Here is a 115,343-nt window from a genome sequence, read left to right as displayed (position 1 = left end):
CGAGCTCGGAGAAGCGTTCGCGCCGCCCAAATACCTCCAAGAGCTGGTCTCTGAAGGAAAACTTGGCGTCAAACACGGCGGAGGGCTGACCCGGTTGAGCAAAGCCAACTCCGAAGCCGTCGCTTCGTACCGGAACGCCGCATACAGCAGTCTGTCGCGATTGAAGGCTGAGGTTGGCTCCGCGCCGTCGGAGGCCTAGCAACAATGCCAGGGGGCCATGGTCAGACAAAGCGTGTGGACCAAAACCCAAGCGGCTTGATGGATTGACAGAAATACCACCAGCAGAAAAATGAAGATGAGAGGGGCGCGTAATGCACTCAACCCACATTGACGCGATCAAGGGCACCGACTTCGATGCACCTTATCGGCGGACAATCAAACACTTGCACACACCTTGGGGAACGGGGGCCGCCCACCTGTGGATGGGGATGTCGGAAGTTCCCGAAGCTTCAGAGTCCAACCCCCACATCCACGAGGACCAAGAGGAAAGCTTCTTCATCCACGAGGGTACCGGCGAAGTCGTCGTCGAGGGAAAGGCAATTAAGGTTCATCCTGGAAGTCTCGTTGTCATAGCTCCCGGCGAACTTCACCAGCTGAGAAATACAGGAAGTGGGACTATGCGGGTTTTGTGTGCGGTCGCGCCGCCGTTTACGCTCGACGATTTTGAGACGGTACACGACCCCGAAGCCTGACCAGCAAGAAATTACAGCCCTTTTGGCCGCCTCCCCTTGAGAGCAAGGCGCGGTGCACCACGGTGGCGCCGGCCCGATTCATGGCCGGCGTCCCCACCAGTTACAAAAGTTTGCTAGTGGCAACTCCCGGAACCGTGGGAGGACCCGTCCAGTATCGGCCGCCAAAACGTTCAGGAAGCTGTCCTCTGGAGAAAGACTGCCATGACGTCCTCTCGATACTACGCCTGGAGCCAACTTGTGGGGTGCAGGGTTGAGGTCCGACGAAACCGGAGGCCTGTACGGACCGGAATCGTAGATGATGCCATGCCGGACTCCTCAATGCTGTGGCTTGCAGCGGATCAAAACGAAGACCGGGCGCTCTTTGACGCCGCTGAAGGCTACGAACTCTGGAGCGTTCCTCTGGGTCTTCCTGACGCCGAAACCATAACGCGGAGCGGGGGCCGCGCCAGACCGCAACAGGCAACGCCCTTAACTGATCGTAAGAGAAACAGGTGGCCCAGGACTGCACCCTAGCTCCGTGCCAGGGGCAACTAAAGCAAGATGCAGGGACTGAACGTTGCTTAACGAACAGGACCGCTCTTACTGTAATTGAAGTCACATCGGTTCATTGCAATTTTGTCGGAGAGGAGGGACGTCGCATGGATGAGAACAGCGGAGCGGACAGGCTAACAGCCCGGCCCGCTCTTGTGTCTGCGGCAGCAGTAGCTCGAGCGGCAGGCGTTTCTCCTGCCACGGTGTCCTATGTCCTCAATGGCAAAGGCGGAGTCTCCGTTGAGACGCGGCGGCACATCATCGGCGTCGCCAACGATCTTGGCTTCAGGCCTCGCAAGTCGTCACGTTCAACAGATCCCCTCCGGACACGCGTAGTGGGTCTGATACTTCCCAACATCATCAACCCCATGTTCCCGCGCTGGGCTCAGGCCATCATTACCGCCGCTGCTGAGTCCGGATACGACGTGTTCGTTGCCACGACCCAGGATGATCCGCAAAAGCTGGGGCAGGTAACCGCAACCTTGGCTAACCGGAATGTAGATGGAGTGATCATGGCCGCCGTTCTCCGGGAGGATGCTGCGGCCCTGCGGACATTGCGCGCTGCCCGGATCCCTTATGTCTGCCTGTCCAGGAGGGCCGATTTCCTCGATGGAGACTTTGTTGGGATTGATGACGATGCGGCCGGCTCAATGTTGATGGAGCATATGCTCAGCCACGGTTTCACTGAAATCGCTACGGTCATCGGGCCGCGCTTTTCCACAGCTTCCCTTGCGCGGGAACAGTCCTTCGTCCGCACGGCAGCTGCTGCAGGCATCACTATCTCCGGCGAAAAGAAGATCAGCACCAGAGTGAACAACGAAGGCGGACGCCTCGCCGCTGAACGTCTCTTCTCATCGGGACAGGCGCCACGGGCCGTTGTCTGCGGCAGCGACGAACTTGCAATCGGCGTCATGGAGTATGCGCTGTCACGGAATCTGCGAATCCCCGAGGACGTCGCAGTGGCTGGCTTCGATGGGCTCCCCCACAGCCGGTCAGGCCTGATCAACCTCACGAGCATTGTCCAGCCGCAGCAACAGATGGCACGCGAGGCATTCACAATGCTGCTAAATCGTATCGAATCCCCGACAAAAACCTACAGCTCACTAATCTGCCCGCATCGCCTGTACGTCGGAACGACCTGCGGCTGCAACCCCCCGCTTCCCTGAGGATGCCGCCCACGGCGTTCAAAGCTTAACCCCCGCTGCCCCACACCGCCCTGAAAGCTCGATCTCGCACGCCCAGAATCGTCTGGCGTAAACAGCTGCCACCACAATTCAAAGGACGAATGCCCATGCCAGCGACATCACCGGTGATGTGCCTCGATCAGACCAATTGTCATCCATCGCGAAGACATCGCCGCTCATCTCCGGGCCCTCTTGGACTGGACGACATTGACTTTGGCCAAACACCGGCTTGATCGCGCGCATGCACCACGCTCGGCCGACGCGGGGCATAGCCCCACGGCGACCCCGCTGCCCACTGACACAAACACCCCGAAGGAGCATCATGGATTTCAGTGCCAAACGTGTCCTCGTCACGGCCGGCGCAAATGGCATCGGGTTGGCCATCGCGACCAAATTCAAAGAGCTTGGGGCGGCGGTGTTCGTCACCGATATCGACCCTGATGCCGTCGCCAAGGCACGGATCGAGGGCTTCCAGGCCGCCGTCAGTGATGTTTCCGACGAAGCCCAGGTCGAGGTACTTATTTCCACGGTCCGGGACGAACTAGGCGGACTCGACATCCTGGTCAACAATGCCGGCATTGCAGGCCCGACCGGCCCCATCCAAGCCCTTGCCAGTGATGCCTGGAGGGCGACGTTCGACGTCAACATCCACGGCCAGTTCTACTGCATCAAGCATGCACTGCCGCTGTTGCGAGACGCCCAGGGCGCGTCCATCATCAACCTTTCCTCCGCGGCCGGCCGTCTCGGCATGGCCGGGCGCAGCGCCTACTCTGCCTCCAAATGGGCCGTCATCGGGCTGACCAAGACCCTGGCCATCGAGCTGGGCGCATACGGCATCCGGGTCAACGCCATCTGCCCCGGCGCCGTGAACGGGCCCCGGATCGACTCCGTCATTGCAGCCAAAGCCGAGATGCTGGACCAACCCGTCGAGCAGGTTTCCACCCTCTATCACAACCAATCGTCGCTGGGCAGACTGATCGAGGCCGAAGACATCGCCAACATGGCCGTATTCGCCGCCAGCGAGATGGCCCGCAACGTCAACGGACAGGCACTGGCTGTCGACGGCAATACCGAAAAACTCTACTAAAACGACAAACGAAAGGATCCTGTCGTGGCCACAGCACGCAAGGTCATCATCACCAGCGCCGTCACCGGCGCAATTCACACGCCCTCCATGTCCAAGCACCTCCCCGTGTCACCGGACGAAATCGCCGATGCCGCCATCGGAGCTGCCGAAGCAGGGGCGGCAATCGTGCATATGCACGCCCGCGACCCCCGCGACGGCCGGCCGTCCCAAAAACCTGAGCACTTTGAACCCATCCTGGACAAGCTCAAGCGGAACACGGACGCGGTCATCAACATCACCACCGGCGGATCGCCCCACATGAGCGTCGAAGAACGCATGCAACCCGCCGCCCTGTTCAAGCCCGAGCTGGCGTCACTGAACATGGGATCCATGAACTTCGGGCTCTACCCGATGCTGGACCGGTTCAAGGACTTCGCCCATGAATGGGAACGGGAAGGACTGGAACGAAGCCGCGACCTTGTCTTCAAAAACACCTTCCAAGACATCCAGACCATCCTGGAAATCGGCAACGCCAACGGGACACGCTTCGAATTCGAATGCTACGACATCTCGCACCTGAACAACCTCGCTCACTTCCATTCCCGCGGACTGGCCAAAGGACCCTTATTCGTACAGTCCGTCTTCGGACTGCTCGGCGGCATCGGGGCCCACCCGGAAGACCTGATGCACATGCGGCGCACGGCTGACCGGCTCCTGGGCGAGGACTACCAATGGTCCATCCTCGGAGCTGGCAAAAACCAGATGCCACTTGCCACCATCGGCGCCGCCATGGGCTCCCACGTTCGGGTCGGACTGGAAGACTCCCTCTGGATTGGACCGGGCAAGCTCGCCAGCTCAAACGCCGAACAGGTAGCCCGCATCCGCACCATCCTGGAAGCGCTCAACTTCGAGATCGCAACCCCCGACGAAGCCCGCCAAATCCTGGGTCTCAAGGGCAAAGACAACGTCGGCTTCTGACCCGCCCACTTACCAAAAGGACAGTCAACGTGGACAAGACATACCCTTCGGCGCGCGAAGCCGTTGCCGACATCCCCAACGGTGCATCCCTGGCTGTCGGCGGCTTCGGGCTCTGCGGAATACCGGCAGCGCTTATTACCGCCCTCCGCGAGCGAGGAATTGGCGACCTCGAACTCATCTCCAACAACTGCGGCGTGGACGACTGGGGCCTCGGCGTCCTGCTCGCTGACCGCCGCGTCCGCAGGGTCGTCGCCTCCTACGTCGGCGAAAACCGCGAATTCGCCCGCCAATACCTCGCCGGCGAGCTCGAGGTCGAACTCACCCCGCAAGGCACCCTCGCCGAGCGTCTCCGCGCAGGAGGTTCCGGCATTCCCGCCTTCTACACCGCCACCGGCGTCGGCACCCAGGTCGCCGAAGGCGGGCTGCCATGGAAATACGCCGACGACGGCACCGTCGCCATCGCCTCACCAACCAAGCCCACCGCGGAATTCACCATCAACGGCAGAGCCGGCCAGTACGTACTCGAGCAGGCCCTGGCCACCGACTACGCCCTTGTCAGGGCCGCGAAGGCGGACCGTCACGGCAACCTCAAATTCCACAGCGCTGCCCGCAACTTCAACCCCCTGTGTGCCATGGCGGGAAAGATCACGATCGCCGAAGTTGAAGAACTGGTCGAACCAGGCGAACTGGACCCGGACGAAATCCACCTGCCCGGAGTCTACGTCCACCGGGTCGTCGTCCTTTCCCCCGTGGAAACCGCAGAAAAGCGGATAGAGAAACGAACCATAAGCACCGGAACAGAGGCAAACTGATGGTCGCAGGCAAGGGCTGGACCCGGAACGAAATGGCCGCCCGGGCCGCCCAGGAACTGGAAGACGGAAGCTACGTCAACCTCGGCATCGGACTTCCAACATTGGTCCCCAACCACGTCCCGGCAGGCGTCGAAATCACCCTGCAGTCCGAAAACGGCCTTCTTGGCCTCGGCCCCTACCCGACGGACCAGCAGGTCGACCCGGACCTGATCAACGCAGGAAAAGAAACAGTAACCCTGCGCCCAGGCGCATCAACGTTCGACTCCGCCCTCAGCTTCGGCATGATCCGCGGCGGCAAAATCGATGCCGCCATCCTCGGCGCAATGCAGGTCTCAGCCGCCGGCGACCTGGCGAACTGGGCCATCCCCGGGAAAATGATCAAAGGCATGGGCGGCGCCATGGACCTGGTCCATGGCGCCCGCATGATCATCGTCCTCATGGAACACACCGCCAAAGACGGAAGCCCCAAGATCGTCCGTGAATGCTCCCTGCCCTACACCGGCAGGGGAGTTGTCAACAAGATCATCACCGACCTGGCGGTCATGGACGTCGTGCCCGGCAAGGGTCTGCTGCTGCGCGAAATCGCCCCCGGCGTCACCGTCGAGGACATACGCGCCACCACAGCGGCCGACTTCACCGTCGACAGCCACCTGGCCGAGCCCGCTATCTGAACAGGAACAACCCCACCATGACCCCCAGATCAGACCCGCGCAACAGAACAGTCATTATCGGAGGAGCCCGCACACCGTTCGGCAAATTCCTCGGTTCATTGTCTACCCTCACCGCTGCCGAGCTCGGCGCTGCAGCCATCCGCGCGGCACTGGACCGCTGCCACGTCCCGGCCGACATTGTCGATCACGTCGTCATGGGACAGGTTCTCACTGCCGGCACGGGGCAGATCCCAGCCCGCCAAGCAGCCACCATGGCAGGCCTGGATATGAGCGTCCCGGCAACGAACGTGAGCAAGGTCTGCCTCTCCGGCATTGCCGCGATCGCAGATGCCGACCGGCTCATCCGCTGCGGCGACGCCCAGGTGGTCATTGCCGGAGGGATGGAATCCATGTCCCAAGCCCCGCACCTGCTGCCCGCATCACGCACAGGCAACCGGTACGGAGACTTCACCGCAGTGGACTCTATGAACCACGACGGGCTCTGGGACGACTTCACCAATCAGTCCATGGGCGCCCTGACCGACAGCGCAAATGACGGCACGGAAGCATTCACCCGCCTCCAACAGGACGAATACGCCGCGCTCAGCCACCAGCGGGCAGCCCGTGCACAGAAAAACGGGACCTTCGACCAGGAAATTGTCCCCGTCCAAGTACCGCTACGCCGAGGCCAGGTGCTCACCGTCTCCGCCGACGAATCCGTGCGGACCGACACCACCGCCGAATCGCTGGCCGGCCTCCGACCCGCCTTTGGACCGGACGGCACCATCACAGCTGCCACCGCCTCACCGATCTCGGATGGAGCCGCCGCCCTGATCCTCATGAGCCGCGGACGCGCCGAAGAACTTGGCCTACCCTGGCTGGCCGAGATCGGCTCCTATGCATCCCTTGCCGGACCCGACTCGACCCTCCAGCACCAACCGGCGCGGGCCATCAAACAGGCAGCCGCCAAGACAGGACTGACAGCGTCCGACTTCGATCTCATCGAAATCAATGAAGCCTTCGCCCTTGTCGCGCTCGCCAGCGCCGCCGCCCTTGGGGTCCCTGCCGAGAGAATCAACGCCAACGGCGGTGCGATAGCCCTGGGACATCCTATCGGCGCGTCCGGCGCCCGTCTGGTATTGCACACGGCTCTTGAACTGGGCCGCCGTGGAACAGGCTGTGGAGTCGCAGCCCTGTGTGGCGGAGGCGGGCAGGGCGATGCAATGGTCCTGTATGCACCGGGGCGGACCACGTGATCCTGGTCGCGCCCGATAGTTTCAAGGGCACCTACACGGCAGCTCAGGTCGCAGCCTATATTGCTACTGGGATTCGGTCCGTCGGCGGAACAGCACATGAAATGCCCGTCGCGGACGGCGGCGAGGGAACCTTTGATGTTATCTTCCAAGGACTGCAGGCCCAACCGCTGACCGTGAGCACCGTCGGCCCCTGGGGGGATGAAACCAAGGCGGTCATCGGTCTGAACCAGAACGGGACAGCCATCGTGGAACTGGCCTCCGCCAGCGGCCTGAACATGCCCACGGAGCAGACACGAGACCCGCTGGCCGCAACCACATACGGTACGGGCGTCCTGATCGCCGAAGCAGTCCGGCAAGGAGCCCGACAAATTCTTGTCGCCGCCGGCGGGTCAGCAACCACAGACGGCGGCTCCGGAGCTATCACAGCCATCGAGGAAGCAGGCGGACTTCACGGAGCACAACTGGTCGTCCTTTCCGATGTCACGACCAGATTCTCCGACGCGGCCCGAGTCTTCGGCCCTCAAAAAGGAGCCGACCCGGCCACCGTCCAGCTCCTCACACAGCGGCTGCAGCGACTGGCCGAAACCCTTAAACGCGACCCCCGGAACATAGACCGGGGTGGTGCTGCCGGTGGTTTCGCCGGCGGCATGTGGGCACAGTACGACGCATCACTAGTCTCCGGCGCGGACTACATCCTCGATCTTCTGGAGGCAGATGCGCTCATTGCCGCCAGTGAAGCAGTCATCGTCGGCGAAGGCCGCCTCGACTCCCAAACAGGCCAAGGGAAGATCATTTCGGGGATACTAGCCCGCAGCGGGCGGATACCCGTCTATGCGGTGGTGGGGTCAGTAGACGAAAACCTGGGGAGCTACGCCAATAACTTCGCGGATGTCATGACCGCCGGCGACGGACCTGCGATGACCGCCGCAGGAGCCCACGTCGCAGCCCAGAAGCGATGACGACGTGCAGCTTGGCCCTCCCTCCGGAAGAGACACCCTGGCACGATGATTAGGGCGGTGTCCCTGGTTACTCAGAGTCACGACCGTTCCACCTCCCATAATAGGACCCCATGATCTCTAACATCCTCGCCCTCGACGGCCGCAAACCCTCAGTCTCCAGCGAAGCATGGGTGGCTCCGACGGCCACAGTCGTCGGCTCAGCAACAGTAGGGGCCGACACCGGGATTTTTTACGGCGCCGTTATAAGGGCCGATATGGAGGACATCACGATCGGTGCAGGTACCAACATCCAGGACAGCGCTGTTATACACGCCGACCCGGGCCACCCGACACAAGTCGGCAACAACGTCAGCATCGGACACGGAGCCGTGCTGCACGGCTGCACCATCGGCGACGGTGCTCTCGTCGGCATGAACGCGACCGTCCTTAACGGCGCCGTCATCGGTGCGGGTTCACTAATTGCCGCCCAAGCGCTCGTGCTCGAGGGCACCGTCATCCCCCCGGGTTCACTCGTAGCAGGCGTTCCCGGAAAGGTGCGCCGCCCGCTAACAATCGAGGAAATCGAACACTGCCGTCAGAACGCAATCACCTATACAGGGCTCGCCAAGAAGCACCGCGGTGCGGTGATGCTCTTTCCTTCTGCCTGACCGGACCTGCCAGAACAAAGGCGATGAAAGAAGCCGCGCGCTGGTAAGCGTTCATAGCGGATGTTGAACTGATTCGTGCTCGTGCGAAATGGCTCTAGGAGTACTTCAACCTGACACTTGGCAGCGTTAGGCTGCCCCGGCGTTTTGGCAGCCACGAACCTTCGGGGCATTGCCCGGTCGCTGCCCGCACAATCAACCGGCTCAAACCTGTCTGGTGCGGCGCGCTCCGCTCAAGCCGTTTCGGACCCCAAACTCACACTTTGAAGTACTTCGCCTCCGGGTGGTGGAACACAAACGCGTCGGTGGACTGCTCGGGGTGCAGCATCAGCTCATCGCTCAGTACCACGCCCATCCGCTCGGGCTTCAGCAGCTCCGTCACCTTGCGGCGGTCCTCCATGTCCGGGCACGCCGGGTAGCCGAGGGAGAACCGTGCACCGCGGTACTCGAGCTTGAACAGCCCGGCCTTGTCCTTGGGCTCCTCGGCAGCGAAGCCCAGCTCCTGGCGGATCCGGGAATGCCAGAACTCGGCCAGCGACTCGGTGAGCTGCATGACCAGGCCGTTGAGCTCGTAGTAGTCGCGGTACTGGTTGGCGGCGAACATCTTGGCGGTGAACTCTTCGATCTTCGAGCCGGCGGTGACCAGCTGCACCGGCAGCACGTCGATCTGTCCCGATTCGCGGGAGCGGACGAAGTCGGCGAGGCACAGGTGCCGGTCCCGGCGCTGGCGCGGGAAGTCGAACCGCAGCCGCTCGGTGCCGATCGGACCGCCTGAACCACCGTCGGGGGCGAGAAGACCCGCGGTGCCAAGGACGCCGTCGTGATCCTCCCCGTGGTGCAGCACCACCACCTGTTCGCCTTCGGCGACCACCGGGAAGTAGCCGTAGGCGACGGATGCATCCAGCATTCCCTCGCCAAGGATGCGGTCCAGCCAGTAGCGCAGGCGCGGCCGGCCCTCGCGTTCCACCAGTTCCTCGTAGGAGGCGCCGTCGTCGCCGCGGCCGGGCTTGAGCCCCCACTGCCCCATGAAGGTGGCGCGCTCGTCGAGCATGGCCGCGTAGTCGTTCAGGGCCACACCGCGGACGATGCGGGTGCCCCAGAACGGCGGCGCAGGCACAGCGTTGTCAGCGGCGACGTCGGACCGGCCGGGCATGGCCTCCGGTTCGGTCACCGTGAACTTCGCGCCGCCCTTGTGGATGCGCTTCTTGAGCGGCGGAAGGCCGACGGCGTCGGGGTCGGCGCCGCGGGCCACCTGCACCAGCGGTTCCATGAGGGCCAGGCCCTCGAAGGCGTCCTTGGCGTACCGGACGGTGCCTTCAAACTGCTCGGCCAGGTCCTGCTCCACGTAGGCGCGGGTCAGGGCGGCGCCGCCGAGGATGATGGGCCACTTCTTCGCGAGGCCGCGGGACTGGAGTTCGGCGAGGTTTTCCTTCATCACCACGGTGGACTTCACCAGCAGGCCGGACATGCCGATCACGTCTGCGTTGTGCTCCTCGGCCGCGGCCATGATCTCGGCGATGCCCTGCTTGATGCCGATGTTGACCACTTTGTAGCCGTTGTTGGTGAGGATGATGTCCACCAGGTTCTTGCCGATGTCGTGCACGTCGCCGCGCACGGTGGCGATCACCATGGTGCCCTTGCCCGAGGAATCCGACTTCTCCATGTGCGGCTCGAGCAGGGCCACCGCGTTCTTCATGACCTCGGCGGACTGCAGCACGAACGGCAGCTGCATCTCGCCGGCGCCGAAGCGCTCACCGACCACCTTCATGCCTTCGAGCAGCTGGTCGTTGATGATGCCGAGCGGGGTCATGCCTTCGCTGCGGGCGAGGTCGAGGTCAGCTTCCAGGCCCTTGCCTTCGCCGTCGATGATGCGCCGCTGCAGGCGTTCGCCGGTGGGCAGGGCGGCGAGTTCCGCGGCGCGCTGGTCCTTGAGCGCTGCGGTGTCGACGCCGGCGAACAGGTCCAGCATGATGGCCAGCGGGTCGTACGTGACGTTGCCGTCGGCGTCGTATTCGCGGCGGTCATAGACGAGGTCCAGGGCCACCTTGCGCTGTTCTTCCGGGAGGGAGGCGAGCGGCACGATTTTGGCGGCGTCGATGATGCCGCTGGACAGGCCGGCCTGGACGGCTTCGTGCAGGAACACGGAGTTCAGTGCCATGCGCGCTGCCGGGTTGAGGCCGAAGGAGACGTTGGAGACGCCGAGGGTGGTGTTGATGCCGGGGTACTTGGTGGTGATCTGGCGGATGGCCTCGATGGTTTCGATGCCGTCGCGGCGGGTTTCCTCCTGACCGGTGGCGACGGGGAAGGTCAGCGCGTCCACGATGATGTCCTCGACGCGCATGCCCCATTCGCCCACCAGGGCGTCGACGAGGCGGGAGGCGATGGCCACCTTGCCTTCGGTGGTGCGGGCCTGGCCCTGTTCGTCGATGGTCAGGGCGATCACCGCGGTGCCGTGTTCCTTCACCAGCGGCATGATGCGGGCGAAGCGGCTGTTCGGGCCGTCGCCGTCCTCGTAGTTGACGGAGTTGACCACCGGGCGGCCGCCGATGAGTTCGAGCCCGGCCTGCAGCACGGGAGGTTCGGTGGAGTCGATGACGAGCGGGAGGGTGGAGGCCGACGCGAAACGCGAGACGACCTCCTTAATGTCGGCCACGCCGTCGCGCCCCACGTAGTCGATGCAGACATCGAGCAGGTGCGCGCCGACGCGGACCTGCTCGCGGGCGATGTCCACGCAGTCGTCCCAGCGCTCTTCGAGCATCGCCTGGCGGAACGCCTTTGAACCGTTGGCGTTGGTGCGCTCGCCGATGGCGAGGTAGGCGGATTCTTGGTCGAAATTCACGTGGTGGTAGAGGGAAGCGATGCCGGCTTCGCGCTCGGTGGGGACGCGGCCGCCGTCGGCTCCCCTGCCGCCGCTGGTGACCGCGGCGGACGTACGGAAGGGCGCAAGACGTTCGACGACGGCGGCCATGTGCTCCGGCGTCGTACCGCAACAGCCGCCCACCAGGCCCAGGCCGAATTCGCGCACGAACTGCTCGTGCGCGGTGGCAAGTTCGCTGGGTGAGAGCGGGTAGTGCGCGCCGTTGGGGCCAAGCACTGGCAGGCCGGCGTTGGGCATGCAGGCGATGGCCACGGAGGACTGCTTGGAGAGGTGGCGCAGGTGCTCGCTCATCTCGTCCGGGCCGGTGGCGCAGTTCAGGCCGATGGCGTCGACGCCGAGCGGCTCGAGGGCGGTGAGCGCGGCGCCGATCTCGGATCCCATGAGCATGGTTCCGGTGGTCTCGACGGTCACCTCGACGAAGATGGGGAGGCGGATGCCGCGGGTGACGATGGCCTGCTTGCAGCCGTTGACCGCGGCTTTGGTCTGCAGGAGGTCCTGGCTGGTTTCGATGAGGAAGGCATCCGCGCCGCCGTCGATGAGGCCCTCGGCCTGCAGGGCGAAGGTCTGTTTGAGGTAGTCGTAGCTGGTGTGCCCGAGGCTGGGGAGCTTGGTGCCCGGCCCCATGGAGCCCAGGACCCAGCGCATCCGTCCGTCAGTTGCTTCTGCCGCTTCGGCGCGTTCGCGGGCGATCTCCGCACCCTTGCGGGCGAGTTCCTCGATCCGGTCATCGATGCCGTAATCGGAGAGGTTGGACCAGTTGGCGCCGAAGGTGTTGGTTTCGACCGCGTCGATGCCCGTGGCGAAGTACGCGTCGTGGATGTCCGCGAGGACGTCCGGGCGCGTGTGGTTGAGGATCTCGTTGCAGCCTTCCAGCCCCAGGAAGTCCTCCTCGAGCGACAACTCCCGGCCCTGCAGCATGGTGCCCATGGCGCCATCGGCAATGACGACCCGGGTGTTCACTGCGTCCAGGAGTTCCTGGGCGCGGACGGGGCGGGGGACGGAGTCTATATCAAGCGCAAAACGAGGCATCTAAACAGGTTACGTGTGGGGGCGGGAAGGTTGCGCTGTGTGTCCGTGTACTACGACGGCGGGTGGTTCCAGTTCTGCCTAATTTGTTTCGCCACCTGAGTGACTCCCCTGAGGTGGCATTGAGTCGTTTGATCACGTTGCCTAAAGCAACGAATACGACAGCCAACGGAGGACTCAGAAAAGGAACGGCACCGTCGTGTCGTGCAACGTTGTGTGTACTAGTGCCCGCGATTAGCCACTGTTCCTGGGTCCCCCGACGCGCTACCCCAGGTGTTTAGCGCTGGTCCTCGATCGAAGCCGAGACCAGCACGGACGCCCCATTCTCAAAGCGGCAGTCCTCGCCAACGACGAGGGTGGAAGTAGTCAGGCCCGGCGTCGTTCCTACATTGCCAAACCGCTTGGGATCAGGCCCTGCAAGTACGTCGGTCTCAAAGAGGCAGTCGCCGAAGGCAACCCTGTCGCCGCCCGGTTTTGCCCTGCTCATTGTGTTGATGGTCAACGATCCACGCTTGAAGACACAGTCATTGAACGTTACCCGGCAGCCAGGTGCATAAATCCGCACCTCACCGCCATCCAGAGTGAGGTTACGCACCAAAATGGTCGGAACCCGTTTATTGCCGTCGCTGTTGGTTTCGCTCTCCAGCACCGAAACCCCAAACATTCCGCCGGCCACACGGGCACCCCTGATCCCGAACGAAAATTTCTCCAGCCGTAGCCCCGAAACGTTGAGCAGACCGCCATTTAGTTCGATATGCCGCCAATAGGTAGGGCGGTCAACCGACGCGCCCCTGATTGACAGCTCGCCTCCCCGCTCCAGCGTGATGTGGGCTAAGGATGGGAGTTGCCCTGCCTCGTGCAGACGTATTCGCGAACTGCCCCAGAACTTACGATCTTGCGTAGCAGTACCTAGCCGCTCCTTAATCACCTGCAACGTGGCGTCGGCCAGTTCCCGCTTCACGGCTGCGTCTTCACCAGGCTGCTCCGACCGGAAGTATGCGCACAGCAGATCGACGCAAACTTGGCGTTCGTCCTCATTTCCGATATCAGCCCAGTCGTCGGCTAGCGCGGCGAGACTGTAAACGCCAGCGAGGCGGACTGGTAGGTGGCTGGACCCCAGTTGTTCTGCCGTCTGCGCGTATCTCGTGCGTAGTTCTGCGGTGACAGCATCTTTGCGCCTGTCCTGGTCCAGGGCATGTTGCTTATTCGACAACTCCAGGGCGTCGGCAGCCGTCCGCTGCGCCTTAGCGGCTGTTAGCTGCGCTAAAGCTGCAACACGCTGGTTCTGTTCGGCGACCCGCTGGTTCTGCTCGGCCGTCTGTTGGCGGCGATATGAAAAGAAGAGCGTGATGCCCACGCCGAGCGCAGCAGCAGTTGTCACCGCATTGCGGATTACCTCAAACCATGTGTCCTGGTTGATCCGAGGGTTGTAGCCAAAGGGCCATAGATCGCCGGTTTCGTAGGCCGCAAAAAACCAGATCAAGCTGCCTATGACGGCTAGTGATGCGAGGAAACCAAACAGAAACACCAGCGACAGCTTCATAGGCTTGCGTTCCGTGGCGGTCGGCAAAGTTGGATCGGTTTCTGTCTGGGTTGTCGGCGGCATTCAGAGATCCTATCTCGCACCCGAAGCTACACCCCTCGGATGTCCCTAAGTCCAGCGTATGGACATACGTGCGCTCCATTTGATCGCACCGTTAGCCTTGCGCCATGACCACCGATAACCTCGCGCAAGCAAGCAGTTCAAAAATTGAGGGGTTCCTGAGCTACGCCCACGAATCGGACTCGTTCCTCAACCTGGCGGAGCCTCTCCACCGGGACCTGGTCCGGGTAATCAAGCTGCGCTCCAACCGGGACATCGAGATCTTCCGCGACAGGGCGGACATCAAGTGGGGCGACCGGTGGAAAGCAACGATCGATAACGGCCTCACCAACGCGAGCGTCCTGTTTGTCATCGCCACTACTCACTACCTGGCGAGCAGCAACTGCCGTGATGAGTTCTTGGACTTCCTGAACGCGGCCAAGTCCTCAAACTTGAGCGGTGCGCGCCGCCTGATCCTGCCGATCATGCCGATGGCAGCCCCCACCGTTTTCACCATCGACTCAGAGGATGAGATCGCCCAGGAAATCGCGGAAATCCAATTTGAACTCATCGAAGACGCCGTAGTAGCGGGTCAGGGATCGCCCGAGTGGAAACGCGCGCTTATCAAGCTGGCAGACCGCTTCATCGAGGTAGTCACGCTGGCCGAGGCTCAGGCTGCCGCTGCCGCCGTACAAGCTGAAGCTGAAGAAGAGGCAAAACATGCCAAGGCGGTTGCCCCGGGAAACGAAGGAGCCGCTGAGGCCGAGGCCGAAGCGGCGGACGAACCGGGACTTTTCGAGGCGATAGAGAATCTGGAACACGATTTTAGAGATATGACTGGGCTGACGGAAAAGATGAGCGGCCTCATGACGACCGTCGTCGAGCCGATGAAAACCGTCGATTTTGGATCAGCCGCATCAGCGAAGGAGATGAACGCCAAATTCGCCCGGTTGGCGAAGAAGATGACTCCCGACAGCCGAGCCATCGGCGAGACGGGCCGCGCCCTTCGCGACAAGGCCAACGCTATGGATGTCAGCATCCGCCACCTTGTCCGGATGGCTAAGGACCATGAAGGCCCCATCGAGGAAGGTGTGCGTGGATTTCTAGGGGGCGCCAAGACGTCCCTGGCGGGGACAGAGGACGTGGCGGACATGATGGATGGTCTCCTCACCTCGATGGCACCAGCAGAGGCGGCCTCGAGTCTTATGCGGACTGCCTTGAAGCCAATGCGCACGGGCATTGTCGCTTTCAGCGACAGCGTTCGAGTCATCCACAAATGGGGGCCTGAACTCCTCGATTAGCCTGAACGGCACCCAGCCAACTATGGACTCCACGGTGGGTGTCAGGCAAAGGTAAAGCCCGCCCTTCATTGGAACGGTCTTTATCTGTCTGGCGCTCGCGGCGGTCGGACAAGAGACGATCTTTGCCGCCATCGTTCCGCTTTGCTGCCCGGTGCGTGAAAGGCAGTCGGTGACGTCGCCGCCAGGCTTACTTAGGCGAGCCAGAATGAGGTTGGCGTCGCGGATGGTGGAGAGGCGGTGCGCAATCACAAAGAAGCACGGTCGGACCGAAGCGCACTCATGGCCTTCTGCACCAAGACCTCGGTCCGGGTGTCTGCCGAAGACATCGCCTCGTCCAAAATCAACACCGACGGCCGGGCCAAGAAAGCGCGGGCAATCGTCAACAGCTGCTTCTCCCCGCGGACACGTTCGAGCCCTCGTCCTCGAGGACAGTGTCGTAGCCGTCAGGCAAAGACCGCACGAACCGGTTCACATAGGTCGCCCGCGCCGCCTCCAGGATCTCGTCCTCCGAAGCGCCAGGCCGCCCGTAAGCAATGTTGTCCCGGTTGTTCCCGCCGAACAGCCCACGTATCTTGCAGCACCATCCCCATCCGCGAACGCAGCTCCCGCAGGGCACCGAGGTGACGTCCACGCCGTCGAGTGTTATCCGCCCGGCATCAATCTCGTAAAACCTCATCATCAGGTTCACCAGTGGGGTCTTGCCGGCCCCGGTGGGCCCCACAATCGCCACCGTCTGCCCCGGCTCCCGTGACTAGCGAAAGCGACGAAAATCAGCGGCTAGTCCGGCGAATACGAGAACGAGACATCCAAGAATTCCAGCTTCCCCCGCCCAAACACAGGCCCCGCCGAAGGTTCAGGCTCAACCGATTCCTCGTCCACATCCAACACGGAAAACACCCGCTCGGCTGACGCCACCCCGGACTGCAGCAGGTTGGCCATGGACCCCAGCTGCGGCAGCGGCATGGTGTACTGCCGCGAGTACTGGATGAACGCCTGCACATCGCCCAACTGCATCGCCCCGGACGCCCCCTGCAGCCCGCCCACCACCGCGATCCCCACATATACCAGGTTCCCGATGAACGTCATCGCCGGCATAATCAGCCCGGAAATAAACTGCCCTCCGACGCTCGATTCCGTCCAGGCGGGAATTTTTCCTCGCTCGTGTCGTCCGGTCCGGTGCGGCGATTGAGGCCAATTGCCTCGACGCCGAGCGTCTCGAGCGCGGTGAGCGCGGCGCCGATCTCGGGGCCCATGAGCATGGTTCCGGTGGTTTCGACGGTCACCTCAACGAAGACGGGGAGCCGGACGCCGCGGGACACGATGGCCTGTTTGCAGCCGTTGACCGCCAATTTGGTCTGCAGGAGGTCCTGACTGGTTTCGATGAGGAAGGCGTCCGCCCCCCCGTCGATGAGGCCCTCCGCCTGCGGTGCGAAGGTCTGCTTGAGGTACTCGAAGCTGAGTAGGGCACGAAGTTTGCCCGCGAAGGCGCAGAAGCAGCGGAAGAAACTGAGCGACGGGTGGGCGAACTCCTCGATGCGGTCGTCGACGCAATAGTCGGAGAGATTGGACCAGTCGCGACGAAAGTGTTGGTTTCGACAGCATCGATACCAACCGCGAATTAGGCGTTTATGGATGTCCGCGGGGACCTCCGGCCGTGTCGTTGCAGGCCGACTTCCTGGTGCTGGACGGCTGCAACGAGATTCTCAATGACGCGCGTGCGGGGAGTCATCTGTGCGCTGATATAGTCCTACGGCTGGTCAAATGGCGGACGCTACACCGACTGGTCCGAACCCACTTCATTCGACCTAACCCAGACCGAGCAAAGAACCGTACGCTCCACTAGCTAAAACGGCTCGGATACGAGGTTACCGCCACCACTCCCAGCGGACGCATGTCAATTACGTACCAGTCACACACATTCCAGCACGGCCATTTGCCGTTTTGGCTTCAACGCCACAACCTCGATTTCCAATCACCCCAAAAGCCGGGTTGCCCAGCCAATCAATGTATCCACGGTGACACGCCCAAACAATCACACCCTCGCAGCCGTTAGTGCTGTCAGAATTACACAAATGTAGTTACGCACGTTGGACAATGGACAGGCGTAAGGGTGATGACCACATCTGCAGGAGTTTGGTTCCCGGGGCTTGCTAGACAGTTTCGTAGCGAACCCAGGTTTCTACATACCGAAGAAGTTCTTCAGCACATTCTTCCAAGGTTTAATGAAGCTGGAGTCAACCAACGTGGGTGCCATGCCCTTTCTGCACTCCCACCGCATACCCTTCGGACCCTGGAAGGTTATGATGCAATCGCCAGACGAGTCAGCAAGCAGGATGCGCATCACACCGGTTTTCGGCTCCACGAAAGTGTGTTCGAGTTTTTTGGCCTTACCCTCGATAGCCAGCGTCAACCCGGTTATCGGCGCATCCCCGAAGTTTTTGATCAGCAGATCGCCGGAGTCCGCGAAAAAAAGTACACACTTGGATGCTTGACGCGCCTCCCGGACGACGGTCGCGAAGTAGGAGGCAACAGCTACGGAGATGCTGCAGCCTGTGAGAATAAGCCCCAAGCCTTGCAGCAAGGAGGCTGTATCGGAGACCAATTAGGTGTTTCTCTTCCAGCAGTGGACGACAGAGTTACCCACACTGAGCGCGGCGGACCGCTTGAAGAGGTCTTCTTGATCTTCGACGTCCCGGGGGGTGGCAAGTGGCGCTATTCCAACTACGAGCACCTGCAGAAGCTGTATCTGCTTCTTCAGATATTTCTTTACCCTTCGCCTGTTGGCTCCGTCAGGGGCAGCTTCAAGCCTCGCGCAATACCTGGACAACGGCTTTTCTTTCTCACCAAATGGAGGCGGCGTCGACCAGAATCTACGCCGCGTATACCCCAGATTCTTCTCAGCACGTCGCCGGAAGCGCACCAACTTTTTAGCGTCGATGGACTCGCTTACGAGAAACGTGTGACTCTCCCATATGGGAGCGTAATTCAGGTCTGGGAACGCCAGCGCCTGAAAATGCTTGTACGTACAGCCGGCCACGATGCTTCCTCGCTGCAGGTAGACAGCATCGGCTCCATTTGCCGCAGCCCTCAGATCGTCAAGTCGGCCGTCGATAGCGGCTCGGTCCGAGCGGTTCAGTTCAGAAAGACGCACCAGCTTTTCTAAGTAGGAAAGGAGTCCGCAAGCTTGTTGATAAAGGTGCTCTATCACTTGGAACCACCTTCTATTCGCTAGATCTTAGGCATGTTAGCATTTCGAAAGGAAGGACGGGCAAGATGAAACGCCAAAACCTCCAAATCTTCAAAGTTTTCAACCGCAGGCATCTCCGTGTGGCCACCACCATCAGGGTCAAGGGTTCCAGGCAGCTAAACGCGGTGATGTATGCGTGCAGCGCCGTCCAGACTGCAAGTAGGCGAAATTTCACCGTCGCGGACAAGCGGCAGGCGCTGAACATCGGCACTGAAGCCGGTAGGGTCGAAGGAACTTTCTCTCATAAGAGCGAGGACTTGGTCTTAGAATTGGATCCTGACGAGTCCGATCTGATTGCAGGCGCTTCGAGGTATTTTATAGACTCACGCGACCGGCGCGTCAGAAGATTGCGAGCACATGTTTCTCCCGAAGTACTAGAAGCTGCGCGAGACGTAGCCGATGCGAGTAAACCGCACCGCTAACCGCAACCGGGGCCTGATCAGCCCGGAAATGAACTGCGCCCCGAAGCTCGGTGCCTTCCGGGCAGGGCTCCTCCTGCGCATCTCGTTCGCCCGTTCGCGCAGTTCAGGACGATGGCGTCGACGCCGAGCGGCTTGAGGGCGGTGACTGCGATGCGGATCTTACTGATCTGGGAAGGAGGGAAGCCGGGTGCTGTTCTCACCCGGCTTCGCTCTTTCTGGCCTAGTTAATGGGTGGCGACCCTAGGTTCGTCCGCGACGTCCTTGGGTGCCGTGAGATCCATCTCGAGCAGCGGTACCACTTTGGACTTGGTGATGTAGCGGTGACCGAGCCATAGAACGATGAAGACTGGCAACCCGATGTAGGAGGACAGCACCTCCACGGACCGTCCGGCAAGCACAGCCTCGTAATTCTGTCCCGCGATGACCAGTATGAGCAGGGCGAAGGCCAGCAGTGGGCCAATGGGGAACAGGGATGCTTTGTACGGCAGGTCGCTGACTTTGTTTCCCTGGGCCAGGAAGCCGCGCCTGAAACGGTAGTGCGAGACCGCGATTCCCGCCCAGACGATGAAGCCGCAGAGGCCCGACATGTTCAGCAGCCAGGAGTAGGCTGCACCCTGCCCGACGATCGCGGAGAGGAATCCGAAGAGTCCCACGGCCGCCGTCGCGAGCAACGCCGCGATCGGCACACCACGCGCATTGGTCCGGCCGAAGACCTTCGGGGCCATGCCGTCATGGGCCATGGCGTAAAGCATCCGAGTGGAGGCATACAGTCCGGAGTTGCCCGCGGACAGGATGGCGGTCAGGATCACGGCGTTCATCAAGGCCGCCGCGAAGGCGATTCCGGCGCGGGAGAAGACCAGGGTGAAGGGCGATGATGCGATATCGGACTCACCGGAGGCCAGCAGACTCGGATCGGTGAAGGGGATGAGGCAGCCGATGATAAAGATGGCGCCAATGTAGAAAAGCATGATGCGCCAGAAGACAGTGCGGATAGCCTTCGGCACCTCGCGGCGAGGGTTCTTCGCTTCGCCGGCGGCGACTCCTACGAGCTCGGTGCCCTGGAAGGAGAACCCGGCAACCATGAAGACCGAGATGATCGAGATCCAGCCCCCGTGGAACACGTCATCGCGGTTTTCCCAGTTGCTCAGTCCTGGAGAGTTATCCCCGAGGATGCCGAAAATCATCAGCACGCCGGCGATCAGGAAGAGCACCACTGCGCTGACCTTGATCAGTGAGAGCCAGAACTCCGACTCACCAAAGGCCTTGGCCGAGAGGGCGTTGAGCCCGGTCAACACCAGCAGGAAGATCCCGGCCCACACCCATCCCGGGACCCCCGGGAACCAGAAATCCATGATGATTCCGGCCGCGACCAGCTCTGCGGCCACCGTGATGGCCCAGTTGAACCAATAGTTCCAGCCGATCGCGAACCCAAAGGACGGGGAGACGAAACGGGTGGCAAAGGACTGGAACGAACCGGCAACCGGAATTTTGGCCGACATCTCGCCCAGTGACTGCATCAACAGGAACACCATCAGCCCGACCAGCGCATAGCCGGCCAGCGCGCCACCGGGCCCCGCCTGGGAAATGGTGCTGCCCGAGGCCACAAACAGCCCGGTACCGATCGCACCGCCGATGGCGATCATCTGCAGGTGGCGGTGGTTTAGCCCGCGCTTGAGTTCGTTGGTGGATTCGCCGGTAGGGCGATCTGCCGCTATCGCAAGGGAGGACCCCTGTGTTTCATCGGGTTTGATTTCTTCTTCGAAATCAATAGCCCGATCACTTATTTGCGTGTGGGAGCCAAGTCCCATGGTGCCTCCGAAAGGGTAGCTGCGGTGAATTTGGGCCTTCCGAAGCACTCGGCCGGAAGGATGGTGATCAAGCTAACACACGCAAAGGAAGCGACATTTGGCGCGCCGAATGTTGCACGTCCGACGGGTCAAGTCCTTACGCATAGGCTGTGGCAACCCAATCTGAGAGCAAGAGTTGCTGATTTGAGCTCGTTCGGTGACTAAGCAGCTCTGACGATCTGCTAGGAGGCGTCGACGCCGCTTCTGTGAGGTCTTAAAAACGCCAACCCCAAGGTCAGACGCGGGCATTGCACTGAAGAGCAGTCCCCGAGCAAAAGTATTTCTTATGCAAGCGGAAAGAATCATTCACGGATGCTTACGCACTGCTAGCTTCTTCAGGAATCCCCTCAACGGAAGGAAAATGCATGTCTGTAATCGCAATCCCTGAAGTGACAACCATCCGGGCAGAAGACCTCAAGGCGCTCCCCGCATGGCAGGCTCTGAAGGCAGCCGTCGTCGGGCTGCAGCAGGTTCAAGCGCAGGACGGTTCCGTCCCGGAACCCGCTGAGCATGGCCATGCCCGCCAGAATGTCGGCATCATTACGGACGCAATCAACGATCTGCGCCACCACCTCCCCCACGACACGGACTACCTTGAACTGCTCGTGCAGGACATCCAGCGGTGGGCATCCGAGGGCTTCTTCGTACCGGATTTCCTCGACTCATTGGTAGCCTTCCATCCCGAGCAGTGCCGCATCGACGGGCTGCCGCATCTGGTTCTGTTTCCCATGTACACGCAGAACGGCAGCACGAACCGCTACTTCGAGGCCGTCCTCATCGAGGTCATTTGGCCTTCATTCGTGGCTGACCTGGAGGCAACAAACTACTCCAACAAGCTGTTCGTCCCGATCAGCTTCATCGATTTCACGCCCGGCTATGATACGAACTCCGCGGTTCTCTTCCCCGAGAGCGTAGCGGTCCGGAGCACCCCTTCCTTCACGTGGGGAGGTATCTTCGCGGACCGCGAAGCTGCCCGGTTCCGTCGCGTCCTCAAGGCTGCCGCCGACATCACTTCCCTGGACCTGCCGGCTGACGCTGCGGAACTCATCGACGACCAGCACCTCACGGAAAAGACCTTCGTAATGTGGGATCTGATCCATGACCGGACCCACATGCGCGGCGACCTGCCCTTTGACCCGTTCATGATCAAGCAGCGCATGCCGTATTTCCTGTACTCCCTCGAGGAGCTCCGCTGCGACCTGACCGCCTTCCGCGAGTCCGTCCTCATCGAAAAGGACGAGAACGCTTCGGAGGATGCGCGCAAGCACGCCAAGCTGGTCCAGTACGCCGTCATCTTCGACCGCATCTTCCGTTTCGCGATCACAGGGAACCGGGTCCGTAACTACGACGCCGTGGGCGGCCAATTGCTGTTTGCCTGGATGCACCAGCACCGGGTCCTGCACTGGACCGACGGCAAGCTCAGCATCGACTGGAAGGACGTCGCCGGCGTCGTCGTCGAACTGGGAATCCGCATCGAGGAACTCTACTGGCGTTCCATCGACCGGCCCAAGACCGCACACTGGCTCGCTGCCTATGACCTCGTCTCGGAAACCCTCACCCCAAACCCCTCCTCGGTGTGGGCCAAGGGACCCGGTGCCCTTCCCCTGGACGGTCCGCCCAAGGGTCTGACCGACCAGGTCCTGGACGACGAATTCCCGCTGTCCATGTTCTACGAAGCACTGGAGAAGAAGATGCGCCCCGTCATCGAATCAACAGCCGGGATCACCGGGCAGAGCCCTGTAAAGACCGACGGCGAGGCGGGCGCATGAGCCAGGGCCTTTCAGGGCGTACGGTCGTCGTCGCCGGTTCGACCAGCGCCGCAGGCGTCGCGGTAGTCCATGCCCTCTCGCAAGCAGGGGCACGCGTGGCCGCCGTGGACATCCTCGAGGACCGCGTGCAGGAGCTCGCGGCCGCGTACACCAACGTCACGGGCTATGCCTGCAACCTCGCGGACCTGCAAGCCGTTGAGGACCTGGCGGCCTCTGTCCGGAACGATCTGGGTCCCGTGGACGGCCTGATCCACCTTGTCGGAGGGTGGCGGGGCGGTACCGGCATTACAGGCCAGACGGATGAAGACTGGGACTTCCTGCACACCAGCGTCCTCACCACACTGAGGAACACCAGCCGCGCTTTTTACGACGATTTGGCTGCCTCCCCTGCAGGCCGCCTGGCCATTGTTTCCGCACAGTCCACCTCCACGCCGACAGCGGGCGGCGCCGCCTATGCCGCCGTCAAGTCCGCCGCCGAGGCATGGACCCTGGCCGTGGCCGACGGATTCCGGCACGTGCAGGGAGGAAATGAAGGCCCCGACTCCGCCCAGCACTCAGCCGCCCTGGTCTTCGTCGTCAAGGCTCTAGTCGATGACCGGATGCGCGCAGCCCAGCCGGAACGGAAATTCCCTGGTTTCACCGATGTCAGCGTCCTTGCCGACGCTGTTCGGCAGATCTTCGATCTGGAGGCAAAACAGATCAACGGGCAACGCGTGCCCCTCACCGCCGGCCAGCTCGCGGGTGCACCGGCATGAGCGTCAGCGTTGAGACCAAAGCAGGCGTCCCACAGATACTGGCGGGGCGCCTGCACAACCCGGCATACCGGGGTTTCGCCTCGGATAACTACGCCGGGGCTCACGCCGAAATCATCGAAGCAGTTCAGGCAGCCAACGAAGGCCACGTCACCGCATACGGCGAAGATGCCTACACAGCAGCGCTTCAGGTTCTCATCAAGTCCCACTTCGGGGCAGCTGCCACCGCCTATCCGGTCTTCAACGGAACAGGGGCCAATGTCCTCGCCCTGCAAGCCCTGCTCCCGCGTTGGGGCGCTGTCATCTGCGCAGCAACAGCGCATATCAATACCGACGAAAACGGCGCCCCGGAACGGATCGGCGGAATAAAGCTCCTCCCTGTCCCCACACCGGACGGCAAACTCACCCCGGAACTGATCGACGCCGAAGCCTGGGGGTGGGGAGACGAGCACCGGGCGCAACCGCTGGTCGTCTCGATCACCCAGACCACCGAACTGGGCACCTGCTACACGCCGGAAGAAATCCAACGCATCGCTGAACACGTCCATGCGAAGGGAATGAAACTGCACCTGGACGGGGCAAGGCTGGCCAACGCTGCCGCACATCTCGGGCTTCCTTTGCGGGCATTCACCACCGACGCCGGTGTCGACGTCCTGTCTTTTGGCGGCACCAAAAACGGGCTGCTGTTCGGCGAAGCCGTCATCTGGCTCAACCCGGAGTCCGACCCCGGCATGAGCTATCTGCGCAAGATGAACATGCAGCTGGCCTCAAAAATGCGTTTCGTCTCTGCGCAACTCATAGCCCTGCTAACAGATGGGTTGTGGCTGCGCTCCGCCAGCCACGCCAACGAGATGGCGAAACGTCTCAGCGCAGGGATCTCCGCCATTGACGGTGTTTCCCTGACGCAAGCCACACAATCGAATGGCGTCTTTGCCGTCCTTCCACGCGGGGCAGCGGCGAAAGTCCGGGAATCCTTCCGCTTCTACGACTGGGACCAGGCACGCGGGGAAGTCCGGTGGATGTGCTCGTGGGACACCACCGAGACCGACGTCCACTCCCTCGTGGCTGCAGTGAAGGCTGCCGTAGGCTCTCCAGCCAACGAAATGCCCAAATAGGGAGACGTAACTGCCATCCGGTGGCGGTACTTTCCAGCGGGCGCGGTCTCAAGAGGCCGCGCCCGTTCCCTAAACCTCCGCCACGGGATCCACGAGCGTAGCTCACTCCGCGGCACGGAGGTGATGTCCACGCCGTCGAGTGTTATCCGGCCCGCATCCAGCTCGTAGAACCGCATCATCAGGTTCATCAGCGTGGATTTGCCCGCCCCGGTGGGCCCCACAATCGCCACGGTTTGCCCGGCTCCGTAGGACTCCTGCATAGGCAGGTCATACGGATCTAGTCGCCACCACATCCCTCCGGGCTTTTTCGACAAAACCATCCACCTCGTCCCGACAGGCTTCACCCAGACGGTTTAGTTCTTCCCGGTGTTCTACATCCTTTAGCTCCGTGATCCGGTCTAGGATGTTACGCCCCATTGTCCCCAGTTGCGGATTGCCGGTGACCAGGCGGACGCCATAGTAGGCCGACCATGCCGCGCTACGAGCCCGGTGCACATCGTCATCCTCAGTCAAGTTCTGCAATCGGTGGTCTTCAAACCACTGGTCCATCACGGCCCGCCGGTAGTCCATCGCACAACTGGCAAAGAGTTTGTATGCCTCAATTCTTGACTCGTGCAACCGCATAGAAACAGCATTCCTGCGGTCAAGAACATAGGTCAGGAAGCCACCGAGTAATACCCCGGCAAGGCCACCGAGGAGGCCGGTAGTCGCAGCATCCATGCGGTCAAACTAGCAACAGAATCTCTGCCTGGAAAGAGACGTGGGTGTTGATCCTCCTGAGTTCGTCCAGGAAATATGACGCCAGGAGTTTCCTCATCATTGTGACGAGTTGCGAATTTTCGGCCAAGATTACATCGCCTTCCAGGAGCGCTGAGCTACGGAAGCAGCAGCGAAGATCCGTCTGCACGAGGGCGTGTTTTTCTCCGGGAGACCTCAGAAGGTACAACAATGCTGGAATATGGGCGCTATTTCACCCACTCGGTGCAAGCTCAAGGACAGCTTAGAGAATACGAACTGCACTACCGTGCGTTCTGCCGGCAATACGTCGAGAAGGTGAAAGCGATCCTGGAAGGCACGTCTGCAGTTTCACGAGAGTGGACCGCGGCGCAATAAGTGCACTCCAAGGGAGGCAGCGTTACGCGGAAGGGATACCGTCTCTCTGAAACCTGCCATCAGAACCTCAGACCTCCGCCACCGGAGCCGCGAACTGCGCCTCGTACAGCCGGGCATATGCCCCGCCCGCAGCCAAAAGCGAAGCGTGCGTTCCCTGCTCCACGATCTGGCCGGCCTCCATCACCAGGATGAGGTCTGCGTCGCGGATCGTGGACAGGCGGTGCGCAATAACGAAGGAAGTCCGGTCGGACCGCAACGCACTCATCGCCTTCTGAACCAGCACCTCGGTCCGGGTATCCACAGACGAAGTAGCCTCGTCGAGAATCAGAACTGACGGCCGCGCCAGGAACGCCCGCGCAATAGTCAGCAACTGCTTCTCACCGGCAGACACGTTGGAGCCTTCGTCCTCCAGCACCGTGTCGTACCCGTCAGGCAGCGAGTGCACGAACCGGTCCACATACGTCGCCCGGGCCGCCTCCAAAATCTCGGATTCGGTAGCCCCGGGCCGGCCATACGCGATGTTGTCCCGGATAGTCCCGCCGAACAGCCACGTATCCTGCAGCACCATACCCAGCCGAGAGCGCAGCTCACGCCGCGGCACCGAGGTGATGTCCACGCCGTCGAGCGTTATCCGCCCGGCATCCAGCTCGTAGAACCGCATCATCAGGTTCACCAAGGTGGTCTTCCCCGCCCCGGTGGGCCCCACAATCGCCACGGTCTGCCCCGGCTCCGCCACCAAAGACAGCGAAGAAATCAGCGGCTTGTCCGGCGAATACGAGAACGACACGTTCTCAAACACCAGCCGCCCCCGCCCGGCCCCGTCAACAGAAACCCCCGAAGCAGGATCCGGCGACTGCTCCTTCTCGTCCAACAGCGAGAACACCCGCTCGGCGCTCGCCACCCCGGACTGCAGCAGGTTGGCCATGGACCCCAGCTGCGCCAGCGGCATGGTGAACTGCCGCGAGTACTGCATGAACGCCTGCACATCGCCCAGCTGCATCGCCCCGGACGCCACCTGCAGGCCGCCCACCACCGCGATCCCCACGTACACCAGGTTCCCGATGAACGTCATGGCCGGCATGATCAGCCCGGAAATGAACTGCGCGCCGAAGCTCGCGTCGTACAGCTCCACGTTCTTCTGCCGGAACCGTTCCTCCACCTCGCGCTGCCGGCCGAACACCTTCACCAGCGCATGCCCGGTGTAGGTCTCCTCGATCTGCCCGTTCAGCTCCCCCGTGTGCTTCCACTGCGCCACAAACAGCTTCTGCGAGCGCTTGGCGATCAGCGCAGTGATCCCCAGCGTCAAAGGAATGGTCACCAGCGCGATCAGCGCCAGCGTGGGCGAGAGGATCACCATCATCACCAGCACACCCACCACGGTCAGCACCGACGTGACCGCCTGGCTGATGGACTGCTGCAGGCTCTGGGAAATGTTGTCGACGTCGTTCGTCACCCGGCTCAGCAGCTCGCCACGCTGGATCGAATCGAAATACCGCAGCGGCAGCCGGTGGATCTTCGCCTCGATCTCTTCGCGCAGCCCGTACACCGTCCGCTGCACCACCCCGTTCAGCACATACGCCTGCACCCACATAAACGCCGACGCCAGCACGTACAGCACCAGCGCCCACAGCAGCACACTGGACAGCGCCGCGAAGTCGATCCCCTCGCCCGGCGTCAGCGCCATGGGCGTGAGCATGTCCGCCTTCTGGTTTTCCCCCGCGGCCCGCAGCTGCGCGATCAGCTCCGCCTTGCTCACCCCCGCGGGCAGCTCCTTGGAAACCACCCCGGCGAAAATCAGGTTGGTGCCCTCCCCCAGCAGCCGCGGCCCGATCACCGACAGCGTCACGCTGGCCACGCCCATCACCAGCACCAGCAGCAGCCACGCCCGCTCCGGCCGCAGCGTGCCCAGCAGCCGCTTGGCCGACGGCCCGAAGTTCATCGCCTTCTCCGCCGGGACGTTCATCCCCGCGAACGGCCCGCCGCGTCCCGGTCCGCCCGCCGGACGTGGGATGCGGACGACGTCGACAGTCCCGGTTTTCGAGCCGGGTGCGGTTCCAGCGGCGCCGGCTGAGGACGGAGCGCCCGACGGCGGCCGGTGCGGCGTGCTCATACCGTCTCCTCCGCTGCGAGCTGGGAGGAGACGATCTCGCGGTACGTTTCCGAGGTTTCCAGCAGCTCACTGTGCGTTCCGCGCCCCACGATCCTGCCGTCGTCGAGCACCAGGATCTGGTCCGCGTCCGCGATGCTGGAGACCCGCTGGGCGATGATCACCAGGGTGGCGCCTGCGGTGCTGCGCTTGAGGGCCTGCCGCAGCCGGGCGTCGGTACCGGTGTCCAGCGAGGAGAAGGAGTCGTCGAAGATGTACAGCTCGGGCCGTTTCACCAGGGCCCGGGCGATGGCGAGGCGCTGCCGCTGCCCGCCCGAGACGTTGGTGCCGCCCTGGGAGATGGGCGCATCCAGCCCGCCCTCCATCTCCTCCACGAAATCCCGGGCCTGCGCGATCTCCAGCGCGGTCCAGAGCTCGTCCTCGGTGGCGTCCGGCTTGCCGTACTGCAGGTTGCTGCGGACGGTGCCGGTGAACAGGTAGGGCCGCTGCGGGACGAGGCCGATGTGCCCCCAGAGCAAGTCCGGGTGCAGCTCGCGGACGTCCACGCCGTCGATCCGGACCGAGCCGGTGGTGGCGTCGAACAGCCTCGGCATGAGGTTCACCAGGGTGGTTTTGCCGGCGCCGGTGCTGCCGATGATCGCCGTCGTCTGCCCTGCCCTGGCGGTGAAGCTGAGCCCGGAGAGGACGGGCTGGTCGGCACCCGGGTAGGCGAATCCGGCGTCGACCATTTCCAGCTCGCCGCGGCGCACGGCGCTGCTGAGCGGATTCTTGGGCGGCCGGACGCTCGATTCCGTACCAAGCACCTCGCCGATCCGATCCGCGGAGACGGCGGCGCGCGGGATCATCACCGCCATGAAGGTGGCCATCATGACGGACATCAGGATCTGCATCAGGTAGCTCAGGAACGCGATCAGGGTGCCCACCTGCATGGAGCCGTCCTCGATCCGGAACGAACCGAACCAGATCACCGCCACGGACGAGACGTTCAGCACCAGCATCACCACGGGGAACGCGAGTGCCATCAGCCGGCCGGCCCGGAGCGCGGTGTCCGTGACGTCGTCGTTGGCCTGGGCGAAGCGGGCCGTTTCGATGTCCTCGCGGACGAACGCGCGCACCACCCGGATGCCGGTGAGCTGCTCGCGGAGCACCCGGTTCACGGTGTCGATCCGCTTCTGCATCTTCCGGAACAGCGGCACCATCCGGGTGATGATCACTCCCACCCCGATCAGCAGCACGGGAACGGCGACCGCGATCAGCCAGGACAGCTGCACGTCCTGCCGGACGGCCATGATCACCCCGCCGACGGCGAGCATGGGCGCGGCCACCATCATGGTGGCTGCCATCAGCACCAGCTGCTGGACCTGCTGGACGTCGTTGGTGGACCGGGTGATCAGGCTGGGCGCGCCGAACCTGGTGACTTCCTGCTCGGAGAACTCGCCCACGCGGGCGAAGATGGCGCCCCGGAGGTCCCTTCCCGTGCCCATGGCGGCCTTCGCGCCGAAGTACACGGCGATCACCGCGCAGATGATCTGCAGCAGGGTGATTCCCAGCATGAGGGCGCCGAGGTTGAGGATGACGCCGGTGTCGCCCTTGGCCACGCCTTCGTCGATGATGTCGGCGTTCAGCGTGGGCAGGTACAGGGAGGCGATGGACTGCGCCAGCTGGAAAATGACGACGGCGATCAGCAGCTGCCGGTGCGGCCGCAGGTATTCAACAAGCAGTTTCCAGAGCAAGGCGGCTCCAACCATTTCGGTCCCGCGGGAAGCGGTTCGAAGGTCAGTTTACGTCTGGTTGCTGGGGGCAACCAGTGGGCTGCCGGGAGAATTGGGCGGGTTCTCGTACAGCGTATTCAGCGCCCAAGGAGCCCTACCGGTTCCCTATCCGGTCCGCCGCTCTCAGCCTCGGCGGGGAGCTGAAAAATCGGCGGTGTCGAGGCTGATGGTGAACGGTCCGTCATTGATCAGGGACAGTTGCATCATGGCCCCGAACCGCCCGGTGGACACCTCCGCACCAAGGCCGCGCAGGGAAGCGACCAGGTGGTCAATCAAGGGCTCGCTGGTGTCCGCCGGCGCCGCGTCCGACCAGGACGGGCGCCGCCCGCGCCTGGTGTCGGCGTACAGCGTGAACTGGCTGACCACCAGCAGCGGGCCGTTCTGGTCGGCACACGACTTCTCGCCGTCCAGGATCCGCAGGGTCCAGATCTTGGCGGCGAGGGCGGCCGCATCGTCTGGGGTGTCCGTGTGGGTGGCGCCGGCCAGGACAACCAGTCCCGGGCGGTTAATTGACCCCACCGTTTCGCCGTCGACGGTGACCTCGGCTCGGGTGACCCGCTGAAGGATGGCTCGCACGGATCAACCCTAACGGAGTCCGGCAGCAGGTTATGCGCGGGTCAGGCCTGCGGCCCCCAACCCTCAGCTTGAGGCCGTCAGGCCGGCTTCCTCTTTCAGGTGTTGCCGCAACTTGCCCACAATCCTGCCAAGGTCTTCCAGGTCTTCCGGAGCCAGTGCCTCGATAAACAGCTGGCGAATAAGGCGAAGATGCGGGGCAGACGATGCCCGGAAAATGCGTGCGCCTTCATCAGTCAGTTCCACCACTGCCCCGCGGCTGTCATGGCCGGACTTTTTCCGGCAGATGAGGCCGCGGCTTTCCATGCGCCCCAGATGGTGTGAGAGCCTGCTCCGCTCCCAACCGATGCCCTCGGCCAGCGCCGATGACCTCAGCCGGTGTTCATCCGCCTCGCTCAGCGCCAGAAGAACGCCGTAGTCACCCGGGGAAATGCCTGAGGTGGCCTGCAGTCCTGCCGCCATCGCCTGCACAATTTCCTCGCTGGTCTCCACGTACTCGCGCCAGATGCCCAGCTCGTCCGCAGTGGGGCTCCGCCGTCCGACCCTGCTGGTCTGCTCCATGACATTTTCTCCTCGCTTGACATGTCAACCATACCCGGGTGATGATTGACGCGTCAATTAAGTAATTGACATATCAATTACGAAGGCAGTGCGATCATGATCTTTGGTTTGGATACCTTTGGCGATGTCCCGCTGGACGACGCCGGCGTCCCCGTCAGCCACGCCCGGGCCATCCGGCAGTTGGTGGACGAGGCCGTCATTGCCGATCAGCTCGGCGTGGACGTCTTCACCGTTGGGGAACACCACCGCCCGGAATATTCCGTGTCAACGCCGGAGACGGTACTGGCCGGCATGGCCACGGTGACCTCCCGGATCCGTTTGGGATCGGGCGTAACGGTCCTCAGCTCCGACGATCCGGTGCGCGTATTCCAGCGGTTTGCCACCGTGGACGCCCTGTCCAACGGCCGTGCCGACGTCATTCTGGGACGGGGATCCTTCACGGAGTCCTTCCCGCTCTTCGGCTACGACCTGAAGGACTACGACGTCCTGTTTGAGGAGAAGATCGAACTCTTCGCCCAGCTCCTCAAGGAAGCACCGGTCACGTGGAACGGCACCACGCGTGCCCCGCTGGTGAACGCCGATGTGTACCCCAAGACGGAAAGCGGCCTCAAAACCTGGGTTGGGGTGGGCGGAACACCGGCCTCAGTTGTCCGGACGGCAAAGTACGGATTCCCCCTGATGCTCGCCATCATCGGCGGCCAGCCGGAGCGGTTCACACCCTTCATCGACCTCTACAAGCGGGCATCTGCGGAGTTCGGAACGACGGCCAGGCCCGTGGGGATGCACTCCCCCGGTTTCATTGCGGACACCGACAACGAGGCCAAGGAGGTCTTCTGGCCCCACTACAAAGTGGTCCGCGACCGCATCGGAGCACTCCGCGGATGGCCGCCGGTCCGCCGCGAAGAGTTCGAAGCGGAGATCGAGCACGGCTCCATGTACATCGGGTCCCCGGAAACTGTGGCCAAGAAGATCGCACGGACAGCGGCAGCCATGGACGTAGGCCGGTTTGACCTCATCTTCACCGCCGGGACCCAGCCCATCAGCGCCCGGCTGAAAGCCGTGGAACTCTACGGCAGCAAGGTGGTTCCCATGGTCCGCGAAATCCTCGCCGACAGTGGCCACGCAGCAGGCGCATAACTCCCCCCTCCCGACTACGAATCAATCCTCGAGAAAGAACAACACCATGAACATCACCCTCTGGATCGTCACAGCAGTTCTTGCACTTCTTTTCCTTGCCGCCGGAACCATGAAAATCGCCCAGCCCAAGGCAAAATTGGCCGCCTCAGGACAGGGATGGGCCGAGGACTTCTCCGATGGAACCGTCAAGGGCATCGGCGGCCTGGAAGTCCTCGCAGCGCTGGGACTTGTCCTCCCTGCGCTTCTTAACATCGCTACCGTCCTGGTTCCCTTGGCTGCCGCAGGGATCTCCGTCCTCATGGCCGGTGCTGCCATTACCCACGCCCGGCGCGGCGAGAAGACCAACGTCATCGTCAACGCAATCCTGGGCGTCCTTGCCGCCGGTATTGCCATCGCCCGATTCGGACCGTACGGCTTCTGATTGTTAGGCAATGACCGCTAGGACGACGCGGTTGCCGCCCGCGCTGATGAATTTCTGATGATCAATTGGGGGTCGAGGCTGCCATGTCGGGGCTCCAGCATCAGTCCCCCTCGCGACCCGGCGAGCCACTCCTGCCAGGTTTGCCTCGCCCCGTCACAATAGTTTGAACGCAGAACAAACTCAGAAGGACACACATGCCCGAGCCCACCCGTCCCTTGCGCCAGCTTGGCTTCCTCACTATCGGTCTGTTCGATCCGGCGGACCCCGCGGCTGGCCACGAATCAACACTGCAAATCATTGAACTTGGCGAGCGGCTTGGGTTCGACAGTGCCTGGCTCCGGCACCGCCATCTGCAGTTCGGCATATCGTCCCCGGTGGCAGTCATGGCTGCCGCGAGCCAGCGCACGTCCCGGATCCAACTTGGCACCGCGGTCACCCCGCTCGGCTGGGAAAACCCTTTGCGCCTGGCCGAGGACCTTGCCACGGTGGATCTGCTCGCCGGGGGACGCATCAATCCCGGGCTGAGCGTGGGCGAACCCATGCACTACGACACGGTGAAACACGAGTTGTACCCGGACTCCTCGGAGCTGGAGGACTTCAGCTACGCCCGCGTGGAGCGGTTTGCCCGGCTGGTCGCAGGGGAAAAAGTGCGCGAATTTTCCGGCAGGCAAGGTGTGACCGAGGAATTTTCCAACCGTGTGGAGCCGCACTCCGCCGGGCTGCGGGACCGGCTTTGGTATGGGGCGGGAAGCAATAAGTCGGCCGTCTGGGCAGGCGCAAACGGCTTCAACCTGCTGTCCAGCAGTGTGGTCTTCCCCGGGACTGACCAGGATCCGGATTTTGCCCGCGTTCAGCAATCGCAGATCCGGGCCTATCGTGAGGCCGCCGCCGCGTCACCACAGGCGCTGGGGCCAGCCAGGGTCTCACAGGGCTTGGTGGTGATCCCCACCGATTCGGCGTCGCCGGGTCAGCGGGAAAAGTACCGGCGCTACGTGGATGAACGCACGCCCCGCACCCAAGCGCCGCAGGGGCCCAACCGCATGTTGTTCGCGCCGGATATCATCGGCACCAGCGATGAGATCGCCGAGCAGCTCTACGCACACGCGGGATTCCAGGAAGTCGACGAGGTGGCGTTCGCACTGCCCTTCAGCTTCGAGCATGAGGACTACGTCCAGATCCTCACCGACATCGCAGGCACACTGGGTCCGGCGCTGGGATGGACGCCGGCCGAGGTGGCGGACGCTCCGAGGTAGGCGCCGGGCGAGGACGCGCGCAGCCCGTTACCCAACCCGGGTATCAAAACGCCGCCGGTATTCCGTGGGCGTCGTGGAGAAGGCGGCAGCGAAGTTCTGCCGCAAGGTGACCGCATTGCCGAATCCACAGTCGGCGGAAACCTGGTCTACTGGCAGGTCGGTGGTCTCAAGCAGACGCCGCGCTGCGTCGAGGCGGCGCGCGCGGATCCAGGCTGCCGGCGTCGTACCTGTTGCGGCCCGGAAGGACCGAACGAAGGTGCGGCGGCTCAAATGCGCCTGGGCCGCGAGCCGGTCAATGGTGAGGGGTTCACCCAGTCGGCCCAGCGCCCATTCAAGCAGCCGCGAGATGGGATCATCCGTGGCGCGCGGCGGGACCGGCCGGTCGATGTACTGCGCCTGGCCGCCATCCCGGTGGGGCGCAATGACCAGGCTGCGTGCCACCTGGTTCGCTGCTTCCGCCCCCAGCCGGGAGCGCACCACGTGCAGGCAGGCGTCCAGCGCAGAAGCTGTGCCGGCCGATGTCAGGACGTCTCCGTGGTCGATGTAGAGCACAAACTGGTCCAGCGGGACATCGGGGTGCCGCACCGCAAGAGCATCAAACGCCTGCCAATGCGTCACTGCCCGCCGCCCCGCCAGCAGCCCCGCATCTGCCACAGGGATCGCGCCAAGGCACAACCCCAAAATCGGCACGCCCCGGACGTGCGCGCCTTGGAGCACACGCCGCAGCGAATCAGTGAGCGCGCGCCCGTCGTCGAACCATGACGGCACCACCACGATGTCCGCCTCTTCCGCGGCCCCGGGCCCCTTCACCCCGCCCAGCCGGTAGCCCTCAGCGGTTGTTATCCCGCCTGCCTGGTCCGAAAAGAGAACCGTCTTCCAGCCGGCAAGGCCCTGGCGGGCCACCTCGTCAAAAACCATCTGCGGAACCGCAAGGTGAAACATCGTTGCCCCGTCGAAGGCGTATACCGCGATCCTCAACCTGTACCTCTTCCCGGACATTGGCCCGATTTCATCGTATATCCGCCTGCGTGCCACTGTTTTCATTCGTCGGCAGCAGGAAGAGTGGAGACGTCGCCAGAAGGCGGCACGCAAACCATCAGGGAGAACCAAGAACATGACCAGCCCCCGCCGCGCCCTCATCCTCATCGACGTGCAGCAGCAGTACTTCGGCGGCCCGCTTGAAATCCAGTACCCGCCCCACCAGGAGTCGCTGCCCACGATTGCGCGGGCAGTAGACGCTGCCACCGCCGCCGGAATTCCCATCGCCGTGATCCAGCACTCCGCCGGTGTTGGCGCGCCGGCCTTTGCGCCCGGCACGCCGGAGTTCGACCTGCACCCGGAGATCGAACGCCGCAAAACGGCCGCATGGAAGCCAGTGGTCAAGCAGTACGGGTCCGTGTACGCCGGCACGGACCTCGCCACCTGGCTGCGGGAGCACGACGTCGACACGGTCACCCTGGTGGGCTACATGACCAACAACTGCGTGCTCGCCTCAGCCGTGGAGGCAGAGCTCCTCGGCTTCAGCACCGAGGTTCTCTCAGATGCCACCGGGGCCATTAGTCTCGCCAACGATGCAGGTTTTGCTGACGCAAAAACTGTCCACACGACACTTCTTACACTGCTGAACTCGAACTGGGCGGCGGTGGCGGACACTGCTGCTTGGATTGAGGCGCTGGACAGCCGCCAGGCCCTGACGAGGAGTGACCTCGGCAGCTCAGCGGTGGCCGGCTCCCAGCTGGTCCCCCAGGCGTAACCAGCGGTCCTCGGCTTCCCACCTGTCTTCGTTGGGTGGGAAGGCCGGGAACACCAACTGCACTCACGCCGTTGCACTCACGGGGACCAAGCCCCGATGATTCTCAAGGACTAAATAAATGAAGTGGATTCTTCTCGCCGGCGCGATCCTGAGTGAGGTGACTGCATCCCTTTCCTTGAAAGCGGCCCTGGATAATCCTGCTTTCTTCGTGGTGGTTGTTGTCGGTTACACCGCTTCCTTTGCCTTCCTCGCAGGAGTCCTCCGCAAGGGCCTGGGCCTCGGAGTTGCTTATGGCATCTGGGCTGCGCTGGGAGTAACACTCACCGTGTTGCTGGCCGCCATCATTTTTGGCGAAGCACTGACCCCCATGATGCTGATCGGAGTCGCCATGGTCATCGGCGGGGTGCTCTGCGTTGAACTCGGATCGCACAAGACGCCGGCCGAAGAGCCGGCAAAGGAAATGGTCGGCCCATGATGTGGCTGCTGCTGGCGGGGGCAATCCTTACCGAGGTGTGCGCCACCCTGTTGCTGCGTGTCGCGTCCACCGGTAAGCGACGCTGGTACATACCTGTCGGCGTCGGGTACTTCCTGGCATTCACGCTGCTCACGTTCACCCTGGACCAGGGAATGAGCCTCGGCGTTGCCTACGGCATCTGGGCCGCCGCCGGCGTCGCCCTGACCGCCGTAGGAAGCCGCGTCTTCTTCAAGGAGACGATCACGCCCGTCATGATGCTCGGGCTCGGCCTTATCATCGGCGGTGTCCTACTCATCGAGCTGGGTGCCGTCCACTAGGAAGCCACAGTGGGGGAAGCGCCCGTGGTGATCCAGTAGCCCGCCGGCGCCGGTAGCGGGGTAGCCGCCGGTTCAGGATGCACCGCGCCGCTTTTGACGTAACCCGGATCACGTCATATTCTTGATGAAACGATTCAAGGGAAAGGGCTTTCCAAGCTCTTGAACCAGTCACGGTCACGCTGACCATCCGGAACAGAACAGCTCCGGTTCCTTGCCGATGACGACGAAGGAAATACATCCACATGAGCACCACCCGCGGGAACACCCGCCCCATCCTCGAAGCCGAAAACGGACGCCGGGATCCGAAGAAAGCCGCGATGAGCGGCTGGATCGGAAGCGCGCTGGAGTACTACGACTTCGCGCTGTACTCCTTGGCCGCAACCCTCGTCTTCCCTGCCATCTTCTTCCCCACAGAGAACCCCACCGTGGCGATCATCGCCTCACTCGCGACGTATGCCGTGGGATACGTCTCCCGCCCGGTGGGCGCCGTTGTCCTGGGCGCCTACGGGGACAGGCACGGCCGCAAACAGGTGCTTGTCTTTGCCATGCTGCTGATGGGCTTCGCCACCTTCGCCGTTGGACTCCTGCCCACGTACGGCCAGGTGGGCGTCCTGGCACCGGTCCTGCTGGTGATCCTCCGGCTGATCCAGGGGTTCGCGGTGGCAGGCGAACTCGGCGGAGCCAGCGCCATGATCGTAGAGCACTCCCCAGATGCCCGGCGCGGCTTCTTCGCGAGCTTCAGCCTGCAGGGCACGCAGGTCGGATCGATCCTGGCCACCGCTGTCCTGCTTCCACTCTCCGCACTTCTTCCGGCCGACCAGTTCCAGTCCTGGGGTTGGCGGATCCCGTTCCTGCTCAGCGCCTTTGTGATCCTGGCCGGCTACTTCATTCGCCGTCGCGTGCAGGAGCCGCCGGCGTATCTGGCGCAGTCCGAAAAGGGCAAGGCAAAGCCCCGGTTCCCGCTCGTTGACCTCCTGCGCTCCTACCCGTGGGTCCTGGTCCGCTGTGTCCTGATGACCTTCACCAACGTGATTGGCATGGCCACGCTCATCTTTGGTGTTTCCTACGCCACCCAGAAGGGCTACGGCATTGGCTTCTCCAGCAGCGAATTCCTCTGGGTGACCCTCGTGGCCAACATTGTGGCCGTTGCCACCATCCCGCTGTTCGGCGGCCTGTCCGACAAAATCGGCCGGCGCATGCTGATGGTGGCCGGCGGCATCGGCGGCGGCCTGCTGGCGGGCGGATACCTGTGGGCAATCGAGCAAAAGAGCCTCGCGCTGGTCTTCGTGTGCATCGTGATTGTGCAGGGAATTTTCTTCCAGATGTGGAACGCAACCTTCGCCACGTTCTTCCAGGAGCAGTTCCCCATGCGGATCCGGGTGACCGGCTTCGCCGTGTCGCAAAACCTGGGCCTCATGATCGCATCGTTCTTCCCGAGCATCTTCACGGCCATCGCTCCCCCCGGAACGGCGAACGTTCCCTTGGTTATCGGGCTGGCCACGTTCGGCATCTGCGTCGTCGCTGCCCTGGCGGCCCTCCTGTCCCCCGACACCCGGGGCAAGTCACTCGAGGACCTCGAAGCCCACCGGGCGGATCCGAGGTAACTTCCCGGTTTCGTGACAATGCAATAAAGGCAGGACGGCCAGCTGGTGCACACCAGCGGGCCGTCCTGCCTTTTGCGTTGGCGACCTTATGATTACCCCTCCCCCGCGCGGCCCTTAAGTGGTCAAATGGGAAGGTTAGACCGGTTGCCCGAGTCCGACCGCGGCCTCGGCCATAGGGAAGGAAGCACATGACCGATCGCCAGGAACAACCCCCGGTCCCCACCCCCGGAAGCGCCGATGCTCCGGACTCCAGGGCCGAGGGTGAGTACCCCGTTGCCCCCGACAGCGCAACCGCACAGGGCAGCGACAGTGAAAACCCTGCGATCGACGCGCCGCAGCCCAAGGCGCACCGGCCGCGGACCATCGCGGACTGGTGGCCCAACCAGCTGAACCTCTCCGTGCTCCATTCCCACCACCCGGCCGGCAATCCGCTTGGCCCCTCGTTCAGCTACCGCGAGGAGTTCCAGAAGCTCGACGTCGAAGCACTGAAACAGGACATTACGCAGGTCCTGACCACCTCCCAGGACTGGTGGCCCGCGGACTTCGGCCACTACGGCGGCCTGATGATCCGGCTGAGCTGGCACGCCGCCGGCACCTACCGCGTCCACGACGGCCGCGGCGGGGCAGGGGACGGCAGCCAGCGGTTCGCGCCGCTCAACAGCTGGCCGGACAACGCCAACCTCGACAAAGCCCGGCGGCTGCTGTGGCCGGTGAAGCAGAAGTACGGCCAGAAGCTCTCCTGGGCCGACCTCCTCGTCCTGGCAGGAAACGTAGCCCTGGAGTCGATGGGATTCAAGACCTTTGGCTTCGCCTTCGGCCGCGAGGATGTGTGGGAGCCCGAGGAGATTTTTTGGGGGCCTGAGGACGAGTGGCTCGGCGAAGGGCGATACACCGGCGAAGGCAAGATGGCGGACGACGTCGGCGCCACCGAAATGGGCCTGATCTATGTCAACCCCGAGGGGCCGATGGGCAATCCGGATCCCGCCGCAGCCGCTGCCTTCATCCGCGAGACCTTCAAGCGCATGGCGATGAACGACGAGGAGACCGTTGCGCTGATCGCCGGCGGCCACACCTTCGGCAAGACCCACGGCGCCGGTAACGCCGATGCCGTTGGCCCCGAGCCTGAGGGCGCCACCCTCGAGACGCAGGGCCTGGGCTGGCTCAGCACCCACGGGACCGGCAAGGGGGCGGACACCATCACCTCCGGCCTTGAGGTCACCTGGACCGACAAGCCGACCCAATGGAGCAACCGCTTCTTCGAGATCCTGTTCGCGCACGAGTGGGAGCTCGTCGAGAGCCCTGCCGGTGCCAAGCAATGGGTAGCCAAGGACGCAGAGGAAATCATCCCGGACGCCCACAACCCGGAGAAGAAGCACCGACCCACGATGCTCACCACCGATCTGTCGCTGCGTGTCGACCCGACCTATGGGAAGATCTCGCGGCGCTTCCTCGAGAACCCGGACGAGTTCGCACTCGCGTTCGCCAAGGCCTGGTACAAACTGCTGCACCGCGATATGGGCCCCGTCAGCCCCAACCTGCTTGGGCCATGGGTCCCGGAGCCGCAGCTCTGGCAGGACCCTATCCCCGCCGTCGACCACCAGCTGATCGATGAACAGGACATCGCATCCCTCAAGGCCAGCCTCCTGGACTCCGGTCTGTCCGTCTCGCAGCTCGCCAGCACGGCGTGGGCGGCGGCCTCCACGTTCCGCAAGACGGACAAGCGCGGCGGCGCCAACGGGGCACGGATCCGGCTGGAGCCCCAGCGCGGCTGGGAGGCCAACGAGCCCGAGAAATTGGCGACTGCGCTGCAGGCCATCGAAGCCGTTCAGGAGCAGTTCAACTCCGGGGGCAAGAAGGTCTCACTCGCAGACCTGATCGTCCTTGGCGGCTGCGCGGCGGTCGAGAAAGCCGCGAAGGATGCCGGCTTCGCCGTCACCGTGCCGTTCCGGCCCGGACGTACCGACGCCGCCCAAGACCAGACCGACGTCGAGTCCTTCCAGTACCTGCAGCCGCGGGCGGACGGGTTCCGCAATTACGTGCGCCCGGGTGTGAAGGTCCAGCCGGAGACTCTTCTGTTGGACAAGGCGTACATGCTGGACCTCTCCGCGCCGGAGATGACAGCGCTCCTCGGAGGCCTGCGTGCCCTGGGCGCCAATATCGGCGGTTCCGCCCACGGCGTCCTCACCGACAGGCCCCAGCTCCTGACGAATGACTTCTTCGTCAACCTGCTCTCCCCGGGCACCAAGTGGAAGGCGTCGGAGGGCGAGGAGAACGTCTACGAGATCAGGGACGTCACAACTGATGAACTGAAGTGGACCGCCACCCCGGTGGACCTGGTGTTCGGCTCCAACTCCCAGCTCCGGGCGCTGGCCGAGGTCTATGCGAGCGAGGACGCCCGGGAGAAGTTCGTCAACGACTTCGTCGCAGCCTGGGTGAAGGTGATGGAGCTGGACCGCTTCGACCTGAACTGACAGACCGCAACGAACCCGACCCCGGGCCGGCCCCCAACGCGGCCCGGCCCGGGGCACCTTAACTGCTTTGCCGAGCGACGCCGTCATGAACCGAACTTGAAGGAATCGACCACTGCGCCGGCTCCGGCTTGCCCGAGATAGTCCACGAGGCTGTGTTGCTCGAGCACCGTGGTCACCTCGATCGCGACGTTTCCTCCCTCCCAATCGAGGACGATAAGTCGCATTTCCAGTGGTCCGCCCATGACGTGGTGCAGGTCGGAAACGCCGCCGCCGATGATGACGGGAACCGCATGGATGACGCCGTCGAGCGGGCAGGGGCTCGTCCAGCCGTCACGCACCCGCAAGTCCAGGGCGAAGCCGGACAAACCACCTACTGATACGGGCACGTCTCCCACGAATTCGAGGCCCGGCACGGTGCGGTACCACGCGGCGAGTTCCGCCGCGCTCGTACCGACCCCGGGCTGGGCCTCTTCGCCGCAGGGTGACGCGGCACGGACGTTCTGGTACACGCCGATGTAGCTGCCGCCCCAGACGCCTGTCTCCGGATCGTCGGTCCGGCCCAGCAGGACATTGCCTGGCAGGTCCTCACCATTGGTCCATTCTTCAGGGACTGTGTACGACAGTTTCGGTGCAAAGGACGTCGTTGAGTGGGTACCCGTGCTGAGGGGACCCAGGCAGACGCCACCGTGCGGATTCGGGCAGGCCGACGCTCCCGACTGTTCCGGCCGATCGAGTGTGGCGCCATCCGGCGCAGCGATCAGCGCAGCGGCATTCACCTCCGCCGCGTCAAGGGCACGCGGCCAGGTCCTCACGTCAGCAAGGGTGCCGTCGAAGAAGCCCTCAGCTTCTCCGTGCGCCTGGCCGCGGCCGAACAGAAGTGGACCTTTCGCGGCGAACACGGGGGCGGTGGCTACACCGTCGACGCTGGCCGGATAGCCGTTGAGGAAAAAGTGCGCCCGCCCACCGGCGGAATCATAGACTCCGGCGAGATGGACCCAGGCGCCCGGTTTCACCTCGACTCGTGACGCCCGGTCGCGGTTGGTCACGAAGCTGCCACCGTTGCCATCCCCGGGTTTAACCGAGAACGACCAGAACCCCTCTGCCACGCCCAGGAAAAATGCGCCAGCCACTACACCGGCCTGGCTCAGGACCGTGGCGTACTCTTTGGGCTGCCCGGTGGGACGTACCCAGGCGCTCACCGTGAAGCTTGAATCCGTGGCGATGGGGCCAGGCGCCGGCGTGCTGGCGTAGCCGACGCCGCCCACCTGCAGGCCGTCGCCTGTCCACCGGGCACCGTCTTCGACGGAAAGGACCACGCCACCGGCCGTTGCTTCGGGCCGAGTTAGGGACCAGACGTTCGCGGCACCGAGCTGGTCACCAGAGGTGCAGGCGCCGAGCGCCCCGAGCAGGACGCTCGCAAGGATTACCGCCGCGGTGGGGCGCCGGCGTCGGGAAGTCACTTTCGATGTTGTATTCATGCCTGCATCGTCACACCCGGCGGTATCCGCACCGGCCGGGCCGGTATCCATCCGGTATGCGTGAATCTTGGCTCCATTGACTCTGCTCTCCGGGCACGCCGACAATGCCTCATGGGTGTATCCGTGCTCGGAGCCGTTCAGGTGGACGGTGCGCAGAGGCTCGCTCCGCGTGAGCAAATCGTGCTCAGCGTTCTCGCGCTGCGGAACGGCGAGGTCACCTCCACCGCCACACTCGCCGACGCCATCTGGGGCGATGATCTTCCGGGCACGTGGCGCAAGCAGCTTCAGGCATCCGTCGGGGTGGTACGGCGTGCGGTGGGCAGCGACCGGATCGAAACCTCAGCGAACGGATACCGGCTTCAGCTGGAGGACGGCGACCTGGATATCTCCCAGTTCGAGAACCAGATCGTGCGGGGACGGATGCATCTGGACAGCGGGAAGCCGGGCCGCGCCGTCGCCGATTTCAGGCGTTCCCTGGCGATCGCGCCCGTGGACCCGTTCCCTGCGCTCAACGGTTGGCGGGGAGCCGCCGACGAGACCGCGAGGATCCTCGAGTTACGGCTCGGCGTCGAAGACGACCTGCTCCGCGCCCGGCTCGCCTCCGGGGACCACCCCACGGTCGCGGCTGACGCGGCACGCTCGGTCGCGGCCGAACCCCTTCGCGAAGCCCGTTGGTGGGCATTGGCCCTCGCGCAGTACCGCTCGGGGCGGCAAGGGGATGCGATGGCCACCCTGCGCCGGGTGCGCGCGCTGCTCACGGATGAGCTCGGCGCTGACCCCGGCGCAGAACTTCAGGCACTCGAAAAGGCGATTCTTCAGCAGGATCCAGGGCTCCTGGACGTGCCCGTGTCAGGGGATGGCGACGCCTCGTGCCCCTATCCGGGCCTCGCCCCGTTCGGAATCGATGATGCGGAACGCTTCTTCGGCAGGGATGCCGACATCGCGGCCACAGTTGAAAGGCTCACCCGCGACGGATTCTGCGTGGTTTCCGGGCCGTCCGGGTGTGGCAAATCCTCGCTGCTGCGGGCCGGGGTGGCACCAGTATTCCTGAGCCGCGGCAACGAGGTCACCATCACCACTCCTGCCCGGCCCCTGCCGGCACCCAGCGCCGGCAACGGCGGGCGGCACCTGCTCGTCATCGACCAGTTCGAGGAGGCCTTCGCCGACTCGGCGCCCGTTCCGGCTGAGGAATACTGTGCCGGCGTCTCGCGGCGCCTGGACGAAGGACACCAGGTCGCGATCGTGGTCCGGTCTGATCTCCTCGATGCATGCGCCACCCAGCCGGGGATCGCCCCACTCATGGCGAGAGGCCTGCAGATGCTGACGGCGCCCGCGGGGCCCGCGCTGACAGCCGCCATCGAAGAGCCAGCCCGGCAGGCGGCGCTGGCGTTCGAAGCCGGATTGGTGGATCTTATGGTGAGCGAGACCGTGGCCCACCCGGGTGGCCTGCCGTTGCTCGCCCATGCCCTCGCCGAGACCTGGGCCCGGCGCGAGGGCTCCATGCTTACGCTCGAGGCCTACCGCGGAACGGGCGGGCTCAGCGGGTCGATCAGCCGAACGGCCGAACAGCTCTATCTTTCAATGACGGAACCCGACCGCCAAGGCTGCCGGCTCCTTCTCCTCCGGCTCGTCACCATCACCACCGGCGATTCGATCGTCCACCGGCCCCTGCCTCTGCGTGCGTTCACCGACGACAGGAGACTTGAGAGCATCGTGAGGAGGCTCGCCGCCGCGCGTCTGCTCACGGTGGAGGCGGACATGGTGAGCCTCAGCCACGAGGCGATCAGCCGCGCATGGCCCCGCCTGCGGGACTGGCTCGAGGTGGACCGCGAAGCGCAACGCGTGCTGGAGCACCTGAGCAGGGCGGCGGTGGGCTGGGCCGAGTCAGGCGAAAGCGACGACGAGTTGTACCGCGGCGCGCGCGTGGTCGCGGCGAGGGAGCTCAACGAGGAGAAGCCGGGGAATCTGACCCGAACCGAGTCCCGCTTCATCCGCGCCTCCATCGAGGAAGCCGATCGCGGCGAACGGGAGCGCCTGGAGCGGGCCGTGAACGATGCGCGCCAGAACGTCCGCCTCCGGCGGCTGCTGAGGACTGTCGCCGGCGTGCTGGGTGTCGCCGTCATCGCGGGTCTCCTCGCTATCAACGGAACGGTGGCGGCCTCGCGCCGCAGCGAGGAATCCCGTGCCGCCCAGCAGGAGGCCCAACTCGAAGCAATGGTGGGCCAGTCGAGCGCCCTGCGGACGTCCACCCGCGACCTGGCGGCCCTCCTGGCCGTGGAGGCTTACCGCCGCTGGCCGGACGACGCACGCGCCCGGTCCGCGGTCCTCGGCGTGTTCAGCACGGAGCCCGGCTTTCTTGGGTACCAGCGGATCTTGGGGGTCGACAGATTAGTCGCTGCTGCATTGCCGGATGGTACCGGCGCGGCCGTGCTTCTCAACGACGGGACTATCGCGCGGCACGACTTTGCGACGTCGGCCGTGGGCGAGCCGGTCGGGTCGGCAACCAACGGACGGAACGCCGTCGAAGGTGCAGTCCTCAGGCTGAGTGCCGACGGACGACGCATTGTGGCCGCTGTACCGGGGGACGGTGAAGTGTGTGGTTCGGCGGCCCGCTGCACCTTGGTCAGTGCGTTCGAGCTGTCCGCACGAACCAGAGTCCTCGTACCGACCGCGGTCGCCGCAACCGGCGGCGATCTTGTGGTCGACTCGGCCGGCGGATTCGCGGCCCTCGTCGACGCCGAGACTGGCAACGTCAGCATCCTCGATCTTTCCAACGGGCAGCTGCGCGGCCGAATCGACAATCCAAAGGATCCTGACAGTCCACCAACCGTGGGCGTCGCATTCTCGGCGGGAAAGCTCATCGTCGGATCGAGCGACGGCCTCCTGCGCATCGCCGACGCCACGACAGGGAGGGTGGTGTCCCAAGTCCAGGCGGCCCCCGGCACGGTGGACGTCCAACTCGTCGACGCCGGCGGCGGCTTGGTGGTCGGCGCCGGCAACAACGGCCTGGCTGCGGTTGATCTCGAGGAATCCCGCATTGTGTGGAGCACAGGTTTCTCCAGTTCCCATCCGGAGCCCTGCCCGTGGCTTGCCGCCTCAAAGGCGTCCGGCACGGCGTATTGTGGGGACCGTTTCGGCAAAATTGAAGAGCGGTCAATGGTCGACGGCGGCATGACCGGGGCACGGTTCGACCCGCAGCGCGGCGACGTGGGCAAGTTAATGGTCTCCACGGACGGACGGACGCTGGTGGCCGTGGGCGTGTCCGAGCCCGTGATCACCCGCTGGGCGTTGGACGGCAGCGGGCTGGTGGCCACACTGATCGCCGAAGGCCAGGTCAATCTCGACCGCTACGACCGCACTGGCTCACGCCTCGTCACGGCGACGCGCACGCAAGGATCGCGCCGCGGTGACGAGTTCAGCGACTTCTCCATCTGGGATGCCGACGCCGACGCACGCGTGCGGAGGATGGGAGTGATCCAAGGTGCCGGCTGGGTTGCTCCGAACGTGCTTGCCGCCTACTTTCCGGAGGCCGATGCCCTCGGATATCTGGATGCCGTCACCGGCGAGCGCATCACCGGGGATGAGGTACCCCTCGAAGCCATGAATTTCTGGCCCGCGGCATCCGGGGACCGGCTCCACGTGCTGTTCGCTGACGGCACCATCTGGACGATAGCCGCCCCGGCCATGACACGGGTTGAGCCGACCCTGCGCGTCGACGGCCAGCCACGCTCCATCTCCACCAACACCGCAGGGCGCGTGCTGGTTTCGTCCTTAACGCCGGAAGGACCGGTGATGACCCTGCTGGACGGACTCACGGGTGAAACTCTCATCGATGCCGTGCCCGGCGGCGATGTCAGTGTGCTCGCGCCCGACGGCACCGTCTTCGGCTCGAACGCCCGCGGGCAGATCACCCACTACGACGCACAGCTGCGCGCCCTCCGCACGCTCGCCGGCGCACGCGGAGAGATATCCCTGCTGCAGGTCAGCGACGACGGACGGTTGCTTATGGCCGGCGCCAATGACCAGACCGTCTCGGTGTACGACACGGCCACCGGCATCCGGCTCGGAGCTCCCCTGCCGGCCGATGCTCCCTTCATCAGCCCCGGCGTCCTGCGACCTGACGGAATGGCTGTCGCCATCAACGGCAAGTCCGGGATTATCGTCTGGAACCTCGACCCGCGGTTCCACGTCGGTCAGGCCTGCCGGCTGGCCGGCCGCAATCTCAGCCGCACCGAGTGGGAGAGCCACCTGGGCGCGCTTGGCGAGTGGCGGCCCACCTGCCCCGAATTCGGCTGACGCAAACTGTGGGAACTCTCGGTGGCCGTTGCTATCCCGAACAGGATGGTCCGGCCCAGTGAGTCCATTTCGCTGACCAGTCCGCTGGAGGCAGCCAGCGAGGCGGCACTGAAGGCCGGAGTTCCTGAACTACGGCGTGCGGCAGGCAGGCTCTCCGAACTGCTGGAAGGCTCCGTTTACTAGGCAGTCCGCGGGCGAGGGTCATACGCCAACAGGTGCGACAGCATCGCGGCGAGGGCTGCGGGGATCAGGACGAGCCCGGTCAGCCAGCCCCAGCCCCCATCCTCAAACTGCAGGGCAAGGCCGCCGACCACCACCGCCGGCAGGGCCGTGAGGACCTTCACCCATAACGCTCCGCCCCGCAGCCAGACCCACGCCGCGGCGCCGGCAAACCCGAGGGCGCCGAGCAGCACGAGCCGGTGCCCCACCGGATACGTGGGCGGCTCAACGATGAACGTGAAGGTGTCGGCCAGCCCGCAGGCCATCAGTACCGCGGAGAGCAGGACAAGCAACGCCCACAGCCCTTCGTTCCAACGGATCATCCTTTGACAGTAACCGGCAGGCAAGTTGGGTCAAAAGCTACTCGGAGGTTCGGGGATGTCTGAGCTGGGCGGGCCATCATAGGCAGGGCGTCCGGAACGCCGCACCGCGCGCCGATCAACTTTTCCGCATTTCGTGCAGTGCCGGGCGAATTTGCCATCCTGGTCGGTCTCGGCCAACCAGTGATGGCCTAGGTTCAACTTGCAAAGCAACGTCGTGAGCATGAGGCGATCCATCTCGAGAATTGGATATTTGGCTCGTGTGGAAGCCCGTACCAAGCCGCTTGAAGTCTACGCGCGTGGCGTCCCGACAACCACAGGGGCACGGGTCGGAAGGTACGACGGCGGCCCCCCGGCGCCGGGGTTCGTCACGCTCGATGGCCACCTCGGGAAAAGTTTGCTAAAACGCTTGATCATGTGACGCCAGCCACTTATGCTGATTGTGATTAAACGCTTTAGCAGATTGGACGTCAGAGCCGATGAACCGCTCAGTTTTCTTCAAACCCGCCGGCGGCTGGGTGGGAGACCTCATCCCCTTCGAGAAGGACGGGGAGTTTTGGCTCTTCTACCTGCACGAGGTCCGCGCCGACCCGAAGCCGGGAACCTCCTGGAACCTGGTCACCACCAAAGACCTCACGCAGTTTGAAGACCACGGGGTTTCCCTCCAGCACGGAAGCGAAACAGACCTGGACTTCAACGCCTACACGGGCAGCATCGTGGTCGACGAAGCCGGCATCCACCGCTTGTTTTACACCGGGCAAAACCCGCGCAACCTCGGACCGGACGGCGCGCCGCTTCAGCTCGTCATGCAGGCCACGAGCACCGATGGCATGCAGACCTGGGTGAAGCACCCCGAACTAACCTTCGGCGCCCCGGACGGCTACGAGTCCGGCGACTGGCGGGACCCTTTTGTCTTCCGGGACGAGGCCGCTGGCCAGTGGCGGATGCTTCTGGCGGCGCGGCACTCCGCGGGGCCGGACCGCCGTCGGGGTGTCATTGCCCAGTGCGTCTCCAGCGACCTGGTGACCTGGCAGCATACTGAACCGTTTTGGGACCCCCGGCGCTACATCACCCACGAATGCCCGGACGTCTTCGCGTGGGGCGACTGGTGGTACATGGTCTACTCGGAGTTCTCCGAATCCTTCACCACCCGCTACCGCATGGCCAAAAGCCCCGACGGCCCCTGGTCCGTGCCGGACCTGGACTCAGTGGACGGCCGCGCGTTCTACGCCTCCAAAACCGCTGAACGGGATGGACGACGGTTCTTCTTCGGCTGGATCGCCAGCAAGGAAGGCAACGCCGACGACGGGCCCTGGCAGTGGGCGGGCACCATGTCCGTGTTGGAGGCCCGGCAAAACCCCGACGGAACGCTGGGATTCGGCTTCGCTGACGAACTCGTTGAGAGCTTCTGGGACGACGTCCCGGTATCGCTTAATAACGGGCTGCCCACGCCGCTGGAAGCACCGGATGGGTATACCGCCGCCGTCTCCGACGAAACGCTTCCCAGCCAGTTCTATGCCAAGGCAGTACTGGCCATCGAAGCCAACACCACCGAATGCGGGCTGTTGTTGCGTTCAAGCCAGGACGGGGACCAGTCCTACGTAGTTCGCCTCGAACCGAAGCGCGGCCGCATGGTGTTCGACCGGTGGCCCCGAAAGGTCACCGGTGATGCGCAGTGGCATGTTTCCGGCGACATTCCGTTCGAGATCGAACTGGAACGTCCCTGCGACCTGGCTCCCGGGGAGCACACCCTCGAACTCGTCGTCGACGGGGACCTGTGCGTGGCTGTCCTGGACCGGCAGGTTGCCCTCAGCACCAGGATCTACGACCTGCCGGCGGGACGGATCGGCGTCTTCACCGGGGAAGGATCCACCACCCTGACAGACCTTCAGATACGCAAGCGCACAGACAACTAAACACCCACACCGCTTTCACCCGAATCAAAGGAGATTTTCATGAAGAAGCTATTCACAGCCGCCGTGGCTGCGGCCGCGGCAATCGCCCTCGCAGGATGCGGCGGCGGCGGAGGAGCCACCGACCCTTCCAACGTCAGTCCCACCGGAGAGGTCAAGCCGCGGGAAATCTCGTGGCTGCTGTCCCGGCCGGCCGACGGCGCCGTCATCAACATCATGAAGAAGCTGGCCGACGACTATGCCAAGGACCACCCGGGTTTCTCACTCAACCTGATCACTACCCCGGACCGGCCCTCCTACATCCAGAAACTCGAGACCCTCGCCGCCGCGAACAAGCTCCCCGAGCTCTTCGACACCGACGCCACGCCCTTCGCCCAGCAACTGGCCAAACAAGGGAAAATGGTCGACGCTGAAAAACTGCTCAAATCCCTGGACGTCTACGACAACTACCGGCCCAGCGCACTCGACTACCAGCGCTTCGACGACGGATCCCTGAACATGATTCCGTTCCAGTTCGAGCTGGAATTCATCTGGTACAACAAGGCCCTGCTGCAGAAGGCCGGCGTCTCCGCCCCGAAGTCCCTCGATGACATCCCCGCCATGTGCACCGCCCTGCGCGACGCCGGCATCACCCCCATCGCCATCGACGGCCAGGACCAGTGGCCCCTCGAGCGGTATGTTGCCTACCAGCCGTTCCGCGAAGCCGGGCCGGAGTTCATCCAGAAACTCAAGAAGGGCGAAGCCAAATTTACTGACCCGGCAGGCAAGAAGACCGTCGAATGGCTGGCTGCGCTGGGCAAGGCCAAATGCTTCCAGGACGGCTTCTCCTCACAGGGCTACTCCGACGCGCAGAACCAGTTCACCTCCGGCCAGGCGGCAATGTACAACATCGGCACCTGGGAGCTGCCAAGCCTGGCAACTGACAAGCTGAATCCTGCCGTGCGGGACGACATCGACTTCTTCACCCTGCCAACCACCGACGGATCCGTCACGGCGGCAAACGAGTTCGTGTCGCCGTCGGGCATTGGCATGGCCGTGAACGCCAAGACCTACGACCCGCTGGTGAGCGACTTCCTGAAGTTTGCCCTGACGAAGTACCCAACCGAGTACGCGGCCACCGGTGCGCTTTCGCCGACCACCAACGTTGAGACCGCCGTTCCGGCCAACGCAACCCCGCTGTATAAGAAGGCCCTGGACATGGCCAACGACCTCGGGGACAAGCAGGCCATGCCGTGGGACACGCAGCTCGACCCGACCACCAACGGCAGGCTGCAGCAGGAGCTGGTGCTCCTCGTCCAGGGCAACATCACGCCCGAACAGTTCACCAGCACGATGGACAGCACCATCGCGCAGAACGCCCCGAAGTTCTTCAAGTAATCACAGCGGTGGGGGCTCCGGCCCCCACCCGAAAGGCCCAGCCATGCTCCCCAACAGGTCACGACTCTCCGTCCTGGTCTTCCTGCTTCCGCCCCTGCTGCTGTACGGCATCGCCGTGCTGTTCCCCATCCTGCAGTCGTTGTTCCTGAGCTTCTTCTCCTGGAACGGCATCAGCGACATGGAGTTCGTGGGGCTCGCCAACTACGTCCGGATGCTCACCGCCGACGACATCTTCTGGCGCTCGTTCTTCAACGCCCTCGGATATCTCGCCATCTGCCTGGTCCTGCAGCTCGGCGGCGCCCTGCTGGTCGCCAGCCTCCTCACCTCCATGCGCCGCGGCCGCGAGCTGATCAAAACCCTCTATCTCCTGCCGGCGGTGATCTCCACGGTGGCCATCGCGTTCCTCTTCGTGCGGATCTACTCGATCGAACCGGTGGGCCTGCTCAACCAGCTCCTGCACTGGATCGGCCTCGGCGCCCTGGAACGCCCCTGGCTCTCGGACATCAACACCGTGCTCGCTGCGGTGTCGGCCCCGGAGGGTTGGCGGTTCACCGGGCTCTACATGCTCATCATTTACGCGGCACTGCTGTCCGTCCCGCAGGAGCTTGAGGAAGCCGCCCGCCTCGACGGAGCCTCCCGGTGGCAACTGTTCACCAAGATCCGCTTCCCCCACATCATGCCTGTCTGGATCACCACCACGATCATGGCGACGACCTATGGCCTGCGCGGATTCGATATCCCGTACCTCATGACCAACGGCGGTCCCGGACAGTCCTCCGAGCTGCTGACCACCTACATGTACAAGACGGCATTCACCAGCACTGATTTCGGCTACGCGAGTACCATCGCCGTCTTCATCGTCATCGAGTGCCTGGTCGCCGTCGGACTCATCCTGTTCGTGCTCAAACGAAAGGCGGACGCATGACCGCGCCGGCAGCTCCAGTGACAAGGCCCGTCCCAGCCTCAGCCCCACCAGCCAGCCAGCCGCCGTCGCGCAGGCGACGCAAGCCAAGCCTCCACGGCACGCTGTCGAGGGTGATCATCGCCCTCATCGTCATCGTGCAGGTGTACCCCCTGGCGTGGCTTTTCATCACCAGCCTGCGCACCGAACTCGACTTCGCAACCGGTGACCCGTTCGCGCTCCCCAAGGCGATCACGTTCGAGAACTACGCCCGCGCCTTCGAGACCGGCAACCTGGGAATGAACATCCTCAACAGTTTCATCGTCACGATGGGCGCCAACCTGCTGATTGTGCTCCTGGGCATGATGGCCGCCTACGCCCTGCAGGTCCTCGGATTCCGGGGCAGCAGGATCGTCCGCAGCATCTTCCTGATCGGCATCATCGTGCCCGTGCAGATCGCGCTTGTCCCGCTCTTCATCGATTACGCGAGTATCAACCTGCTGGACACGTACCCGTCGATGATCATCCCCCTGGCCGGCTTCGCCCTGCCGATGTCGATCTACCTTTTCTCGTCATTCTTCGAGTACATCCCCCGCGAAACCTACGAGGCGGCATCACTGGACGGGGCAGGGCCTTACCGGATCTTCGGACTCATCACCCTGCCGCTGTCGGTGAACACAGTGGTGACAGTGGTGCTGGTCAACAGCATCTTCATCTGGAACGACTTCATCTTCGCCAACACCTTCGTCCTCTCCGAGGAACTGAAGACCATCCCGCTGGGTCTGCAGAACTACATCGGCGCGATGGGAAAAACGGACTGGACTGCCACTTTCGCCGCCGTCTGCGTCACCATCACACCCCTGCTCCTGGTCTTCCTGGTGCTCAACAAGGCAATGATCCAGGGCCTGGAAAGCGGGGCGAGCAAGGGATGACAGGCCGATATACTCCTGAAGGAGGGCAGATGGATTCGCAGGAGAATAGTTCGGGTACGCCATCGGCGGCTGCCCCCTTGCAGCAGAGCCGGCGCGCCCAGCCCGTTACCCTGCGTCAGGTAGCAGAAGCCGCAGGCGTCTCCACCGCCACCGTTTCCCTGGTGGTGAATAACAAAAAGGCAGCCCGGATTTCCGACGAGACCCGCAAGCGGGTCCACGACGCGATCCAGGATCTGGGCTACCGGCCCAACGCCATGGCCCAAACCCTGGTCAGCGGCAGCTCCCGGTTCATCGGACTGGTCGCCGACGCGATCGCCACCACCCCGTTCGCCGGCCAGATCATCCACGGCGCCCAGGACGAAGCCTGGAAACATGGCTACGCGCTCCTCATCGCGAACACCGAAGGCAACCGCGAGCTTGAGCGGGACGCCATCGCCATGATGCTCGAATACAAAGTCCGCGGCATCCTGTACTCGACCTGGTTCCACCGCGCCACGGACGTTCCGGACTCGCTCCGGGAATCCGACTTTGTCCTGGTCAACTGTTTTGCCGAAGAACCCGGTGCCCGGGCCGTGGTCCCGGACGAAGTCCAGGGCGGCCGCTCAGCCACCGAGATCCTGCTGAAGCACGGCCACCGCCGGATTGCCTTCATCAACGCCACCATCCCCGCCCCGGCGAAGGACGGACGGCTCCAGGGCTACAGGGAAGCGCTGGAAGCTGAAGGCATCCCGTTCGACGACGGCCTGGTCCTTGAGGCTTATCCGGACCAGGAAGGCGGGTTCGGAGCGACCGAGGTGCTCCTTAAACTCGGCGTCACGGCGGTGTATTGCTACAACGACCGGATGGCGATGGGACTGTACGACGGGCTGCGCGAACACGGACTCTCAATCCCTGACGACATGGCAGTGGTGGGATTCGACAACCAGGAAGTGATCGCCGCCCACTTGCGGCCTCCGCTCTCGACTGTGTCGCTCCCCCACTACGAACTCGGCGCGGCGGGAGTGAGGATGCTGCTGGGCCTCGACGAAGCGCAGGACGGCGGCCCCGACAAAATCTACTGCCCCACCGTGGAACGGGACTCCGTCAGGGCGTTGGCGCCCGCGTAGCCGGCCGCAGGCACCTGCGCAGACCACCTTTCTTGCCTAACGGGACCGTCCGCGGCGGTTCCCTCATGGAGTTGCAGGGTTGCCAGGATCCGGTCGGTGGTTGCTTCGATTCCTCCCTCGGATGTGAGGACAATTCCTGCTTCGTCTGCGTCAAGGAGCTCGAGGGTTTCGAGTTGTGAAGCGAGCAGGGACGCGGGCATAAAATGACCGGGCCTTTGAACCAGCCGTTCTGCCAGCACGGGCGTGTCAACGCTTAGCAGGATGAACGTCGTCGTGGGTGCAGCCGTGCGGATCGCGTCTCTGTAGGCGCGTTTGAGGGCTGAACAGGCGACGACAATCCCTTGCTCGTGTTTGGCTGAGAGTTCGGCGCCGACGAGCTGGAGCCAAGGCCATCTGTCGGCGTCGATCAGGGGGATGCCTTCTGCCATTTTCTTGACGTTGGCTGTCGGGTGCAGGGAATCCGCGTCAGTGAAAGTCGCTCCAAGACGGTCCGCGAGAACGGTGCCGACCGCAGTTTTTCCTGCGCCGGACACTCCCATTACTACTACCGGATGGTGCACTAGAGAGCCCCTTGGTGTGCTGTTCCGGCAGGGATTGGCGCGAGGCGGGTGACCTCTACCGGCTCCGCCAGGAGCCCTTCCAACGAGGCGTTGAGGCGTTTGACCGGGTCGCCGTCGCCGTGGGCGTCGAGGAGTTCCGCGGATTCCCATTTCTCGATCATGAGGATCTGGCCGTTGGGGGCTTCGTGGATGGCGTACAGCTGGCACCCGGGTTCCTCGTGGACCTCTGCTATGGCGGGTGAGAGCGCTGCGACGACCTGGTCGAATGTTCCTTCGCGGGGCGTGAATGCGGCGGTAACAACAATGGACATGTGGTTTCTCCTGGGTGGGCGGCCGGCATCTGCCGCGGCTGAGTGAAGGATGTCCGACGGCGGCGCGGACCGTTGGCGGGATTCCGCCGGTCCGCGGCATCCTTCGGTGTGGTTTGGCTGCTGTCCGGGTCCGGTCAGCTGAAGGACACGAGCTTTCCGGTGGCTGAGCTGTCCGCAGGCGCCAGGTTCAGGCCTGTCTCGCTGTCGAAGTAGCTGGCGAGCCTGGTGTCGACTTCAACAGTGCAGGGGTCGCCGGCGAAGAGCCTGGTCTGGCCTTCCTGACGGATCCAGATGAGCTCGTCCTGGTTGAGTTCCCAGAGTTTGAGCTCCAAGGCCGCGTCGGGCTGTACACCGATGAGTGTGTCGGCGCCGAGGTCCTCGACTCGCCGCACGGTGCCGGGCAGGCCCGTGCCGGTGGCGTCCGCGGATACGGTCAGGTGTTCCGGCCGTAGGCCTACGGTGAGCTGCCCGCTCTCTGGCCGGCCGCCGTCGTACGCCTCAAGCCGCAGGACGCCAATGGACGGTGTTCCGTCTTTTACCACCGCGTTGAGGAGGTTCATGGGCGGGCTCCCGATGAATCGGGCGACGTAGGTGTTGGCGGGGCGGTTGTAGATCTTTTGGGGCGTCGCGTGCTGCTGGACCACGCCGTTGTGCAGGATGACTATCTGGGTCGCCATGGTCATAGCTTCGACCTGGTCGTGGGTGACGTAGACGAAGGTTTTGCCGATCGAACGGTGGAGGCGGACGATTTCGCCGCGGAGTTCGGCGCGGAGTTTGGCGTCGAGGTTGGACAGTGGCTCGTCCAACAGGAACATGGATGGGTTGCGGATCAGGGCCCGAGCGAGTGCGACCCGCTGCCGCTGGCCGCCGGAAAGCCCGCCAGGCTTGCGCTTGGCATAGGCATCCAGATCGAGCATGGAGATGACTTCGTCGACTTTCGCCTGGATGTCCTTGTTCGCGCCGAAGAATCGGCGGGCCACGGCGCTGATTCCCGGGATGTGGTGCCAACCCTTGAACTTGTCCAGCACCAAAGGGAAGGCGATGTTTTCGCGGACGGTGAGGTGGGGGTAGAGCGCGTAGGACTGGAAGACGAACGCAATGCCGCGTTCCCGCGGGCTTTGGCGGTTGACCCGGAGGTTGTCGAAGATGACGTCGCCGGAGCTCGGGTCGGTCAGTCCGGCGATGATCCGCAGGAGGGTCGATTTTCCGGAGCCGGACGCACCGAGCAGGACCAGGAACTCGCCATTGTCGACGTCGGCACTGAAGTCGTGGATGACCTTGGTGTCCCCGAAGCGTTTGCTGATGTTTCGTAGTGAGAGCGTTGCCATGATCAACCTTTGACTGAGCCGGCCGTGAGGCCTGAGACGATGCGGCGTTGGACGAGGAGGAAGAACACCAGCGCCGGCAGAGTGAACAGCAGGGCGGCCGCCATGACCGAGTTCAGCGACGTCAGGTACTGGCCGACGAAGGACGCCAGGCCAACGGACGCGGGCCAGAGATCCCGTTCAGCGATGAAGGTCTTGGCGAGGAGGAACTCGTTCCAGCCGTCGAAGAAGTTGATGACGGCAGCGGCTGCGACGCTGGGGAGAATCAGCGGGGTGAGGACCAGCGACAGGATGGTGACCCTCGGGCACCCATCCACGGAGGCTGCCTCTTCGATCTCATACGGGATGGCGTCGATGGCTCCCTTGATGATCCAGACACTGACGGGCATGGTGAACGCAACGTTGGCGAGGATCAGCCCGCCCATCCCGTTCAGCAGACCCAGGGATGCGAAAAGCGCGTAAATCGGAACGACAAGCAGCGCCTCCGGGAGCATCTGGGTTGCGAAGAGCAGGAACCCTGCGGCCCCTTTGCCGTGGAACTTGAAGCGGGACAGCGCGTAGCCGGCCAGCACCGCGAAGACCAGTGAGAGGAGGGTGGTTCCGCCGGCGATGACCACCGAGTTGGTCAGCCACTTGAAGATCGGTACGTTGCCAATGACGTCGCCGAAGTCTGCGAGCCGTTCCCAGTGGGGCCACCAACCTTGGGCCTGACCGTAGAGTTCTGAGTCCTGGCTGAGGGCCGTGTTCAGCATCCAGTAGAGCGGGAAGCCCGAGAAGAGGACCAGTGCTCCGAGCATGATGAAACGGACGGGCTTGCTGAAGTTCCGTTGCCCTGGGGCTTTCAGGCGGCGCTTGTGCGCTGCTTCCGGGTGTTGAGTGGCTTGAGCTTCTTGCGTGGTCATTTTCTACGCCTCCTTGACGGCGTTGCGCCGTTCGATCATGAAGTAAACGACGGTGACCAGCAGCGACAGGACAAGGCCGAGGGCGCCGATTGCTGCGGCCCTGCCCAGTTCCTGGTTGCTGAAAGCCTGCCGGTACACGTTGACCACAAGGGTGTTGGTGCTGTCCACCGGGCCACCGCCGGTCAGCAGGTAAATGATCTCGAAGCGCCGGATGGACCAGATGGTCATGAGAAGGGTGACCACCCTGACGGTAGGGGCAATGTGCGGCCAGGTGACGGCTTTGAAGGTTTCCAGTGCGCCTGCCCCGTCCATGCGGGTGGCCTCGTACAGCTCGCTCGGGATTGACTGCAGTGAGGCAAGAACCACGAGCATGACGAGTGGCATGACCTTCCAGACGGAGGTCAGCACCACTGCGGCCATGCCGAACTTCGGATCGACCAGCCAGCCCTGCTGCCCGACGCCGAGGACGCCCACTACTTCGTTGAGGACGCCGTCGGAGCGGTTGAAGATCCAGCTGAAGATCAAGGCGGTCGCAACGGTAGGCACGGCCCACGGGAAGGTGATGACTGCCCGGACGATGGTCCGGCCCTTGAAGGACTGGTTCAGGAGCAACGCTGCTCCTGCGCCGACGAGGACGGCGAAGAGTACCGTTGCCGCCGTGTACAGGATGGTGGCGCCGAGGGAGTTGTAGAACTGCGGGCTGCTGAGCAGGCGGGAGTAGTTCTCCAGCCCCACGCCCGTTCCGCCGTCGGGCTTGACGAGGGGCGTTTTGGTGAAGCTGAGCTGGATGCCCTGAACCACCGGAATGATCATAAAGACGATCAGGTAGATTACGGCCGGGCCAACGTAGATGTAGGGGGAGATTCGTTGCCACATGTGATGCCGGGACGGGGCATCCTGTATCTGGTCCTGCACCCCGGTGGGTGGGGAGATGGAAGTTCGGAGCGACATTGCCCTGATCCTTTGCCTAGGTGGGCTCAGCCAAGTAGCTGAGTTACTTGTTTCTGCGCGGTGGATAGTGCCGTTGCGGCGTCGCCGCCGTCGACCAGGTAGCGTTCCACCTGGGTCATGACTTCCCGCATGATGGCCTTGGTCTGCGGCTCAAAGCCCTTGATGAGCGGGCTCCTGGATTCTTCCGCGAGGTCGATGAAGGCCTTCGCCCAAGGGTTGGCCGCGGCGTAGTCGGGTGCCAGAGGCACGTTGGTGGCGAGGGTTGATGGTCCCATGGCCGCCCGGAGGGCGGCCTGGCCCTCGTCGGAGCCGACCCAGCCGACGAAGTCGACGGCGAGATTCTTGTTTTTGCCGTACCCGTTGACCGCCAGCACAATTTCCTGGTGGGCGGAGGGCTTGGGCAGCGGGATCCGGTCGGCGAAGCCGATGTCAGCGGAGGTCAGCGCCTTGGATGACCGGAGGATGCCTGCCACGGTTGATGACACATCGATCATCATGCCGAGGCGTCCCTCGCGGAACTTGGTGCGCATGGTCGAGGCGTCGTCGCCGATGGGCATCGCCCCAGAGCGGTAGATTTCCCCGAACGCCTCGACGCCGGCGATGTTCTCGGCCGAGTCGATGGTGGGCCGGGACCCGTCGGACCAGGAACCGCCGAAACCGTAGGTCCAGACATCGAAGTCCATGAACCAGGAATCGAATTCCGTCATCTGGTGCCGGACGCCAAATCCGTCCAGGCCGGTGGCCGAGCGGATCTGCGAGGCTGCAGCAATCAGTCCCTCGACGTTGGTGGGCGGAGCCACGTCCGCTTTCTCCAGAATCTGGCGGTTCCAGAAGAAGTTCCAGTTCAGGCGCTCCCACGTGATTCCGTACTGCACCCCGTTGACGAGGCCGGACTCGTTGGTGTGGTTAAAGGGATTGCCCTTGTGCGCTTCGATGACCGACGTCAGCGGAGCCAGGATCCCGGCGTCGGCGAGCGGGTAGAAGTTGACGTCCTGGACCACAAAGATGTCCGGGCCTCCCTTGCCGCCCAGTTCGGTGTTGAGCTTGTCGGCGAAGGAGAGGAACGGCGTCGTGCTCTGGGCCAGGGTGGCGGACGGGTTCGCCTTTGTGTACGCCTGGATCGCCTGCCACATCGCTTCGCCCCGGCCGGGCTCAAGCCACTGCCAGCTGCCGAATTTCAGGGTGCCGCCGGCCGCAGCGGGCCTGTTCGGATCAAGGGCAGGGGCAGCCCCGCATCCTGCCAGCAGCAGGCCTGCGGCTGTGGCCCCTGCCGCCCCGAGGAATGAGCGCCGGTCGATCATGGGGCCGGAACCGCCTCAAGAGCCAGGGCCTCAGTCTCGCGGCGCAGTTCGAGGGCCTGGGCGAGTGAGTCGTCCATGATGACGTCGTCCCAGCGGACGATCGCGCCCTTGGCCACGTCACTGAGCAGTTCCACGTGGTGGGCCAGGGCGACAGGCAGCGCACCGGTAGTGACGGAGTGCTTCGCGGACACGAGTTGGCCCCACACGGTATAGCCCCCCTCGCCGTCAAGGAATTCACCGGCTTTCAGGTCTTTCTTGGCCGTGGCGACAACGTCACCGAAGAACCCGACAGGCGAACCCGTAGGGATCCCGCGGAGGACGGCATTGGCAATGGACACGTTCAGCTCCAGGCCGACGTAGTGGTAGGGGCGGTAGAGCGCGGCGTACTGCCCGGTGGGGTCCGGATGCCAAGGGTATTCGTTGAAGCAGCCGGAGACGTACTCGTTCGTGGCTTTCACGACGACGAACACGCCTTCCTGGGTGTTGTGGGGGATCCAGGTGCCGTCGCGGTTAACACTGGACATGACGTCGACAGTCCCTTCGTGCGCGAGGGCTCCTCCGACGTCGGCGGGGCGGCAGATTGAGGCGATTTCCTCAACGTCTCCCGGCGTGAACGTCAGCCCGGTGTCAGAAGGGACCAGCCCCGCCCCGTTGGCGACGGCAGCCATCTCGATGGCGGCCTTGGTGCCGTCCCGGAAGGAGGTGTGCATGTTGGGGTTCAGCTGCCCGGAGTCAGTGAGCTCCTTGGAAAATTCCCAGTTCTCCCAGACGTTGTCCGGGTTCATCTCGTGATAGTGCTCAAGGAATTTGGCGCCCTTGCCGGCGCAGACGACGTCGAATCCACTGGTGCGGGCCCAGTCGACAAGTTCCATGATGAGGGCCGGCTGGTCGCCGTACGCCATCGAGTAGACAACCCCGGCTGCTTCTGCCCGCTTCGCAAGGGCTGGCCCTGCCAACGCGTCGGCTTCAACAGTGACCATGATGATGTGCTTTTTCGTTTCAATGGCACGCAGCGCGTGCTTGACACCAACGATGGGGTTACCGGTGGCCTCCACGATGATGTCGATGTCGACGTCGAAAAGCTCGTCAGCATTGGCCACGATCGCAGTGGACCGGTCCCTCAGAGCGGCTGCTATGTCGGAGGCGATCTGGTCTTTGGGCCATCCAACGAGATCGAAAGCACCTTCAGCGCGCTTGAGGTTGATGTCTGCGATGGCGACGACGTGGATGCCGGGGATGTTCCGCGCCTGTGCCAGGTACATCGTGCCATAACGGCCTGCGCCGATCAGTCCCACCCGGATGGGCTTTCCGTCGGCCTCGCGTTGGGTCAGGAGTTTGTGCAGATTCATGGTTACCTTTCGTGGATACGGCGCTGTTCCGGAATGGATGCGAGCTGTTGTGGGGCTCAGGCCGCAGGGTTTAGGGGGCACTTCGCTTCCAAGACTCAGCCGCTCTGCATTGAGGCTAAAGACTACCGAGATACCTGGGTGGGTAAACGAAGTGGAACCGGTTACACTTTTATGTCATAGGGGTTGGGCTCAGGTCAAGCCCTAGGCTGAAAAAAGTTGCAAATGTCCCGAAAGTGCCATGCGAGGAGTAGGCGTGCAGAAACAACCGACTATCCGTGATGTCGCGCAGGCTGCCGGCGTGTCCGTGGCGGTCGTCTCCCGGGTGCTCAACCCGGGGTCTGGCCCGGTCGCAGCCGCCACGCGGACCAGGGTGAATGAGGTCATGCAGAGCCTTGGCTACCATCCCCGAACTGCGGCAAGGGAGCTGAAATTCGGTCCACCCACCACCCTGGGTTTGCTGTTGGCTGACGTCTCCAACCCCTTCTTTGCCCGCCTGGCTGATCGGGTCGTGCAGGAGGCTCATGCGCGCGGCATTCAGGTGCTCCTGATGACGACGCAGGAGGACGACCACCTGGAAGCCGAGCGACTGGCGACGCTCATCGAACGCAGGGTCAGCGGGATCATCGCGACCCCGACCGGCAACAATCAGGAGATCTGGAAAAAGCTTCAGGCGCTCGGCACCGACGTGGTCTTCGTTGACCGCTCCATCCCCACGCTCCCCGAGGTCGATGTTGTCAGCATCGACAACTTCGAATCGGGGCGGTCGGCTACGGCGCTGCTCGCGGCGCACGGCCACCGCCGCATCGGCATCATCTCCGGCCCGGCGACGTCCACGACCGGGCGGGACAGGATCGCCGGTTACCGGGAAGCCCTGGAAGCTGCCGGACTGGAGCAGGACGAGCTCCTCATCCGTTCCGCTGCCTTTCGCGGCGCGGCAGGCGGGGACGCGGCATCCGCCTTGCTCAACCTTGAGGATCCCCCGACCGCCCTGGTTGTGGCGAATACGGCGCAGGTAACGGAGGTCCTGAAGCGCCTTTCCCATGCCGGGATCGCAATACCGGGAGCCATGTCTGTGATCGTGTTCGAAGATTCACCCTGGACCGAACTCATGACCCCGCCCCTGACCATTGTTCGCCAACCGATAGATCTGCTGGCCCGGCACTCGGTGCAACTGGCTTTGGCGAACACCTCGGGGCGGGCCCCGGGCAACGCGACCGTCATACGGGTCTCCGCCGAACTTGTCGAGCGCTCCAGCGTGGCGCGGCTGCAGCTGGCGAAGTAGCCCATCGGGTTCACACACCCCTGAGGAGTATGGTACAAAAGTGTACCGGTTCCATTCTGTACTGCAGTCATCATGATGGAGCCCGACGACGCCGTCGAACGACTCACTGAACGCAACCCTAAGGACCCCATGATGGAATCCGACCGATCCGCGCTTGCCCTCATGGGGCTTGGCCCGATGGGTGAACCCATGGCCCGCCGACTCCTCGCTGGCTACGGCCGACTGACCGTCTGGAACCGGACGTCTTCGAAGTCTGAAGCTCTCGCGAATCTGGGTGCCGGCGTTGCCCGCTCACCCTTTGAAGCCGCAGCGGACATCGTTCTCACCGTTTTGCCGGACCTCAGCCACGTTGAGTCGCTGCTGCCAGGAGAAGACGGACTGTTGGCAGGATGGGCCGCCAAGGGCATCGCCCGGCCCATCCTCGTGGTGCACGGGACCGTTTCGCCCGGTGGAGTGGCGGCCTTTGGGGAACGCCTGCTCCGAGACCACGGCGTCAGCGTCCTGGACGCACCCGTCAGCGGCGGCACGGTAGGAGCAGAAAACGGCACCCTGAGCATCATGGTGGGCGGTGACAAGGACGCACTAAACGCAGCCGCCGCGGCCTTCCAGTACATCGGAAGCACCATCCGCCACATGGGACCGGGAGGATCTGGCGCACTCGCCAAGGCCTGCAACCAGATCGTCGTCGCCGGCACGATCACAGCAATTTCCGAGGCCATGCTCCTGGCACGCGGCGGAGGACTTGATACATCGGTAATGCTGGAACTACTCCGAGGCGGGCTGGCTGACTCCGAGATCCTGCGCCAAAAAGGGCACCGATGGATCGACGAGGACTTCACCGGTGGCGGCAGTGCCCAGAACCAGCTCAAGGACCTTAACTTTGTGCTGGGCGAAGCAGCCACAGCACATCTGGAGCTGCCCCTGAGCAAAACGGTCGCGGGTCTGTTCGAGGCAATGGTCGCAAGTGGCGACGGCGCCCTCGACCACACCGGAATCCTGCGGACACTTGCTCACCGCAGCACGGCTTCTACGGACGCCGGGTAGCCCCGCTCAGCACACCGCAAAGGTGCGCCTGCGCCCGGAACGAGGTGCCCAGAGGCATCTTCGCTGCCTGCGAGAACGCATATCCACCCTCCCCGGCGTCCAGCGCCTGAGCTCCACGCTCGTGATGAAAAGCGCTGTTGAGAACAGGCCCCTCCCCTTATAACCAATCCGGAAAAAACAATAATCTTCTCGCAAATGAGAAATAGTTCTTGACTCTGTGCATGCCCAGACGTAGGCTCAAAGAGGCGCTGAAGCACACAGATGACAGCCAAGAGAACGTCGAGAAGAGGCACCCTCCATGGACCACCCATCACCCTTTGACCTCACCGGGCGAACAGCTCTGATCACGGGATCAAGCCGGGGCATCGGGAAGGCCCTGGCCGGCGGCCTGGCCCGAGCCGGAGCCGCCGTGGTGCTCCACGGCCTGGACCCGGCCCGGCTGGAAGCCACCAGGAAAGAGCTGGCCGGAATTTTCGGTGAGGACCAGGTTGGTGCCGTCTCCTTCGACATCACCGCCGAGGACGCCGTGGCCGCCGGAGTTGCCCATGCCGAAGCCACTTACGGCCCGCTTGACATCCTCGTGAACAACGCCGGCATCCAGCACCGGGTGCCCCTGCTGGAGCTCGACGTCGCCGACTGGAACAGGGTGCTGGCCACCGACCTGACCAGTGCCTTCCTGGTGGGCCGCGAAGCAGCCCGCCGGATGCTGGAGCGCCAGCGCGGCAAGATCATCAACATCGGCTCCGTCCAGTCAGACCTCGCCCGCCCCACGATCGGCGCGTACACCGCGGCGAAGGGCGGACTGCGCAACCTCACCCGTGCCATGACCGCAGAATGGGCCGGCCAGGGGCTGCAGATCAACGGCATCGCCCCCGGCTACATCCACACCGAAATGACCCAGCCCCTCGTCGACGACGAGGCCTTCAACTCGTGGATCCTCGGCAGGACCCCTGCAGGCCGCTGGGGAACCGTGGACGACCTGTCCGGGCCGGTCACCTGGCTCGCCTCGGACGCGTCCAACTACGTGAACGGACAAACAATCTTCATCGACGGCGGAATGACAGTGGTGGTCTGACATGGCAACAACAACAACAACAACCAACCCGGTAACGGGCCCGGCCGTCGTCGTCCACGGCGTCGGCGACCTCCGGATCGAAGCCTTCGAGCACGCCGCACCTGAACCCCACGAGGCGGTGGTGGACATCGCCTACGGCGGAATCTGCGGCTCCGACCTGCACTACTGGCTCCACGGCGCAGCCGGTGAATCCATTCTGCGTGCCCCGCTGGTGCTGGGCCACGAAGTGGTGGGCACGGTGGTCCAGGCGGCCGCCGACGGCTCCGGCCCGGCAGCAGGCACCGACGTTGCCGTCCACCCCGCCACACCGGGCGGAGACGTCGTCCGCTATCCCGCGGACAGGCCCAATCTCTCCCCCGGCTGCACCTACCTGGGCAGCGCCGCCCGCGTCCCGCACACCCAGGGCGCCTTCAGCCGGTATTCCGTCCTGCCCGCCAGGATGCTCCGCCCGCTCCCCGCAGGCCTGACTCTAAGGGCAGCCGCCCTCGCCGAACCCGCCAGCGTCGCCTGGCACGCCGTCTCCCAGGCCGGTGACCTGAACGGCAAGCGCGTCCTGGTGATCGGCAGCGGACCGATCGGCAGCCTCATCGTGGCAGTGGCCAAACGCGCCGGCGCGGCCGAAATCATCGCCGTCGACATGCATGAAGCTCCCCTCAAGATTGCCCGGGCCGTGGGGGCAACGGGCACCATCCTGGCCACCGACGCTGAGGCCATCGAAGCCGTCCAGGCCGACGTTGTGCTGGAATCCTCCGGAAACCACCGCGGCCTGGCCTCAGCACTCCGCGGCGCCATGCGCGGCGGCAAAGTGGTCATGGTGGGCCTCCTGCCCAGCGGCGACCAGCCCGTCCCCATCTCGCTGGCCATCACCCGGGAACTCGAACTCGTCGGTTCGTTCCGCTTCAACAGCGAGATCGACGACGTGCTCACTGCCCTGGCCGACGGCTCGCTGTATGTGGACCCGGTGGTCACCCACGAATTCCCGTCATCGGAGGCACTGAAGGCCTTCGACCTTGCCAAGGACCCCACCCGGTCCGGCAAGGTGCTCATCTCGTTCCGCGACCAATAACAACGCAGCCCCAGGCATCAGGAGCAAGAACATGATTCAGACTTTCAAAGCACCCACCCTGCGCTGCCGGCCCCTCCGGGCCATGACGGCGGGCACCGGTTCGCACTGTCCTGTCAGCGGCCGGTGGAGCCCGAACGGCGAGCGGCAGGACGGCCAGGTGTTCTTCGAGGGCAGCCTCATGCCTTCCTTTGACGGCGCGCCGGTGGTCTGGGTCCTGGCCCCGGAAGCGGACAAGCACTGACGTGGCCGTCCAGCCGCTGCGGGCAGGCCGGCGCCGCCGGTTCGAACCCATCGACCAGGAAACGCTGCGCCACGAACTGGCACTGAACCGCCAGCAGGTGGCGCAGGCGGACAGCAGCGTCCGGGGCGCCCTTCGGCTGCGGAACGACAGCGTTGCCCAGGCCCTGGCCGACGGCATCCCGGTGGCCAGGATCGCGGACGCCGCAGGAGTCAGCAAACTGGAGGTCCGACGGCGGATCGGCGCCGGTTACACGGAGCTGCAGCCGGCAGGCTGGCCGGCCGAGACGCACCTCGACGCGATCCGCGGCCGCACGCAGGCCCTGGCTGCCGCCGTCGGGCATAAGAGCGCGCTGGAAGTACGACGCCGGTCCCTCACCGTGATGGCGCTGAAGACAGACCAGCTGGACCTCTTCGAAGTCGCATCCCTGGCCGCAGTTCCGCCCGAGAGGATCCGCAGCGAGATGCGCGGGATCACACTCCGCAGCGTGCGGCTGGCGAACTAGTCCCGGGGTTCAGTCCGTGGCCGCGGACTTGTTTTCGTCCCAGCCAACCAGGGCACCCCGAAGCGCGGCGACCAGCCGCTCAGTGGCCTGCGTCTTGTTCAGGCCCACCGTGTTGATCAGGTCAAGGATTTCACGGGGATCAAACAGGATGTTCCACAGGAACATTGCCTCGTCCCCCAAAGGGCTCAGTCCCAGCTCGGCACAGGCTTCCTCCAGCGGGCGCTGCAGGGCCTCGGCCTGGACCGTGAGGTAGAAGGCTCCGGTCCGCAGCCGGGCGAGGTATCCCTCGCCGGAACGTGTGTACAGCATGGCGCCGCCGTGCTTGACCACTAGGTCCACCCATTTGCGGCTGACCGCTTCCAGGAGTTCAAGGCCGCTGGTGGTCTGCTTGAGGCTGTAGTCACGAAGCTTGTGGCCCACGTTGAAGCGGTACTCGGCCAGGACGTCCTCGACGGACGCGAAATGCCGGTAGGCCGTGGCCGTGGAGATCTCGGCGTGCTTGGCGATGTCCGTCATGTTGATGGGCCCCCGCCGGGCGGCAAACAGTGCACCGGCCGCGTTGACCAGTTCCCTGCGGTTACGTTGGGTATCGCTTCGCATTCCCGGGCCCCTTTCTGTTGCGTACCAAGCTTATTGCCTGTGCCCGCCGATCGGGCCGCACCAGCCCTTCAAGGCCCCCACCAGCGTGGCTACGAGCCGCCGGGCGGTCTCGTCGGGGCCCAGTCCCAGGGTCTCAATGAGGTCGAAGATTTCACGCGGGTCGAAGAGGACGTTCCACAGGAACATGGCCTCATCGCCGGGATCGTCCACGCCGAGTTCCAGGCACGTGTCCCGAAGCGCAGCGCTCAGGGCATCGGCCTGCACGGTCAGGTGCGTGGCACCGGTGCGCAGCCGCGCCAGGTAGCCTTCGCCGGACCGGGTGTGGACCATCGCGCGGCCGTGGGTCACCACCAGGGTGACCCACTTGGTACTGACGAGGCGCAGCAGCTCCAGCCCCGTGGCCTGCTGCTGCTGGCTGAACTCCAGGAGTTCGCTGCCCACCTCGAACCGGAACCGGGCCAGGACCTCGTCCACGGAGGCGAAATGCCGGTAGGCCGTGGCCGTTGAGACCTCGGCGGCGCGGGCTATGTCCGCCATGGTGGCCTGCCGGCCTTCGGCGAACAGCTTTCCGGCGGAACGGATGATGAGCTTCCGGTTGCGCAGCGTATCGCTGCGCAGTCCCGGAGCCGCGGCGGTGGTAGCCAACAGCGCTACTTCAAGGCTGCGAGGCCGGCCGCGAGCCGTTCCACGCCGGCGGTGATGGCCTCGGCGCTGGCGGCGTAGGAGAGCCGCAGGTGGTGCTCGCCGTTGCGGCCGAACTCGCTGCCGGGACGGACTGCCACGCCGTGGCTGCGCAGGTGCGCCACCATCCCGGAAGCCGGCAGGTCGGCGTCGTACTTCGGGAAAAGGTAGAACGCGCCCTCCGGTGAGCTGACCGTGAGCCCCGGGATGTTCTTCAGGCCGTTGTACATCAGTTCGCGGCGGAACGCGTAGGAGGCGTGCATCCGCTCAATGTCAGGGCCGCAGGTCTGCAGCGCCGTGAGCGCGGCCAGCTGGACTGCCGTGTTCATGGAGCCGTTGAAGGTGTTGTGGACCCTCGCAGCGGAGGCGATGACATCCGCCGGACCCCAGAGGTAACCCACCCGCCAGCCGGTCATGGCATAGCTCTTGGAGAAGGTCTGGCAGTAGATGGTGCGGCCCGCGAGACCCTCGATTTCCAGGGCGGAGGTGAACGGCTCCGGCGTGTAGACCAGGTCGCTGTAGGCCTCGTCGGAGAGGACCAGGATGTCGGTGCCGGCGACCATGGTGGCCAGGGCTTCGAGCTCCGCGCGGGAATGGACGATTCCGGTGGGGTTGGACGGGTTGCAGAAGACGAACATTTTCGCCCCGTGGAGGGCGCCGGCCAGCGCTTCCAGGTCCCAGTGCAGGTCCTCGGCGAGGGGCACCGGAACGATCGTGCCGCCGGCCATGCTGACCAGGTCCGCGTAGAGGGAGTAGGTGGGATCCGGGATGACCACCTTGTCGCCCGGGTTGACGGCGCCGAGGATCGCGGCGGCCAGCCCGGCCGTGCCGCCCTGGGTGATCAGCACATCGTTGGTGCTGACCGGCGATCCCAGCAGGGCGCCGATCCGCACGGCCAGTTCGTCGCGCAGGACCGGCTCGCCGAGCAGCGGCGAGTAGTGGGTGTAGCCGTCCTGCAGGGCCTTCGCCGCGGCGTCGCGGACCTGCTGCGGGGTGTCAAAGTCCGGTTCGCCCATGGCCAGGGACACCAGGTCTCCGCTGGACTGCGGCTGCTGGACGCGCAGCGACGTCTGGAGCACACGCTGGACGGCGTCGGAAGGACGGAAGCTGAGGATGCTGGGTGCTGCAGGAGTGGTCACGACGGTGTCCTTTCAGACAGGGAGGCAGAGGGTAGTCAGGGGCGGCGGAAGGGTCCCGGCCGCGTTTTGTTTGGGGGCCGCGCTATGTACGGGTTTGCGGGAGGTCGGCTTCGGGGGCGCCGGTCCAGCGGCTGATTTCAATGTCACCGGAGGTGTCGCGCTGCACGGTGGGGGCGATGACCAGTTCCTGGACCACCGTCCGCTGGGGCAGCGTGGCCACCAGGTGGATGGCCCGGGCCACGTCCTCCGGCTGGACCATGGCGTCCCGTTCCTCCTGGCGCGGCGGGCGGGCCCGGTTGTCCAGGATGGGCGTGGCAGTTTCACCCGGGAGGATGGTCACGGCGCGCAGTCCCTCGTTGCGGAACGTGGTGTGCAGGTACGTCATGAAGTTCCGGACCGCCGCCTTCGCAGCCCCGTACGCCGCACCGCCCAGCAGGTTCGGCGTCACGGCGGCCAGCGAGGAGACGGTGATGATGGAGCCGGTGTTGCGGCTGAGCATGTCCGGCAACACCGCCTGGGTAAGCAGGAAGACAGCGTTCAGGTTCACGTCCAGGACCTGGTTCCATTCCTCTTCGGCGATCCAGCGCACATTCAGGACCTTGCTGGCGCTCCCGGCGTTGTTGATGAGGATGTCCACCAGGCCCACGTTTTCGTGGATCCAGTCCACCAGGGCATCCACGTCGGCCTTGCTGGCGATGTCGGCGGTGCGGACGTAGGACTTGCCGCCGTCTGCTGAAATCTCGGCCGACAGTTCATCCAGCACGTCCTGCCGGCGGCCCACGAGCACCATGGTGGCGCCTTCGGCGGCGAGCAGCTTGGCCGTTTCGCGGCCCATGCCGGTGCCGGCGCCGGTGATGATGGCAACCTTGCCATTCAGAAGCTCCATGATGCGTCTCTTTCGTCCGGCACGCTGCGGGAGGCAGCGCGGCAGTGGCAGCCGGGAAACCCGGCTAAAACAAGAACCAAATTAGATATGAGAATAGTTTCTCATTTGAAACTGGGGGCGTCAACCCTTTTAGGCGGCGCGGGTGCCGGGCGGGGTCTCGGAATCCGTCTCGTCCGCGAAGGGAAGCCCGACGGCGGCGAACAGGTTGTGCACCCGCTCCTCCAGCGCGCAGAGCAGCCGCTGCTGTTCCCGCCAGCGTTCGACGGCGGCCTCCTGGCTGACCCAGCGGAAGGTCATCTTCCGGCCGGGGCTGGCCTGGCCCAGGAGCGGCAGCGAGGCCTTCGTCGCCACCGCCACGATGGGGTAGCCCGCCGTCAGGGTGCGTGAGCGGCCCAGGATGATCAGTTCGTCGCCGTGCGGGATCTCGAAAGCGCCGATCGGGACGCCGTGCGACACGATCTCGCCCAGCCCTTCCGGATGGATGACCGGTCCGTCCAGGCGGAGGCCCACGTGGTCGGATTTTCCGCCCACGGTGTAGGTGCTGCCGCTCAGGAGCTCCCGGATGCCGGGGGTCCTGTCCGTTTCGGGCCCGTCCACCACCTCCACAGTCCAGACGTCGGGGCTGAAGTCGGGCACCGGAACCGGCAGCCGAAAGAGCGGCTGGCCCAGGTAGGGCTGGCTGAAGCCCCGGTACCGGCTGGCGAGCCCCACCTGCTGGCCCGCGGCCAGCCGCTGCGGGAACCCCATCCGGGATTCCGGCGCAGCGCTGCCCATGAACCTCGGGGTGTCCAGGTCGCCGCTGAAGGCCAGGTAGTTGCGCATGCCGCCGGTTGCCTTGGAGATGACCACTTTGGTCCGGGCCGGCACGCAGACCGGCTGCCACAACGGCACCGGGACTCCCCCGACAGTTACTTCTGCGGGGGTGCCGGTGATGGAGATGAAGATGTCATGCGACGGGGTGAAGGCGAAGCGTCCGCCCATGATTTCCAGCAGGGCCGCCCCTCGCCGGTTGCCCACCAGGATGTTGGCTGTGGCCGCGGAATGCTGGTCGGCGGCACCCCCGCAGGGGACCCCCATGAACTCGGAGTCCTCGCGTCCCAGATCCTGGAACGTGGACAGCCAGCCGGCCTCGCTGATCGAAAGGGTGACCGCCTGCTCAGGCTTCGCTGCCATGGGTGCCGCCTTCCTGCTGGGGTGCGGGCTGTTGGTCTGCGGCGGGTGCGGGCCGGAGGAACTGGCCTTCCAGCTCCGCCCACTGGCTTTCGGGGATGACCGTGAACCTGACCCGGTCGCCGGGACGGTACGACGTTGCCGGATCCTCCCGGATATCGCAGACGGTCAGGGGCGTGCGGCCGATCACCTTCCAGCCGGTGGGTCCGGGGAACGGCTGGATGATGGCGCTGGTGCCGGCCACCATGACCGAACCCGCGGCAACGTCCGTCCGGGGCTCGGCGCACCTGCTCACCTGGCCCGGGAACCTAACCCCGGCCATCATCGGTGCCATCGCGGCCGCCAGGAGGTTGATGGTGAGCACCGACGAGGCGAGCGCCTCAAGCGTGGCTTCCTGGCTGAGTCCCAGCTCCTCGGCCACCCCGGGAAGGTCCGGCGCGAACTCCTCGCTGACCACCATGGGGATCACAAAGTCTTTCGCCCCCGGGACCGGCCCGGTGGCTTCAAGCCCCAGGCCGGCCACGGCAAGCCTGATTGTCTGGGCGAGCTGGCCGTGGCTGACCGCCAGGCAGTCGAACTCCACCAGCAGCGATTCCGCGCCCGCCACCAGGTTCAGTACCCCGTACGGCCGGACCTCCAGCAGGATGTCCCGCAGCCTCCTGGCGCCGGCCCGCCTGACCTCGGGGTCGTCGTCGGCGATGCCCAGCATGAGGGCTGAATCGCCAAACGGGTTCGCCTCAATGCCGGGTGCCCGGCTGAGGTTCGCTGCTGGCGGTGTTTGCGTGGTCATATGTCCTGCTCGGTGGGGCGGGCGGCGGTCAGGGGCGGACGGGCCAGGAGGCGGAAGCGGCGGTCAGGCCGCGGCCGCCTTGGCTTTCTCGGCGAGGACTTCCTGCAGGCCGGTCGCCTTGACGCCGGCCTTCTCCAAGGCCGCGCGGAGGGCGGTGCCGTTCTCCAGGACCTGCGGGTGGTCGCCGTGGAGGAGGACGACGTCGGCATCGTGGCCGAGGGGGACCACCTTGCCGGTGACGGCGCGGACGGTTCCTTCGGTGACCACCTGGACAACCCGGCGGCCGATCTCTTCGGGATCGTGCAGCAGGGCGCCGTCGGTGTTGCGGGAGACCGGCATGCCGTCCTCGCCGTAGCCGCGGTCCGCCAGGAAGACGTAGCCCACTTCGAGGCCGCGCTTGCGGGATTCGTCGGCCAGCAGGCCGTTCTGGCAGATCACGATGTACGACGGGTCGTACGCCTTGATCGCGTCCGTGATGGCACGGGCGTGCTTGGCGTCGGTCTGGGCGATGCTGCCCATCCGGCCGTGCGGGGCCACGTGGCTGATTTTGCCGCCGTGGATGCGGGCGAAGGCGTCCAGCGCGCCGATCTGGTAGAGGACGTCCGTGCGGATTTCCTCTTCGCTGGCCTCGATCAGGCGGCGGCCGAAGCCCACCAGGTCGGGGTAGCCGGGGTGGGCGCCGAGCTCGATGCCGCGCTCCACGCAGGACTTCACGGTGGCGTCCATAACACGCGGGTCCCCGGCGTGGAAGCCGCAGGCGATGTTCGACGCCGTGACCAGGCCCAGGAGGGCCTCGTCGTCGCCGATGCTGTAATTTCCGTAGCTTTCGCCGAGGTCTGCAACGACGGCGACTGATTTGATGCTCAAGGTGACTCCCGAGGTTCTTGTTGTGGTGCTGGATGGTCCAACGACGGCGGCCTGCCGGCAAGGGCGGGAGGCCGCCGTCGTCCGCTTTTGCTCAGTGCGTCTGGAGCGGCTGCCCCTTGGTTTCCTTCAGGAAGTACACGGACGTGAGGGTGATGATTGCCGTGCCGATCGCGGCGTAGGCCGGGACCATGCTGTTGCCGGTGGACTTGATGATCTCGGTCATCACCAGCGGGGCGCTGCCGCCGAAGATGATGGTGCTGATGCTGAAGCCGATGCTGTACGCGCTGTAGCGGACCGTGGTCGGGAACATTTCGGTCAGGACGGTGTGCACGACGGCGGCGTGGCCGGAGAAGGCGATGGCCATCACCACGGTGGCGATGCAGGCCAGCAGCATGTTGCCGGTGGTGATCATCGCGAACATCGGGTAGGACACCAGGGCCATCAGGACGGCGGAGGCGGCCAGGACGGGCTTGCGGCCGATCCGGTCGGAGAGGCGGGCCATGAGCGGGATGCTGATGATGATGGCCACCAGGCTGACGGCGGTCACCATCAGGGCCTGCACCATGCTGAAGTTGTTGCCCGTGCCCAGCTGGGTCTTGAGGTACGTGGGCATGTAGGCGAACAGGAGGTAGTAGCCGGGGCCGTTGAGGGCGGGCAGGAAGATGGTCAGCGCGATGGCCTTCAGGTGGCGCTTGGAGGTGAAGACGGCCTTCAGCGGGTTGCGTTCCACTTCGTTGCGTTCACGCAGTGCGGCGAAGTGCGGAGTGTCTTCCATCTTGGAGCGGATGTAGTAGCCCACGTAGCCCAGCGGAAGGGCGAACAGGAACGGGATGCGCCAGGCCCAGGATTCCATGTTGGCATCGCCCAGGGTGGTGATGAGGGTGGCGGAGAGCCCACTGCCGAACAGCAGCGCGCAGAACGATCCGACGGCAATGAAGCTCATGGAGAAGTTGCGGTGCTTGTTGTGCGCGTACTCGCCAACGAACGCCATGGCGCCCGCCACCTCGCCGCCGGCGGAGAAGCCCTGCAGGATGCGGAACAGGATGAGGAGGGCCGGAGCCGCCCAGCCGATCACGGACGAGGAGGGGATCAGGCCGATACACGCCGTGGCGCCGGAGATCAGGAGCAGCAGGACGGCCAGGAGGTTCTTGCGGCCCAGCTTGTCGCCCAGGAAGCCGCAGATCACGCTGCCAAAGGGCCGGGCGAGGAAGCTGACCAGGAAGCCGACGTTGGTCAGCAGGAGCGATCCGAGGTCCTTGGACCCCATGATGTTGATGGCCAGGTACGTGGTCAGCAGGCCGTAAATGCCGTAGTCGTACCACTCCACGAAGGAGCCCATGGTGCCGGCGATGGTCGCCTTGCGCACCATCTTGCCGTCAGCGGTGACAACCTTGATTTGTGCGGTATTCAGTTCCACTGAGTCCGTCGATGCAGTAGTCATTAGGTCTCTCTTAGTCTAGGGCTGGTCCTTGGCGCGGTGAAGCGCCGGTCAGCTGTATTCGCGGGTGATTTCGGCCGTCATTTCGGCCTCGTGGGCGGCAACAGCGATGACGCGTTCCAGGATTTCGGCCGCACGGGCCTGCGGGATGATGACGACGCCGTCATCGTCTGCGGCGACGATGTCACCGGCGGCGCACACGATGCCGCCGATGGCCACCGGTTCGCCGATAACGCCGGGGCCGTTCTTGAACGGGCCGGCGGGGGTGACGCCGCGGGCGAAGACCGGGAACTTGATTTCGCTGATCGTGTGGCGGTCACGGATGTAGCCGTCGATCACGGCGCCTGTGGCGCCGGCAGCCTCGAAGCGCTGGGACAGCTGCTCGCCGATCAGGGCACGGTGCTCGTGGCCGAAGCCGTTGATAACCACCACGTCGCCGGGCTGGATGTAGCCGAGGGCCTCGATCACCGCCGCATTGTCGCCTGCCGCGCCCAGGACCGGCAGTGCCGAGCCGACGCAGTGGGCGCCTTCCCAGACCGCGCTGATGCCGCCGTCGACAATTCCCAAACGCTCCATGGCGTCCCCGATGTTGGCCACGGGGAAGGCGGCGAAGGCTTCCACGAGTTCCTTGGGAAGCCGGGTCCAGGTGGCCTTGCGGACCGTGAGCTCGAGTGTTGTTGCCATTGTTGTCACCTTTGGTTGGTTCGGTGGGTTGCGCCCTCCCCGTCGACTGGGGCCAGTCAGATGAGGCGGCTGTCACATATGAGAAAAGTTTCGCGTTTCTTGGGTCATTCGTCAAGGGGGTCCGGCGGATTGGCCCAAATAAGTCGGGTGATTGTTGCCAGCAGGTAAATTGCGGCGGCCCCCAGGTAACGGCTGTGTGTCAGCTCACAAAAAACCGTTGACTTGGCAGACTGAATAAGAGAAACTCTTCTCATTCGCGAACTTTCTCGCAGATCCCGTTGTATCGAGGAGACACCATGCACGGAAGAATTACCGCCCTGGCCGCAGCCGCGGCGGCAGCAGCGTTGCTGCTGACCGGCTGCACCACCGGCAGCGGCACCACCAGCACCGGGACCGGCGGAAGCGCGGGACCCTCCACGGACACCATCCGGACCGCGCTGAACTCGGATCCCACCACGTTCAACGCCGCCAAGGCCAACGCCAAGGACGACTACGAAGTAGCCCGCTTCCTCTTCGACACCGTGGTGCGCCGCGACGCGGACGGCAAGTTCATAGGCGGCCTGGCCACCGAGTGGACCTCCACGGCCACGGACGCGTCACTGACCATCCGCAAGGACGCCACCTGCGCCGACGGCACGGTCATCACCCCCACCATCGTGGCCAAGTCCCTGACCTACTTCGCTGATCCCGCCACCAAGAACAACTTCGCCAGGCTCGTCTTCGGACCGGGTCAGCCCACCATCACGGCCGACGATGCCGCGGGCACCGTGGCGGTCAAGCTGGCCCAGCCCTGGTCCGAACTCATCGGCGGACTCACCCTGGCCCAGACCGGCATCATCTGCCCCGCCGGCCTGGCGGACCTCGAGGGCCTCGCCAAGGGATCCGTGCAGGCAGCGTTCTCCGGGCCCTACACCCTGACGAAGGCAAGCCACGGCGTCAGCTACGACATGACCCTGCGCGAGGACTACAAGGCCTGGCCGAAGTGGTCCAAGTCGCTGGAGGGAACGCCGGCCAAGACGGTGCGCTTCTTCCCGGGCGTCAACAAGACCACCGTGGCCAACCAGCTCCTCACCGGCGAAATGGACGTCTCGGACATCGCCCCGGCAGACACCGCCCGCTTTGAAGGCAACAAGGACTACACCGTCACCACGGTGCCTTTCGCCGGAATCTTCCTGCTCTTCAACCAGCGCGAAGGCAGCCCCTTCACGGACCCCGCGCTGCGCAAGGCCGTGGCCCAGCTGATGAACCAGCAGGCCTTCAACGCCGCCGCCTACGCCAACAAGGGAATCCCCTACACCTCCATCGTCGCCCCCACGGTGGCCTGCTCGCTGAAGGACAACTCGCACTTCACGAAGGAAGACGCAGACGCCGCCAAGGCAGTGCTCGCCGGCAAGACCTTCAAGATGGTGGGCACCACCAGCATCGGCCCGAACGGTGCAGGCAGCACCTACGTCCAGGAAGCCCTCCGGGCAGCCGGGGCCACCGTCAACCTGAGCCTCGTGGACAACGGCACCTGGGCCACCATGACCCAGACCAAGCCGGAGACCTGGGACCTGACCATCCAGGGCGACGCGAACTTCGTCGGCACCGTGGCTGCATCCCTGACCCGCATCGCCGGCGTCCCCACCGAGAAGGGCGGCCGCAACATCGGCGGCGGCGAGAACGCGGACATCCTGGCCGAGATCGCCACGGCGCAGTCCGCCACGGACCAGGCCAAGCGGTGCGAGGCCTACGAACGGGCGCAGATCAGCATCCTCGAAGACAACGACATCGTCCCCTTCGTCGGCGAACCCCAGATCGTTGCCCAGCGCGCAGGATTCTCCATCCAGGCGCCGTCCGGCATCGTCGACTACGCCACCATGCGCATCACTAAGTAAGGCCAAGGACCATGACTGAACCGACCATGCTGAACAGGGAAAGTGCCCTGTTCAGCAACCCCCCGGGGGCTCCGAAGAGCCCCCGGGGCGGGCTCCGCAACCTCTCCCCCTGGGCCAGCTACGGCCTGCGCCGCGCCGGCGGAGTGCTGCTGTCCGTAATCCTCCTTGTGGTGGTTACCTTCTTCATGGTCCCGCTCATCCCCGGCGACCCGGCAGTGGCAGTCGCCGGTGCCGACGCCACCACCGAGCAGATCGAGGCCATCCGGGAAAGCCTGGGGCTGAACCAGCCCCTGCACCTGCAGTTCATCCAGTACGTGGGGAACCTGTTCACGGGCAACCTCGGCGAATCCTTCGCGTACAGCACGTCGGTATCCTCGATCATCGCCACGAAGCTGCCCTTCACGGCAGAACTCGCCCTGCTGGGCATCATCGTGACCCTGCTCCTTTCGATTCCGGCCGGGATGGTGGTGGGCATCCTCACCCGCGGCGGACGCCGTAAGTGGCTCGATGTGTCCTTCGGCATGCTCACCGGGTTCTTCCAGGCTGTGCCGCAGTACGTCATTGCCACGATGCTGGTGGTAGTTTTCGCCATCGTCCTCAAGGTCCTCCCGGCCGCCGGCGCGGCAACCCTCACGTCCCTGATCCTTCCCGTCGTCGGCCTCTCGATTGCGCCCATCTGCTCAATCGCCCGGGTGGTCCGGCGGGAAACCTCGACGGTCCTCGAGCAGGACTACCTGCGGACCGCCCGCGGCTGGCGCCTGCCGCCACTGCGGCTCTACGCCCGCCATGCCCTGCCCAACCTGATGACCACCACCCTGACCCTCGCCGGGCTGATCCTCGCCGGCATGCTCGGCGGCGCGATCATCATCGAAAACGTCTTCAACTGGCCCGGACTCGGCAAGGAGATCGTCACGGCCATCATCAACAAGGACTACCCCGTCATCCAGGGCATCATCCTGGTCCTGGGCTTCCTCGCCATCATCCTCAACCTGCTGGTGGACGTCATCCTCGGAATCATCGATCCGCGCACCCTCGGAGGAGGAAAGTCCGATGGCTGAAAAGACCCGCACCAAGCGCCATTTCCGCTGGACCACCGGCCTGATCATCGGCATCGCCCTGATGACCGTCATGATCCTCATCGGCCTGCTCGCACCCCTGTTCCTCACCGAAGCCGCCGAAAAGCTCACCGCCAACGCTTCCCAAGGGCCCAGCTCCGCGCACTGGCTGGGAACTGACGACTTCGGCCGCGACGTACTCGCCCGGTCCCTCGTGGCCACCCGGCTCACCCTGGTGATGACGGCAGCCACAACGGTGATCTCGGTGGTGGGCGGTGTCCTGATCGGCACGTTCATCTGGCTGGCCCCGGCAAAGATCCGCAACGCCGTCCTCCGCGTCATCGATGCCGCCGTCGCGTATCCAAGCCTCATTTTCGCGCTGCTCATTGCCGCAATCCTCGGCCAGGGAGCCTGGTCTGCCGTCCTGGCAATCGCCATCGCCAGCATTCCGGCGTTCGCCCGCCTGACGGCCAACATGGCTGCCTCGATCTCACAGCGCAATTACGTGTCAACGGCACGCCTGCTGGGCGTCCCGGGCCCACGCATCATCACGCGGCACCTGCTGCCGAACATGGCAGAACCGCTGCTTGTGCTGACCGCCACGGTATTTGCCACCACCCTCATCGAGCTGTCCAGCCTGTCGTTCATCGGACTCGGCGTCCAGAACCCGGAGTACGACTTCGGGCGCCTGCTCAACGAGGCCCTCGTGAACATCTACTCCCAACCGCTGCAGGCTGTGATGCCCTCGATCATGATCACCATCGCGGGGTTGAGCGCCATGCTCATCGGCGACGGCCTTGCCGCCGCCACGGACCCCCGCGGCGGACGGAAGTTCGGCAGCGTCAAGGCTGCCTCTGAGCTCCCGGCCTCCATGCGGGCCGACCGGGAAGCGCTGGTGGAGGTGGACAACCTCACCGTCCTCACCCCCAACGGCGTGCCCCTGGTCAAGGGTGTGTCCCTGAGTATCCACGCGGGCGAAGTGGTGGGGCTCGTGGGTGAATCCGGTTCCGGAAAGTCCCTCACGGCCATGTCCATCGCAGGCCTGCTTCCGGAGGAACTGACCGTCAGGGCACACTCGATGCGCCTCGGCGAACTGGACCTGCTCAAGAGGAACGATCCGCGCACGCTGGCCACGTCCATCGGGCTGGTCTACCAGGATCCGGGAACCAGCTTCAACCCGGCCCTGCGGATCGGGTCCCAGCTGACGGAGGTCAGCCGGATCCATCTGAAGCAGTCCGGGAAGACCGCTTTCAACAGGATGGTCAAAGCGCTGGCGGACATCCGGATCACGCAGCCGGAACTGCGGATGAAGCAGCACCCGCACGAGCTCTCCGGCGGCATGCTCCAGCGGGCCATGATTGCCTCCACCCTGGTGACGGACCCACGGCTGATCATCGCCGACGAGCCCACCACGGCGCTGGACGTCACGGTCCAGGCGGATGTCCTGCGCCAGTTCCGCACCATCAACCGTGAAATGGGCACCGCCATGCTGTTCATCTCCCACGACATCGGTGTGGTGCAGGCCCTGTGCGACAAGGTGATCGTGATGAACGGCGGGAAAATCCTCGAACGGCTCACCGGCGCCCAGCTGGCTGCCGGCGACGTCAAGCACCCTTACACGAAGGCGCTGCTGGCAGCGACACCGAGCATCGCCGAACGCAAGACGGAACTCGTCGCCGTCCGGGCAGAGGACTTCACTTTCGACGAAATCTCCGATGACGCGCCCGGACCGGTTCAGCCGGAAACAGAGAGGCTCCAGCCATGACAAGCACCGCAACGTCCGCCGCCCCGGTACTGGAAGTCCGCGACCTGGAAGTCACGTTCGGGTCCGGGCACGCAGCGGCCAAGGTCCTCAAGGGCGTCTCAGCCACCATCGAACGCGGCAAGACCCTGGGCATCGTCGGCGAATCCGGCTCGGGCAAGTCAACCCTGGCCAAGGCCATCGTTGGCCTGAACCCGGTCAGCGCCGGCAGCATCTGGGTCAACGGCGCGGACGTGTCCCGCATGACGTCGGGCCAGCGCCGTGCCATGCGCCGGGAAGTCCAGATGATCCCGCAGGACCCGTACTCGTCGCTGAACCCGCGCCGCACCATCGGGCAGACACTGGCCGAGGCGATCGATCCCGTGAAGTCCAATCCGCGCGCGCACCGCGAGAAGATCTCGTACTGGCTCTCCACCATCCGTCTGGACGCCGACGTGGCCGAGCGGTACCCGCACGAGTTCTCGGGCGGGCAGCGGCAGCGCATCGCCATCGCGCGGGCACTGGCAGTGGGGCCCAAACTGATCATCGCCGACGAGATCACCTCCGCACTGGACCTGTCCGTGCAGGCGGAAATCCTGAACCTCATCAGCCGGCTGCGCACCGAACTGGACCTGACCATGGCCTTCATATCCCACGACCTGGACGTGGTGCACCATGTCAGCGACGAGATCATGGTGCTCTTCCACGGCGAGGTGGTGGAAATCGGCGACGTGGACTCCGTCTACGGCCACCCCAAGCATCCGTATACCCGCAAGCTGATCGACTCCGTGCCGGGCGGCCCGGGCTTCGACATCGGGGAACGCCGGGCCGCCGTCGTCTAAGCGCCCCGTGGTTGAGCCTGCAAACATCCCGGTGGTTGAGCCTGCAAACATCCCGGTGGTTGAGCCTGCAAACATCCCGGTGGTTGAGCTTGTCGAAACCAGGGTTTCGACAAGCTCAACCACCGGCGGCCCCGCCTAGTCTCCCGCCGGCGTCGTGCTTTCCACAGCCAAACCTTCCAGCGCCGCGGCAGCCTGGTCCGCCAGCTCGGCGGGTGACTGCCGGACGTCCAGCAGCACCTGGCGCTCATCCGCACCGAGCGGTTCCAGGGCCTCCAGCTGGGAGGCCAGCAGGGTTGCCGGCATAAACTCGTGGTTCCGGGCCGCCATCCGGGCGGCGAGGGTGTCCGCCGAACCTTGGAGATGGAGGAACACCACCTCCGGGGCATGCTCCCTGAGGAGGTCGCGGTAGCGGCGCTTCAGGGCGGAGCAGGCGACGATGACGCCGTGTCCGTCCTGCTGGTGCGACTGCAGCGTGCGTCCGATTTCATGCAGCCAGGGGCGGCGGTCGTCGTCGTCCAGCGGAATCCCGGTCCGCATCTTCTCCTTGTTCGCGGCGGGATGCAGGTCATCGCCGTCGATAAACGGGACCCCCAGCCGGTGTCCCAGCAGCTCTCCCACGGTCGATTTTCCAGAACCTGACACGCCCATGATGACCATGGGCGGAAACCTGTTGCTATTCACTTGAATTGCCTCCACGAAGCTCTTGCCTGACGCCTTCTGAAGTGCGATGATTGTCACACATGAGAAAAGTTTCTCAGATTGATGTTGGGTCGTCAACGGTTTTTCCGAAGAGGCCGGACTCCCGACATACAACTGAGGGCCATTACTACCGAACAGGGTTACCGATGCAGACAGTCCGGACAGTCACCTTCCCCGACCGGGACCTCCTCGCCAGGGTGCAGCCGCTCCCCGACGGCATTGAAGCCTCGGTCTGGGATCTCCGCTCCGAGCCGGAGGGCATCGCACTGGACGCCATCGACGCCGTCATCCTGCCGTACATTGATGCGTCTGCCGTCCTCGGCTCCCTGTCGAAGGCCCCGAACCTGAAGTTCGTCCAGACGCAGTCCACGGGCTTCGACGGCGTCCCGGAGGCGGCAGGGCCCTCGGCCGCGGTGGCGAGCGCCTCGGGCGTCCACGCGGCGGCCACCGCCGAACTGGCCATCGGCCTGATCATCGCCAAACTCCGCGGCATCGACCAGGCCGTCCGCGACCAGCAGACCGGCAACTGGCAGCCGCAGCGCCGTTCCTCGCTGGCGGACCGGCGGGTCCTGCTGGTGGGCGTCGGCGGCATCGGGCATGAAATTGCGAAGCGCCTCGAGCCCTTCGAAGTGGAGATCACCCGGGTTGGCAGCAGCGCACGCGAGGACAGCGCCGGACGGATCCACGCCTCCTCCGAGCTGGCCGCCCTGGCCGAGACCCACGACATCCTGGTTGCGGTTACTCCGCTGAACGAACACACGCACCGGCTGGTGGACGCCACCGTCCTTGCTGCCCTGCCGGACGGTGCCTTGGTGGTCAACGTCGGCCGCGGGCCGGTGGTGGACACGGCAGCCCTGACCACTGAGGTCCTGTCCGGCCGGCTCCACTGCGCGCTCGACGTCGTCGATCCAGAACCGCTCCCGGCGGACCATCCGCTGTGGTCATCCCCGAACGCACTGATCACTCCGCACATCGGCGGCAACGCCTCCGCCTTCGAGCCGCGGATCGTCAAGCTCCTTGCCAGCCAGCTCAAGGCGCTGGCCAGCGGAGAGCGGCCAGCGAACCTGGTCCAGTCCGGACCTTTCTGACACGGACGCATTTCGCCGTCCGCGCCTCTTGCACCATCCCCGTTGAATCCCCTCAAGAGAAAACGCGCCAGTCATGAAAAGCAGAGCCCTCGTCCACAGCAACTATGAATCCCGCCTCCTCGGCGCCCGGGCCCAGGGCAGCCAGCTGCCTTCCGGCGTAGCGGCCGCGCGGATGCCCGGCCACACGCCTGGCCGGCTGCCCACGGAACAGGCCCCCACGCAGTCCCTGTCGGCCGGCTACCAGCCCCAGAAAGTTCGATTGTCGAAGGGCTAACCCTGCCTATCGACCCGCAGCACTTTTCTTCGGGTCCAGGAGCACCTCGGCCTGGCTCCTGATGCCCTGCAGCAGGTCTTCGACCGTGCTGCCGATGTTGACGGTGGCTGCCATGCTGACAAACATAATGGCGGAGATGATGTGCGCCTGAGCCGTGGCCTCGGCTTCAGTGACGTTCTTATCGCGCTGCAGGATCGCGACAATGGCTTCTTCCGTTTCCGCCGACAGGGCAAGCGCGTCCCGGTGGTGGGGCTCTTCGGGATCCCCGAAGAGCATTTCCCGCAGGTAGGTCCGCCCGTTATCAATCTGGGTGCGGTTGCATTCCACGACGGGCCGCACAATGGCCATCACGGCATCCAGCACATCCGGTGTCGTCCCGGCTGCCGCCCGGCCCCGTTCAAGCGCGTCGACGTAACTGGAGTTCTGAACGAGAAGGAGCAGTTCGCCCTTGGTCTTGGCGTAAAGGAACAGGGTGCCGGTGCCGATATCGGCTTTATCGGCGATCTGCTGCGTGGTGACTTCATCGACGCCGTGCACTGAGAAGAGTTCCCTGGCGGCCGCGGTGATGCGGTCAAGCTTCTCCTGCTTATTGCGTTCGCGCCGGCCGACGGACTTGGATGCGAGCGACATGGCCACCTTTCCGGGAATAAACTCTGATTACACTCAGTTATGAACACAGTCACTAATGCTGCTGCTCAGATACTGCTCCCATCTTCGCATGGCCTCTGAACACGGCTTCATTACAACAAAGGAAGCACACCATGCCCTCACTCAAAGGATCAATCGTCCTCGTCACCGGTGCGAACGGCGGCATCGGGACGGAGTTCGTTCGCGACGCCCTTGCCCGCGGCGCAAGCAAGGTTTACGCAACTGCCCGGACTCCGCGCACCTGGGACGACGAGCGCATCGTCCCGCTCACCCTCGACGTCACCGACCCCGCCTCCATCGAGGCAGCGGTCGAGGCTGCCGGAGACGTCACCGTGTTGATCAACAACGCCGGAGCCTCCGTGGCCAGCCCCGGGATCCTCACCCACACGGATGAGGAAATCCGGACCAACGTGGAGACCAACTTCCTCGGCCCGCTGTTCCTCGCCCGCGCCTTCGCACCGATCCTGTCGGCGCGGGATGAATCGGTGATCATCGACATCCACTCCGCCATGAGCTGGTACGCCGTCGGCGGCATCTACAGCGCCACCAAGGCCGCCCTCTGGTCAGCCACCAACTCGCTGCGCCTGGAACTCGCCCCCGCAGGCGTCCACGTTGTGGGCGTGCACGTCGGCTGGGTTGACACTGCGATGGCTGCGCACACCACCGAGCCCAAGACGGACCCGGCCGATCTGGTGAGTACCGTACTGGATGCCGTGGAAGCCGGCGAGTACGAGGTTCTCGCCGACGATACGTCCGTACAGCTCAAGGCCGGACTCAGCGCCCCCATCGAGGCCGTATACCCGCAGCTGACTGCCAGGAACGGCTAAAACCTGTGGCGCCGCGGTCATGACGCAACCGCATGACTGCGGCGCTGCCAATCCCCGATTGAACGAACGGGCGTATGCCCCCGGCATTTCGCAGATCCCGCCTACTCCTCGTAGTGCGGAAGGATGCGTCCGTCCTTGACGTACGTCAGGGCCGAGGACACGTCGTAGCCGTGGACTGCGGATGCGAAGGACGCCAAGTGGCTGGACAATCCCTGGACCTCGGGGCTCTCGAAGAATGCCGCGTGTGCCGGCCGGTCCGGGAAGCCGAGGATCAGCGAGGCGTGGAAGTGCTGTTCTGGTGGGTTGTCATGGGCGACGTTCGGGGTGTCCCAGAGCTTTTCGCTCCAGGGCATGAAGACCTGGGTTCGGAGTTCTGTCATCGCGCCCGTGTTGGCAAGCGCGGGTACGAGCTCGTCGGCAAGGAACTTCCGGAACGCCCGGGTGCCGACACCCTCCCGTTTGCTGAGGTAGATCAGGGCCCGGGCCCCGGTCCTCTCACCGGGTCCCGCGACGTCGTACCAGCGCGTCGAGTAAGGCGGCCCGGCGTAAAGCAGGGTGCGGCGGAACACGTTGATCTCGTCCTGGTACGCGAGGCGGGTCTGCTTCCGTCCCCGCAACGGGGAGAGCACGGAGGCGAAAGTTACCTCGGCCACCCCATCGATCCGCCGGTCAGCGGGAATGGCGGTCTCGACGCCGGCGGTGGCGGGCCACAGCCCCGGATTGGTTTCGGCGAGGTGAATCTGGCGGTACTCGTTGAACCCCGGTGTCGCGGAGATGATCCCCGAGTGCGGGCCCTTCCAGTAGTCCATCCCCTGCTGCCGGGGCTGGTCGGTGCGGATCCACAGCAGGATTGATGACGCGAACGGCTTCCTGGTGTACGGAATCGTGCTGGGCATTGAATCGTCCGTTCAGTGAATTTCGCGTGCCGGTCAGCGGGCCAGGAACTCTGCCGCGACCGGGGCGAACTTGTCGTGGAACTGAAAGATACCTCCGTGGCCGGAGCCGGGGTAGATGATCAGTTCAGAGCCGCTGATGCGGCGGTGCAGATCCTCGGACAGGACCGAGGGCACCATCCGGTCGTTGTCCCCGTTGGCGATGAGGGTGGGCTGGGTGATCGTCGACAGGTCTGCCGGCGTCCCGCGCCCCCACTTCTTGATGGCTTTGAGCTGGGCCTGGAATGCCTTGACCTTGATCGGGGCATCGCGGTCGGCGGTGCGCTCCTCGAGGCGCTTCACGAATGCTTTCGCGGCGCGCTTGCCCGCGGTGTCGCGGTTGAAGAACAGGAACTCCTTCGGGTCGGAACGGGTCAGCGTCGCGCGGAGTATGTCGTAGTAGGTGGTCCCGACCACCTTGTCCATGTCTTTGCCGCCCTTGGGGCCGGTGCCGGTGAGGACGAGCTTGCGGACGAGGCCGGGGTGCTTGAGGACCAGGGCTTGGGCAACCATGCCGCCGAGGGAGAAGGAGAAGATATCAATCTTGTCGAATCCGTGCGCTTTGATGAAGGCGTAGGCGTCATCCGCCATCGCCTCGATGCTGTCGGGCACCTGGCCGGTGGATGCACCGACACCCTGGTTGTCGAAGGTGATGACGTAATGGTTCTTCGCGATGGGGTCGATGATCCGCGGATCCCAGTTATCCAGGGTCGCAGCGAGGTGGACGAAGAAGATGACGGGGATCCCACCCTTGGGGCCGAGCTCGCGGTAGGCGTAGCTGACGCCCCCCGGCGCTGACGGCGCGGGCTGGGGCTTTGGCGTAGGACGTGATGTCGGGTTGGCTTGAGGAGTCTCGGGTGTTCATGAGGGTTCTCCTGTGAAGTGGCTGATGACGGCCTTGCCGCGGATACCGCCCTTTTCCAGGCTCTGGAGGGCCTCGACGGTCTGGCCGAAGGGGAAGACGCGTCCGACGATGGGGCGCAGCGCTCCGTTGTCGATGAGGGCGGTGATCCGGCGCAACTGGTCGCCGCTGGCACGCATGAACAGGAACTCATAGCTGACGCCGAGCTTCCGGGCCTGGCGGCGGATGCCTGCGCTCAGGCCGGTGACGGCCAGTCGCACTACTGGATTCAGGCCGGCTTCGCGGGCAAATGCCGGGTCCGGAGGCCCGGCTATCCCGATGGCCTTGCCGCCGGGCCTGAGGACACGCAGTGACTTCTTGAGGTTCTCGCCGCCAAGGCTGTCCAGCACCAGGTCGTAACCGCTCAGGAACTGTTCGAAGTCCTGGCTGCGGTAGTCGATGACGGTGTCGGCGCCAAGCTCCCGCACGAAGTCCAGATTGGAGGCACTTGCCGTGGTCGCGACGGTCGCACCGAGGTGCTTGGCGAGCTGGATGGCGATCGAGCCGACTCCCCCGGCCCCGGCATGGATGAGGACCTTCTGTCCCGGCTGCAGATTGCCGCGCTCAACGAGCGCCTGCCATGCCGTCAATGCGACCAGGGGCAGCGAGCCCGCCTCCTCCATGCTGATCGATGCCGGCTTGGGAGCCAGATCGGCCTCGGCGACGGCGATTCGCTCGGCGAACGTGCCAATGCGGTCCTGGTTGGGACGCCCATAGACCTCATCGCCAGACTTGAACGCACTCACCTTCGATCCGACACGGATGACCGTTCCAGCGACATCGTTGCCGGGGATCAAGGGAAGTTCGTACGGCAGGATCTGCTTAAACTCTCCCGCCCGGATCTTCTCATCAAGCACGTTGAGACCGGCGGCCTGCACCTGCACGAGCACATCATGCTCCCCCACCGCGGGCTCGGGGACATCCGATGCCTGCAGCGGGCCTTTGTACTCCGTGACAACGAACGCTTTCATGGTTCCGACTCCCTCTTGGTGATGTTGCTCAATTCCTGACTCCACTCAATTATGAGTCGAGTCAGGAATTTTGTCAAGGAATGCGTGATGAGAGCTGTTCGGCGATGGAGTCAGCCGGTCCGGGTGACGCGGTAGAGCACCACCTGGTCGGGGTGGATCCTCGGGGATGCGACACCCACCTTTGTCAGGACGCTGCCGAGGAAGTTGGTTCCGGGAAAGACCAGATCATCCTGCGTGGCTTGCCGCAGCGAGGCGGGTTCAATCGCCTGGCCGGCGGCTGTCGGCCGGCCCCACCACTTGGGCGGCAGAAGCCCGGAGGGTGTGGTGCCGGGGAATACTGGCTCCACCACATAGGTTGTTTCCGGGTCGAGTCCGCGAAGCTTCAGACGTCCCGCAGGATCCGGGTAAAGGCTGTCGAGAGCCGCGGCCGCGAAGATCGCCCGCGAACGGTCGGTGGAGACGACACCGTGAACCAGAACGTTCGGATCGGGGCCATCCATTCGGACGACGTCGCCGCCGAGCAGGAGGCCGCGTTCCTGCTTGTAGAAGTCGATCCACCGCCGCAGGGCTGATATCTCTTCCGGTGAAGCCTTGGCAAGATCCCACTCGACGCCGAGGTGCCCGAAGATGGCGGTTCCTGCCCGGAATGCCAGGTCGTGCTGGCGGCCGGTGGTGTGGGAGCGTCCTGATGCGATGTGGGAGCCCATGTACTCCGGCGGCAGCAGCTGCGTGGTCCAGCGCAGCATCGCCTGCCGGTCGTGGGGGTCGATGTTGTCGGACACCCAGACCCTGTCCGTGTGTTCCAGGACGCCCAGGTCCACCCGGGCACCGCCTGATGAGCACGATTCGATCTCCAGCCCCGGGTGCTGTGACCGGATTTCCTCAAGCAGGGCGTAAAACGCCAGGGTCTGCGCATGAACGCCCGGGCGTCCGCCGTCGAGCTGGTTGCCGGCCTCGATAAGGTCGCGGTTGTGGTCCCACTTGATGTAGTCGATCCGGTACTCCGCCAGAAGGGCCAGGATCTGCTTTTTGACGTGTTCGTAGGCTTCGGGGATGCCGAGGTTGAGGACCTGCTGGTTGCGCGACTCCACCGACCAGTCGGCGCGGGCGGCCATGATCCATTCCGGGTGCGCGCGGGCGACGTCGCTGTCGGGGTTGACCATCTCGGGTTCGAACCACAGGCCGAACTGCATTCCGAGCTCGTGGACGCGGTCAACGAGAGGGTGGAGCCCGGCGGGCCAGACGTCAGGGGACACCACCCAGTCGCCCAGCCCGGAAGCGTCGTCGCGCCGTGAACCGAACCACCCGTCGTCGAGCACGTACCGTTCGATACCGAGGGCGGCGGCCCGCTCGGCCAGGTCGATGAGCTTGGTCTCTTCGTGCCCGAAATAGACGGCCTCCCAGACGTTGAGGGTTACGGGCCGCTCGGCGGAGACCTGTGGCGTGCGGCTGCGCACATGGGCGTGGAAGCGGCGTGCGACGTCGTCGAGGCCGGCCCCGTAGGAGGCGTAGATCCAGGGGCTCGTGTAGCTGTCGTCGCGGGCCAGCCGCACTTCGCCGGGCAGCAGCAATTCCCCGCCGCCCAGCAACTGCTCGCCGGAGAAGACCCGTTCGGCGAAGTGCTGGTGGTTACCGCTCCAGGCCGTGTGGACGGCCCAGACCTCGCCGTGGCCAAACCCGAATCCGGGTGTTCCTGCGTGCAGGATGTAGGCGCTGTCGGCCGCGGTCCGGCCCTTGCGGTTCTCGCGCAGATGGGTGCCGGTGCGCAGTGTTCCCCGCTGCGGTATCCGTTCGTAATTGTGGTTGCCAGCGAAGTCCAGCAGCTCCGTGGCCTCCGCGGGAATCGGGTAGGACAAAAAGAGATCCTCGAGGGTGTAAGTCTCATCGCACAGGTTGGTCAGTTCCGCCCGGCTGCGCAGCAGGCCGCCCGGGAGCAGTTCCACTGTCAGGTCAAGGCGCAGCCGGCCGGCGTCGTCGAGGGCACTTATCTTCAGAAGCCCGGCACCGGAGGAGGTGAATCCTTTGATGGCGGTGCCGTCGAGCGTCAGGGAGCGGGTGCTGAAGTTGGGCGACCATCCCGTGCCGGCGAAGGAGCCCCGCAGCCCGGGCCGGCCTGTCCAGCCGCTGTGTTGCCCGGGCAGCAGGCCGGGCCGGGGAGGCAGGTCAACAGTGTTGGATCCGGTGACGGGGACGTTGGCGGCAATCAGCGCCTCGGCCTGGTCTGCGGTCAAAACCGGAAGCTCGGGCCCCCAGTGGACGATGGCGGGCAGCTGGCCTTCCGTAGCGTCGATCAGCACAGTGACGCCGGCGGCGGTCAGTTGCAGGATCGCGTCCTGGCTATTGTTGGGCATTGAACTCCTCGTGCGTTGGTGCGGTCACGCCCGTGGTGGGCTAGCGTGCTTTGGCGGTGCTCGTTGGCGGTGCCACCAGGGTCAGGCCGCCACGTTCAGGGTCCCAGCGGACAGGAATTGGGTCCGATACGACGCCTTCGAAGAAACCATCACTGTTGGCGTCATGGCAGGCCATCATCACCCATTGGCCGGCCCGGTTGCGGATAAGGCGCCCGCTGTAGAGCTGCGCCGTGGTGACATTGGCCGCTGATTCGACGTTGTAGGGTCCGCTGGCTTGGTCCGTTTCCAGGCTCCAGATCCCGCCGCCGCCGAATCCCTTTGGACGGGTGGCAGCGAGCGTGTCCACACCACAGGAGAACAGGAGGACGGTGCGGTCGTCCATAACAGCGGTTTGGAGGACTTCAAGGTGGCCGAAGCCGGCGTCGGGCTGGCTTAGTGGCGGCCTGACCTCCCAGGTTTCCAGGTCGCGGGACGTGGCGTGTCCGATGACGCCGCGGTTATCGACGTCACCCTCCTTTGACCTGGCGGTGATCAGCATGTGCCACCCGTCGCCGGCCGGGTCGGCCAAGACCCAGGGGTCCCGCCAGGCTTCTTCCGGCCAGGTGGAATCGCCGTATTTTTCGTACCAGCGCCCGTCCGCTTCAATGACGGTCTCGGGGTGCTTGGTCCAGGTGTGGAGGTCGGGGGACGTGGCGACGCCAATGGCCTCGATGTTGTGCGATTCGTAGAAACGGGCGCCGGTGTAGAACATCCGCCAGATGCCGTCCGGGCCTTTGAGTACGCTTCCGGTCCAGGTGGAGGTTGCATCAAAAGCATCCGGGTCATCGGGCTGAAGGACCACGCCGTGCGGGACCCAGTTGCTCAGATCCTGCGAGGTGGCATGCCCGATCCGGGCGTTCCGGTGCCTGAGTTCCGGATCGCCGAGGGACTTGGGCGCATGGAGATAGTACATGTGGAAGGTGAAGCCATCGTCGGCGAGCCAGAAGTCCCACACCCATGAGTCCTTGAGACTGAAAACCAATTGAACATACCTTTCTGTTGGGCCGTCCGCCGGGGCGGGACAGCGGTTGGAAGTGTCAGCCCTTGACTGCGGAGCTGCTGATGCTGGCGACGAACCAGCGCTGGAAGATCAGGAAGACCGCCAGGACCGGGACAATAAACATCGTCCCGAACGCCAGCACCTGGCCCCACTCAGGTGGCTGCTGGTTTTGGAAGATGCTGATTGCCAGCGGGAGCGGCCGGACGGTGGGATCAGAGACCATGAGGACCGGCCACAGGTACGATCCCCACTGCGCCAGGAACGTGAGGATGGCAACCGTGGCAAACGCCGGCTTGGTGATTGGCACCACTACCTGGAAGAACGTCCGGAATGGCCCCGCCCCGTCCAGGCGTGCCGCCTCCTCGATCTCGCCGGGAACGTCGAGGAAGAAGGTATAGAACAGGAAAATCGAGAACGCGTTGGCAATGAAGGGAATCGCCTGGACAAGGATGGTGTCCCGCTGGCCGGAGAACATGAAGTACAAAGGCAGGGCGACTGCTTCGAACGGGATGATCGTCAGGACAATCACCAGCAGGAAGATGATCTTCTTACCCCGCCATTGCATTCTCGCGAAGGAGTAGGCGGCCATGGAGTTCACCACCAGGCTGCCGGCAACAACAGCCGTGGTGACAATGATGGAGACGGCCGCGAACTGTCCAAAATATCCCGTCGCGCCTGAACTGAGATGCTCGAAGACGCCGGAGTAGTTGTCGAAGGACAGGTTGGTGGGGACGAAGCCGCTGAGCCCGCTGAGAACCTCGGCTGATGGGCGGAAGCTTCCGACGATGAGGTAGTAGACAGGCAGGAAGAAAAACAGTGAGACAGCGGTCAGGATCAGGTAGTGGAGCGCGGTTTGCCAGCGCCGGGTGCGTTTTATGCTTCCGCCCCGCTGTCCTGGCTTGGCGGTGCTGGACATCGTCATCAGACGCCTCCTCGTTGGCGCGCCGCAGCGCGTTGGATGATTGCGATCACGGTGATGATCAGCATGAAGATGACGGTCATGGCGGCGGCCTGGCCGACGTTGTTGTTATCGAAGCCGGTGTTGATGATTTGGGTCATCACGGTCTCGGTCGAACCGCGGTCAACGCTCCCGGATCGGCTCAGGAGGTACACCTGGTCGAAAAGCCGGAAGGAGAAGATCGTGGTGATGAGGGCAACGAAGATCAGGGTGTTCCTGATGCCAGGGACGGTGACATTGAGGAATTGAGCCCATTTGCTCGCCCGGTCCAGCGACGCCGCCTCGTAGAGTTCGGTCGGCACGCTCTGCAGTGCGGCCAGGACGATGATCATCTGGAAGCTGACGCTTTGCCAGATCGACATAACAATGATGGACCCCATGGCGGTGGCGGGATCACCGAGCCAGTCGTGGCTCGACAAGGCTCCTCCGCTGAACAGACCCAGGATGGCGTTCAGCAGGCCCTCGTCTCCGCGGGAGTAAATGAGCCGCCAGATGACGGCTGTCAGGGCCAGCGGGAAGACCAACGGCATGAAGATGAAGGTCCGGAAGATCACCATGCCACGCAGCTTGCGGTTGACGAGTACGGCCAGGGCCAGTGCAAGGACGGTCTGCACAGGTACCACAATGAGGGCGAAGGTGAAGTTGTTCAGCAGTGCCTGGCCGAAGGCTGCAGACATGTCGGGATCAGTAAACAGGCGGGCGTACTGCTCGAACCCGACGAATCGCGCCGGGCGCGGGCTGTTGAGCTGCACGCGGTAGAAGGACAGCACCAGTGCGAGCACGAAAGGTGCGACGAGGAAGATGGCGAGCCCGAGGAGTGCTGGGCTGGCGAAGAGCGGGCCTGCGAACTGCTGCCCGGAAAGGCTGGCGGTTCGCCGTCGACGTAAGGGCTTCGTGCTTGTCTGGATTTGTTGAGTCTTGGTGGTGGTCATGATGGAGGCTTTCGCTAGGGCGAGTCCGATGAGATCCGTCCGGCCGCCGGTTGTGGCCGGCGGCCGGGGTACCTGCTGGAGCTTTACTTCTTGTAGCCGTCGTTGTCGGCGAAGTTCTGGTCGATGGCGCGGGCGGCGGCGCTGAGGGCCTCCTTGGCGTCCTTGCCGGCGTAGATGGCTGCCTCCGCTTTGCCCACCTGATCGGTGACGATGGGGTACCCGGCAGTCACCGGCCGGGTGACGCTGACGCAGGTGTCGCTGATCTGGTCCTCTGCTCCGCACGCCTTGCTCAGCTGGTCGCCCAGGAGCTGCAGCTGCTTGCCGGGACCGTAGAGGTCGGAAGCGGCCAGTGCGGTCTTCGTGGCGGGAGGTGCGCCGTTGGCGGCGGTGTAGGTGCGGACGCTCTCGTCAGACATCAGGAAGTCCAGGAATTTGCCAGCTGCGGCAGAGTTCTTGGTAGTGGCGCCCATCCCCCAGGCGAAGGTTCCGGAGGCGGTCTTGGTGCCCTTGCCGAAGTCCGGCAGGGGGATGGAGACCAGGTCGCTGCCGAGGGCCTTGTACGTCGGGTAGGTCCAATGCCCCACCCAGCTCAGCGCGACGCGTCCGCTCGGGAATGCCAGTCCGTCAGCGTTCGGATCGGTGTACTTCTTCCAGCTGGCGAACTTCGTCAGGGACTTCACATTCGCGTCCGAGTCCAGCGCTCCTGACGCTTTGTTGTCCTTGAGCATGGTGCCGCCGCCGGACCAGATGACCGGTCCCGCTGAACAGCAGGTGCCCCATTCGCCGGCGAAGCCATACTGTTCCGAAAGATCCAGCGGCTTGCCTCCGGGGACGACGGCGGCGAGCTTGTCCAGGACGCCTGTGAACTCATCAGCGGTCCACGCCTTCTCCGGGGTAGTGGGGTAGGCAACTCCCGCAGAGTCCAGGAGCTTCTTGCTACCCCACAATGCGAGGCCGGCATTCATCATGCCCACGCCATAGACGGCATCATCGACGGTGTTTTGCGACGTGATGGAGTCTGTCTGGTTGGACAGTGTCGCGTCGGAGACGGAGCCTTTCAGCGGGGCCATCTTGCCGTTGTAGACGAAGCTGGCCAGGGTGGGCCCATCGAAGTCCAGAACATCTGGCAGGTCGCCCGGCGCGGCAGAATTCACGGCCTTGGTGTACTGGTCGGACGGGAAGAGTTTAAGCTCAACCTTGATCTTGCCCTGTGAGCTCTCGAAGTTCGAGATGATCTTTTTCAGGGCGTCATTCTCGGCCGCCTGACCGTCCACGGCCCAAACATTAATAGTGCCTTCGCCGGAGCCCGGCTCAATGGCCGAATCGGTACTGCCTGTTCCCGGACCGCCACAGCCGGTGAGAGCCAGGGCTGCGATGGAGACGGCGGCTGCTGCAGTGAGGAACCGCGCCCCGTTGCGGGACTTTGGAATGGTCATCATCTTTGATTCCTTTGGGAAATGTGGAACGTACTGGAAGCGATTTTGATGCCTGGATATCGTCAGGCCGGAACGTGAGGAGGGTCACTTCTCATCGGCTCAAAACTGAGTCTACCCGGGTAGACTACCTTGGCGCAAGGGTGATTTTCTGCTCGGAATTCAGAGCGAAATGCACCCCAAGCGTGAATCCACCCGGGTAGACTGAAGCCAACAAGGAAGTGGAGGATGGTCTCATGGCGAATCCGCAGGCGCAGGCCGGATCCGGGAAAATAACGCGCACCGACGTCGCCCGTTACGCGGGAGTAAGCACCGCCGTGGTCAGCTACGTCATCAACGGTGGTCCCAAGCCGGTGGCGGCAGCCACTGCAGCAAGGGTGCGCGAAGCCATCAAAGCCCTCCAGTACCAGCCGAATGCAACGGCCCGGGCGCTGACAATGGGTTCCGCGCGGCTGCTGGGAATGATTGTCCCTGACAGCACCAACCCGTACTTCGCGGAGCTTACCGACGCCATCGCACAGGCGGCAGCCGCCCGCGGCTACGCACTTCTCGCCGCGAACTCCCGCACCGATGCCGAAACCGAGCGGCACAACACCCTCAACCTCGTGTCACGGCAGGTCGATGCGATCATCCTCGCCACAGTGCTCACCCCGAGCGAAGTCGCAGCCATGCCGGTTCATGGAATTCCCCGGGTGCTCATTGACCAGTCCAGCGCCGTGCACGGGATACCCACGGTCAGTACCGACTTTGAACAGGGCGCCGCCATAGGCGTGCGGCACCTGATCAGCCACGGCCACCAGGACATTGCCATCCTGGTAGGAATGGATATTGACCCCGCCCGCGTAGACCCGCGCCATAGCGGCTGGAGGAAGGCACTCCGGGAGGCAGGCCTGCCCGAGGGGCCGGCGGAAATTACCGACTTCACCCGGCAGGGCGGCTACGAAGCCACCCGCCGGCTGCTGGAGTTGCCGCAGCCACCCACGGCCATCTTCGCCAGCTCCGACCTGCTGGCAATCGGCGCCCTGCGCGCCATCCACGAGGCGAACCTCGCCATACCCGACGACGTCGCCGTGGTTTCTTTCGACGGAACCTCTGAGTCGGAGTTCAGCTGGCCCCAGCTCACAACCGTCCGGCAGCCCATCAACAGGATCGCCGAGGCCGCCGTCGACGCCGCGTTGTCCTCCGACGGTTCAGACGGCAAAGTGGTGCGGCTCCCCGCGGAGCTCATCATTCGCAGGTCCTGCGGCTGCTGATCGGGCAACCGGACCGGTCACAAGACGCTGACGGTTAATCAGTGCCCAAGTTTTCCCGGAGCAGGGCGCGGTGCTCGACGGCGGCCTGCCGGTGGAGTGCGCGGCCGGCGTCCGTGAGCTCCAGGTACAGTGAGCGCCGGTCATCCTCGCAGGACTGGCGGGAAATGAGCCCGGCTTTGTCGAGCCGGTCCACCACCTTGGACATGGCGCTCTGGGTCATCGGCGTGCGCTCACCGAGTTGCTTCATGCGGCATGCCGCGTCGGCGCTTTCGGCCACGAGGTCCAGGATTTCAAACTCCGTCAGGCCGATGTTGAACTTCGACTCCAGCGCACGCTCCAGCGCTCCAGCGGTTTGGAAGTACGTGGTCTGCATGCTGCGCCATTGCTCAACCAGCTGGCGGTCCTGCGGTTTTGCCATGCAGCGATTCTAGTTCACGCCGCATCAAAAAGTCCACGTCATAATATTCCTTGTCATTCAATGACGCGTCATATAAGTTGTAGCCATGACTTCACCTTCCACCCTTGAAAGATCAGCCGGAGAACGGCTTACAGCTGTGCGCTGGACCCGGGCACAATGGATGCTCCTCCTGGTCCTGTGCACCGTCCTGGCACTCGACGCACTGGACGTATCAATGGTCGGTGTGGCCCTGCCCTCGATCGGCACCGAACTCCATCTCGGAACCGAATCCCTGCAGTGGATCGTCTCCGCCTACGTGCTCGGCTACGGAAGCCTGCTCCTGCTGGGCGGGCGGATGGCGGACCTGCTCGGCCGGCGGCGCATCTTCCTGATTGCGCTCAGCGTCTTCGCCGCCGCATCCCTGCTCGGCGGACTGGTGGATGACCCGGCCCTGCTGATCGCCACCCGTTTCGTCAAGGGCCTGGCCGCCGCATTCACGGCTCCCACTGCCTTCTCGATCATCACCACCAACTTCGCGGAGGGGCGCGAACGCAACCGCGCGTTGTCCATCTTCACCACATTCGGCGCCAGCGGGTTCTCCCTCGGCCTGGTTGTCGGAGGCCTCATGACGTCACTGAGCTGGCGCTGGACCTTCCTGGTCTCCGTTCCGGTGGCAGTCGCCGTCGTGATCCTTGGCCTGAAGTACATCCCCCGGGACGGCGCCGCGGGGCGGACCGCCGGCGGGGATCAGGAGAGCGGGCATGACGTCTGGGGCGCCGTCACGCTCGCGGCCGGCATGCTGGGGCTGGTGTACACGCTGGTAGCGGCGCCGGGGAACGGCTGGGGATCTGTGGCAACTATCGCCGGATTCGTAGCCTCCGCCGCGGTGCTGGCAGCGTTCGCCGTGATCGAAAACCGCGTCAGGCACCCCCTGATCCGGTTCAGCATCCTGAAGGAAGGCTGGGTTGCCCGGGCCAACCTCAGTGCCGTGGGCCTGTTCGGTTCCTACCTGAGTTTCCAGTTCATCCTGACGCTCTACCTGCAGTCCGTGCTGGGATGGACCCCCCTGGGCATGGCCCTGGCGCTGCTCCCCACCGGCCTGCTGGTTGCCTCGAGCGCACCCTTCGCGGACCGGCTCATCGAGAGGTTCGGCGCCCCGCGGCTGATCCTGACCGGGCTGGCGGCGTTGACCCTCGGATACGTGCTGTTCCTTCGTGTGGGCACCTCGCCCAATTACGTGACCGACATCCTGCCGTCCGTCCTGCTGCTGGGCGTCGGTTTCGCCCTGGCCTTCCCGTCCATCAATGTCCAGGCCACGGCGGGCATCCGGGATTCAGAACAAGGCCTGGCCGCAGGCCTGATCCAGACCAGCACGCAGGTCGGTGCCGCCCTGGTACTGGCCGTCACCACGGCCATGGTGAGCGGCCACGGCAATGCACCCGATGCAGGTGCCGCCGTCGATGCTGCCGCGATGCTGGAACAGTACCGGCCCGGACTGATCCTCAGCGCCGCGGTGGCCGTGGCTGCTCTCCTGATCGCCGCGACGCCCAGGTTATCTCCGCGCACGAGGCGACAGCCGGAAGTTGTAACCGACGGGCGTCTCTAGTCGTCAGCTGCCGTCGCGAAGGTTCTCCGGTGTTTGGTCGGTGAATTGGATGCTGTCAAAGCCTGCCACGCAGCTCTGGCCCATGGGTGCCTGCGACATGAAACCAACGTTCACAGGCTTCACCGTGTTGGTCACAACGGTGACCACCATGGCTTCCCCGTGCGGAGAATATTCGAAACAGAGCTTCGCCCAGTGGTCGCTGTCCGCCCACAAAGCCAGCACGCCGGCGTCGAACGTTGTCCTGGACGAGACCACCAGGACCCTGGCCGACAGCGAAAACGACGCGGGAGCCGTGAACGCGAGCGCCGATGCGCGGTGTTGCTGTTCGCCTCCGAGTGAATCGTTGCTCCAGTCCACACCGGCCGCGGCTGTCAGGGTCAGCATGCCGTCAGCCTGGTCATAGACCGCGTGACTGGGCGCCGACGTCCAAGCTAACGTCGGGAGCCCTGCTATCTCTGGGATCATTCCGTGCTCCTTGAGGGTCATCCCGTCAGATGTCCTGTTTCTCATACGTGTAGCCGTAGGGTACTTCCGGGGAAAGTTCCACCGTGAAGCGCGCGTGGGCAACCCGGGTGACCAGGATTCCGCGGCGGCCCTCGTGGCGGGCGCGCTGCTCCGCTGCCCGTACTGCGGCGTTGAGATGTTGTTCCATGCTGGTTTTGCTGGTGACTGTGATGGTGGCCAGCAGTTCCGGGGCGTCGATCATAGTGCTCCTTGGGGATGAGCGGTGTTGGGGTCCGCTAGAGAGTGGATGTTGCCTGGTTTCCGGCAGCCGTCCACGCACTGGAGATCATGTCCCGCAGTGAGTGCCGTGGCTCCCAGCCGATGTCGCGGCGCGCCAGTTCGCCAGAGGCCACGATCCGGGCAGGATCACCCGGCCGGGCTGCGCAGATTTGCGGGCTGAACTGTATGCCCGTCGCCAAGGCCATTTCGGCCATGATCTCCCTGACGGAAACACCGGACCCGCTCCCCAGGTTGTACACGGCCCCCAGCTCCGCGCCGTCCTGAAGCTTCCGGGCCGCGGCGACGTGGGCCGCAGCGACGTCGGAGACATGGACGTAGTCCCGGACGCAGCTGCCATCCGGCGTCGCGTACGTGGTGCCGAAGATCTTCGGGGTCGATCCTTCTTTGAGTGCCTCGAAGACCAGTGGAAAGAGATTGTGCGGGCTGGTGTCGCTGACGTCCGGCGTGCCGGAGCCAACCACGTTGAAGTACCGCAGGGACGTGTGGCGCAGCCCGGTTGCCCGTGCCTGGTCAGCAATGAGCCATTCCCCGATGAGCTTGGATTCCCCATAGGGGGATTCGGGGTTGGTGGGGGTTGCTTCGGTAACCACCCCAGCGGCCGTGTTCCCGTAGACGGCAGCGCTGGAGGAGAACACGATCGCTGGAACGGAGGCCGCCTCCATGGCCGCCAGCAGGTTACCGGTCCCGGTCACGTTCTGGAAGTACGTGTGCAGCGGCCATTCGACCGAGACACCCGCGTACTTGAAGCCCGCCAGATGGATGACTCCTGCCACGTCATGGCGGGCAAAGGCTTCCTTGAGAAAGAGGGGGTCCAGCAGGGAGCCTTCCTCGAAGGTGGCCCCATCCGGCACGAATTCTCGGCGGCCACTGGACAGGTCGTCGATGACCACCACCTCGTGGCTGTCTTCCATGAGTGCCCGGGCCACGTGTGAGCCGATGTATCCGGCCCCTCCTGTTACAAGCCATGTCATGACTGGTTGTCTCCTCTGTCCTTGGTGCCCGGCTTGCGGGCGAATCTGTGGGCGATGCCCCAGGATGAGCGCCAGGTCTCCCCGGGTTCGAGCCATCGCAGGCCGGCGCCTGAGTTGAAGGCATCCGGAAGTGCGGTCATGGGTTCGACGGCGACGGCGGTCCGGTGGCCGCCGGCCGGGTACTGGTTGGTTGTGTAGACCTGCGCGTAGCGGTAGTTCCCGTCGCCCCAGACCTCCACGGAGTCTCCGTTGGGTGCTTCAAGGGTGTGCCGGTAGGTCCCGTCCGGCGACGCGGCGAGGTCAAAGAAGGCGGTGTCAAGCTCAAGCCAGCCCACCTTGGGCCCTGCTGAAAGATCGAAGGATGTTCCGGACACCGGCCCGGACCCGATGGGGTTCAGGCGGTCGTCCACCATCACGTAGGAGGCTGCGGCGACCGTGAGCGAGACTTCCTCCGTAGGGGTTTCACCGACACGGATATAGGGATGCGCGCCGATGGCCGCGGGGGCAGGGTGCGCGGAGAGGTTGGTCAGCGTGTGGATCACCGTCAGTCCCTTGACGGACACGGCATACGTGGTCTCCACGACCAGGGAGAAGGGGTAGCCCCTGCTCGGCAGGATCCGGACATGAAGCGTCAGCTCGTCGGCAGCCTGGCGGACCACCCTGTGGGGCTGGTCCTTGACCAGCCCGTGAATGGCATTGCCGCGCTCAGGCTCATTGACGGCCAGCTGGAACACGTCCCCGTTGTGCTCCCATCGTCCGTCGCGGACCCTGTTGGGCCAGGGAATGAGGATCTCCCCCTCGCAATGCTTGGGCAGCCCGTGTTCCGGGAACTCCTCGATCAGCGGCTCGCCGTCCACTGTGAGGCTGCGGATGGTGCCGCCGATCTCGGTGATGGTGGCCGTCACAAGGCGGCCGCCCTCGGCGGAATAAATCCGGAACTGCCGGCCGGTTGGTAGGGCGGTGGTGGTGGTCATTCGCATGTCAGAACTCGGTATGGCCCAGGTGATGGGCGGCAACGAAGGAAACAGCACGGGTGCCGGCTGCCTGGAGTTCAAGGATCGTGATGTTGTTGCCCTGCTTCCGCAGCAGCGGGCCAGGGACGTACAGCGTGGCCTGCGGACCGCGCGACCAGTACCGGCCGAGGCAGAAGCCGTTGATCCAGACGACGCCTTTGGTCCAGCCGTCGGTGGAAAGGAAGAGATCCGCCGGTTCGGGCAGGTCCGTGGTTTCGGGCAGGTCAAAGGTCCCGTGCACGAAGGCCGGGCCTGTCACTCCGGCGTCCCGGCTCGGCGGCGCGTCCGCCAGGGTCTGCACGACGGGGCCGATGTCCTGCAGCTGAAGCGGTAGGAGGTCCCATTGCCGGAGGGCCTCGCCATTGATCCTGACAGCACCAATGAGGCCCTTCGGCTCCCCCAGCCTAGGTCCGTAATCCACGCGTCCCTGGTCCTCAACCAGGATCTCCAAAGTTCCGCTGGCATGGGAAGGCAGAGCAAGCGATTTCTCGTGGTGGTCACGGGACAGGATGCCGAGCGCCTGGCCGTCGAGGAAAACCTGGGCGCGGTCGCGGACCTCGCCGAACTCCAGGACTGCGGGCCCGGAGATGTCGATTCGGGTGCGGTACAGGGTGAAGCCCGAGTAATGGCCGACGTTGTCAGAGGTGCGCAGCCCGCCGTGCGATGTCCAGTAGCCCAGCCCGTCGAGGCACTCCCACAGTGGAAGTGATTTGGTCAGCGGTACCGTCAACCCGGTCCCCGGCCGACGGGGTACCGGCACGTCGTCGTCGTCGAGTTCCGCGTACTTGGAGATGACCTCACGGAAGGCCCAGTACTTGGGTGTCGGGTTGCCGGCCTCGTCCAGGGGTGCGTCGTAGTCGTAGCTGGTGACGATGGGCTGGTAGACGCCCTTGTCGTTCGCTCCGTTGGTGAACCCGAAGTTGGTGCCGCCGTGGAACATGTAGATGTTCACGGATGCGCCGAGGCCCAGCAGCACGTCGAGGTCGCGGGCAGACTGCTCCACGGTGGTGGTGTGGTGGTGCGCACCCCAGTGGTCGAACCATCCCACCCAGAATTCGGAACACATCAGCGGGCCAGTGGGCTGGTGGCGGCGAAGTGTCTCCAGCCGTTCGGCGGCGCGGGAACCGAAGGACCCGGTCTTGTGCAGCTCCGGCAGGCTGCCGTTGGCCAGCATGTCGTCCTGGGGCTGGTCCACCGTGGTGAAGGGCACGGTCAGGCCGATTTCGCGGTTGATCTTCACGAGCTTCTCCAGGTAGAAGCGGTCAGCGCCGTAAGCGCCGTACTCGTTCTCAATCTGGATCAGGATGACCGGTCCTCCGGCGTCCACCTGACGGGGAACAAGGATCGGTGCGAGCTGCTCAAAGTATTGGGATACGGCTGCCATGTAGACCGGATCATCGGCCCGGATCGCCGCGGCGCCGCGATCGAACAACCAGGCAGGCAGCCCGCCGTTGTCCCACTCCGCGCAGATGTAGGGCCCCGGGCGCACGATCGCGTGCATTCCTTCCGCGGCGACCAGATCGAGGAAGCGCCCCAGGTCGAGGCCGCCGGTGGAGTCGAAGGCCCCCGGGGACGTAGCATGCGCGTTCCAGGGGATATACGTTTCGATCGTATTCAGCCCCATCTGCCTGGCCTTCCGGATCCGGTCCGCCCACTGATCCGGATGGACGCGGAAGTAGTGCAGGGCGCCGGACAGGATGCGGTGGGGCTGGCCGTCAAGCATGAAGTCCTGCTCGCCGATAGTGAAGGTTGGCATGGGGGGAAATCCAATCTGAAATGGTGGAACGGGAGTCCAGGGCCGGGAGTGCGGCCCTGGACCCGCGCCACGTACTACTTGGTGGAAACGGTGAAGCCTTGCTGCTGGCCGTACTTCGCGGTGGCGTCCTGCCAGGCCTGGAGCCCGCCGTTCAGGTCGCCCTTGGAGCCGTAGGCCTGGCCGACGGTGTCGCTGAAGATGCTGTTGGCGTAGGCCTGGAACGGAAGGTAGCTCCATCCCGGAACGACGTCCTTGGATGCCTGGACGAGGACCTCGTTGATCTTCTGTCCGCCGAAGTAGGCGCTTTCGGCGTTGAGGAATGACTCGCTCTGCAGGTCGGCCGTGGTGGAGGGGAATCCGCCGTTGGCGGCATGGATCTTTGAACCTTCCGGGCCGTTGGCGAACTGCAGGAAGCCGTAGGCTGCCGCCTTGTTCTTGCTCTGCTTCAGCACGGCGTCGCCGCCGCCGCCGTTCTCTGCCGCGGCCGCCTTGCCCTCCTCGTACGTCGGCATCGGGGCTACGCGCCACTTCCCGCTGCCGGCCTCAGCACCCGATTCCAGGCTTGCTGGCATCCAGGCACCGATGATCAGCGTGGCAATGCTGCCGTCCGAGAGGCCCTTGTACCATTCATCGCTCCAGCTGGTGACGGGCGCCAGGAGATCGTCCTTGAGCAACTGGTTCCAGGTGCCGGTCCACTTCTTGGCGCCTTCGTCCTGTAGATCCACGCTGACGTTCGTGTTTCCGTCCAGCGTGTACGGCTTCCCGCCGGCCTGCCAGATCATGCTGGTGGCGAAGCCGGCATCGCCGGTGTCGCTGGTGATGTAGGCGTTCGGGTCCGCGGCGTGGAGCTTTTTACCCGCAGCAACATACTCATCCCAGGTGGCCGGGACGCTGATGCCGTGCTTTTCGAATACATCGGCCCGGTAGAACATAGCCATCGGTCCGGAATCCTGCGGGAGGGCATAAACGCCGCCGTTCAGGCTCACGGACCCCCAGGTCGACTCCGTGTAGTTGTCCTTGAGCTCCTCGGCGCCGAAGTCCTTCAGGTCAACCAGGGCATCGGACAGGGCGAACTGCGGCAGCGCGTTGTATTCGATCTGGGCCACGTCCGGTGCGCCGGTTCCGGCCTTCACCGCATTCTGCAGCTTGGTGTAGTGCGTGTTGCCGGTTCCGACGTTCTCCAGGTTGACGTGGACCTTGGGGTACTTCGCCTCGAAGGCCTCCACGATCGGCTCGAGCTGCGGCGCCCAGCCCCAGACGGTGAGCGTCGTTTCGGTCTGCAATGCCGTGGCGATGTCATCGGCGGTTGCGCCTTCGGCGCCGGCGTTTCCGGGGCTGCTGCAGGCCGCGAGGCCGCCGACCAGGAGGCTTGCTGCCAAGGCAGCGGTGGCCACCCGCCGGAAGCGGTGGTTGTTCTTCATTGAATTGGTGCCTTTCAAATCATTGTCCCGGGGGACGGTTGATGCGGTTGGAGAACGCCCGACGGCGGCAGGTCGCCGTCGTCGGGTCTGTTACTTCACGCTTCCGGCGGACAGTCCTGACTGCCAGAAGCGCTGGAGAAAGAGGAAGGCGCCCACGATGGGCACGATGGTCAGCAGGGATCCGGTGATAACGAGGTTGTAGATGGCCTCGCCGCCCGCCGTGGTCGCCTGGGCGTTCCAGCTGTTGAGCCCGACCGTGAGCGGGTACCAGGTGGACTGGCTCAACATGATCAGGGGAAGGAAGTAGTTATTCCAGGTGGCCACCACGGTGAACAGCAGGACGGTGATGAAACCCGGAGCCAGCATCCGCAACGAGATCGTGAAGAACGTCCTGAACTCCCCCGCCCCGTCCACGCGGGCCGCTTCCAGGACTTCCGTGGGCACAGCCTCGAGTGCGTAGATCCACACCAGGTAGAGCCCGAACGGGCTGATCAGCGACGGGATGATGACCGACCATGGGGTGTTGGTAAGCCCCATCTGGCTGAACATCAGAAATGTGGGCACCGCCAGGGCGGTTCCGGGAACCGCCACCGCGCCGAGGACTACGGCAAAGACGCCACGTTTGCCCGGGAAATCAAACTTGGCCAGGCCGTAACCCGCGAGGGTGGCGAGGAACGTTGCCCCGCCCGCGCCCGCCACGACATAGAGCACGGTGTTCGCCAGCCAGCGCAGGAATTCGCCGTCGTTGTAGGTCAGGGTGCCGGTGATGTTGTCCCACAGGGCGAAGTCGCTGGAGAACCACAGGCCGAACGAGCTGAAGAGCGATGACTGGGTCTTCGTGGAATTGACGATAAGCCAGAACAGCGGAAGGAGGGCGTAGACCGCCATGACACCCATCAGGACGGTGAGGAGGATCGACGTGCGCTTCCGGGTGACGCCGCCGCGCCGCCGGGCGCTGAACTTTGGGGCCGGAAACTTTGGCGGCTTCGACGCCGGTGAGGGTGACGGCGCCGGTAACGTGGCGGCCGCTTCGGCCTGGGCGGGGCTCAGATGTACGGACATGGGCTAGGCATCCTTTCGTGAGCCGGAGATCTGGACGATGTAGGCAACCACCACCGTGAGGACGCCCATGATGATGGAGATCGCCGCGGCATAGTTGAACTGCTGGCCCGCAAACGAGAGGTTGAACGCGTACATGTTGGGCGTGAAGTAGGAGCTGATGGAGTTCGGGGCCAGGGCCTTGAGGATGTTCGGTTCGTTGAACAGCTGGAAGCTGCCGATGACCGAGAAGATGCTCGCAATGCCGATGGCGCCGCGGATGGAGGGGAGCTTGATGCTCCGGATGACCCGGAATGTGCCCGCTCCGTCAAGATCGGCGGCCTCGTAGAGTTCAGCGGGAATGACCTTGAGCGCCGAGTAGAAGATCAGCATGTTGTAGCCGGTGAATTCCCAGGTGTTGATGTTCCCGATCGCTGCGAGCACCCAGCTCGAGGAAAGCGGCTCCGGCAGGTCCAGCCCGAAGAAATCGTTGAGGCTGCCGAACAGTCCGAACCGCGGACCGTAGATGAAACCCCACATCAGCGTGGCCACAACGGCCGGCACCGCGTACGGGAGGAAGACCGAAATGCGGAAGAACGACGACGCGCGGAGCCGGCCGCTGTCCAGGGCCAGGGCAGCAAACAGCGCGAGGAACAACATGATGGGGACCTGGACCACCAGGAAGACCGCCACCCTGGTCACCGAGTCCCAAAACTGCGGGTCGGACAGCGCCTGCAGATAGTTGGCGCCGGCAACGAATTTGTCGCCGCCCACCATCTGGTTCTGGAAAAGACTCAGGTAGAAGGCGTAAAGGACCGGTGCGATGAATACCAGCACAAAGACGACCATGAACGGGCCCACAAAGGCCCATCCCATCCATCGTCCAGCACGTTTCCTGGATTTCACCGCGGGTGGGGCGTAAGCCACCGACGACGTCGTTGTCATGATAATTTCGTCTCTTCTCGCTATGTTTACGCAAACATCTTGGGAAGAACTGTAGCATGTTTAGGTGAACATGCAAGAGGACAGTGGAGCCAGGACAGCCCAAGCCGCCCCGTCAAACGGCGCACGGAAACCGGCTTCGGGAACCAGCCGCGCGTCCCGGGGTCCGTCCATCGGGGACGTCGCTAAGGCGGCCGGCGTCTCATCGCAAACCGTCTCGCGGGTTTCGAACGGCCTCACGAACGTCGAAGAGAAAACCAAGAACCGCGTCCTGGACGCCATGAAGCAGCTCGGTTACAGGCCCAACAGGGCAGCGAGGGCGCTGAAAAGCGGGCAGTTCAAATCCATCGGCGTCATCATGTTCACGCTTTCAAGCTTTGGCAACATGCGCACCCTGGACGCGATTGCCACCGCCGCCTCACAGGCCGGCTACTCCGTCACGCTCATCCCCCTGCACGACCCCACCACCGGAACCGTCTCGTCGGCATACCACCGCCTGCGGGAACAGGAGGTGGACGGCGTCGTCATCATCTTCGAGGCGCACCTGCTCGACCGCGCCGACATCACGCTGCCGGAAGACCTCCCCGCGGTCGTGATCGACTCAAACCCCGGCTCCGGCTATCCGATGGTGGACACGGACCAGGCCGAAGGGGCCCGGCTCGCCACCAAGCACCTTCTTGATTTGGGCCATCGGCAGGTGTGGCACATCGGCGGCCCGCCGTCGTCGTTCTCCGCCCAGCACCGGGAGGAATCCTGGAAACGGACCCTGGAAGACGCAGGCATCGACGCACCCCTGGTTCTGCACGGCGACTGGTCGACCGAGTCCGGGTATCAAATCGGCCTGGAGCTTGGCCGCAACCCCGAGATGACCGCCATTTTTGCCGCCAACGACCAAATGGCGCTGGGCGCGATGCGTGCACTTCATGAGCTGGGCCGCGCCATTCCGGAGGACGTCAGCGTGGTTGGATTCGACGACCTCGAGGAGTCCACCTCATTCTGGCCGCCTCTGACCACCATCCGCCAGGACTTCCATGCGGTAGGACGCCTGAGCATCGAAAACCTGCTTCAGCAGATGGCCGGGAACAGCCCCGTGAATGAGGCCACCAAGGTTCCTACGCAACTGGTGGTGCGCAAGAGCACCGCCGAGCCAGCAAAGTAAAGGCTGGCCCGGCGGCGTCCGGGGCTACCCCTTGCTGGAGCCTAGGGTCAGTCCGGCGACGAACTGCCGTTGCAGGACCAGGTAGATGATCAGCGTCGGGATGAGCGTGATCATGGCGCCGGCTGCGATCAGGTTGTAATCGCTGAGGAACTGCCCCTGCAGGTTGTTGATGGCAGTGGTAATCGGCAGCCTGTCCCCGCTTTGGATAAACAGCAGGGGCCAGAAGAAGTCGTTATAGATAAAGATGACTTCCAGGGTCCCCAAGGCAGCGAGGGCAGGACGGCACAGGGGCAGGATGATGCTCCAGTACTGCCGCCAGATACCGGCACCGTCCACCAGCGCCGCTTCCGTCAGGTCGGACGGGAGAGCCTTCATATAGTTCGACAACACAAAAGTGCAGAAGCCGATCTGGAAGGCTGTGTCCGCGAGGATGACCGCAATGTAGGTATTGAGCAGGTTTCCGGAATCGCTGAACCAGTACGGCAGCGAGACGTGCTTGAACATTTCGAACAGCGGGGCGGCGAGGACCTGCGGTGGCAGGAGGTTGCCTGCCGTGAACATGATCAGCAGCGTGACATTGAATTTCCAGCTGACGCGGGACACGGCGAAGGCCATCATGGACGCGAAGAGGAGCGTGAACACTACAGCTGGGACCGTGATCAGGACAGCGTTCAGGAAGTACTTGGAAAATCCACCCTGCGTCCATGCCTGGACGAAGTTGTTGAAACCGAAGCTGCCTCCAAAGCTGAAGTAGCCGTACTTGTCGGTGTCTGCTTTGGGCCGGAGCGCTGTATACATGGACCAGACGAGCGGAACCAGCCACAGGGCGGCCACTGCGATCAGGAAGATGTGCGTGCCGTAGTGGCGTTTGCCTGACTTGCCGGGTTTGCCGGTCTGGACAGGACGGGTGCGGGCGATGGTGCTCATGCCTCTTTCTCCTTGCCAAAGGTGCGGATGAGGTAGAAGACAATCGGTACCAGCGAGATCACCAGGAGCACGACGGCGAGGGCCGAACCAACGCCGATCACCTGGCCCTCGCCGATCAGGTTCTGGATCACCAGGGCGCTGAGCAGTTCAAGCCCGTTGGTGCCGCGGTTGATCACGTAGACGATGTCGAAGGCACGCAGCGATTCGATGATGGTGATGACTACGATCACGATGTTCACCGGGCGCATGGCCGGGAAAACCACCCTGAAGAATGTCTGGACGGCGTTGGCGCCGTCAATCGACGCAGCTTCCCTGAGGGAGGGGTCCACGCCCTTGAGGCCTGCCAGATACAGGATCATGACGTAGCCCGCATGCCGCCACGTTGCAGCAATCATGGCGGCCCAGATATTGACGTTCGAGTCACCGAACCAGTCGACTGCCTGGGGCGTCCCGGCCGTGCCGAGCAGGTAGTTCAGCAGTCCGCTGTCGCGGTTGTAGAACAGCTGCCAGATGATGCCGATCAACGCCAGGGAAAGCATGACAGGCGTGAAGAAGATGCTCTGGTAGATCTTGCTTCCGCGGATTTTCTGATCGAGGAGGACCGCCAGCAGCAGGCCCAGCGGCGTTGCGATCAGTGCCAGGAAGGCGAGCCACAAAACGTTGTGCTGGATTGCCGGCCAGAACGGCGGATAGTTCTGGCTGATGAACTCATAGTTGTCCGTCCCCGCCGGCCTGATGTCTGAAACGTCCAGGCCATTCCAGCGGGTAAAGCTCAGGGCAATCGAGAACAGCGTGGGCAGCCAGACGAACAGCAGTTGGATCAGGGTGGGAAGGCCCACCATAACCCCGAGGACGATCTTGTCGCGGCGGCTGAGCCGGCGGACCCTGCCCCTCTTCTTCCGGGCCGTTGCGGGGACGGCCGTCCGGGAGACTTGCTGCCGTTCCCGGGCTCCCCCGGGTGGATCGCTGTTGGGGGAGGCCGGTTTCTCGGCTGTGGCGCTCATGGAAATTCCTTTGGTCAACGCTATTGGGCCGCGTAGAGCGATTTTGCCTGGGCTTCGAGGTTCTTCACGTCGACGCTTCCGTCCTTGATGAAGGACTGCAGTGCCGGGATCATCACGTTGTTTGCCATGGCCGGCAGGGCGTCGCGGTCCAGGAACTGGCTGATGTACTTGGCGTTGGCAATGGTGTCAGCGCACTTCTTGTTCAACGGGGAGTACTTGGACGTGTCAGCGCCCTTGACCGTGGCGATGTTCGATGTGTCCACGGCCGCATAGGCGTTCTGGCCTTCCGCGGAGCCCATAAAGGCCAGGAAGTCGTGTGCCGCCTGGTTCTGGCCGCCCTTCTTTGACAGCAGCAGTCCGTCGATGGGGGCTTCCACGGCGTCTGTCCCCTCCATCGCAATTTCCGGGAAGGGGAAGAAATCGATGTCGGCAAGCACTGCGGGATCCGTGAACTGCTGTGTCACGAACGAACCCAGGAGGTACATGCCAGTCTTCTTTGCCTCAAGGGCCTTGGCTGCGTCCTGCCACGTCTGTCCCAGGGCGGCCGGGTCCTGGAAGGGCAGGAGCGCCTTCCAGGTGTCGAAGACGTCGCTGACCTTCTTCTGGTCCCAGCTCTCTTTGTGGGCGGTCAGGTCCACGTGGAACTGGTAGCCGTTGAGCCGCATGTTGATGTAGTCGAAGGTGCCCATGGCGGGCCAGCCGTCCTTGTCGGCGAAGCCGATCGGAATGATGCCGTCAGCCTTCATCCTGGCCGCCAGGGTTGTCAGCTCGTCGAAGGTGGCCGGGACTGCATAGCCCCTTTCAGCCCACAGGCTCTTCCGGTAGAAGAAGCCCCAGGGGTAGTTGTAGTTGGGAACCAGGTACATCTTGCCGTCGGGACCGGTGGAAGCTTTCTTCATGGCGTCGGAGAAGTTGCCGCCAATCTTTTCCCAGACGTCGTCGACCGGGGCCAGCAGGCCCTTCTCGGCGTAGTACTGCATGCGGTAGCCGGCAAACCAGGTGAAGGACTCATCCGGGCTGCCCTGCAGGTAGGAGTTGATCTTGTTCTGGAAGTCGTTGTGGGGCACCACGTTGGTCGCGACGTCGATGCCGGATTTCTTGGTGAAGGCGTCCGTTACTGCCTTGTAGGCGTTCCGGGGTACTTCGTCGGAGGAGCCGGAACCAAACGTCAGGCTCTTCGATGTGGAACCTGGTGCCGGACCGGACCCTCCGGTGCAGGCTGTCAGCAGCGGGAAGCCTGCCACACCGACCGCGCCGATACCCAAGGTCTTGAGGAAGGTTCGCCGGCCAGGACCGGCGGCTTCGGCTGTCCGGACAGGACCAATATTTGTTGCCATGACTACTCCTTTGGAGGTGATTCTGTGCGCCTCATCGCGCACCCTGCATCGTGTATTTCTGGGGACTCAGTAGCTATAGTTTGCGCCTGCGAGACGCGGAATGGTGCGGTTTTCGTTAAGTATGATGCTTCCGTAATTTTGTCATGTTCACGTAAACATCATCATGTAGGAAGTTTACGTAAACATGGTGTGGTTGGCAAGGGAATCTGCCAAGCCAAGTGGCACGCCGGGTGACGGGCCACTTGGCCTACGAGTCAGCTGCAGGTCGCTGCGCTGTACGCGGCGTCCTTCGTTACTGTGACAGGCTGGCCATTGACCGTACCCGTCGCCTGGACGGACACCACACCGGCCTGGATGGAGACAGCACGGGTGGAGAAGGCGTGAACGGCGTTCTTGCCAGGCTTGACGGCGGAGAAGGACTTGGTCCCGAACGCCGAGGTGAACTTCATCTGGACCGAAGAAGCCTCATTGTTCGTCGCCTGGACGTTCACCACAGCCTTGCCGGAAACGCACTTGGTGCTGGCCACCGCGGTGACGTTCAGGGTTGGCGTCGGCGGCGTCGTGGTGGCCGGAACCGGATTGGCAATAATCAGCCAGCTGAGCTGCACGTCCGGTCCCCTGGTGGGGCTGAGCGCAAAGGCCAGCTTCCCGTCAGTGCCCACAGTGACGTTCTGGTAGGCGGCGGACTGGTACTCGCCGCTGTAGTCGTGGTCGGCTTCGACCACCGCACCATTGACCGTCACCTTGGCTCCGCGGTCGTCCCATTGAGCCCAGGGATCGTAGTAGCCGGCGTAGACCGTGTACGTCCCGGGGGCGAGGTCGCCGAAGCGGTACGTCAGGTCCCGCCCACTGGCCGCGTACCGGAGCGTCGTGAAGATGTTGCCGTCAACGGTGCCTGTGACTCCGCTGCCTTCGCTCTCGTAGCCCCACGATTTTCCAGTCGCCGGGTCTGCCCCGTACGGCTGGTCAGCGGCGCTGTTCAGGACGGAACCTTCCTGCTGCTCCGCGGCATTCATCAGCGCTGCCCAGTCGGACGTTTGCTGCCCGCCGGCGTTCACCGCGTAGCGGATCCCCTCCGGAACCACCGGGATGGTCCGGGTGAACGTTCGGTTACCGAAACCTGGGAGCGTGCCGGTGGCGGTAATGATGCCCACGGTGCTGGCGCTGCCGGTAACCTGCCAGGTCACGGGCTGCGACGAGCTTTGGCCGTTCTGCGTGACCGTCACGGAGTTGACGTTGAAGGCCGCACCGACAGCAAGGCTGGACGGAACTCCAGTGACGTTCCACGCAGAGTTGCCATCGAGGTCCTCGAGGCGCCATTCAGAGGGTGACAGGACGCTGATGGTCTTTCCGCCCTCGCCCATCTGGATGGGCAGCCAGACCATTGGCGCGGTTGCCAGGGCCTGGTCCGATCCGCCGTTCCAGCGGTCACCCATGTAGATGAACTTGCCGTTCGCTGCGTCGACCGGGATGACAGAGGATGGCTGCGAGTTATTGGAGTTCCAGGCGACGTCGCTGCTGAACGGGTTCGGCATCTGTGTCCACTGGCCCAGGATGCTGGTTGACGTGCCGTACTCTGACGGATTCGGCGACCAGCCGGTTGTTCCCGAGGTGATGATGAAGTAGCGGCCCTGGTATTTGAAGATGGCCGGTGATTCGCGGGATACGTTGACGAACGCACGCCGGAAGTCGATGCCCTCCACGGCTGTATCCGGCGAGGCGGACAGGTAGGTGTAGTCAGCGTTGAGTTTCGAGATGAACATGGTCTTGTTCTCTTCGCTGGAGTAGATGATGTAGCCGGTGCCGTCGTCATCTACGAAGAGGTTCATGTCCCTGGCCATGCCGGGGTTGTTCGGGGCGAGGTTGGTGGGATCGCCGGCAGCTGCCTTGTGAAGACGGTAGCTGTCGATGTACCGGAACGGACCGAACGGTGAATCGGACACTGCGACACCGGCATTGGCCTTGGCGTACTGCGCGGTGGACCACTCCGAGGGACCATCGGCGTGGACCCACATGACCCACTTGTTGGTTGCCGCGTTGTAGATGACCTTGGGCCGTTCAAGGATGGGCGGGGTTTCACCATTCACGGGAACGGTTCCGAGGTCGCGGTAGACGGCATTCTTCTGCTCGGTGGTGTAGCCCGAGTACAGGTTCTGGAAGTACGGATCGTTGCTGAACTGGTCCGGGGAGGACATGGCCTTGAGGGCTACTCCTTCATCCTTCCAGTTGTAGAGATCGTAGGAGCTGTAGGCGTGCACACCTGGCGAGGAGTGGTAGCCGTTGGTGCGGTCTTCCCCGTACAGGTAGTAGATGGTCCGGCCTTCGGAGTCCTTGGAAGTGACAACCTGGCCGCCGTGGGCCTGGATAAGGTTGCCGTTGTTGTCCCGCCATTCCTGGCCGGGCCGGAAGCTCGTGTAGCCGGTGCCTTCACTCGCAGTGCGCAAGGTGAACGCCTGGTTGGCGCCGCCGTTCGAGGTCCACAGACCAATCCAGGAGCCGGCAGCTGTGGCCTGGTTTGCAACATCCAGGACCTGTTCGCGTGCGGCATTGAGGAGGCTGAACGATGTTCCGTCCGTGGTGTTGAAGAGCCACTGGGCCGAGCTGTCCGCGCTGGCTTCCTGGTCAGTGAGGGTGCGCAGGACGGTTCCGCTGGCATCGGCGGCCAAAGCGCGGCCATCGGCGAGCCTGAGGACAAAGCGGTCCCGGGTGGTGCCGTCTTCGTCAGCGATGCGGGTGGCGGTCCACACCTGAGTGGGTGCGGCGACGGAATCGCCAAGGACCGTTGCGGGGCCGCTGGAGGCTGTCACGGCGCGGCCGCTCTGGACTCCGACGAAGCTGTAGGACTGTCCGACCTGTACGGCCGGCGCATCGGCCGCGACACCGGATGCCCCGTTCACGACGAAGGTGGTCACGGACTTGGCGGGCACCGTCAGGGTTGCCGAACGCGTTCCTGCGTCGATGGCGACGGCGGTGCCGCTCACCAGCGCGTTGGCGGTGGGGCTGCCCGCGGGTGACTCAGTGGTGACCACCGGGGTAACGGTGGCACCGGCACCGATCGTGGCGAACCTGGACAGGTCCAGTTTCACGGTCCTGGCCTGGTCGGAATCGTTGGTGTGCACCATGACCGCGCCAGAACCATCATTTTTCACGGCAGACGTGGTTTTGCCGTCGCTGGTGGGGATGATCCGGTCGCCGGGTTCGATGTAGTGGGTGAAGTTGCGGATGGTGTTGTACTTCGAGTTCACCCCGCTGCGGCACGAGGGATCCGCTGCACCGTCAGCGATGCGCCGGGCGGAGTCGCCGTCGGCATTGCAGTCGAAGTCGATGAAGACCGATCCCCAGTTCTTCTTCTCGCCCAGTTCCATGTTGTACAGGTCTTCAACCGGCTGCCACAGCACCCAGGATTCGGGGTCGAGCTCGCGCAGGTCGTCGGTGATGCGCGTCGCCATGCCCAGGCCGTTGTCGATGCTGTTGGGGTTCCAGGAGTCACCTCCCCAGTTGCCTTCAACTTCGCTCATCGACAACGGCTTGCCTGCAGACTTGGCGATATCGCGGACCCTCATCCGGTCCCCGGTGGAGTACGTGTGGACGTTGAGCTGGCTCACGGCCTGCTTTGTTTCCGGGGTCCAGCCGTTCCAGTCCTCGACGAACCGGCTGGGGGACGTCTCATCCGGTCCGGACACTTTTGCTTCAGTGGTGGTCCCCTGCTCTGCGAGCTCGGCAGCCATGGCGGTCAGCACCTGCGACTGCAGGGCAGGGCCGGCGTGGGCGCCTTCCTGTCCGCCGCCGTTCGGCAGGCCATCGCCGCCGATGGTTGTCTTCCAGTAGTTGGTGTTGGGCTCGTTGAGCGGGTTGATGGTGTCGAAGCTGATGCCGCTCGACTGCTCCACGTGCTGGGCGGCGGTCTTGAGGTAGTTGACGAACTTGCCGATCGCGTCGGGTTTGATCTGGTCTGCGTTGGGGTCGAGCCCGCCGCTGACGTAGCCGCTTTCGGTCATGAAGTAAGGCGGCGAGTTACTGAACGCCTCCCACGTGGTCACCTTGTCCTTGATGGCTGCGATCCAGGCCCGCTGCGAGGCATCGGCTTCAAGGTTGTAGTCGGAAGCGTTCTGGCCGCTCCACGCCGCGAGGAAGCGGTCCCGGTCAGCGTAGTTCGCTGTGATGGGTCCGGCCTGGTCCGACAGCCCGGCTGCCGGATTCCACCAGCCGGGAACTGCGCCTCCGGGACGGAGGTAATCGGGAATGTCACCGGCGTTGCCACCACCGATGTTGTAGCGGGCAATATTCAGGTTCAGGCCGTCGTCGCCGAAGACCTTGTCTATCAGGTCGCTGCGAATGGCTTCCGGGTATTGACCGGTGGCGTTGGCCATCCAGACGAGGCTGGTGCCCCATCCTTTGAATGCCGGTCCGGCCTGGGCCGGGTTGGGCGTCAGGACGACGTCGGGCTCCGCAGCTGAGGCGGTGGACGGTAACAGCGGGAGACCGGCCAGGGCGAGGGTTGATGCGGCGATTGCCGCTGCGATGCGTAAACGCGACGATGCGTTCGAGGTCGACAACATTGTCTAAATCCAATCCGTTCATGTTTACGTGAACATAGATGAGTTTACGTAAACATAGCGCGGCCCCCGCGAGTCCGTCAAGGGATATTTTTGGGCGTCTCCCCGACCGGTCAGACCGGCCCTGTTGGTGCGGTGATCAGCTGGGCCACGAGGGTTGCCCCAAGCCACCGCTCATAGCGGTCCGCCGACCAGCCGCGTTCCTCGACGAGCTCCCGGTAGATTTCCTCATTCGAGAAACACCACAGGAGGTCGCTTGCGGTTGATTCGTCCACCCCGGGGGCGAGATCGGTACGCAGGTCGTGGATAAACCCGGCTAAGGTTCGGGCCCGGTTGTCCAGCACCTTGCGGTAGTCGGCGGCGACGTTCGGATCTGCCGCCGCCGCCTGGCGGTGGATGGATATGACGTCGTAACTCGTCTCCATCTGCCGGCGCACCAGTTGCGCCCACAGGCCAAGGCGGCGAGAGGCATCGGGTTCTGCGGTGGCCTGCGCCATCAGTTCCGGAATTTTCGAGTCCCGCATCATGGCCTGGCGCATGCCTTCGAGCAGGGCACGTTTGTTCCCAAACGCCGCATAGATGGTTTGGGGGGCGACCCCTGCCTCCGCGGCAATTGAGTCAATGGTGGTGGCTGTCCATCCATTGGCCGCCATCAACGCCCGTGCGGCGGCAATGACGCGGTCCTTGGTTTCCTGGGCTTGGCGCTGCCGGTGCGTCAGGGGGCGGGAAGGCATCATCATTTCAGTATAGTCAAGCCGCACTCAATGGAGTATAACTTGGTTCATTAGAGTACAACTAACGCGAGGATGCGGATGATGTCGAACTCACCAGAAATGAAGGGCGCCCCAAGGATGCCTGCGACCGCCCACAAACGCCGTTTCCTCGAAAGCAGAGCGCGGCGCATGACCGGTTGGTGCGGGATCGGGATGGTCGTCGCCATCCTGGTGAATGGCCCCCTGTCGCAGGCGGTGCAAAGAATACCGAGCTACTGGGACGCGGACGCAGGCGGGAAAATCGCTGTGTACCTGCAGGACGGAGCGAACGTCGATCACATGGTGGTCTTCTTCGCCCTGTCGAATCTCATCTTCGTATTTGGGATCGGATTCTTCGCGGGATTGCGGCGCGTCAGCAACCAGTCAGACCTCTCGGATTGGGTAAGCGGGGTGGTTTCCATCGGCTCGGCAGTCTTTCTCGCCGGGGGGCTGCTGTCCGAGACAATGTCGACCGGGATCGCGGTAGTGCTGCGTTCAACCCCCGGCTACCAGCTCGACGTTAATGCCGCTCTTCTCCTGCAGGGACTGTGGTCTACCGCAATCGCTCAGGGACAGGTGGCTTTGGGCGTCGTCGCAGTCACCATCAGCGTCAGCTCCCTGCTGGCAGGCGGCCTGCCCAGGTGGCTCGCCTGGTTTGGTGTCATCGCCGGCATCGTGACCATTCTGCGGCCAGTGCTCATCACCCAGATACCGCTGTTCATCGTCTCCTTCCAGCCGATGTTCCTCTGGATCGCCGCGCTCTCCGTCTTCCTCCTCAGGGCAGCGGACGACGGGGGCACGTCCCGCCGTCGTCCGCTTCCCTTGAAGGATTACTCGGCTCAGTAAGCCTTGACGCGCTGTTCCACGATGAGATGGACGAGGGCGAAGACGCCGTCCTCATCGATGGCCGCCAGGGCAGCGTCCAGTGCCGCCGGAACGTCACAGTCCTCGGTGACAGTGATTCCGAATCCGCCGAAGGCCCGGGCCATCAGGCCGAAGTCCGGATTCTTCAGCTGGGTTCCGGAGACGCGTGAGGGGTAGTGCCGCTCCTGGTGGGTGCGGATGGTGCCGTATTCCTGGTTGTCCATGACGATCACCAGCGGCGTGGCGCCGTACTGGGCGGCGGTGGCCAGTTCCTGGCCGTTCATGAGGAACTCCCCGTCCCCCGCGATGGTGACCACCCGGCGCCGGGGTTCGGCCAGCGAGGCCGCGATGGCCGACGGGACCGAGTAGCCCATTGAGCCGTTGCGGGCGCTGATCATGGAGGCGTAGCGGCGGGTGGGGAAATAGCGGTGGGCCCAGTTCGTGTGCTCGCCCGCGCCGAACGTCACCATTGAGTCCTGCGGCAGCCTTGGCACCAGGTTGGCCATCAGGGTGTCCATCCTTGCCTGCCCCTCAGCCGGCGCGGCAGATGGCAGCGCGGCGAACCGCGCCTGTTCACCCCGCATCCGGTCCGTCCACGCCTTCCACTCCTCCTTCACCGGCAGGTCGATGCCCACAAGGTCGCGGACAAAGGCCTCCGGCTTGGCCAGGATCTGGCGCGAAACGGGCCCCGACCGGCCACGGAGTGAGGGGTCCACTGTGACCAGGAAGTTCTTTTTGTTCCAGTCCTGCCGGCAGAGAAATCCGTCCGTAATCACATCGCCCGGCACAGTCCCCACAAACACCAGCAGATCCGTTTCCTCCAGCAAGTCGTAGGTGGGGCGGGGGCGGCCGTAGCCAATCGGGCCCACATAGGAGGGGGAATCGAAGGAGACCGTTCCCTGCGTCCGCCATTCAGCTGCCGCTGGGATGTTGTGCCGTTCCAGCCATCCCGTCAGCTGGTCCGCTGCTTCCTGTGTCCAGTCGTTGCCGCCGGTGACGAAGAGCGGCTTGCGTGACTCTGCCAGTGCGGCCGTCAGGGCGGCAGCGTCGGTGCTGCTCATGCCGCCGGCCGCCACCGGAATGACGGGGTGAATCGCCGGGTCAATCTGCTGCCGGATGATGTCCTCCGGCAGCCCCACCACCACAGGGCCCGGCCGCCCGCTCATGGCCGCAAACATCGCCTCAGCCACGATCTCGGACGCCCGCTCCGGGTGGTCAAGGACCATCACACGCTTCGCGCCCGTATCGAACCAGGCCTTGATGTCGAACTCCTGAAACGCCTCGCGGTCCCGGTGTGCGAAGGGGATCAGGCCGACGAACAGCAACATGGGAGTGGAATCCTGCCACGCGGTGTGCAGCCCCACATGTGCATTGGCAGCCCCGGGCCCCCGGGTCACCATGGCGATGCCCGGACGCTGGTTCATCTTCCCGTCGGCCTCGGCCATGTAGGAGGCGCCGCCCTCGTGCCGGCAGACGATGGTCTCAATGTCCGATGCGTGCAGGCCGTCCAGCACATCGAGGAAGCTCTCGCCGGGAACCACGTAGGTGCGCTCCACGCCGTGGGCCACCAGCGAATCAACAATCACGTGCCCCGCTGACTTCAGTGCCGGGAGGACATCGGTCTTGGGAGCGTCCGGGTGACGGGCCTGCCGGGAGCCTTGATCGGGGTTCCCGACGGCGGCGGGCAGGGTGTGGGATGCGGTCAGGGTTGCTTCGGTTTCCGTTGTCATGGGCTTTCTTTGGCTGTTTGGACTGGTTTGGCGTTGGTAGTGGATGGTGCGGTGTTTTATCTGAAGGTCTTGGCCGGTGGATTGGCGATGACGGGGGCTGTGCCGGTGTAGCCGTCGCGGGTTTCGGCGATTTCGCGGATCCGTTTGCGGCAGGCGTACCAGCCGAACACCATGAGGGCGCAGGCGATGGCGGTGACGAGCATAGTCAGGGGTGAGTCGATGAAGACCATGACCAGGACGCTGGCCAGGAAGAGCAGGGAGAGGTAGCCGGTGTAGGGGGCGCCGAACATCCGGAAGGAGGGGCGTTCGAGCCAGCCTTTGTCGGCCCAGC

General features: G+C 64.1%; 101 protein-coding genes and 5 pseudogenes (1 of these 106 running past the window's edge). 47 read left to right on the top strand and 59 right to left on the bottom strand.

The genetic code is table 11. The features are described 5' to 3' along the window. The 10 genes from EYS21_RS13605 to EYS21_RS13555 form a co-directional block, all read left to right on the top strand. Positions 1–199 carry the 3' portion of a 3-hydroxyacyl-CoA dehydrogenase family protein gene (locus EYS21_RS13605; RefSeq protein ID WP_131133741.1) on the top strand. It extends 770 nt beyond the left edge of the window, so 199 of the gene's 969 nt are visible here — the last part of the coding sequence; its start codon lies beyond the left edge, outside the window; the stop codon is at positions 197–199. Between the two features lie 112 nt (positions 200–311). Further along, positions 312–692, top strand: a complete 381-nt coding sequence (locus EYS21_RS13600) for a cupin domain-containing protein (protein ID WP_131133740.1) — start codon at positions 312–314, stop codon at positions 690–692. A 638-nt stretch (positions 693–1,330) separates the two neighbouring features. After that, on the top strand, positions 1,331–2,389 hold the full coding sequence (locus EYS21_RS13590; RefSeq protein ID WP_131133738.1) for a LacI family DNA-binding transcriptional regulator: 1,059 nt from the start codon (positions 1,331–1,333) through the stop codon (positions 2,387–2,389). A gap of 340 nt (positions 2,390–2,729) precedes the next feature. Further along, entirely contained in the window at positions 2,730–3,494 is a 765-nt protein-coding gene (locus EYS21_RS13585; protein ID WP_131133737.1) for an SDR family oxidoreductase, read from the top strand. A gap of 24 nt (positions 3,495–3,518) precedes the next feature. Further along, the gene (locus EYS21_RS13580; protein WP_131133736.1) at positions 3,519–4,451 is read left to right on the top strand and encodes a 3-keto-5-aminohexanoate cleavage protein; all 933 of its coding nucleotides are present in this window, start codon (positions 3,519–3,521) and stop codon (positions 4,449–4,451) included. 29 nt (positions 4,452–4,480) lie between these two features. Continuing rightward, positions 4,481–5,263: a CoA transferase subunit A gene (locus EYS21_RS13575; protein WP_131133735.1), complete on the top strand. Its 783-nt coding sequence runs from the start codon at positions 4,481–4,483 to the stop codon at positions 5,261–5,263. Next, a complete protein-coding gene (locus EYS21_RS13570; RefSeq protein ID WP_131133734.1) occupies positions 5,263–5,934 on the top strand; it encodes a CoA transferase subunit B in 672 nt (223 codons plus the stop codon). The genes EYS21_RS13575 and EYS21_RS13570 overlap by 1 nt, the downstream gene beginning before the upstream one ends. A gap of 17 nt (positions 5,935–5,951) precedes the next feature. Continuing rightward, positions 5,952–7,169, top strand: coding sequence for an acetyl-CoA C-acetyltransferase (locus EYS21_RS13565; RefSeq protein ID WP_131133733.1), 1,218 nt, complete (start codon positions 5,952–5,954; stop codon positions 7,167–7,169). Then, a complete protein-coding gene (locus EYS21_RS13560) occupies positions 7,109–8,128 on the top strand; it encodes a glycerate kinase (RefSeq protein ID WP_347559564.1) in 1,020 nt (339 codons plus the stop codon). Before EYS21_RS13565 ends, EYS21_RS13560 begins: the two co-directional genes overlap by 61 nt. A gap of 110 nt (positions 8,129–8,238) precedes the next feature. Beyond that, the gene (locus EYS21_RS13555) at positions 8,239–8,775 is read left to right on the top strand and encodes a gamma carbonic anhydrase family protein (RefSeq protein WP_131133731.1); all 537 of its coding nucleotides are present in this window, start codon (positions 8,239–8,241) and stop codon (positions 8,773–8,775) included. Between the two features lie 253 nt (positions 8,776–9,028). Here EYS21_RS13555 and metH read toward each other — a convergent pair whose 3' ends face one another. After that, positions 9,029–12,679 carry a methionine synthase gene (metH, locus tag EYS21_RS13550; protein WP_131133730.1) on the bottom strand — a complete coding sequence of 1,217 codons (3,651 nt, stop codon included), beginning with the start codon at positions 12,677–12,679 and terminating at the stop codon, positions 9,029–9,031. Positions 12,680–12,953: 274 nt separating this feature from the next. Continuing rightward, complete coding sequence (locus EYS21_RS13545) at positions 12,954–14,282, bottom strand: hypothetical protein (RefSeq protein WP_131133729.1); 1,329 nt, start codon at positions 14,280–14,282, stop codon at positions 12,954–12,956. A gap of 104 nt (positions 14,283–14,386) precedes the next feature. On the opposite strand from EYS21_RS13545, the gene EYS21_RS13540 reads away from it, so the two are divergent. Then, positions 14,387–15,559 (top strand): toll/interleukin-1 receptor domain-containing protein, encoded by a 1,173-nt coding sequence (locus EYS21_RS13540; protein WP_131133728.1) that lies wholly within the window; start codon positions 14,387–14,389, stop codon positions 15,557–15,559. A 379-nt stretch (positions 15,560–15,938) separates the two neighbouring features. Here the strand turns inward: EYS21_RS13540 and EYS21_RS23420 are convergent, their stop codons facing one another. The 6 genes and pseudogenes from EYS21_RS23420 to EYS21_RS13515 form a co-directional block, all read right to left on the bottom strand. Beyond that, a complete protein-coding gene (locus EYS21_RS23420) occupies positions 15,939–16,247 on the bottom strand; it encodes a hypothetical protein (protein ID WP_242633423.1) in 309 nt (102 codons plus the stop codon). 89 nt (positions 16,248–16,336) lie between these two features. After that, positions 16,337–16,645 carry a hypothetical protein gene (locus tag EYS21_RS23415; protein WP_165478314.1) on the bottom strand — a complete coding sequence of 103 codons (309 nt, stop codon included), beginning with the start codon at positions 16,643–16,645 and terminating at the stop codon, positions 16,337–16,339. Positions 16,646–16,713: 68 nt separating this feature from the next. Beyond that, positions 16,714–17,186 (bottom strand): annotated as a pseudogene (locus EYS21_RS13530) (homocysteine S-methyltransferase family protein); the annotation flags it as partial. Positions 17,187–17,738: 552 nt separating this feature from the next. After that, a complete protein-coding gene (locus EYS21_RS13525) occupies positions 17,739–18,161 on the bottom strand; it encodes a hypothetical protein (RefSeq protein WP_131133727.1) in 423 nt (140 codons plus the stop codon). Next, positions 18,162–18,767: a hypothetical protein gene (locus tag EYS21_RS13520; RefSeq protein WP_131133726.1), complete on the bottom strand. Its 606-nt coding sequence runs from the start codon at positions 18,765–18,767 to the stop codon at positions 18,162–18,164. A 685-nt stretch (positions 18,768–19,452) separates the two neighbouring features. After that, positions 19,453–21,036 (bottom strand): amino acid permease, encoded by a 1,584-nt coding sequence (locus tag EYS21_RS13515; protein WP_242633422.1) that lies wholly within the window; start codon positions 21,034–21,036, stop codon positions 19,453–19,455. A gap of 404 nt (positions 21,037–21,440) precedes the next feature. Between EYS21_RS13515 and EYS21_RS13510 the strand changes: the two genes are divergently transcribed. From EYS21_RS13510 to EYS21_RS13500, 3 genes are read left to right on the top strand one after another with little or no spacing between them, the layout of a single operon-like run. Continuing rightward, positions 21,441–22,844, top strand: coding sequence for a DUF6421 family protein (locus EYS21_RS13510; protein ID WP_131133725.1), 1,404 nt, complete (start codon positions 21,441–21,443; stop codon positions 22,842–22,844). After that, the gene (locus EYS21_RS13505; RefSeq protein WP_131133724.1) at positions 22,841–23,599 is read left to right on the top strand and encodes an SDR family NAD(P)-dependent oxidoreductase; all 759 of its coding nucleotides are present in this window, start codon (positions 22,841–22,843) and stop codon (positions 23,597–23,599) included. The genes EYS21_RS13510 and EYS21_RS13505 overlap by 4 nt, the downstream gene beginning before the upstream one ends. Further along, a complete protein-coding gene (locus tag EYS21_RS13500; protein ID WP_131133723.1) occupies positions 23,596–24,711 on the top strand; it encodes a low specificity L-threonine aldolase in 1,116 nt (371 codons plus the stop codon). The genes EYS21_RS13505 and EYS21_RS13500 overlap by 4 nt, the downstream gene beginning before the upstream one ends. Before the next feature lie 107 nt (positions 24,712–24,818). Here the strand turns inward: EYS21_RS13500 and EYS21_RS23925 are convergent. The 6 genes and pseudogenes from EYS21_RS23925 to EYS21_RS13470 form a co-directional block, all read right to left on the bottom strand. Next, positions 24,819–24,971 (bottom strand): annotated as a pseudogene (locus EYS21_RS23925) (ATP-binding cassette domain-containing protein); the annotation flags it as partial. A gap of 7 nt (positions 24,972–24,978) precedes the next feature. Beyond that, complete coding sequence (locus EYS21_RS13490) at positions 24,979–25,431, bottom strand: hypothetical protein (RefSeq protein ID WP_131133722.1); 453 nt, start codon at positions 25,429–25,431, stop codon at positions 24,979–24,981. Between the two features lie 460 nt (positions 25,432–25,891). Then, the gene (locus EYS21_RS13485; RefSeq protein WP_131133721.1) at positions 25,892–27,934 is read right to left on the bottom strand and encodes an ABC transporter ATP-binding protein; all 2,043 of its coding nucleotides are present in this window, start codon (positions 27,932–27,934) and stop codon (positions 25,892–25,894) included. Then, a complete protein-coding gene (locus tag EYS21_RS13480; protein WP_131133720.1) occupies positions 27,931–29,664 on the bottom strand; it encodes an ABC transporter ATP-binding protein in 1,734 nt (577 codons plus the stop codon). The genes EYS21_RS13485 and EYS21_RS13480 overlap by 4 nt, the downstream gene beginning before the upstream one ends. 162 nt (positions 29,665–29,826) lie before the next feature. Then, positions 29,827–30,279, bottom strand: a complete 453-nt coding sequence (gene dtd, locus EYS21_RS13475; protein ID WP_131133719.1) for a D-aminoacyl-tRNA deacylase — start codon at positions 30,277–30,279, stop codon at positions 29,827–29,829. A gap of 63 nt (positions 30,280–30,342) precedes the next feature. After that, positions 30,343–30,837, bottom strand: a complete 495-nt coding sequence (locus tag EYS21_RS13470) for a MarR family winged helix-turn-helix transcriptional regulator (RefSeq protein WP_131133718.1) — start codon at positions 30,835–30,837, stop codon at positions 30,343–30,345. 96 nt (positions 30,838–30,933) lie between these two features. Between EYS21_RS13470 and EYS21_RS13465 the strand changes: the two genes are divergently transcribed. From EYS21_RS13465 to EYS21_RS13455, 3 genes are all read left to right on the top strand, one after another. Beyond that, positions 30,934–31,974, top strand: coding sequence for an LLM class flavin-dependent oxidoreductase (locus tag EYS21_RS13465; protein ID WP_131133717.1), 1,041 nt, complete (start codon positions 30,934–30,936; stop codon positions 31,972–31,974). A gap of 46 nt (positions 31,975–32,020) precedes the next feature. After that, entirely contained in the window at positions 32,021–32,395 is a 375-nt protein-coding gene (locus EYS21_RS13460; protein ID WP_131133716.1) for a DoxX family protein, read from the top strand. A gap of 194 nt (positions 32,396–32,589) precedes the next feature. Beyond that, a complete protein-coding gene (locus EYS21_RS13455) occupies positions 32,590–33,648 on the top strand; it encodes an LLM class flavin-dependent oxidoreductase (protein WP_131133715.1) in 1,059 nt (352 codons plus the stop codon). A 27-nt stretch (positions 33,649–33,675) separates the two neighbouring features. Here the strand turns inward: EYS21_RS13455 and EYS21_RS13450 are convergent, their stop codons facing one another. After that, a complete protein-coding gene (locus tag EYS21_RS13450) occupies positions 33,676–34,626 on the bottom strand; it encodes a helix-turn-helix domain-containing protein (protein WP_207307766.1) in 951 nt (316 codons plus the stop codon). Positions 34,627–34,762: 136 nt separating this feature from the next. Between EYS21_RS13450 and EYS21_RS13445 the strand changes: the two genes are divergently transcribed. From EYS21_RS13445 to katG, 5 genes are all read left to right on the top strand, one after another. Further along, entirely contained in the window at positions 34,763–35,401 is a 639-nt protein-coding gene (locus EYS21_RS13445) for an isochorismatase family protein (RefSeq protein WP_131133713.1), read from the top strand. Between the two features lie 118 nt (positions 35,402–35,519). Then, complete coding sequence (locus EYS21_RS13440; protein ID WP_131133712.1) at positions 35,520–35,876, top strand: SMR family transporter; 357 nt, start codon at positions 35,520–35,522, stop codon at positions 35,874–35,876. Then, positions 35,873–36,193, top strand: a complete 321-nt coding sequence (locus tag EYS21_RS13435; RefSeq protein ID WP_131133711.1) for an SMR family transporter — start codon at positions 35,873–35,875, stop codon at positions 36,191–36,193. Before EYS21_RS13440 ends, EYS21_RS13435 begins: the two co-directional genes overlap by 4 nt. 242 nt (positions 36,194–36,435) lie before the next feature. Beyond that, positions 36,436–37,797, top strand: a complete 1,362-nt coding sequence (locus EYS21_RS13430; protein ID WP_131133710.1) for an MFS transporter — start codon at positions 36,436–36,438, stop codon at positions 37,795–37,797. 188 nt (positions 37,798–37,985) lie between these two features. Continuing rightward, a complete protein-coding gene (gene katG / locus EYS21_RS13425; RefSeq protein ID WP_131133709.1) occupies positions 37,986–40,268 on the top strand; it encodes a catalase/peroxidase HPI in 2,283 nt (760 codons plus the stop codon). An 83-nt stretch (positions 40,269–40,351) separates the two neighbouring features. On the opposite strand, the gene EYS21_RS13420 is transcribed toward katG, so the two are convergent. After that, positions 40,352–41,728 (bottom strand): LamG domain-containing protein, encoded by a 1,377-nt coding sequence (locus EYS21_RS13420; protein WP_165478313.1) that lies wholly within the window; start codon positions 41,726–41,728, stop codon positions 40,352–40,354. A 141-nt stretch (positions 41,729–41,869) separates the two neighbouring features. On the opposite strand from EYS21_RS13420, the gene EYS21_RS13415 reads away from it, so the two are divergent. Together EYS21_RS13415 and EYS21_RS13410 are read left to right on the top strand one after the other, a co-directional pair. Further along, positions 41,870–46,042: a BTAD domain-containing putative transcriptional regulator gene (locus EYS21_RS13415; RefSeq protein WP_165478312.1), complete on the top strand. Its 4,173-nt coding sequence runs from the start codon at positions 41,870–41,872 to the stop codon at positions 46,040–46,042. A gap of 15 nt (positions 46,043–46,057) precedes the next feature. Beyond that, positions 46,058–46,225, top strand: a pseudogene (locus EYS21_RS13410) (IclR family transcriptional regulator); the annotation flags it as partial. On the opposite strand, the gene EYS21_RS13405 reads toward EYS21_RS13410, so the two are convergent. Next, positions 46,222–46,584: a hypothetical protein gene (locus EYS21_RS13405; RefSeq protein ID WP_131133706.1), complete on the bottom strand. Its 363-nt coding sequence runs from the start codon at positions 46,582–46,584 to the stop codon at positions 46,222–46,224. The pseudogene EYS21_RS13410 and the gene EYS21_RS13405 overlap by 4 nt on opposite strands. A gap of 476 nt (positions 46,585–47,060) precedes the next feature. On the opposite strand from EYS21_RS13405, the gene EYS21_RS13395 reads away from it, so the two are divergent. The 5 genes from EYS21_RS13395 to EYS21_RS13375 are packed head-to-tail and all read left to right on the top strand — an operon-like array spanning position 47,061 to position 52,810. After that, positions 47,061–48,497, top strand: a complete 1,437-nt coding sequence (locus EYS21_RS13395) for a GH32 C-terminal domain-containing protein (protein ID WP_131133704.1) — start codon at positions 47,061–47,063, stop codon at positions 48,495–48,497. A 39-nt stretch (positions 48,498–48,536) separates the two neighbouring features. After that, a complete protein-coding gene (locus EYS21_RS13390) occupies positions 48,537–49,871 on the top strand; it encodes an extracellular solute-binding protein (protein WP_131133703.1) in 1,335 nt (444 codons plus the stop codon). A 43-nt stretch (positions 49,872–49,914) separates the two neighbouring features. Beyond that, a complete protein-coding gene (locus EYS21_RS13385) occupies positions 49,915–50,796 on the top strand; it encodes a sugar ABC transporter permease (protein WP_131133702.1) in 882 nt (293 codons plus the stop codon). Further along, positions 50,793–51,704 carry a carbohydrate ABC transporter permease gene (locus tag EYS21_RS13380; protein ID WP_131133701.1) on the top strand — a complete coding sequence of 304 codons (912 nt, stop codon included), beginning with the start codon at positions 50,793–50,795 and terminating at the stop codon, positions 51,702–51,704. Before EYS21_RS13385 ends, EYS21_RS13380 begins: the two co-directional genes overlap by 4 nt. Positions 51,705–51,733: 29 nt before the next feature. Beyond that, the gene (locus EYS21_RS13375) at positions 51,734–52,810 is read left to right on the top strand and encodes a LacI family DNA-binding transcriptional regulator (protein ID WP_131133700.1); all 1,077 of its coding nucleotides are present in this window, start codon (positions 51,734–51,736) and stop codon (positions 52,808–52,810) included. Here the strand turns inward: EYS21_RS13375 and EYS21_RS13370 are convergent. The 7 genes from EYS21_RS13370 to EYS21_RS13340 form a co-directional block, all read right to left on the bottom strand. Continuing rightward, positions 52,759–53,370, bottom strand: coding sequence for a gluconokinase (locus EYS21_RS13370; RefSeq protein ID WP_131133699.1), 612 nt, complete (start codon positions 53,368–53,370; stop codon positions 52,759–52,761). The genes EYS21_RS13375 and EYS21_RS13370 overlap by 52 nt on opposite strands. Further along, positions 53,370–53,681 carry a putative quinol monooxygenase gene (locus EYS21_RS13365; RefSeq protein WP_131133698.1) on the bottom strand — a complete coding sequence of 104 codons (312 nt, stop codon included), beginning with the start codon at positions 53,679–53,681 and terminating at the stop codon, positions 53,370–53,372. Before EYS21_RS13365 ends, EYS21_RS13370 begins: the two co-directional genes overlap by 1 nt. Before the next feature lie 134 nt (positions 53,682–53,815). Further along, positions 53,816–55,009 (bottom strand): ABC transporter ATP-binding protein, encoded by a 1,194-nt coding sequence (locus EYS21_RS13360; RefSeq protein WP_131133697.1) that lies wholly within the window; start codon positions 55,007–55,009, stop codon positions 53,816–53,818. Between the two features lie 2 nt (positions 55,010–55,011). Further along, positions 55,012–55,908 (bottom strand): carbohydrate ABC transporter permease, encoded by an 897-nt coding sequence (locus tag EYS21_RS13355; protein ID WP_131133696.1) that lies wholly within the window; start codon positions 55,906–55,908, stop codon positions 55,012–55,014. A 3-nt stretch (positions 55,909–55,911) separates the two neighbouring features. Further along, positions 55,912–56,859, bottom strand: coding sequence for a sugar ABC transporter permease (locus EYS21_RS13350; protein ID WP_131133695.1), 948 nt, complete (start codon positions 56,857–56,859; stop codon positions 55,912–55,914). A 26-nt stretch (positions 56,860–56,885) separates the two neighbouring features. After that, on the bottom strand, positions 56,886–58,160 hold the full coding sequence (locus EYS21_RS13345) for an extracellular solute-binding protein (protein ID WP_131133942.1): 1,275 nt from the start codon (positions 58,158–58,160) through the stop codon (positions 56,886–56,888). After that, entirely contained in the window at positions 58,157–59,509 is a 1,353-nt protein-coding gene (locus EYS21_RS13340; RefSeq protein ID WP_131133694.1) for a Gfo/Idh/MocA family oxidoreductase, read from the bottom strand. The genes EYS21_RS13345 and EYS21_RS13340 overlap by 4 nt, the downstream gene beginning before the upstream one ends. Before the next feature lie 253 nt (positions 59,510–59,762). On the opposite strand from EYS21_RS13340, the gene EYS21_RS13335 reads away from it, so the two are divergent. From EYS21_RS13335 to EYS21_RS13305, 6 genes are all read left to right on the top strand, one after another. After that, positions 59,763–60,791: a LacI family DNA-binding transcriptional regulator gene (locus EYS21_RS13335; protein WP_131133693.1), complete on the top strand. Its 1,029-nt coding sequence runs from the start codon at positions 59,763–59,765 to the stop codon at positions 60,789–60,791. Between the two features lie 72 nt (positions 60,792–60,863). Beyond that, positions 60,864–61,835: an NAD(P)-dependent oxidoreductase gene (locus EYS21_RS13330; RefSeq protein ID WP_242633421.1), complete on the top strand. Its 972-nt coding sequence runs from the start codon at positions 60,864–60,866 to the stop codon at positions 61,833–61,835. A gap of 298 nt (positions 61,836–62,133) precedes the next feature. Beyond that, entirely contained in the window at positions 62,134–62,910 is a 777-nt protein-coding gene (locus EYS21_RS13320; protein ID WP_131133692.1) for an SDR family oxidoreductase, read from the top strand. 1 nt (position 62,911) lies between these two features. Continuing rightward, the gene (locus tag EYS21_RS13315) at positions 62,912–63,976 is read left to right on the top strand and encodes an L-idonate 5-dehydrogenase (RefSeq protein ID WP_131133691.1); all 1,065 of its coding nucleotides are present in this window, start codon (positions 62,912–62,914) and stop codon (positions 63,974–63,976) included. Between the two features lie 31 nt (positions 63,977–64,007). Continuing rightward, complete coding sequence (locus EYS21_RS13310; RefSeq protein WP_131133690.1) at positions 64,008–64,217, top strand: hypothetical protein; 210 nt, start codon at positions 64,008–64,010, stop codon at positions 64,215–64,217. A 1-nt stretch (position 64,218) separates the two neighbouring features. After that, on the top strand, positions 64,219–64,719 hold the full coding sequence (locus EYS21_RS13305; RefSeq protein WP_131133689.1) for a hypothetical protein: 501 nt from the start codon (positions 64,219–64,221) through the stop codon (positions 64,717–64,719). A 9-nt stretch (positions 64,720–64,728) separates the two neighbouring features. On the opposite strand, the gene EYS21_RS13300 is transcribed toward EYS21_RS13305, so the two are convergent. The 9 genes from EYS21_RS13300 to EYS21_RS13260 all read right to left on the bottom strand — a co-directional run bounded on the left by EYS21_RS13300 (position 64,729) and on the right by EYS21_RS13260 (position 72,974). Next, on the bottom strand, positions 64,729–65,319 hold the full coding sequence (locus EYS21_RS13300) for a TetR family transcriptional regulator (protein WP_131133688.1): 591 nt from the start codon (positions 65,317–65,319) through the stop codon (positions 64,729–64,731). 30 nt (positions 65,320–65,349) lie between these two features. After that, positions 65,350–65,964 (bottom strand): TetR/AcrR family transcriptional regulator, encoded by a 615-nt coding sequence (locus EYS21_RS13295; protein ID WP_242633420.1) that lies wholly within the window; start codon positions 65,962–65,964, stop codon positions 65,350–65,352. A 5-nt stretch (positions 65,965–65,969) separates the two neighbouring features. Further along, positions 65,970–67,139: an aminotransferase class I/II-fold pyridoxal phosphate-dependent enzyme gene (locus EYS21_RS13290; RefSeq protein ID WP_131133687.1), complete on the bottom strand. Its 1,170-nt coding sequence runs from the start codon at positions 67,137–67,139 to the stop codon at positions 65,970–65,972. An 82-nt stretch (positions 67,140–67,221) separates the two neighbouring features. Further along, positions 67,222–68,025: an SDR family NAD(P)-dependent oxidoreductase gene (locus EYS21_RS13285; protein WP_131133686.1), complete on the bottom strand. Its 804-nt coding sequence runs from the start codon at positions 68,023–68,025 to the stop codon at positions 67,222–67,224. Positions 68,026–68,154: 129 nt separating this feature from the next. Continuing rightward, the gene (locus EYS21_RS13280; protein ID WP_131133685.1) at positions 68,155–69,198 is read right to left on the bottom strand and encodes a biotin-dependent carboxyltransferase family protein; all 1,044 of its coding nucleotides are present in this window, start codon (positions 69,196–69,198) and stop codon (positions 68,155–68,157) included. Further along, the gene (locus EYS21_RS13275; RefSeq protein WP_131133684.1) at positions 69,182–69,985 is read right to left on the bottom strand and encodes a carboxyltransferase domain-containing protein; all 804 of its coding nucleotides are present in this window, start codon (positions 69,983–69,985) and stop codon (positions 69,182–69,184) included. Before EYS21_RS13275 ends, EYS21_RS13280 begins: the two co-directional genes overlap by 17 nt. 63 nt (positions 69,986–70,048) lie before the next feature. After that, positions 70,049–70,852: a 5-oxoprolinase subunit PxpA gene (locus EYS21_RS13270; protein WP_131133683.1), complete on the bottom strand. Its 804-nt coding sequence runs from the start codon at positions 70,850–70,852 to the stop codon at positions 70,049–70,051. Between the two features lie 91 nt (positions 70,853–70,943). After that, positions 70,944–72,293, bottom strand: coding sequence for an MFS transporter (locus EYS21_RS13265; RefSeq protein WP_131133682.1), 1,350 nt, complete (start codon positions 72,291–72,293; stop codon positions 70,944–70,946). 48 nt (positions 72,294–72,341) lie between these two features. Next, on the bottom strand, positions 72,342–72,974 hold the full coding sequence (locus EYS21_RS13260) for an RraA family protein (protein ID WP_131133681.1): 633 nt from the start codon (positions 72,972–72,974) through the stop codon (positions 72,342–72,344). Positions 72,975–73,270: 296 nt separating this feature from the next. Between EYS21_RS13260 and EYS21_RS13255 the strand changes: the two genes are divergently transcribed. From EYS21_RS13255 to EYS21_RS23920, 5 genes are read left to right on the top strand one after another with little or no spacing between them, the layout of a single operon-like run. Further along, the gene (locus EYS21_RS13255; RefSeq protein ID WP_131133680.1) at positions 73,271–74,851 is read left to right on the top strand and encodes an ABC transporter substrate-binding protein; all 1,581 of its coding nucleotides are present in this window, start codon (positions 73,271–73,273) and stop codon (positions 74,849–74,851) included. A gap of 11 nt (positions 74,852–74,862) precedes the next feature. After that, positions 74,863–75,909 carry an ABC transporter permease gene (locus tag EYS21_RS13250; RefSeq protein ID WP_242633419.1) on the top strand — a complete coding sequence of 349 codons (1,047 nt, stop codon included), beginning with the start codon at positions 74,863–74,865 and terminating at the stop codon, positions 75,907–75,909. Continuing rightward, entirely contained in the window at positions 75,902–77,671 is a 1,770-nt protein-coding gene (locus EYS21_RS13245; protein ID WP_131133679.1) for a dipeptide/oligopeptide/nickel ABC transporter permease/ATP-binding protein, read from the top strand. Before EYS21_RS13250 ends, EYS21_RS13245 begins: the two co-directional genes overlap by 8 nt. Continuing rightward, positions 77,668–78,489 (top strand): ABC transporter ATP-binding protein, encoded by an 822-nt coding sequence (locus EYS21_RS13240; protein ID WP_131133678.1) that lies wholly within the window; start codon positions 77,668–77,670, stop codon positions 78,487–78,489. Before EYS21_RS13245 ends, EYS21_RS13240 begins: the two co-directional genes overlap by 4 nt. A gap of 7 nt (positions 78,490–78,496) precedes the next feature. Further along, positions 78,497–78,628, top strand: coding sequence for a hypothetical protein (locus EYS21_RS23920; protein ID WP_278184736.1), 132 nt, complete (start codon positions 78,497–78,499; stop codon positions 78,626–78,628). Here the strand turns inward: EYS21_RS23920 and EYS21_RS13235 are convergent. After that, positions 78,625–79,227, bottom strand: coding sequence for a gluconokinase (locus EYS21_RS13235; RefSeq protein ID WP_347559563.1), 603 nt, complete (start codon positions 79,225–79,227; stop codon positions 78,625–78,627). The two genes, EYS21_RS23920 and EYS21_RS13235, sit on opposite strands and share 4 nt — an antisense overlap. Before the next feature lie 107 nt (positions 79,228–79,334). On the opposite strand from EYS21_RS13235, the gene EYS21_RS13230 reads away from it, so the two are divergent. Both EYS21_RS13230 and EYS21_RS13225 read left to right on the top strand, forming a co-directional pair. Then, positions 79,335–80,276 (top strand): 2-hydroxyacid dehydrogenase, encoded by a 942-nt coding sequence (locus EYS21_RS13230; RefSeq protein WP_131133677.1) that lies wholly within the window; start codon positions 79,335–79,337, stop codon positions 80,274–80,276. Positions 80,277–80,349: 73 nt separating this feature from the next. Further along, positions 80,350–80,550 carry a hypothetical protein gene (locus tag EYS21_RS13225; protein WP_131133676.1) on the top strand — a complete coding sequence of 67 codons (201 nt, stop codon included), beginning with the start codon at positions 80,350–80,352 and terminating at the stop codon, positions 80,548–80,550. Positions 80,551–80,556: 6 nt separating this feature from the next. On the opposite strand, the gene EYS21_RS13220 is transcribed toward EYS21_RS13225, so the two are convergent. Continuing rightward, positions 80,557–81,180 carry a TetR/AcrR family transcriptional regulator gene (locus EYS21_RS13220; RefSeq protein WP_131133675.1) on the bottom strand — a complete coding sequence of 208 codons (624 nt, stop codon included), beginning with the start codon at positions 81,178–81,180 and terminating at the stop codon, positions 80,557–80,559. Positions 81,181–81,311: 131 nt separating this feature from the next. Here EYS21_RS13220 and EYS21_RS13215 point away from each other — a divergent pair, with 131 nt between their 5' ends. After that, on the top strand, positions 81,312–82,025 hold the full coding sequence (locus EYS21_RS13215; RefSeq protein WP_131133674.1) for an SDR family oxidoreductase: 714 nt from the start codon (positions 81,312–81,314) through the stop codon (positions 82,023–82,025). Positions 82,026–82,126: 101 nt separating this feature from the next. On the opposite strand, the gene EYS21_RS13210 is transcribed toward EYS21_RS13215, so the two are convergent. The 8 genes and pseudogenes from EYS21_RS13210 to EYS21_RS13175 all read right to left on the bottom strand — a co-directional run bounded on the left by EYS21_RS13210 (position 82,127) and on the right by EYS21_RS13175 (position 91,548). After that, entirely contained in the window at positions 82,127–82,921 is a 795-nt protein-coding gene (locus EYS21_RS13210; RefSeq protein ID WP_131133673.1) for a strictosidine synthase, read from the bottom strand. Between the two features lie 33 nt (positions 82,922–82,954). Beyond that, positions 82,955–83,822: pseudogene (locus EYS21_RS13205) on the bottom strand (alpha/beta hydrolase). Then, on the bottom strand, positions 83,819–84,829 hold the full coding sequence (locus EYS21_RS13200; protein ID WP_131133672.1) for an NADP-dependent oxidoreductase: 1,011 nt from the start codon (positions 84,827–84,829) through the stop codon (positions 83,819–83,821). Before EYS21_RS13200 ends, EYS21_RS13205 begins: the two are co-directional and overlap by 4 nt. Before the next feature lie 110 nt (positions 84,830–84,939). Further along, positions 84,940–87,180 (bottom strand): alpha-galactosidase, encoded by a 2,241-nt coding sequence (locus EYS21_RS13195; protein ID WP_131133671.1) that lies wholly within the window; start codon positions 87,178–87,180, stop codon positions 84,940–84,942. A gap of 40 nt (positions 87,181–87,220) precedes the next feature. Continuing rightward, entirely contained in the window at positions 87,221–88,201 is a 981-nt protein-coding gene (locus tag EYS21_RS13190) for a glycoside hydrolase family 68 protein (RefSeq protein WP_207307765.1), read from the bottom strand. A gap of 55 nt (positions 88,202–88,256) precedes the next feature. Continuing rightward, a complete protein-coding gene (locus EYS21_RS13185) occupies positions 88,257–89,141 on the bottom strand; it encodes a carbohydrate ABC transporter permease (protein WP_131133670.1) in 885 nt (294 codons plus the stop codon). Further along, positions 89,141–90,109 (bottom strand): sugar ABC transporter permease, encoded by a 969-nt coding sequence (locus EYS21_RS13180; protein WP_131133669.1) that lies wholly within the window; start codon positions 90,107–90,109, stop codon positions 89,141–89,143. The genes EYS21_RS13185 and EYS21_RS13180 overlap by 1 nt, the downstream gene beginning before the upstream one ends. Positions 90,110–90,192: 83 nt before the next feature. Then, positions 90,193–91,548, bottom strand: a complete 1,356-nt coding sequence (locus EYS21_RS13175; protein ID WP_131133668.1) for an extracellular solute-binding protein — start codon at positions 91,546–91,548, stop codon at positions 90,193–90,195. 230 nt (positions 91,549–91,778) lie between these two features. On the opposite strand from EYS21_RS13175, the gene EYS21_RS13170 reads away from it, so the two are divergent. Continuing rightward, on the top strand, positions 91,779–92,795 hold the full coding sequence (locus EYS21_RS13170; protein WP_131133667.1) for a LacI family DNA-binding transcriptional regulator: 1,017 nt from the start codon (positions 91,779–91,781) through the stop codon (positions 92,793–92,795). A 34-nt stretch (positions 92,796–92,829) separates the two neighbouring features. Here the strand turns inward: EYS21_RS13170 and EYS21_RS13165 are convergent, their stop codons facing one another. Beyond that, positions 92,830–93,213 (bottom strand): MarR family transcriptional regulator, encoded by a 384-nt coding sequence (locus EYS21_RS13165; RefSeq protein ID WP_131133666.1) that lies wholly within the window; start codon positions 93,211–93,213, stop codon positions 92,830–92,832. An 85-nt stretch (positions 93,214–93,298) separates the two neighbouring features. Between EYS21_RS13165 and EYS21_RS13160 the strand changes: the two genes are divergently transcribed. Next, complete coding sequence (locus tag EYS21_RS13160; RefSeq protein ID WP_131133665.1) at positions 93,299–94,798, top strand: MFS transporter; 1,500 nt, start codon at positions 93,299–93,301, stop codon at positions 94,796–94,798. Positions 94,799–94,801: 3 nt separating this feature from the next. On the opposite strand, the gene EYS21_RS13155 is transcribed toward EYS21_RS13160, so the two are convergent. From EYS21_RS13155 to EYS21_RS13120, 8 genes are all read right to left on the bottom strand, one after another. Further along, positions 94,802–95,263 (bottom strand): DUF1349 domain-containing protein, encoded by a 462-nt coding sequence (locus EYS21_RS13155; RefSeq protein ID WP_131133664.1) that lies wholly within the window; start codon positions 95,261–95,263, stop codon positions 94,802–94,804. Positions 95,264–95,288: 25 nt separating this feature from the next. Continuing rightward, entirely contained in the window at positions 95,289–95,504 is a 216-nt protein-coding gene (locus EYS21_RS13150; RefSeq protein ID WP_131133663.1) for a hypothetical protein, read from the bottom strand. A gap of 34 nt (positions 95,505–95,538) precedes the next feature. Continuing rightward, positions 95,539–96,513: a UDP-glucose 4-epimerase GalE gene (gene galE / locus EYS21_RS13145; protein WP_131133662.1), complete on the bottom strand. Its 975-nt coding sequence runs from the start codon at positions 96,511–96,513 to the stop codon at positions 95,539–95,541. Continuing rightward, entirely contained in the window at positions 96,510–97,487 is a 978-nt protein-coding gene (locus EYS21_RS13140; RefSeq protein WP_165478311.1) for an aldose 1-epimerase family protein, read from the bottom strand. The genes galE and EYS21_RS13140 overlap by 4 nt, the downstream gene beginning before the upstream one ends. Before the next feature lie 7 nt (positions 97,488–97,494). Further along, positions 97,495–99,282, bottom strand: coding sequence for a beta-galactosidase (locus EYS21_RS13135; RefSeq protein WP_131133660.1), 1,788 nt, complete (start codon positions 99,280–99,282; stop codon positions 97,495–97,497). A gap of 74 nt (positions 99,283–99,356) precedes the next feature. Then, positions 99,357–100,703: a sugar ABC transporter substrate-binding protein gene (locus EYS21_RS13130; protein ID WP_131133659.1), complete on the bottom strand. Its 1,347-nt coding sequence runs from the start codon at positions 100,701–100,703 to the stop codon at positions 99,357–99,359. A 90-nt stretch (positions 100,704–100,793) separates the two neighbouring features. Next, positions 100,794–101,600 carry a carbohydrate ABC transporter permease gene (locus tag EYS21_RS13125; RefSeq protein WP_242633438.1) on the bottom strand — a complete coding sequence of 269 codons (807 nt, stop codon included), beginning with the start codon at positions 101,598–101,600 and terminating at the stop codon, positions 100,794–100,796. A gap of 168 nt (positions 101,601–101,768) precedes the next feature. After that, entirely contained in the window at positions 101,769–102,617 is an 849-nt protein-coding gene (locus EYS21_RS13120) for a sugar ABC transporter permease (RefSeq protein ID WP_242633417.1), read from the bottom strand. Between the two features lie 139 nt (positions 102,618–102,756). Here EYS21_RS13120 and EYS21_RS13115 point away from each other — a divergent pair, with 139 nt between their 5' ends. Continuing rightward, positions 102,757–103,842 carry a LacI family DNA-binding transcriptional regulator gene (locus EYS21_RS13115; RefSeq protein ID WP_131133936.1) on the top strand — a complete coding sequence of 362 codons (1,086 nt, stop codon included), beginning with the start codon at positions 102,757–102,759 and terminating at the stop codon, positions 103,840–103,842. 24 nt (positions 103,843–103,866) lie between these two features. On the opposite strand, the gene EYS21_RS13110 is transcribed toward EYS21_RS13115, so the two are convergent. The 5 genes from EYS21_RS13110 to EYS21_RS13090 all read right to left on the bottom strand — a co-directional run bounded on the left by EYS21_RS13110 (position 103,867) and on the right by EYS21_RS13090 (position 112,403). After that, positions 103,867–104,769, bottom strand: coding sequence for a carbohydrate ABC transporter permease (locus EYS21_RS13110; RefSeq protein ID WP_131133656.1), 903 nt, complete (start codon positions 104,767–104,769; stop codon positions 103,867–103,869). Continuing rightward, positions 104,766–105,773 carry a sugar ABC transporter permease gene (locus tag EYS21_RS13105; protein WP_131133655.1) on the bottom strand — a complete coding sequence of 336 codons (1,008 nt, stop codon included), beginning with the start codon at positions 105,771–105,773 and terminating at the stop codon, positions 104,766–104,768. The genes EYS21_RS13110 and EYS21_RS13105 overlap by 4 nt, the downstream gene beginning before the upstream one ends. Positions 105,774–105,793: 20 nt before the next feature. Further along, positions 105,794–107,110: an extracellular solute-binding protein gene (locus EYS21_RS13100; protein WP_131133654.1), complete on the bottom strand. Its 1,317-nt coding sequence runs from the start codon at positions 107,108–107,110 to the stop codon at positions 105,794–105,796. Between the two features lie 254 nt (positions 107,111–107,364). After that, positions 107,365–111,669, bottom strand: a complete 4,305-nt coding sequence (locus EYS21_RS13095) for a glycoside hydrolase (protein WP_131133653.1) — start codon at positions 111,667–111,669, stop codon at positions 107,365–107,367. A gap of 110 nt (positions 111,670–111,779) precedes the next feature. Next, a complete protein-coding gene (locus EYS21_RS13090) occupies positions 111,780–112,403 on the bottom strand; it encodes a TetR/AcrR family transcriptional regulator (RefSeq protein WP_165478310.1) in 624 nt (207 codons plus the stop codon). Between the two features lie 75 nt (positions 112,404–112,478). Between EYS21_RS13090 and EYS21_RS13085 the strand changes: the two genes are divergently transcribed. After that, positions 112,479–113,264, top strand: a complete 786-nt coding sequence (locus EYS21_RS13085) for a DUF4386 family protein (RefSeq protein ID WP_165478309.1) — start codon at positions 112,479–112,481, stop codon at positions 113,262–113,264. On the opposite strand, the gene EYS21_RS13080 is transcribed toward EYS21_RS13085, so the two are convergent. Beyond that, positions 113,258–115,012 carry a thiamine pyrophosphate-dependent enzyme gene (locus EYS21_RS13080; RefSeq protein ID WP_131133650.1) on the bottom strand — a complete coding sequence of 585 codons (1,755 nt, stop codon included), beginning with the start codon at positions 115,010–115,012 and terminating at the stop codon, positions 113,258–113,260. The genes EYS21_RS13085 and EYS21_RS13080 overlap by 7 nt on opposite strands. A gap of 56 nt (positions 115,013–115,068) precedes the next feature. Continuing rightward, a pseudogene (locus tag EYS21_RS13075) lies at positions 115,069–115,343 on the bottom strand (L-asparagine permease); the annotation flags it as partial.

Origin of the sequence: Arthrobacter sp. S39 (genome assembly GCF_004320525.1) — a bacterium.
Classification (GTDB): domain Bacteria; phylum Actinomycetota; class Actinomycetes; order Actinomycetales; family Micrococcaceae; genus Arthrobacter.
Note: the sequence above shows the minus strand (reverse complement) of the source record. Positions and strands in the feature narration are given on the sequence as shown.

Coding starts and splice junctions, on each gene's coding strand:
- EYS21_RS13470 (WP_131133718.1), bottom strand. CDS start 30,837: ATGGAGCAGACCAGCAGGGTCGGACGGCGGAGCCCCACTGCGGACGAG.
- EYS21_RS13445 (WP_131133713.1), top strand. CDS start 34,763: ATGACCAGCCCCCGCCGCGCCCTCATCCTCATCGACGTGCAGCAGCAG.
- EYS21_RS13365 (WP_131133698.1), bottom strand. CDS start 53,681: ATGTCCATTGTTGTTACCGCCGCATTCACGCCCCGCGAAGGAACATTC.
- EYS21_RS13515 (WP_242633422.1), bottom strand. CDS start 21,036: ATGGGACTTGGCTCCCACACGCAAATAAGTGATCGGGCTATTGATTTC.
- EYS21_RS13090 (WP_165478310.1), bottom strand. CDS start 112,403: ATGATGCCTTCCCGCCCCCTGACGCACCGGCAGCGCCAAGCCCAGGAA.
- EYS21_RS13260 (WP_131133681.1), bottom strand. CDS start 72,974: ATGGCAACAACACTCGAGCTCACGGTCCGCAAGGCCACCTGGACCCGG.
- EYS21_RS13160 (WP_131133665.1), top strand. CDS start 93,299: ATGACTTCACCTTCCACCCTTGAAAGATCAGCCGGAGAACGGCTTACA.
- EYS21_RS13355 (WP_131133696.1), bottom strand. CDS start 55,908: ATGACCACGCAAGAAGCTCAAGCCACTCAACACCCGGAAGCAGCGCAC.
- EYS21_RS13380 (WP_131133701.1), top strand. CDS start 50,793: ATGACCGCGCCGGCAGCTCCAGTGACAAGGCCCGTCCCAGCCTCAGCC.
- EYS21_RS13080 (WP_131133650.1), bottom strand. CDS start 115,012: ATGACAACGGAAACCGAAGCAACCCTGACCGCATCCCACACCCTGCCC.
- EYS21_RS13125 (WP_242633438.1), bottom strand. CDS start 101,600: ATGGGTGTCATGGCGGTCTACGCCCTCCTTCCGCTGTTCTGGCTTATC.
- EYS21_RS13340 (WP_131133694.1), bottom strand. CDS start 59,509: ATGAATCTGCACAAACTCCTGACCCAACGCGAGGCCGACGGAAAGCCC.
- EYS21_RS13130 (WP_131133659.1), bottom strand. CDS start 100,703: ATGAAGAACAACCACCGCTTCCGGCGGGTGGCCACCGCTGCCTTGGCA.
- EYS21_RS13155 (WP_131133664.1), bottom strand. CDS start 95,263: ATGATCCCAGAGATAGCAGGGCTCCCGACGTTAGCTTGGACGTCGGCG.
- EYS21_RS13465 (WP_131133717.1), top strand. CDS start 30,934: ATGATCTTTGGTTTGGATACCTTTGGCGATGTCCCGCTGGACGACGCC.
- EYS21_RS13390 (WP_131133703.1), top strand. CDS start 48,537: ATGAAGAAGCTATTCACAGCCGCCGTGGCTGCGGCCGCGGCAATCGCC.
- EYS21_RS13120 (WP_242633417.1), bottom strand. CDS start 102,617: ATGGGATGGGCCTTTGTGGGCCCGTTCATGGTCGTCTTTGTGCTGGTA.
- EYS21_RS13180 (WP_131133669.1), bottom strand. CDS start 90,109: ATGACCACCACCAAGACTCAACAAATCCAGACAAGCACGAAGCCCTTA.
- EYS21_RS13250 (WP_242633419.1), top strand. CDS start 74,863: ATGACTGAACCGACCATGCTGAACAGGGAAAGTGCCCTGTTCAGCAAC.
- EYS21_RS13545 (WP_131133729.1), bottom strand. CDS start 14,282: ATGCCGCCGACAACCCAGACAGAAACCGATCCAACTTTGCCGACCGCC.
- EYS21_RS13540 (WP_131133728.1), top strand. CDS start 14,387: ATGACCACCGATAACCTCGCGCAAGCAAGCAGTTCAAAAATTGAGGGG.
- EYS21_RS13320 (WP_131133692.1), top strand. CDS start 62,134: ATGGACCACCCATCACCCTTTGACCTCACCGGGCGAACAGCTCTGATC.
- EYS21_RS13565 (WP_131133733.1), top strand. CDS start 5,952: ATGACCCCCAGATCAGACCCGCGCAACAGAACAGTCATTATCGGAGGA.
- EYS21_RS13455 (WP_131133715.1), top strand. CDS start 32,590: ATGCCCGAGCCCACCCGTCCCTTGCGCCAGCTTGGCTTCCTCACTATC.
- EYS21_RS13510 (WP_131133725.1), top strand. CDS start 21,441: ATGTCTGTAATCGCAATCCCTGAAGTGACAACCATCCGGGCAGAAGAC.
- EYS21_RS13140 (WP_165478311.1), bottom strand. CDS start 97,487: ATGACCACCACCACCGCCCTACCAACCGGCCGGCAGTTCCGGATTTAT.
- EYS21_RS13405 (WP_131133706.1), bottom strand. CDS start 46,584: ATGATCCGTTGGAACGAAGGGCTGTGGGCGTTGCTTGTCCTGCTCTCC.
- EYS21_RS13590 (WP_131133738.1), top strand. CDS start 1,331: ATGGATGAGAACAGCGGAGCGGACAGGCTAACAGCCCGGCCCGCTCTT.
- EYS21_RS13505 (WP_131133724.1), top strand. CDS start 22,841: ATGAGCCAGGGCCTTTCAGGGCGTACGGTCGTCGTCGCCGGTTCGACC.
- EYS21_RS13275 (WP_131133684.1), bottom strand. CDS start 69,985: ATGACCACGCAAACACCGCCAGCAGCGAACCTCAGCCGGGCACCCGGC.
- EYS21_RS13175 (WP_131133668.1), bottom strand. CDS start 91,548: ATGATGACCATTCCAAAGTCCCGCAACGGGGCGCGGTTCCTCACTGCA.
- EYS21_RS13385 (WP_131133702.1), top strand. CDS start 49,915: ATGCTCCCCAACAGGTCACGACTCTCCGTCCTGGTCTTCCTGCTTCCG.
- EYS21_RS13375 (WP_131133700.1), top strand. CDS start 51,734: ATGGATTCGCAGGAGAATAGTTCGGGTACGCCATCGGCGGCTGCCCCC.
- EYS21_RS13285 (WP_131133686.1), bottom strand. CDS start 68,025: ATGGAGCTTCTGAATGGCAAGGTTGCCATCATCACCGGCGCCGGCACC.
- EYS21_RS13315 (WP_131133691.1), top strand. CDS start 62,912: ATGGCAACAACAACAACAACAACCAACCCGGTAACGGGCCCGGCCGTC.
- EYS21_RS13570 (WP_131133734.1), top strand. CDS start 5,263: ATGGTCGCAGGCAAGGGCTGGACCCGGAACGAAATGGCCGCCCGGGCC.
- EYS21_RS13210 (WP_131133673.1), bottom strand. CDS start 82,921: ATGCCCAGCACGATTCCGTACACCAGGAAGCCGTTCGCGTCATCAATC.
- EYS21_RS13485 (WP_131133721.1), bottom strand. CDS start 27,934: ATGAGCACGCCGCACCGGCCGCCGTCGGGCGCTCCGTCCTCAGCCGGC.
- EYS21_RS13440 (WP_131133712.1), top strand. CDS start 35,520: ATGAAGTGGATTCTTCTCGCCGGCGCGATCCTGAGTGAGGTGACTGCA.
- EYS21_RS13345 (WP_131133942.1), bottom strand. CDS start 58,160: ATGATCGACCGGCGCTCATTCCTCGGGGCGGCAGGGGCCACAGCCGCA.
- EYS21_RS13555 (WP_131133731.1), top strand. CDS start 8,239: ATGATCTCTAACATCCTCGCCCTCGACGGCCGCAAACCCTCAGTCTCC.
- EYS21_RS13310 (WP_131133690.1), top strand. CDS start 64,008: ATGATTCAGACTTTCAAAGCACCCACCCTGCGCTGCCGGCCCCTCCGG.
- EYS21_RS13115 (WP_131133936.1), top strand. CDS start 102,757: ATGCAAGAGGACAGTGGAGCCAGGACAGCCCAAGCCGCCCCGTCAAAC.
- EYS21_RS13195 (WP_131133671.1), bottom strand. CDS start 87,180: ATGCCCAACAATAGCCAGGACGCGATCCTGCAACTGACCGCCGCCGGC.
- EYS21_RS13460 (WP_131133716.1), top strand. CDS start 32,021: ATGAACATCACCCTCTGGATCGTCACAGCAGTTCTTGCACTTCTTTTC.
- EYS21_RS13350 (WP_131133695.1), bottom strand. CDS start 56,859: ATGTCGCTCCGAACTTCCATCTCCCCACCCACCGGGGTGCAGGACCAG.
- EYS21_RS13135 (WP_131133660.1), bottom strand. CDS start 99,282: ATGCCAACCTTCACTATCGGCGAGCAGGACTTCATGCTTGACGGCCAG.
- EYS21_RS13225 (WP_131133676.1), top strand. CDS start 80,350: ATGAAAAGCAGAGCCCTCGTCCACAGCAACTATGAATCCCGCCTCCTC.
- EYS21_RS13245 (WP_131133679.1), top strand. CDS start 75,902: ATGGCTGAAAAGACCCGCACCAAGCGCCATTTCCGCTGGACCACCGGC.
- katG (WP_131133709.1), top strand. CDS start 37,986: ATGACCGATCGCCAGGAACAACCCCCGGTCCCCACCCCCGGAAGCGCC.
- EYS21_RS13255 (WP_131133680.1), top strand. CDS start 73,271: ATGCACGGAAGAATTACCGCCCTGGCCGCAGCCGCGGCGGCAGCAGCG.
- EYS21_RS13170 (WP_131133667.1), top strand. CDS start 91,779: ATGGCGAATCCGCAGGCGCAGGCCGGATCCGGGAAAATAACGCGCACC.
- EYS21_RS13330 (WP_242633421.1), top strand. CDS start 60,864: ATGATGGAGCCCGACGACGCCGTCGAACGACTCACTGAACGCAACCCT.
- EYS21_RS13095 (WP_131133653.1), bottom strand. CDS start 111,669: ATGTTGTCGACCTCGAACGCATCGTCGCGTTTACGCATCGCAGCGGCA.
- EYS21_RS13165 (WP_131133666.1), bottom strand. CDS start 93,213: ATGGCAAAACCGCAGGACCGCCAGCTGGTTGAGCAATGGCGCAGCATG.
- EYS21_RS13215 (WP_131133674.1), top strand. CDS start 81,312: ATGCCCTCACTCAAAGGATCAATCGTCCTCGTCACCGGTGCGAACGGC.
- EYS21_RS13490 (WP_131133722.1), bottom strand. CDS start 25,431: ATGGATGCTGCGACTACCGGCCTCCTCGGTGGCCTTGCCGGGGTATTA.
- EYS21_RS13300 (WP_131133688.1), bottom strand. CDS start 65,319: ATGCGAAGCGATACCCAACGTAACCGCAGGGAACTGGTCAACGCGGCC.
- EYS21_RS13240 (WP_131133678.1), top strand. CDS start 77,668: ATGACAAGCACCGCAACGTCCGCCGCCCCGGTACTGGAAGTCCGCGAC.
- EYS21_RS13360 (WP_131133697.1), bottom strand. CDS start 55,009: ATGGCAACGCTCTCACTACGAAACATCAGCAAACGCTTCGGGGACACC.
- EYS21_RS13100 (WP_131133654.1), bottom strand. CDS start 107,110: ATGGCAACAAATATTGGTCCTGTCCGGACAGCCGAAGCCGCCGGTCCT.
- EYS21_RS13150 (WP_131133663.1), bottom strand. CDS start 95,504: ATGATCGACGCCCCGGAACTGCTGGCCACCATCACAGTCACCAGCAAA.
- EYS21_RS13500 (WP_131133723.1), top strand. CDS start 23,596: ATGAGCGTCAGCGTTGAGACCAAAGCAGGCGTCCCACAGATACTGGCG.
- EYS21_RS13185 (WP_131133670.1), bottom strand. CDS start 89,141: ATGACGATGTCCAGCACCGCCAAGCCAGGACAGCGGGGCGGAAGCATA.
- EYS21_RS13085 (WP_165478309.1), top strand. CDS start 112,479: ATGATGTCGAACTCACCAGAAATGAAGGGCGCCCCAAGGATGCCTGCG.
- EYS21_RS13220 (WP_131133675.1), bottom strand. CDS start 81,180: ATGTCGCTCGCATCCAAGTCCGTCGGCCGGCGCGAACGCAATAAGCAG.
- EYS21_RS13395 (WP_131133704.1), top strand. CDS start 47,061: ATGAACCGCTCAGTTTTCTTCAAACCCGCCGGCGGCTGGGTGGGAGAC.
- EYS21_RS13105 (WP_131133655.1), bottom strand. CDS start 105,773: ATGAGCGCCACAGCCGAGAAACCGGCCTCCCCCAACAGCGATCCACCC.
- EYS21_RS13435 (WP_131133711.1), top strand. CDS start 35,873: ATGATGTGGCTGCTGCTGGCGGGGGCAATCCTTACCGAGGTGTGCGCC.
- galE (WP_131133662.1), bottom strand. CDS start 96,513: ATGACATGGCTTGTAACAGGAGGGGCCGGATACATCGGCTCACACGTG.
- EYS21_RS13430 (WP_131133710.1), top strand. CDS start 36,436: ATGAGCACCACCCGCGGGAACACCCGCCCCATCCTCGAAGCCGAAAAC.
- EYS21_RS23415 (WP_165478314.1), bottom strand. CDS start 16,645: ATGACGTTCATCGGGAACCTGGTATATGTGGGGATCGCGGTGGTGGGC.
- EYS21_RS13265 (WP_131133682.1), bottom strand. CDS start 72,293: ATGACTACTGCATCGACGGACTCAGTGGAACTGAATACCGCACAAATC.
- EYS21_RS13200 (WP_131133672.1), bottom strand. CDS start 84,829: ATGAAAGCGTTCGTTGTCACGGAGTACAAAGGCCCGCTGCAGGCATCG.
- metH (WP_131133730.1), bottom strand. CDS start 12,679: ATGCCTCGTTTTGCGCTTGATATAGACTCCGTCCCCCGCCCCGTCCGC.
- EYS21_RS13280 (WP_131133685.1), bottom strand. CDS start 69,198: ATGGCAGCGAAGCCTGAGCAGGCGGTCACCCTTTCGATCAGCGAGGCC.
- EYS21_RS13230 (WP_131133677.1), top strand. CDS start 79,335: ATGCAGACAGTCCGGACAGTCACCTTCCCCGACCGGGACCTCCTCGCC.
- EYS21_RS13110 (WP_131133656.1), bottom strand. CDS start 104,769: ATGAGCACCATCGCCCGCACCCGTCCTGTCCAGACCGGCAAACCCGGC.
- EYS21_RS13585 (WP_131133737.1), top strand. CDS start 2,730: ATGGATTTCAGTGCCAAACGTGTCCTCGTCACGGCCGGCGCAAATGGC.
- EYS21_RS13600 (WP_131133740.1), top strand. CDS start 312: ATGCACTCAACCCACATTGACGCGATCAAGGGCACCGACTTCGATGCA.